We start from the raw sequence: 115,343 nt of genomic DNA, 5'->3' as shown, positions 1-115,343 counted from the left end.
TTTCGATCACTGCCGAGCCGGCTTCGCGCCGCGCCGCGCATGCGATCATCGACTTCCTGGCCCAGGAAGGAATCTGAACCACGATGCGCATCGCCTATGTCATCAACTCGCTCGAAGGCGGCGGCGCGGCATCGCCGGTACCGGCCATCGTGCGGGTCCTGCAGGGCGCCGGCGCACAGGTGCGCGTGCTGGTGTTGACCCGCCGCAACGGCAAGGCGCTGCCTGCCCTGGAGGCGGCAGGTGTGGACGTTTCTATCCGCGAAGGCGGTGAGAAGGATCACCTTGCGGCGCTGCTCTGGCTGCAACGCGAGATGCGCGCTTGGCGGGCGACGCATTTGTGGACATCTCTTTCGCGCGCGACGCTGCTGGGCCAGGTAGCGGGCGCCAGGCTGCGCCTGCCCGTCGTGAGCTGGCAGCACAATGCCTATCTCAAACCATGGAACGAACGTCTGCTGCGCTGGGGCCGTCATCGCTCCGCACTGTGGGTGGCCGATTCGCACCAGGTCGCCGAACTGACCCTGAAGCGCCTGCGCATCGAACCGGAACGGATGTTCACTTGGCCAATCTTCCATGGCGATCCCAACGCCCCGCTAGCCCGTCCGTGGCAGGCCGGCGAAACGCTGCGATTGGGCAGTCTGGGGCGCCTTCACCCGGCAAAGGGCTATGACGTGCTGATCGGCGCGCTCGCCCAACTCAAGCGGGACGGCTTCACGCCGCCGGTGCCCTTCACCATCGCCATAGCCGGCGAAGGCGCCGAGGAAGCGCGTTTGAAGAATGCCGCGCTTGCGGCCGGGGTGGAAGACTGGTTGAACTGGCCCGGCTTCACCAGCGATCCGCCAGGTTTCCTCGCCGGACTGCACCTCTATCTCCAGCCGTCGCGGCGGGAAGGCTTTTGCATCGCCGCCCACGAAGCCATGCAGGCGGCATTGCCGGTGATCGTCTCGGCAACCGGAGAACTGCCGTTCACCGTGATCGAGGGGGAAACCGGGCTGATCGTTCCGCCACAGGACGAAGCCGCCCTGGCCCTTGCCCTGCACACCATGCTGGAAACCGACCCGGCGCGGCTGGCGGCAATGGGCACGGCGGGGCGCGCACGCGTGCTGGAACGGTTTTCTCTCGCCCGGTTTCGCGAGGCCGGCGAAGCGATCGTAACCCGGATGAAGGACTTGCCTCAAGGCAAGAAGCAAGACCGGAATACGACCGATGAATGACAGTCTACAGCACAAAACTGCCATAAAAATGCAGAGTTAATCTGGCATTCATGCGATGGTGGGGTGATTTCGCGCGAGACTGCATATATATGCGGTCCCGTGCAAGGTACTATTTACGAATTCACTGCGCTTCCCAAGGCGGGTCATCGGGTCCAACGCGTACACGTGCGTCCAGTTCGGCGTGGGCGTGCCGTTCCGCTCGTGGGCATCGTGCGCAACCCGCGCAGCCACCGCAACCAGGGCGTGGCCCCGGAAATGGCGGACTGCTCCAATATCCTCACCGAAACCCCGCGCACTCGCGAGGAACTGTACCATACGCTGGCCGGCTTTGCACGCCGGGGAATCGACTACCTGGTGGTCGACGGCGGTGACGGCACCGTGCGCGATGTGCTGTCGTGCGGGTCCGATGTCTTCGGGGATATCTGGCCGACGCTGATTGTCCTTCCCAAGGGCAAGACCAATGCGCTGACGGTGGATCTGGGCCTGCCCAACCACTGGTCGCTGGCCGAAGCACTGGCCGCCGCGCACCGGGGCCATACCGTCACGCGCCGTCCCTTGCGCATTTCGCCGGCCGAAGAGGGAGCCGATGCCCGCCGCGTGCAAGGCTTCATCCTGGGCACCGGCGCCTTCTCGATCGCTACCGAGGCTGGGCAGGAAGCGCACCGCCGGGGTGCCTTCAACAGCTTTGCCGTGGGCCTGACGATCCTGTGGGGCATCCTCCAGACGCTGTTCGGCCGCGCCGGCAATCCCTGGCGCCAGTGCACGCCGACCCGTATCGTCGACCGCCGGACCGGTGTTCGCCTGCCCTATACCGGTCCCGGCCATGCCGATGAGCGTTATCTGATGGTTGCCACCACGTTCGAGAAGTTCCCGCTTGGCGCCCGCCCATTCGGCCGCGACCCCGCGCCAGGAATGAAGCTTGCGGTAATCGACTGGCCCGTGCGCTGGATCATCGCCATGCTGCCGGCGATCCTGTTCGGCTTCAACAGCCGCTTCCTGACCCGCAACGGCGCGCAGCGTTTCCACGCGAACGAACTGGAACTCGATGTGGCTGGTCCCTTCATCCTGGACGGAGAGACCTTTCCCGCCGGCCGCTACATGCTCGGCGAGGGTCCGCAGCTCACTTTCGTGGTGCCTTGAGGCGCGAGTCCCGAGGCGCATGCTGATCGCTTGATTATCCGGCGTCGTTGCGGGAGCATGGCGGCATGAGCGAAGATTTCGACGTTCCAGAAGATCTCGACGAGCGGATCGCCGCGGCGCTCGGCAGGCCGGTCGAACCCGAAGTGCGCGCCTTCGCCGAGCGACTGGTGCCGGTCGATGCACTGGGCGTGCTGTTCTACGGTTCCAACTTGCGCACCGGCTCGCTGGAAGGCGTGCTGGATTTCTACGTGCTCACGGCGGCGCCCCAGGAAGAAAAGATCTGGCCTCGGGTCAGCTACCATGAATGGCAGCACGGCGGCACCACGCTGCGCGCCAAAGTGGCGACGATGGCACTCGATACGTTCCGCGCCGCCGCTGCCGGGGAACTGTTGGATACCACGGTCTGGGCCCGCTTCGTCCAGCCCAGCGCACTCGCCTGGGAGCGCGACGCGCCGGCCGGCGCCGCCATTGCGGCGGCGGTAGCGCAGGCAGCGCGCACCGCCGCACGTCTTGCCGTCGCGCTGGGGCCAGAGGCCGGGACGCCGGAGGATTACTGGCGCGCCTTGTTCCGCGCCACTTACGCGGCCGAGTTCAGGGTCGAGGCGGCGGGCCGCGAGGATTCGATCCTCTCCGCCAATCGCGCGCATTTCGATGGGCTCTTGCCCCTGGCTCTTCTGTCGGACGGGATCGGCTTCGCGCGGGGCGCTGCCGGCACCATCCGGCCCGCCCTGGAACCCGCGCAGCGGGCGCGGCTGCTGGGCTGGTGGAAACACCGGCGGCGCCTGGGCAAACCCTACAACGTGCTGCGCCTGCTCAAGGCCTCGACCACTTTCGACGGCGCCGCGCGCTATGCCGCCTGGAAGATCGAGCGCCACACCGGCGTGAGCGTGGCCATGACGCCCTGGCGCGAACGCCATCCCGTGCTCGCCGCGCCCGGGGTGCTCTGGCAGGTCTGGCGCCATCGCGACGCGCGAGGCCGCGCAAGGTGAATCCCGCGGCGTTGATCCTGGCGGGATCGCGGCCCGGACCGCCCGATCCGGTGGCCGCGTCGGAAGGCCTCTGGCACAAGGCGCTGGTCCTGCTGGAGGGCCGGCCGATGCTTGGGCACGTGGTCGCGGCGCTGCGCGGCGCCGGCATCGAACGCATCGCCGTCTGCGCTTCGGACCCGCAAGTGATGGACTTGGCCCGCGCGCTGGACTGCGAGGTGCTGCTGGCGGCCGAAGGACCCAGCGCCAGCGTTGCCTTTGGGCTGGAACGGCTCGGCGCGCCGCTGCTGGTGACGACCGCCGATCACGCGCTGCTGCGGCCCGAATGGGTGACCGACTTCATCAAGGATGCGCCGCGATCCGCCGATGTCGCTGTCCTCCTGGCCCGGCGCGAGGCGATCGAGGCGGCGATGCCTGGCAGCCGGCGCACGTACTTGCGCTTCGCCGACGGGCAGTGGTCGGGCTGCAACCTGTTCCTGTTGGCCAGCACGCGGGCCAGCGCCGCTATCGAGACCTGGAAGATGGTCGAGGCCGATCGCAAGCGCCCTTGGCGCATCGCCGCGCGGCTCGGCTTCGGCATGCTGGCCAGCTATGCCATGGGGCGCCTGACGCTGGCCGAGGCGATCGCCGCGCTCGGCCGCCGGATCGGCATTTCCGCCAGCCTGGTGGCGGCACGCGACGGCCTTGCCGCCGTCGATGTCGACAAGCCGCAGGATCTGGTGGACGCCCGCGCCATCATCGCCGCCCGAGGGGCTGAGTAGGCCTTTACATGTACTTCATCTGGATCCGGATCGACTTCACGCCATCGCCCACCGGCACGCCGACCTTGGTATAGCTCGGCTTGCCAAGGTTGAAGATGTTGATCGAAGGGTTGTTCGACATGGCGCCCCCGTCGGATGCGATGTCGGTCTTGCCATTGCCGTTGAGATCGTGGCGCACCGCGACGCCATAAGTGCCCGAGGCGGGAACCGGCACGCAGAAGCTCATCGTCCCGGCGCGCGCCGGAACCTCTATGCGCGAAAGCCACTTGCCCTTCTGCAGCCATTCCGATGACGTGGCCCGGTAAGTCTGGATGCGCAGCTTGCCTTGCGAGGACTTGACGCCGTCCACCGTCACCATCACCGCCGGGCCGGAGCCGGCGGCGCACTTGCCCATGTCGTTGCGGATTTCGTTGCGGTACTGGGCCCACGCGGGCGCAGGCATGGCAAGGCCCATCGCGCCGAGAACCGTTAACCCCGCCAGAATTCCCCTAATCATTCATATCCATTCCTGTCGCTTTCGTCCGATCGGCCTGTCGGGATCGGTCCGCCCATGTTCCGCCCATAACGGATCCTGCACGGATAGTCCCCTGACCGTCACGGCCGCCGGGTGTTGCAATATATGCGAAAACCCGTTCGCTTTACCTGCGTGAATGCCGGCAGGGCCGTGAATGACGACTGAATTGTCCGTTGCGGTGCGTGCAACCGGCACCGCCGTGCCGCCCGCGCGCCGGATACGTCCCCAAATACTGCTCCCGTCCTGCCCATTGACCCATATCCCGTGTGGAAAACGAGCATTCGCCCGCTTGTCCACCCCAGATGTGGTGCCCTATTCTTCCGCGTTAAGGAGTTTCGCTTTACCTGCATGACCGTTCCCCTGATCTCACCGTCGATCCTGTCCGCCGATTTCGCGCGTCTGGGCGAGGAAGTGCGCGCCATCGACGAAGCCGGCGCCGACTGGATCCACGTGGATGTGATGGACGGTCATTTCGTGCCCAACATCACCATCGGCCCGGCGGTGGTGAAGGCGCTGCGCCCGCATTCGGCCAAATGCTTCGACGTCCACCTGATGATCTCGCCGGTCGACGTCTACCTTGAGGCTTTCGCCGAGGCCGGGGCGGATGTCATCACCGTTCATCCGGAGGCGGGGCCGCACGTCCACCGCACGGTCCAGACGATCAAGGACCTGGGCAAGCAGGCGGGCATCTCGCTCAACCCGGCGACACCCGCCAAGACGTTGGACTACCTGATCGAGGAGATCGACCTGGTACTGGTGATGAGCGTCAATCCCGGTTTCGGCGGGCAGAGCTTCATTTCCAGCCAGCTGCGCAAGATCGAGGCGGTGCGGAAGATGATCGACAAGTCCGGCCGCGATATCCGGCTGGAAGTGGATGGCGGCGTCGATGCGAAAACGGCACCGCTGTGCGTTTCGGCGGGAGCGGACGTGCTGGTGGCGGGTTCGGCCACGTTCCGCGGCGGACCTTCGCATTACGCAGCGAATATCAAGACGCTGAAAGGGCTGGTATAGGTCATGCCCGTCAAGACCCGCCAACGGCCGGAGACCAGGAACTCGGAGGAGCGCCGCGCGATTCCCTTGTCGACCACGGCCGAGGAGGGTGCTTTGAACCATAGCGCGAGCGAACCTGACATGACGCCCGCTCGGAAGCACGCTGTCGGCGCCGAGCAGATCGAGCCGGGTCGGGCGCTGGCGCTGATCGATTTCTCGCCGCCTTCGGTCGGCATGGGCGAGCGGCTGATCCGCATGGCCTATCGCCTCGGCATCCCCGGCACGATGCTCAGCGCGCCGATGGGCAAGAAGGCCAGGACCCGCCTGCTGGCGACCGTCAACAACACCCTGCCCGGCAGCCGCGTGGCGGGCACCGCCATCCGTGCCGGACACTTCCTGGTCCACGGCGCCAAGACACCGGTGGCGCAGGTCGACTATGCCGGCGCCGCGCGCGTCACGCCGCCGCTCGAAAAGGTCGTCCATTCCTTCTCCTGGCTGACCGATCTCGCCGCCTGCGCCGCGCGCGAACAAGGCGCGCCCGTGGCGGAACGCATCCTGTCCGCATGGCTCCAGGTCAACCCCCGGCCGCCGGCCAGGCCCGGCAAGGGCCCCGCCTGGAGCGTGGGCAACACCGGTATGCGCCTGACGAACTGGCTTGCCCATGCGCCGCTGATCCTCTCGGGCGAAAAGGCGCTGCGATCGCGCACGCTGGGCCACATCGCCGAGACCGCGCGCTGGCTGGACCGTCATGTGACCCAGGCCGAGGATCGTCTTGCCGAAGTCTCCGGCTGGTGCGGCATCGTCGCCGCCGGCCTGCTCCTGCCCGATGGCCGGCCGCGCCGGCTCTATGGCGAAGCCGGACTTATCAAGGCGCTGGGCGAACTCATGGGTGACGATGGCGGCGTCCTTTCGCGCAGCCCGCTGGCGCAGATGGAAGCCATCGCGCTGCTGGTGCGGCTGCGCAACTGCTACCACGCCACCCGCCGGGAGCCTCCGCCGGCAATGGAGCGCGTGGTGGAGATGCTGGTGCCGCCGCTGCTGGCGCTGACCCACGGCGACGGATCGCTGGGTTCCTGGCAGGGCGGCTGGGCGGTCGACGGCGAGGAAGTGGATGCGCTTATCAAGGCCAGCGGCGTGCGCGCCCGTCCCTTGCGCGATGTGCGCCAGTGGGGTTACCAGCGCGCGGTCGCGCAAAGGACCGTGCTGCAGTTCGACGCTTCGCCGCCACCGATGCCGGCCCATGCGCGCTACGGCTGCGCCTCCACGCTGGCTTTCGAGATGTCGCATGGCGGCCATCGCCTGATCGTCAACTGCGGCGGCGCGGCGAGCGGCGGCGGGCTCGTTCCGGTCCGGCTCGAGCAGGGCCTGCGCGCCACCGCCGCACATTCCACGCTGACGCTGGACGATGCCAATTCCACCGCGATCCTCATCAACGGCATGATCGGTTCGGGCGTCAACGAAGTCGATGTCGATCGCAAGACCCTGGCGCAGGAGAACGGCGTCACCGCCACCCGGCTGGAGGCGAGCCACAACGGCTATGCCGCGCGCTACGGCCTTGTCCACCGCCGCATCCTGATCCTGCGCGACGATGGATCGGAACTGCGCGGCGAGGATTTGCTGCTGCCTTCGGGCCGCAAGGCCAAGCGCGGCAAGGTGGGCTTCGCGATCCGCTTCCATCTCGGCCCGGATGTCGATGTCAGCCTTACCGCCGATGGCCATGGCGCCGGCCTGGCCTTGTCCGATGGTTCCTACTGGCAGTTCCGCTCCGGCGCGGGTGAAGTGACGGTGGAGGATTCGCTCTGGGTGGACGGGCATGGGCGCCCGCAGGCGATCCAGCAACTCGTGATCCAGGGCCTGGTCTCGCGCGGGGGCGGCAACTTCAGCTGGCTGCTCAAGAAGATGAACTGACCCTGCGCGGCTTGATGTTCGCGCGAAGGTGCGAAGAAGAACTGAAAGAAGATCGAAACACGCGAAGGCGCAGAAACGCGGAGAAGAACCTTCGCGCCGGGGGCGCCTCCAACACAGCCCGCGCCAAACGCAAAGCAAAACCCGGCCGAGCGCACATGCGGCGGGTATACCCCCCTCTGCGTCTCCGCGTCTCTGCGTGATTCATCGATCTTCGCGGAACTTGGGCGGTTCCAATCGCGCCGCGCCCTTGCCCCCTATCCCCACCCGGCCTAAGGGCGCGCCAAAGTTCCCGTTCGAAGGATAGCTCGCCCATGACCGATTCCGTCCAGATCCGCCGCGCCCTGCTTTCGGTGTCCGATAAGACGGGCTTGGCCGAACTCGGCAAGGCCCTTGCCGCCCGCGGCGTGGAACTGGTCTCGACCGGCGGCACGGCCAAGGCGCTGCGCGACGTGGGGCTGGAGGTGAAGGACATCTCCGACATGACCGGCTTTCCCGAGATGATGGACGGCCGCGTCAAGACGCTGCACCCCAAAGTCCACGGCGGCCTGCTGGCGGTGCGCGACAATCCCGAGCACGCTGCCGCCATGGCCGAGCACGAAATCGGCGCGATCGACCTCGTGATCGTCAATCTCTATCCCTTCGAGGCGACCGTCGCGAAAGGCGCGGATCGCGATACGATCATCGAAAACATCGACATCGGCGGCCCTTCGATGGTGCGCTCGGCGGCGAAGAACCACGCCTATGTCGCCATCGTCACCGATCCCGCCGACTACGCGGGCCTCTTGACCGAACTTGAAGCCACCGACGGTTGCACGAGGCTGGCCTTTCGCAAGCTGATGGCCGCGCGCGCCTTCGCGCGGACCGCCGCCTACGATTCGACGATCAGCCAGTGGTTCGCCCTTGCCGACCAGGGCCAGCTGTTCCCCGAGATGCTCGCCATCAACGGCCGCCTCCTCACCGAGCTGCGCTATGGCGAGAACCCGCACCAGAAGGCCGCGCTCTACGCACGGGTCGGCCCGCATGCGAAAGGCCTCACGCAAGGCGAGCAGGTGCAGGGCAAGGAACTGTCCTACAACAACTACAACGACGCCGACGCCGCGCTGGAGCTGGTCGCCGAATTCAAGGGACAGAGACCGGCGGTGGTCATCGTCAAACACGCCAATCCCTGCGGCGTGGCCCAGGCGGACACGCTGCTCGAAGCCTGGCAAGGCGCGCTCGCCTGTGACGATGTTTCGGCCTTCGGCGGCATCGTCGCGGTCAACGCCGCGCTGGATGGCCCTACTGCCGAGGCGATCTGCGGGATATTCACCGAAGTCGTGGTCGCCCCCGATGCCGACGAGCAGGCGCGCGCCTTCTTCGCCAGGAAGAAGAACCTGCGCCTGCTGCTCACCGGCGATTTGCCCGATCCGCGCCGCCCGGGCCTGACCGTCAAGCAGATCACCGGCGGCTTGATCGTCCAGGGCCGCGACAATGGCGCAATAAGCTTCGACGATCTCAAGGTCGTGACCGAGCGGGCGCCGACCGACCAGGAACTGGCCGATTGCCTGTTCGCCTGGACCGTCGCCCGCCACGTCAAGTCCAACGCGATCGTCTACGCCAAGGACGGCATCACCGCCGGTATCGGCGCGGGCCAGATGAATCGCCGCGATTCCTCGCGCATCGCCGCGATGAAAGCCGCCGAGGCCGCCGAGAAGTTCGGCTGGGAGCAGCCCCGCACCGTGGGCAGCGCGGTCGCTTCCGATGCCTTCTTCCCCTTCGCCGACGGGCTGCTCGCCGCGGCCGAAGCCGGCGCCACGGCGGTGATCCAGCCGGGCGGCTCGATCCGCGACGACGAGGTGATCGCCGCCGCCAACGAAGCGGGCCTGGCGATGGTCTTCACCGGAATGCGCCATTTCAGGCACTGATGCCGACGATGGGACAACCGGCGTTCCGCCTGGACCGGTGCCATCGACGGTCGAAATTGAACCTGCCGCAGCTATTGCCTATGTCCGCCCGGTGCATGCCGATCCGCCGATAGAACCCGCCGATCCGCCCGATCTCACGCCGGAAGGCCGTCGGCGGGAGGCGATGCCCGAGCATGGGCGGATCGGGCGAGGTACACGGCGGGGATCGCGCCTGGTCGCCGTGCTGACCCGCGTCGTCAACGGCGCCTGGGAAGACGGTTTCATCCACGCCGGCAACCTGGCCTACATGACGCTGCTGGCCCTGTTCCCGTTCTTCATCGCGCTTGCCGCGATCTTCTCGGCGATCGGCGAGAAGGCCAGGCTGGGCGCCTCGATCGATGCGGTGCTGCGCGCGATGCCGCCGCGCGTTGCCGAAGTGCTGGGGCCCGTCGCGCACGACGTGGTCGCGGCACGGCACGGCTGGCTGCTATGGATCGGCGGCCTGTTCGGCCTGTGGACCGCCACCAGCCTGATCGAAACCATCCGCGATATCCTGCACCGCGCCTACGGCGCCGCGAAGCACCGCCGCTTCTGGCGTTACCGCCTGGTCTCGACCGGGCTGATCTTCGGATCGGTTCTGCTGCTGCTGGTCTCGCTGTCCTCGCAGGTCGTGATCTCCTCGGCCCAGGCGATCGTCGCCGCCCTGTTCCCCCGGTTGGACATCCTGGCCGAACAGATTGCGATCTCCGGGCTCGTCAGCGCGGCGGCGCTGTTCGGATCGATCTACATGCTGTTCTACCTGTTGACGCCCACCGCTTACCAGAAACGGATCTACCCCAAGTGGCCCGGCGCGGCGCTCGTCACCGGCTGGTGGCTGCTGGTGGTGTTCGCGCTGCCGAAGGTGCTGCGCAACTTTTTCGTCTACGATCTGACCTATGGCAGCCTGGCCGGGGTGATGATCGCGCTTTTCTTTTTCTGGCTTGTCGGCTTAGGGATGGTGGTGGGCGCCGAACTCAACGCGGCGCTCGCGGAATCGCCCGAGGAAAGGGACATGCTCGGACGTTCCGGAGCGGCCATGGAGCCGAAAGATCAAGAAGCACGGGAAGAACACGAATGACCGGTCTGATGCAGGGTAAACGCGGCCTCATCATGGGCCTTGCCAATGACAAGTCCCTGGCCTGGGGTATCGCCAGGAAGCTGCACGAACATGGGGCCGAAATGGCCTTTTCCTATCAAGGCGAAGCGCTCGAAAAGCGTGTGCGCCCCCTGGCCGAGAGCCTGGGTAGCGATTTCCTGATCGATTGCGACGTCTCCGACATGGAGGCGCTCGATACGACGTTCGCCACCCTGGCCGAGCGTTGGCCGACGATTGACTTCGTCGTCCACGCCATAGGCTTCTCGGACAAGAGCCAGCTGCGCGGGCGCTTCTACGACACTACGCTCGACAATTTCCTGATGACGATGAACATTTCGGCCTACAGCCTGGTCGCCGTCACCAAACGGGCGATGCCGATGATGCGCGCGGGCGGTTCGATCGTGACGTTGACCTACTACGGCGCCGAAAAGGTAGTGCCGCATTACAATGTCATGGGCGTAGCCAAGGCCGCGCTCGAAACCTCGGTGAAGTACCTCGCGAACGACTGCGGCCCGGCCAACGTGCGCGTCAACGCGATCTCCGCCGGCCCGATCCAGACGCTGGCGGCGCGCGGCATCGGCGACTTCAACTATATCCTCAAGTGGAACCAGATCAACTCGCCGCTGCGCCGCAACGTAACGATCGAGGATGTGGGCGGGGCCGGGCTCTACTTCCTCTCGGACCTGTCCTCGGGCGTGACGGGCGAGACGCATCATGTCGACGCGGGCTACCACACCATCGGCATGAAGCAGGAAGACGCACCGGACATCGCCCTGATCTGAACCTGCCGCATGCGAACGGACTCCGGGGCGGGGCTTCATCCCCGCCCCGGAGTCCGTTCGCGGATCGAAGCGATTGGCTGCTTATGCCAACGGTTCAGCAGCCGGGATGCGACGCCGACCGACACCGGTTCCCGCGGCATCCACCCTGGCCTTGTCGAGGTTGGACACCGCGCGGATCGAGGTCTTCCGGCGTCCGCTGGAACGAGCACGAGGCGTTCCGGAGGACGATCTTGGCTGCCGTGCCATCGGGGTCGACGACAATGAAGGCCGTCTTGGCGGCGGCCTCCTCGATCCCGTCGATGATGGTGTCCTCGTCGACGTCTGCGAGGACATGGTGGGCATGGATGAACCCCCTTTCGGATACGTGATAGCTATCTGGTAGCTACTATGTCATCGTCGATCGTGGGGAACGACGGATGATCGGCGTGAGGTGGCAACGTCATTGTCTCGAAAACACGTCTGAATTACATCTCGCTGATATCGCTCAACTTCTTTTTCGGTCAGCCTCTCTATCAGCGGATAAGGATAAAACCCGCGAAGGATACGGCATTCAGCCTTTCGCTCCGTTCAAGCGCTTTCAACCATTGATCGGTTCGCTTGAGGTCGATCACTGCATTGACACGGCGTGATCGCGCTTCCCGATTGAGCAGCACGATCTTGCGGGAATCGAATCTATCGAGTTCAGCGATAACGTCGCCCAGTGTCGTGTTGTCGAATATCAGCCGGTCGCGGGTCCAGCTCAGGTCCGCCATGGCATCGACGGCATGTATCCCGCCCATTGTCGTAAGTCCGTACACGACCTCTCGATCGGGTGTCAGGATACGGCGTTCGGCGCCGGAAGATACCTCAACGCGCCCGCGCGCCACGATCACGCGGGTCATGCCGCCAACGAGGCGTACCGAAAAGGCAGTTCCCAGGACCCGTGTCGCGCCCTGTCCCGAACTCACCACAAAGGGCCGCCGGGGATCGTGGACGACGTCAAAGAGCGCTTCGCCCTGCTTCAGTTTGATACGCCTTTCACCGCCGGCGCCGATCGCGATGTCCAGCGCCGTGTCCGGGGCCAGCGTCGCGACGGAGCCGTCGGCGAGCTGGACTTGGCGGACGGCGCTGCCGCTCTTCAAGTCCGCCAATGGCCATTGGAATGACAGCAGGACGGCGCAGGCGGCAGCGGCCACGCCGGCAACGGCGGCGCGGTGACGTCCGAGCCAGGCGGCAGCGGGCCGCGTCATGGTCATCAAGGGTTTCACTCTCCGCCAGCTCCGGCGCGAAGAGACAATGTTCAGGCGCGCCGCGACCTGCCGCTCCTGCCCCGCGACCAGCGCCTCTCCCACCGATGTCCAGAGCTGCCGGGCGCGAGCGAGAGCCATGCCGTTTTCCGGTTCGGCGTCGCGCCATCGCACGAAGGCGTCAAGCTGCTCGTCGGTTGCCATGCCCGACGTCAGGCAGATGACCCAGTCCAGCGCTTCCTCGTCCGGGTCACGTCGCTGAGCGCCAGAATTTGCTCCCCTTCGAGGCATCAAACAAGGGCCTTCTTCTCATTCATGTCCGTTTAACGTCGGACGGGGGCATGAGCCACAAACTTTCCTGACATAGTTTGCAAACCCTGCGGGAATTCAACGGGACGGCTTATCCAGACCCGTCCCGAAGCGAGGTGCGCAAATGGCGCAAGGCCCGCGCGATCTCCTGTTCGACAGTGCTGATGGATACCTTCCATTCCGCCGATATCGTGCGATAGTCTTGCCCGAGAATGCGGCTGCGGCGAAGCATGTCGCTCTGCCGCTCCGTAAGACGGGTCATCGCGACCTCGACTCTTGCGATCTTCTGGCGCCGTTCGAGCAGTTCCTCCTGGGTTTCGAGCGGCACGTCATAGAGCAGCGCGAGACCTTCCAGGAGACGGGCGCGGTTCTGCGTGATCCTGACATGGTCCTTGCCAATGTTGTGGGCCATGCGCAGGAGATAGAAGCGTGCTTCGCTGACGCTCGGCAAGCGGTCGGCCAGGCGGTTCAGCCGCAGATACAGATCCTGCACGAGATCCGCGGCCTGTTCCCGATCGCCTACGCGGCGGCGGATGACATTCTCCAGCGCGGGCCGGCTGTCGAGAAACACGGTCTCGATCTCGGTACGGGAAAGCTTCGTCGCGGCCGCCTCGGTGACCGTCGGCGCCGTGGCGGCCGGTCCATCACCTGGCGAACCGAAACCGCTCACGGGCGGCCCTGCCGGACGAAGAACTGCACCGGCACGGTCAGACTGATCCGTTCTCCGGAAACATCGGCCGGCGGCTGGGGTAGAGGACTGACCCGCCGGACGAGCGACAGGACCTCGCCGTCGAGCGCGGCAAAACCCTGGCTGCGCCGGATGGCGGCATCGGTAACGTTGCCCCGACGATCGATAATGATGCGAACCAGGACGACGTCCTGCTGCCGCAAGCGCTGCGCCAGGCTCGGGTAGCGCTTCTTGCGTTCGAAGGCCGCGAGGACCAATCCTTCCCAGGACTGTTCCGCGGTTGCGCTGACGGAGGCGGCCGCCCCGATCGTCGGCGCGCTCGACATCGGCGCCGGACGCGCGGCGATACTGAGCGGCGCCGAGGTCTGCTCGGCCGTGACCATCTTGGGCCGATCCTGCTCAGGCTGCGGGCGCTCCGGCGGCGGGATATCGCCGGTATCGGCCTCCGCAATGTCGAGTGGGGGCGTCTTTTGCGCCGGGTGTCGTGCGGGGTCGGATGCCTTTGCCTCCACCCGTTCCTGTCCGGATGCGATGAGCTTTTGCGGATCCGACGGAGATGCGGTCACCAACGATACTTCCATCACCATCGGCGCGGCTGATTGCGGCACGGCATCGGGCCGAAAGATCGCGGCTGCCAGCAGCGCGCCAACGGCCGCGCCATGCAACCCGAGCGAGACGAGCAAAGATCGCTTCCACGGCACATCCTCCGGCGCAGTACCGGACCTCCTCACCGTTTCGCGTCCGCCTTCAGCGCGACAAGCGCGACTTTGTCGTAACCGGCGGCGTGCAGATCATTCATCAACTCCATCAGATCGCCGTACGGCACGGCCGTGTCGGCGCGCAGGAACACGCGCTGCCCCATGTCGCCGCGTGTCGCTTCCGCCAGTGCCGACCGAAGCGCGCCGCGCATCACCATCCTGTCGTCCACCAGAACCGACAGATCCTTCTTGAGCGTGAGATAGACCGGCTCCTGGTCGCGCGGTTCAGTCTTCGCGCTGGCGTTCGGCAGGTCGACGGGGATATCCACCGTCGCCAGCGGGGCCGCGATCATGAAAACGATCAGCAGCACCAGCATGACGTCGATGAACGGCGTTACGTTGATCTCATGCGCGACTTTCAGTTCGATGTCGGCGCTTGTCGTGCGGAAAGCCATGTCGCGCCTCCTAGTTCAGGCCGGGATCCAGGACCCGGCTGGTGAGCACGGCAATCTCGGTCGAGGCATCTCCCATCCGTCCCTGGTATTCCGCGACCGCGCGAATGAAGGCGTTGAAGATCACGACGGCGGGGATCGCGGCCAGAAGGCCGCAGGCCGTGGCAAGCAGCGCTTCCGCAATACCCGGCGCCACCACCGCGAGACTCGTCGTCTGGGTCTGGGCGATGCCGATGAAGGCGTTCATGATGCCCCACACCGTACCCAGCAAGCCGACGAAAGGGCCAACCGAGGCGATCGTCGCGAGAAGCGTCGTCCCTTTCAGCATCCGCCGGGCGGCATGGACCTCGATGCGGTTGAGGCGCAGCGACAGCCGCTCCTTGACGCCTTCGATCGAGGCCGGGCGATCGAGCTCGACCCTGGCGGCCTCGACCATCGCCGACACCGGGCCATGGACCATGTCATGGAGTTCGCCGATCGATCCGGCGGCACCCAGCCGGCGCAGGTCTCCGTTCAGCGCGCGCTTCGCGGCGGAAAGTTCGGATGACTTCGCGATCAGCACCGCCCAGCAGGCGATGGAGGCCATCAGCAATACGATCATCACCGCCTGGACGATCGGATCGGCATCGGCGAACATGCGCCAGGGGGTCAGATGGATTGGAATGGTGGGCGGGCCGCCGGTGGCCGCGGTAATTTCATCGACTGGTACGCTGGGATGCACGTCGAAGGGTCCCCTTTGCCAGCTGTCGCCGCCCCTCCGCGACAGTCTATGGAATGATAACGAACCAGAAAAGGGCAACCCGCAACCGCCAGGCCGATTGATGTCCGATTTTGTCTCAAACCGGGAAAAGCCTGGCATTCATACCAATGAGCGTGACGGATCCCTCAGAGCCGCAGCTGGCTCATGATTGCCTTGCGCCCTGCGATGTCGCCGGCAGCCATCACCAGATACTCGTCAAAGGTCCGAAGCCGGCGCCCGCGATGCCGGTCGTAGGCGAGATGTCCGCGCGCGTCGCCGACGAGACCGCGCAAGTCGGCGGGCGTGAATCCGGCGGTGGCCGCCGCGACCGCCGCCTCATCCTCCAACGCGAATTCGACCGGCAGCGAGGCGGCGTAGTGACGTATGATCGCCAGGCGTTTCGCCACATCGGGCAGTCGCATCTCGAGCCATACCTCGACCCGGCCCGATCGCAGCATGGCGGGCGGCATGTCCGCGATATCCATGGCGGTCATGACAATGCAGACATTGGCCTGGGTCGCGCTTTCAAGTCCGTCAAGCTTGGTCAACAGCTTGCGCGCGAAACCGGTCTGCTGGCCATGGCGGAAGATCACGTCCGCGTCGTCGATGAACAGGACCGATGGGCTGGAAGCTTCGGCGGCGGAAAGAACCGCGTTCACCCGCATTTCGAAATCGGGTGCGGTGGGCACGAAGGTGCCGTCGATCATGAAAAACCGGCCCTTCATGTCATGCGCCAGGGCGCGGCCGATGGTGGTCTTGCCCGTGCCCGGTTCGCCGTAGAGCAGAATGCCGCGCTTGGGCGTCAATCCCAGGTCGCGCGCGAGTGCGGGCTCGGTCATCGGCAGAAGCACGGTGCGCCGCAGGGTGCGCACGATCTCCTCGACGCCGACCAGCCCGTCGAGCGAAACCGCCTCCACTTCGTCCAGATCGACGTTGGAATGGAGATGGAGGGCATCAAGCTGGGCAATAACCTCCGTCGCGGTCGCGGGTAAGCGCGTCTCCGCCTTCAGCATGCGCGCGGCAATGGCCAGCTCGTAGCAGGTCAGGCGCCGAAAGCCGCGCCCAAGCGCATCGATGTCGAAGTCGCCCATGTCCTGCCGCAGGAGACTGCCGAGGAGCATGGCATAGTCGGCTGGACCGGGGGCCGCCAGGTCCACGTGAACGGCCTGCTCGCCATTGACCGTCGTCGTCATCTCGCCCGCTGAAGCGGTCACCAGCGTCTTGCCGGTTTCCGGGAGGGCGGCGATCGCGTTGTCCAGCAGCCCGACCAGGAAACCGGACCGCTCGGCGCTCAGGTTGCCCGCGCCGCCAAGTTCCCCGAACATTTCGAGGTCGTCGAACACGACGAGATCATTGTTCCGGAAAGCAGTGGCGATGATGCCGGCCAGGGTTTCGGCCAAGCGATCCGGCGCCCGGCCGCGCATGGCCTCCAGCAGGTCGCATGTGGTGAGATACGCACCGCCGGTATCGGCGGCGAGGCGGCGCAGCACCATCGACTTGCCGGAGCCGGCCTCGCCCCGCAGATGAGCGAGTTTGGTTCCCGGCAATATCGAGACAAGATGCGCATAAGCCTGCGCCTGGCCAGGCGTAAGGGTAGTGGCGATCTCCTCGGGTGCCGGACGGCGGACTGAGGTCGGGACGGTCGTCATCGGATGATCCTTTGCCGGATATCGGCCCTGGCAAGGCGGGGGAAGGGCGGGCGGATCAATGGAAGAGCAGCCCGCCGCGCTGTCCAGCCGCAGCTTCGGCGAGTGCCTTCTGGCGACGCAGATCTTCCACCGCCATCGCGAAATAGGCATCGAGCGGCCGCTCAGCGCCGTCCGTGTGCCGATCATAGGCGACATAGCCGGCGACATCCCCCACCAGTCGCCTCAAGTCCGCGGGCGTGAAGCCCTCGGTCGCCGCGCCGACCGCATCCAGGTCGAAGGTGGAGAATATGTCCGGACCGCGCGCAATGTGGCCGCGCACCATCGCGGCGCGTGTCGCCGCATCCGGCAGCGCGGTTTCAAGCCAGACTTCGAGACGCCCCGACCGCAGCAGGGCCCGAGGCATGGCGGCAATGTTCATCGCCGTCATCATGACGCAGACACGGCCGGCCGATTCCGACTGTATGCCGTCCAGCTTGGTCAGGAGATAACGTCCGAACGCCTGCATGCGGGGATCGCCCAGGATCACGTCCGCATCGTCGACGAAGATCACGGAAGGGCTGTTGCAAGCGGCCTGCGAAAATACCTTGTCCACCTCGCGCACGAAATCGCTGCCCGCGTCATGGTTTATGTCGCCGTCGATCATGAAGAACTTGCCCTTCATCATATGGGCAAGCGCGCGGCCGATCGTCGTCTTTCCGGTGCCGGGGGCGCCATGGATCAGCACGCCGCGCTTGGCCTCCAGGCCCAGCTCGGCGGCGAGTTCCGGTTCGCGCAGCGGTAGCAGGATCGTGCGATCAAGCGTTTCGACGATCATGTCCATGTTCGCGAGCTGGTTCAGATCCACCGGCTCCACTTCGGCAAGCTCGACATTGCTGCGCAGCAACTCGCCGGCTATGACCGCGATCACATCCTCGGTCGTGAACCCGGCATGCCCCCGGACCGCCAGGAGATTGCAGACCGCCTGGATATGATGGGCCGAAAGCTTGCGCGAAAAGCGATAGACTCTTTCGAAATCCACGGCGGCGAGGGCATCGGGACCGAAACGTTCGATCAGGAAATGCGCGTAATCCTTTGCGCCCAGGTCTGGAAGGTGGATGGCGAGGGGACGATGCGTGACGACCAGCCTGTGGTGCGGGCGAAGGTCCTGCCTGTCCAGGCTGAGAACGATGCGTTTGTCGTGCGCATCCGCAAGGTCGTAGAGTGCCTTGAAAACGATGGCGAAAAGCCCCGCGCGGGGATGGAACGGCGCAAAGCTCGCGGCCTGGAAACTGTTGGCAAGGCCATCGACGAAGACGATATCGTCCTGTGCCAGTGCATCCCGCAGCACTTCATACACGGCCTGTTCGTATGTGGGGCGATGCGGGGCTGCCAATACCGCCGCTATCGTATCCATCGTCAGGAAGCGGCCACCCTTCGCGGCCTGCAGCGCGCGCATGATGGTGGTGTGGCCGAGCCCCCCGCGGCCCTCGATGGCGATCACGGGCACGCCCGTGATCGCCTCGCGCATGCGATCGAACGTGACCTGCTGTGTGGGCGACAGGCGCGGAAGCGCATCCCTGCGATCGGCCGCATGCAGATAGGTCATGAACATTCCCCGCTGCAGGCGTGCTGGGGCTTCCCACAACGGCATCGGCGGCGGTTCACCATTTCGCCCGCACCGTCAGCGTGACGTTGCGCGGTTCGCCGTACCAGTTGGAGGTCGCGGTCGTCGTGGCCGGTCCGATCGTCTGGTAATAGGTCTTGTCGAGGATGTTATCGATATTGAGCGCCAGCGACCAGTTTTCGGAAATGCCGTAGTCGATGCGCCCCGAGACGATGGCGAAACCGGGCTGCGTGTAACGGATGAGGCTCAGCGGCACCGCGCAGGCGCTATACCCGGTGTCGTCGGGCGGCAGAAGCTGGGTGCAGGTGCTGCCGTTGCGATACACGCTGGATTGCGCCTGAACGCCCAGGCCCAGCGTCAGGCTCTTCCACAAGCGCCCTTCGCCGAGCCGATAGCTCGTCCAGAACTTGAAAAGATGCTTGGGCTGTTCGCTGACAAGCGGCGAGCCGGCGGCTTTGTAAAGGGTCGTCGCAAGATCTTTCCCGCGATAGTAGTTGTCATTGTAGGTATAGCCCAGCGAGACCTGCCAATTCGCGAGCACCTCGCCCGCGATCTCCACGTCGACGCCCTTGCTGATGAAACTTGCGTCCGCCCCGCCGACGTAGCAACATGACACGCCTTCGCCGATTAGGCCGAAGAAGTACTGATTGCCCTTGTTGTCCACCTGAACATTGGGATTGATGGTGCCATCCGGATTGACGAGGTAAGAGTTGGGATCGGGAATAGCGATGCCGTTCTTTTCGATGTAATATACTGAAACAGATGCATTCAGCTTCTTGTTGGGGGATTGCCATTTCGTCCCAACTTCATAGTTCCCACCTGTGATTGGCGGCAGGGAATTGAGATCGCGATCGACATAATAGGATTGATTCTGATAAATGTCGGTATAGCCGGCGTACACGGTAAGGTTGGACGTGAGGTCGTAGAGCAAGGATGCCGAAGGCGGCCACGCGAAGTTTTCATTCTTCAGCCGCTCGAAGTTGGAGTCCGAAACGTCGCCGATCGCCAGCCCGTCGCAGAAGAAGTCGTAGGGGTCGGTGCAGTAGCTTTCGGCCAGCTTGCGGCTCAGGAACCGGCTGTAGCGCCAGCCGACGTTCAGGTGCACCCGATCCAGCGGCGTCAGCATCAGGTTCACATAAGCACCTATCGTGACCTGCCGGCGTTCCGGATAGGCGTAACTGAGAAGCGTGCTTGGCGGCTCGATGTAACGCGGATCCGAGGGATCGAAGTTGAACACGTCGATTGGCGGCGCGCTGCCATCCGGCGAGCCGATGTAGTAGGAGGGCCCGCCGAGATAGGGCGTGTAGGGCTGATCGAAGGTTCCCGCGATGAGCGCGGTGTGCTCCCGCTTGAAGGATCCGTCCGCATCCATATAGTTGGCGCCGACCAGGACGCGCTGGTCCTGCCCGAACAGCCTGAACTTGCCCCCGAAAGTGAACTCGGCGGACGTCTGCTCGGTGCCGTCTTCGAGTTGGTAGGCGCTCATGGTCACACCATCGAGCGTGTAAGGATTGATGAGGCCATATGCCTGGCCGAGCTTCTGCGCGCTGCGCTGGCTGACATGGGTGACGTTCAGCTTGGCGTCCCAGTCTTCGCCGATCTTCTGTTCGATCGAGCCGAACAGTTCGGTGGTCCGCAGGTCAAACCGGTTCCAGGGGAAGACGAAGGCGGTATCGCGCGGCAGCCGGGCATCGGTGCCGTCGGCGTAGCGCGGCAGGCCGCCCACCCAGGGCCGGCCGTTCTGGCGGGTATAGCTGATGCCGGCGGTGATGAGTGTCGTGTCGGTCGCGTCCAGCTCGGCGATGCCGTAGAGCATCAGGCGATTGTCGTGTGCCAGGCGGTAGAAATAGTCGTTGTCCTGATAGGACATGACCGCGCGCCCGCGCAGGGCGCCGTCGAGCGCGAGGGGGGCGGTGGCGTCGGCCACCACCCGATATTTCTGCCAAGACCCCAGCTGGCCTTCGAACACGAACTGCGGGTGATCCAGCGGCTTCTTGCGGGTCAGGTTGATCGTGCCGGAAGGGTCGCCGTAGAGGTTGAACGTTCCTGCCGCGCCGCGCAGCAGTTCGACATGATCGTACTGCGCCATGTCGATCTGCGGATAGTAGCCGAAGGCGTCTTGCCGTCCGTTGAGCGGCGCGCCGCCGTCGATCTGGATGCTGGTGATCTGGAAACCGCGAGAGTAGAACAGGGTTTCGTTGCTGGTCTGCCCCTGGACGAGGGTCACGCCGGTCGATCGGGAGAGCGCCTCGGTCAGATCGGTGATGGCCTGCTCTTCGATGGCCTGCGCCGTCAGCACGCTCAGGCTTTGCGGCACGTCCTTCAGCGGAACGGGCGTCTTCGACCCAACGGTCAGCGCGTTCGAGGTGAAGCTGCCCGTACCTTCCGTCGCGGTGACATCGCGCGAACCGTTGATCCCGTTGACCAGCGTCGCGCCGGCCAGGCCGCTCCCTTCCACGCCCTGCACCATGACGGGACCAAGGACACGCCCGCCGTCTTCCGCGCTGACCGGCTCGGAAAGCGTCACCGTCGTCGCGTCGTTGAAACGGTAGACCAGGCCGGTGCCCGCGAGCAGCCGTGCAAGGGCCTGCTCGGCGGTCATGTGCCCCGTCACGCCGGGTGACTGGCGCTGCTCGACAATATTGGCGGGATAGAGCAGCTGGATGCGGGACTGTTCGGCGAAGCGCCGCAAGGCATCGCCGAGCGTGCCCGCTGGAATCTCGAAGCTCCGCTCTGCTTCGGTCTGTGCGGCCGCCGTCGCAGGCAAGGCCATCGGTGCGGCAAGCATGGCCAATGCAAGGGCGATGCGCGACCCGCAATGCCGGTTGATCAAAGCACGTCCTATCGGTCCGATCATCTTTACCCCCTTATCGCTCGTCGCGACACGTGGCCCCACGCCACGCGTCGCTGCGCGGATCGCCCTCAGTTGCCTCTGCCCCCGTTCGCGAAGTGTCGGTCCTCCGAAGCGGGCCGGCCATGCCGGTCTTGCCATCGCGCCGTCATCTTGAGAGGGAAACTGTGCGAGCGCGCGTGACCCGCAATCCTTTTTATCGCTGGTCGCCATGCCGGCTTCCGCTCAGCGCCTCATGCTTCGCTTTCCGCGCGGCTCGGCCGATTCGACAGGCGCCGCTGCCCCCAGCCGTCGGGTTCCTTCGCCGTCCCCGGGGCGATCCGCGCCAACTCCTGTGGGCCGGGCGCCGCGATCGAAACCGAGGATGCGTCGACCACTCTCCAGCTGCCGTCGTTAAAGAGTTGCAGCGCGCGGCCATGAAACCGCAGGATCGTTTCGCGGTGGCCGACGCTTACAAAGGTGCAGCCACTGTCCGCCAGCGCCTGATACACCGTTGCCTCCGTCTTCAGGTCCATCGCGCTTGTCGCTTCGTCGAGGAAGACGAAGGCCGGGCGGGAAATCAGCAGGCGGGCAAAGCTGATGCGTTGCTGTTCGCCCAGCGAAAGGATCTTGGACCAGTCCTTTTCCGCGTCCAGACCGCCCTGCTTGGCAAGGAGATCGGGCAGGCAGACCTGCTCCAGCACGGCCTGGATACGCTCTTCCTCCATGTCGGCGTCGCCATGGGGATAGAGTAGCTGGTCGCGCAGCGTGCCCAGCATCATATAGGGTTTCTGCGGGACGAACATGGTAACCGCCTCGGACGGCATGGTCATGCGTCCAGATCCCCGATCCCAGAGCCCGGCCATGGCGCGCAGAAGCGAACTCTTGCCGACTCCGGTCTGTCCGACGATCATCAGGGACTCCCCTCCCTCGACGCTGACCGAAAGGTCGCGCACCAGGCATCGTTCCCCGCCCGGTGTCAGGAAGCTCACCCGGTCCAGTTCCACATGATCGCCGCGCGCGATCACGATGCGCCCGTCCTTCCGGCGACCACCGGTGATCGTTTCATGACGCTCGACTATCTGCGAGAGGCGCACCACGCTGGGCGCCAAGGTCGTGAGGAACGGGAGATAGGTGTTCAGCTGGGTTATGGAGCCCATCAATCCGCTGGCCGCCGCCGTCGCCAGCGCGATGGTTCCATAGCTGATCTTCCCTTCGAAATAGAGCGGATAGACGAAGAACAGCGGCGCCAGCATCCAGGCATAAGTCAATATCTGCGCGCCGAGCGAGGTCAACGCCTGGTAGTAGATCACTCTCATCTGGGCATTCTTGTGCCGGCCCAGGCGTTCGCCCACCTGCCGCGTTTCCATTCGCTCACCGCGAAAGAAGGCAATCGTTTCGGCGTGGTCCCTCACGCGCAACAGACCGTAGCGCAGATCCGCCTTGGTCGCGACCAGGGTGAAATTCATCCGGATAAGTGGAATGTATAGCGCGGTCTGAACGATGATAGTCCCAAACGAATATAGAAAAACGAAAACCGTCATGCTCGAACTGACCTGGTTAATCAGAACGGCGTTTGTTATCACTCCCAATATAGTCCCAAGGATCCTGGTCGGAATTGATAGCAATGCTTCGACAAAGGGCATGACATTATCCTGGATTCGTTCGTCAGGATTGTCTACGTCGTCATTTACGGCGATGTTGTAGTAAGTGCGATCGGCAAGATAATGCTCGACCATCCACTGGGTCATCCAGCGATACCAGTGCACCTTCATGATGTCGGTCAGCAGGCCGATACTGGCGGCGTACAGCCATTGTCCGATCCCCAGAGCGAACATGAGCCAAAAGATCGCGAGGAAAGCCGGTTTGTCATGTGTCACCAAGGCATCGGTGCTTTCGGCGCTCTTGCGCGCGATCCAAATGCTGTAGTAGGCGAGCGCCGGGTTCATGGAGATTCCGAACATCAGGAGCACCCATGATTTCCAATGCTCCCGCCTCCACCAATACGGCTTGGCGAGGCGCCAGATGCGCCGCATCAGCCGGCCGTCCAGCCGGACGTCCTTGGGATCGATAGTAATGGTCTTGGCGTCCGCCATCGTATTGCCTAGCCCTTCGCGCCTGGTCCGAAGACCAAACGGCTGGCCTGCCGCCCACCCGCAACCGGCACGGCGATCCTCCCAGACCGACCCAAGCGGAACCTAACCCAGCGCGAGTGCGCGCGTGGCTGCCGCCGGTTCACCGACCACCAGGATCAAGCGCTGGGGATCGAGCCATTGCCGCGCGACCCGGTGTACGTGCTCAAGCGTGACCGCCGCGATCCGTTCGGGCATGAGGCCGATGGCGGACAGGGGCCGGCCGGTCGACGCGTAACCGACCATGGCATCGAGCACCGCCGCGTTTTCCGCCCAGATCGACGGCAGGCTACGCAGCACTTGCGCTTTCGCGTCGGCCAGTTCGGCCGCGGTGATCGGCAGTCCGGCGCGGGTTTCTTCCATCACGCGCATCAATTCCTCCAGCGCGGCCTCCGTCGCATCCGCCTGGACGCTGAAGCCGAGGCGCAACCACCGGCCAGAACGCGTTTCCGACAGGAACGAGCTGACGGAATAGGTCCAGCCCTTTTCCTCGCGCAGGCGGCGAAAGAGCCTGCCGCTGGTGTCGCCGCCCAGGATGGTCGTGACGAAATAAAGCGCGGCATCGTCCTGCGATGAAGCGCCGATCGGCAGTGCGGCGGCGACAATGGCCTGCTCCACGTCGTCGATGCGCAGGCGGTGGCGGCCCGCGGTAAAGGGAATAGGCGTCGAACACGGCGCGGCGGCGGGGCCGGCCGGCCGCCAATCCCCCGCGATGCGCTCGACCGCCGATGCGAGTACTTCGATGTCGAAGTCTCCCACCGCGAACAACGTCGCCTTGTCGGGCCGCATCGCGGCGGCGTGCCAGCCGCGTATGTCGTCGAGCGTCAGGGCGGCAAGGGAATCGGGCGTGATGCGGTTGGCATAGGGATGACCGGGGCCGAACAGGCGGTCGCCAAGCTCGCGTTCGACGATAGCTGCCGGTCGGTGCTGGGCGGAACGAAGCGCCGCGGTTTCGGCAATCACTGTACGGTCGAAATCGGCCTTCGGGAAGGTGGGCCGCCGAACCATGTCGAACATCAGTTCCAGTCCCGGAACCCAGTTGTCGGCCAGGACCGAAAGATTGACGGCTACGACGTCCGTCGAGACGCTGGTCCCCATCGACGCACCCAGATCGTAGCTGTCGGCGGTGATTTGATCGCGCGTGCGGTTGCGCGTCTCCCGATCGAGCAGATTGAGCGCGAGCGTGGCGACGCCGCCTTTGCCGACCGGCTCCGACGCCCGTCCGCCGTCCACGACGAGGCTCATCTTGACCGACATTTCAGAAGGACGGCGCGCATGGACGATCGTGAGGCCATTGGCGAGGCGCCGTTCCTCGATGGCGGGAAAGGTCGGCATGACGGGTGGGGGAACGGAGGGGCGCGGAACCGGCGGGCGCGATTCTCCTGAGACGCCCCGGAAGGGGGTTATCTCCAGCGACAGGCTGGGGCCGCTCAGCCAGCGCCGCGCGGTATCGAGCACTTGCGCGGCGGTCGCTTCCTCCACCGTGCGACATGCCTCAAGCGCCGCGTCCGGCCGGCCGTGCAAGGTGTGCCCCATCGACAGGCAATCCGCGCGCGCGCCCAGGCCCTGCAATGCGCTGGCCGAGCCGAGCGCCAGGACCCGCCGCGCCCGTGCGAGTTCCGCCTCGTCCACTCCGTCCTGCAGGAAGGCATCGAGTTCCTCGGCGATCGCCTGTTCGATCCTGCCGATCGGAGCGTCCGGCTTTGCCTGGATGGCGATCGAGAATTCGCCGCTCAACGCCTGCGAGAGCTGGCGCACATTGACATCCGTCACAAGCGCATCACGCTCGACCAGGCGACGCCGCAGGCGCGACGTGGCATCGCCCGACAGCATCTGCGCCGCAAGCTGCAGAAGCGGACCATCGCGGCCCGCATCCGCCGACGTCAGCCAGGTCTGGCGAAGGCCGGCGATCGGCGCGCGCGTCTGATAGGCAGCGCGGCTGGCCTGGGGCGAAACCGGGATCGCCGTCAGCACCCGCCTGACCGGACTGCCGGCGGCGATCCCGCCGAAAGCGCGTTCGGCGGCGGCGCGCCCCTCTTCCGGAGCGATGTCTCCGACCAGCGACAGCACGGCATTGCCCGGGCCATACCAGCTTCGATACCAACTCTCCACGGTGTCGAGCGAGACCCGCTCGAGATCTTCCATGGCTCCCGTAACCGGATGTCCATAGGGATGCGCATCGCCGTAGAGCGCCCGCAATTCGCTTTCCTGCAACAGGCCCAGCGGCCCACTTTCGCGCTGCATTTTCTCGTTCTTGACGACCATCACCTCACGATCGAGCGAGGCCTGATCGATGGCGGGCAAAAGGCGGCCCATGCGATCCGCCTCCATCCACAACACCAGATCGAGGGCACTGACGCTCACCGTCTGGTAGTAATTGGTCCTGTCGCGGGAGGTCGAGCCATTGACGTCGATTCCGCCCAGTTCGTTGAGCAGGAAGTGCCAATCCTCGCGCCGGTTTTCCGAAGCATTGAAGAAGAGATGCTCGAACAGATGAGCGAAGCCCGTGCGTCCCGAAGGTTCGTCCTTCGAGCCCACGCCGTACCATAAATTCGTCGCGACGATCGGTGCCCGCCTGTCCTGCTGTACGATAACGGTAAGCCCATTTTCGAGAACAAAGCTTTCATGGTCCAGCCGGGGCGGTTGCACGGCCGTTCGCGGCGACCTGGAGCTGGATTGGCAGATCATGGATAAAACTTCTCGCCTGGTTGCTTTGCCGTTAAACGTTCACAGGCGGTATCGCCCGCAACGCGATGCGCCTGCGCGGGCAGATAACCGGGAATATCCAGCCGCAAGACTCTCGCCATGATCGAGGGATCGATGGCGCGCGCGGCAACCCATTTGCTGGCGAGCGCGCGATCCAGCCTTGCGCGTTTCATTATTGCACTGGATACGGTGTCTTGCGTGCGGAAAGCGATTGCTGGCGCATCGACATAATATACTTGCGACCGTCGTGGCGGTCATGCGCAAGTGGGCACCGGTGTTGGCCGGGCCGCGAGGAGAGGACCGATCTTGAACACTGCGCTGAAAGTCACGGAGGAATGGAAAAGGGGCTGGTCCATAGTCCTGACGGCGGCCGCCGGCCTGTCCTTCCTGTCGGTGGTGATGTCGGGTTTCGGCACATTCATCGGTCCGCTCGGCACGGAATTCGGCTGGAGCCGGGCCACGTTGACGATGGGCATGGCGATCGCGGGAGTTGTCGTACTGCTGCTGTCGCCCTTTGCCGGCATGCTGGTCGATCGCTACGGCCCGCGGCGGCTGGCGCTGCCGGGCGTGATTATCATGTCCCTGGCCACGGCGGCCTTCAGCCTGGCCAACGGTTCGATATTGTTGTGGGCGTGCCTGTGGACCTTCTACGCCCTTGCGCATGTCTCGATGATGATGAGCATCTGGACGGGAGCCGTGGCGCGCGCGTTCGATGCGGGGCGTGGGCTGGCACTGGGGATGACGCTGGTGGGATCCGGTGTCGCGCAGACGGTGATCCCGTCTCTGTCCACCTGGCTGATCGACGGCTTCGGCTGGCGCCAGGCCTACCTCATTCTCGGTTTCGGCTGGGGCGGCGTAACCTTGCTGCTGTGCTGGCTGTTCCTGGACGACGCCCGCGGCCCTTCGGCGCGCAAAGCGAAGGCGGCGCGTGACGCCGTTGTGCTCGATGGCCTGTCGATCGCGCAGGCGTGGCGCAACCCCGCGCTTTGGCGCATCGCGATATCGACATTGCTGCTGATGCTGCTGACGATGGCCCTGGCCGTGCACCAGATTCCGATCATGATCGATGCCGGCCTCAGCCGCGAGTTCGCCGCTTTGCTGGCGGGACTCAGCGGCATCGCCGGAATGGCTGGCAACGTGGTGACGGGCGCGCTGATGGATCGCTATCGTGCCAACTGGGTGGGCGGCATCACGCTGGGGATCACGGCGCTGGCGTTCGCGCTGCTGCTCGATGGCGTGCGCACGCCGCTGCTGATCTTCATCGCGATGATGATTAGCGGCTATTCGGCCGGGACCAAGCTGCAGATCTGCGGCTACCTGACTTCGCGCTTCGGGGGGCTTCGGAACTACGGCGCCATTTTCGGTTTCATGGGCAGTCTGATTGCCATCGGAGGAGCGCTGGGCCCGTTTCTTGCCGGCCTGATTTACGATTGGACGGGCGGCTACGACACCTTCGTCATTGTCGGCATGATCGGCTGCTTCATCGCCGGAGTCCTGATTCTGACACTGCCGCGCTATCCCCAATGGCAGGCGGGGTCCTCGGTGCATCCGGAGCAGAACCGGGCGATGAAGCGGGGGCAAACGGTGCTGTCGGAAGAGAGCGCCTGACGCGCGGGCGGGCATCGACGCGCCGTTGAGCGGGGCACGATCGCTGCCGCCGAGAATATCATTGCAACTACTATTATTTCCTTGCCCTTTGGACCGACTCGCGCAACATTGTGCGGCGACTACCCGGTAACGGTTGCCATAAAGAGCGCCTGCGGGGAGTTTTTTGGGGAGGAAAAACTTATGAATCGCCGCTACTATCGTTTGGCTCTTTTCGCTACCGCGTCGCTTCAGTTCATCGCGGGAGGGCAGGCGTTCGCGCAATCGACGGAGGGCACCGTTTCCGATGAGCAGCCCATCATCGTCACCGCCCGCCGCATCGAAGAGCGCTTGCAGGACGTGCCGATTTCGATCTCCGTGGTCGACCAGGACCGCCTGACCAAGTCGAACATCGCGTCCAGCGAGGATCTCGCCAAAGTCGTTCCCGGTCTTTCCGTGGATTCCCGCTACTCCTCCGAACAATCCAGCTTCGCGATTCGCGGCTTCTCTCAGCAGCTGCGCACCTCGGCAGCCGTCGGCACTTACTTCGGCGAAGTCGTGGCGCCGCGCGGCAGCGGGCTTTCGCTGCAGGGCGGCGACGGTGCCGGTCCGGGCAGCCTGTTCGATTTGCAGAACGTGCAGGTGCTGAAAGGTCCGCAAGGCACGCTGTTTGGACGCAACACCACGGGCGGCGCCGTCATCCTGACGCCGCGCAAGCCGACCGATCGCTTCGAAGGCTATCTCGAAGGGTCTTACGGCAATTACGAGATGTTCCGCGTTCAAGGCGTGTTGAACGCACCACTGGCGTCCTGGGCCCGCGTTCGTCTCGGCGTCGATCGCCAGACCCGCGACGGCTATGTCCACAACGTCTCGGGCATCGGCCCGAAGCGATTCTATGATACGGACTACGTCGCCGTGCGCGGCAGCCTCGTCCTCGATCTCAGCCCGGAACTCGAAAACTATACGATCGTCTCGTATATGCATTCGGACACCAATGGCTCGGTCCCCCAGCTTTTTCGCGCCAATCCGAGTGCCGGGTTCGGCTTTTTCGCGGTTCCGCAAGTCAATCGCCTCAATGCCAGCGACGAGCGGTGGCAGATCGAACAGAAGCTTATCAACCCCCGCGCGATGACCAAGCAATTCCAGGTTATCAATACCACGACATGGATTGCGACCGATAACCTCACGGTCAAGAACATCACCTCCTATTCGACGTTCATCCAGGATCTGCGGCAGGACATCTTTGGAACAAATTTCCTGATACCGGCCCTGAAATCCTATATTTCGACGGCTTTCTCCTTCAATCCGGATGGTTACCACACCAGCGACCAGAAGAACTTTACGGAAGAGTTGCAATTCCAGGGGCGTGCGGAGAGGCTCAACTATCAGTTCGGCCTTTACTTTGAGCACAGCACTCCCGGCGGGCTCACTGCCTCCGAGAGCCCGTCGATCGGTGCGGTTTGCCTCATCAGCGGTTTCACCACCCTCGCGAACTCGCGTTGCATGAGCGGCCCGGCAAGCCCTAACAAGGGCTCGATCGAGTTCATCAACATGGCGGCTTATGGTCAGGCTACTTATGAACTGACCGACCAGCTGAAGCTGACCGGCGGCATTCGCTATACTTATGACCGATCGAAAGGGATGGCCCAGGGCTTCGACTATTCGTATCGCCCTGCCACGCCCTTCACGTTCGTAGCTCCGACACCCAACGCCACGCCGACGAACCCGGAGGCATGCTCCACGGGGTATCCCATCGCCACCAATTGCGTGTTCACCGGACGGACGTCGGACAAGAAGCCAACCTGGACCCTCACGCTGCAATACAGCCCGATCGGCGATATGATGACATACGCCACCTATTCGCGCGGCTACAAGCAGGGCGGCGTCACGCCATTCGCTCTTGCTGGCGTTCCCTTCTACCGTCCGGAGAAGCTCGACAACTTCGAAGTCGGCGCGAAGCTGAGCTTCAGGGGCACGGTATCGGGCAATCTCAACTTCGCCGGCTTCTATTCGAAATTGACCGATCAGCAAATTCTCTTGGGCCTGACGGACAATCAGGGGCTTTTGCCAAGCGGCACCTCGGTCATCAATGCCGGCAAGTCACGCATGTATGGTGTCGATTTCGATGGGCAGTTGCGTTTCGGCAGTCTGTTCCGCGTGGACGCTGCGGCAACTTACCTGAACACCAAGATTCAAGCCCTCGATCTTCCCGATTTCACTACTTACCCATTTTCGGAGTATGAGGTCAGGCAGGCCCCGGCGGTCGGCGGCCCCCTGGAACTCGCCCCCAAATGGAGCGCGAACGTCGGCGGGACTTTCACCGTTCCGACATCCGAGGATCTCGGCAAGATCGAGTTGGCGGCCTTCTACCGCTATACTTCCGCATATCTGACGGGCGGCCCGACCGGCAGGTCCACGCCGATCAAGCAGCTCGACCTCAATTTGGATTGGCGCAACATTGGCGGCCAACCCGTGGATCTGGCATTGTTCGCTACTAACGTGACGAATCAATTCACGCGAACTTATGTTCAAGGACTGTTCAACAGCTTCGGTTTCGACACGGGCTATCTTGGTCAGCCGCGCATGTACGGCGCACGGATCAGGGTCCGGTTCGGCGAAGGGGAATAGGCGATCATCATGCGGGCCGGGTTCGGCTGTATCTTGGGGACGTGAACTAAACGGAGAGTTTGAATGTCATCTAGCGCAGATAGCCTGTCGGAAGTTCACCACACCGCGTTCATGGCGGCCGCTCTCCGGGCGGGTCACTTCCTCCAGGGAGCCGAACCCAAGATTTTCCGCGACCAGTTCGCGGGGCGGCTGCTCGAGATGAGTGAAGGGGAGATCGAGGCTTTCTACGCGAAAGTTCCGCCCCAGCTCGCATCGACATGCGTGTTGCGCAGCCGCTTCACGGAAGACCGCCTTGCCCAGGCACGTCAACGGTTGCATCAGTATGTCGTGCTGGGAGCGGGGCTCGATTCCTACGGGCTGCGAATGGATGACCAGCTGGGTTCGATGATCGTTTACGAAGTCGACGATCCTCCATTTCAGGCGTGGAAACGGCGGCGGATCGAGACGTTGGGTCTGGAGACGCCGCATCACGTGCGCTACGTGCCGTGCGATTTCGAACGCATGTCGCTTGAAAGCGCGCTGGCTGACGCCGGTTTCGCGGCTGACGAGCCGTGCTTCATCTCCTGGCTCGGCGTGACGCAATATCTGACGCGCGATGCGATCCGTCAGACACTGCGCTGGGCGAGCGAGCGGCCCTCGGGATCGGAGATCGTCGTCACGATCGTGGAGCCGGGTGCCAAGGAAGACGGGGCCGATGCCCGGCGAGGCATAGTGCCCTTCACCTCCTACATCTCGGTTGAAGAAATGACCGATATGCTGTCCGAGCTGGGGTTCAGCCAGGTCGAACCCCTGACCCTTGGCGCTGCCCGGGAAAAGTACTTCAGCGGCAGGGCCGACGGGCTGACCGTCCCGCCCTTCCAGCGCACGGTAGCCGCAATTCTCTGAACGGCCCCTGATCGGGTGAATAGTTCCGTTCGCTTCCTTTCGTCCCATGGAGAACCGCATCTCCATGGGACGAAGGCATCAAATCTCCAGCTGGCTGCCCAGCTCGATTACGCGGTTCGTGGGTAGTTTGAAGAATTCCATCGCGCTCTGGGCGTTGCGCACCATCCACGCGAAGAGCTTCTCGCGCCAGATCGCCATCCCCGGACGACTTGAGGGAATCAGGGTCTGCCTGGAGAGGAAATAGCTCGTCTCCATGGCCTTGAATGGACCGCCGGCCCGCTCCTCGCGTGCCAGGACGGCGGGAATGTCCGGCTCGTCCATGAAGCCGTAGCGCAGCATCAGGCGGTAGAAGCCCAGGCCGAGTGCCTCGACTTCGCATCGTTCTTGATCCGGGATGTGCGGCACGCTTTCGTTGACGACCGTGAGGATCACCACGCGCTCGTGCAGGATATGGTTGTGCTTCAGGTTGTGAAGCAAGGCCGGAGGAACGCCTTCGCGGCTCGAGGCGAGGAAGACTGAAGTCCCGGCGATGCGGCGTACTTTTTCACCAACGGAATTGAGGAACACGTTGAAGGGCAGGCTATCCTCGGCCAGGCGGTCGCGCATCAGGCGGCGCCCCGATGCCCAGGTGGTCAGGAAAGTAAAGACCACTGCGGCCACCAGCAGCGGGAACCAGCCGCCATCGGGAACCTTGGTCATGTTCGAGGCGAAATAGATTCCGTCGATGGCCAGGAATGCCGCGGTCACCAGGCCCGCGAGCAGGGGATGCCACTTCCAGACCGCGAACGTGAGTATGCCCAGCATGCAAGCGGTGATGACCATCGTGCCGGTGACCGCGATGCCGTAGGCCGCCGCCAAGCTGCTCGAGCTTCCGAAGCCGATCACCAGTGCGATCACCATGACCAGCAAGCCCCAGTTGATGATCGGGATGTATATCTGGCCGGCGGCCTTCGCGCTGGTGTGCAGGATTTTCAGACGCGGCAGGTAGCCGAGCTGTACCGCCTGCTGCGACACTGAATAAGCCCCGGAAATGACCGCCTGACTGGCAATGATCGTCGCCAGCGTCGCCAGCACGACCAGCGGCAGGCGAGCCCATTCCGGCGCCAGCAGGAAAAACGGATTCTCGATCAGATCCGGCTCGCGCATGACCAGCGCGGCTTGCCCGAGGTAATTGATGAGCAGGCACGGAAACGCGACGTAGAGCCACGAGATCATGATCGCCTTGCGCCCGAAATGGCCCATGTCCGCGTAAAGCGCCTCGGCCCCGGTCACCGCCAGCACCACGGACCCGAGCGCGAGGAAGGCGAGCGTCGGGTTGATGAGGAAGAACCCAACGGCATGGACCGGGCTCAGCGCGGCGAGCACTTCGGGCGTCTTCGCGACGGAAACCGCTCCCAGCAGCGCGAGCACCACGAAATAGACGATGATGATCGGGCCGAACAGCTTGCCGACCGCCGAGGTTCCGCGCGACTGGATCGAGAACAGGCCGATCAGGATGGCGATGGAGATCGGCAGGACCCATTCGGCAAAACCCTGGTGCACGATCGTGAGCCCCTCCACCGCCGAAAGGACCGAAATCGCCGGGGTGATGATGGCATCGCCATAGAACAGCGCGGTCGCCACCACGCCCAGGATCACGATCAGCGGACTCCAGCGGTTTTCGCCGAGCCGGCGCGCGATCAGGGCCAGCAGCGCGAGGCTGCCGCCCTCGCCCTGGTTGTCGGCGCGCAGGACGATGAAAACATACTTCACGGTAACGATCAGCGTCATCGTCCAGAACATCAGCGAAATGACGCCGAAGATATGGGGCTGGTCCACCGTCAGCGGATGGTGGCCGATGAAGCTCTCCTTCAGCGCATAGAGCGGCGAAGTGCCGATGTCGCCGAACACCACGCCGATCGCGCCGATCGCAAGAGTGGCTAAACTTTCTTGGTGGGCGCCACGCGCCGGTGTATCGCTCATGGCAGCGCTCTACGCGCGCGTGGTGAACGGGACCACGAACTTTATGGAATCTTTATGCGAACGCCCGAATTTCCCGTGGAACCTTAACGGCCCCAAGGTCCACCTGGATTCCCGACATGACCCATCGGGAGTTGCCTTGAGATGGTCCGAACCCAGCTATCCGGAAGATTTGCCGCCTTGCGCGCCGGCCGCCGCTGGTGGCCGGCGGAGATCGCGTTGCGCGGGCTCGGTCTGTCGTTGCTGGCCGCTTGCTGGCGCCTGGCGCTGGCGGCTCATCGCATGGCGACAACGCCCGCGCCGCATTCGGCAAGCATCGCCGAACTGGCGGTCTGTACCGGCGTCGTGTTCCTGCTGTGCGGCGGATTGGCGCTCGCTTTCGTGGGGCCGGGGCTATTCCTGGACATCCCGCTTCCCCCGCACTTCACCCGTCCAACGGATTTCAAGCCATGAACGATCTACTCTGGCTGGCGGTGCTCGCCGGCCTCTTCCTGCTGACGCTCGCCTTCGTGCGGCTTTGCGAAAAGGCCTGAGGTGACTTCCATGACGCTTCCCATCGTTCTCGCCGGCGCGACCGCCGGCTTCCTTCTCCTCTACCTCGTCGCCGTGCTGCTGCGGCCCGAGCGATTCTGAGGGAGGGCCGGATGACCGTTCAGGGCTGGACCCTTATCCTCCTATACACGGCTCTCGTCGTCGTGCTGGCCAAACCCATGGGTATGTGGCTTTTCGCGCTTTACGAAGGCCGCGAAACGCCCCTGCACCGCGTGCTGGGACCGGTCGAGCGGGGCTTCTATCGCCTTGCCGGGATCGATCCGAACGCGGAACAGGGCTGGCGCCGGTATGCGCTGCACATGCTGCTGTTCCAGCTGGTCGTATTGCTGTTCACTTATGCCGTCCTGCGGCTGCAGGCGGTGCTTCCGCTGAATCCCCGCGGCCTCGCCGCGATCGGGGCGGACGGTGCGATGAACACCGCGATCAGTTTTACCACCAACACCAACTGGCAATGGTATTCCGGCGAAGTCGCGCTGTCGAATTTCAGCCAGATGGTGGGGCTGGTGATCCACAACTTCCTGTCGGCGGCGACCGGCATCGCGATCGCTTTCGCGCTGTTTCGCGGCTTCGCGCGGCGGGAGGCCGGGACGCTGGGCAACTTCTGGGCCGACTGCACCCGGGTGACGCTCTACCTGCTGCTGCCGCTCTGTGTCATCTATGCCTTGTTCCTCGTCGCCAGCGGAGTTCCGCAGACGCTGGCGAGCACGATCGACGCCACCACCCTCGAAGGGGTGAAGCAGACGATCGCGGTCGGCCCGGTCGCTTCGCAGGAAGCCATCAAGATGCTCGGCACCAACGGTGGCGGCTTCTTCAATGCCAACTCCGCGCATCCCTTCGAAAACCCGACGGCGCTGGTCAATTTCGTTCAGATGCTTTCGATCTTCGCGTTGGGCGCGGGCCTTACCTGGTGCTTCGGCAAGGCGGTGGGCAACACCCGGCAGGGCTGGGCGATCCTGGCGGCGATGATGGTGCTGTTCCTTGCCGGCGCGGGTGTGACGTACTGGCAGGAAGCCTCGGGCAACCCCGTGCTGCACCACTTCGGTGTCGCCGGCGGCAACATGGAGGGCAAGGAAGTGCGCTTCGGCGTGGCCGCGAGCGCGTTGTTCTCGGTGGTCACCACCGCGGCCTCTTGCGGGGCGGTGAACGCCATGCATGACAGCTTCACCGCGCTGGGCGGGATGATTCCGCTGCTCAACATCCAGCTGGGCGAGGTCGTCGTCGGCGGCGTCGGTGCGGGGATCTACGGTTTCCTGCTTTTCGCCATGCTCGCGGTGTTCGTCGCCGGGCTGATGGTCGGCCGCACGCCCGAATATGTCGGCAAGAAGATCGAGGCCAGGGACGTGAAGCTGGCGGTGCTCGCCATCGCGGTGCTGCCGCTGTGCATCCTGGGTCTCACCGCGCTTTCCGCCGTACTGCCGGACGGCCTTGCCGGGCCGCTCAACAAGGGACCACACGGCTTCTCCGAGATCCTGTATGCCTTCAGTTCGGGCACCGGCAACAACGGTTCCGCCTTTGCCGGGCTCACCGCCGGCACGCCGTTCTACAACGGCCTGCTCTCGGTCGCGATGTGGATCGGACGGTTCTTCATGATCGTGCCGGTGCTCGCCATCGCGGGCAACCTCGCCGCCAAGAAATACACGCCCGAAACGGCCGGCTCGTTCCCGACCACGGGTCCGTTGTGGGTGGGCCTGCTGATCGCGGTGATCCTGATCGTCGGCGGGCTCACTTTCCTGCCCAGCCTCGCCCTTGGTCCCATCGCCGATCATCTCGCGATGGTTTCCGGCCAGCTTTTCTAAGGGGCAAGTTCCATGACCACGCCTTCCTCGATTTTCTCCGCAAAGCTGGTCGTGCCTGCGATCGGCGATGCCTTCCGCAAACTCGATCCGCGCGAACTGGTGAAGAATCCCGTGCTCTTCACCACCGCCGTGGTCGCTTCGCTGCTGACCGTGCTGTTGGTAATCGGCGGAGAGCCCTTGCCGCTGGGCTTCCAGATGCAGCTGATCGTCTGGCTCTGGCTGACCGTTCTGTTCGGCACTTTCGCCGAAGCGCTGGCCGAAGGGCGCGGCCGGGCCCAGGCCGCCTCGCTGCGTGCCGCCAAGTCCGAGCTTACTGCGCGCCTGCCTGATGGACGCATGGTGCCCGCGTCCCGGTTGAAGCGGGGGGATATCGTCGTCGTCGAGACGGGCGATCTCATCCCCGCCGACGGCGAGGTGATCGAAGGCGTCGCTTCGGTCAACGAAGCGGCCATCACCGGCGAAAGCGCGCCGGTGATCCGCGAGGCGGGCGGTGACCGCTCAGCGGTGACGGCCGGCACGCGCGTCATTTCCGACTCGATCCGGGTGCGGGTGACGCAGGAGCCGGGCCAGGGTTTTCTCGACCGCATGATCGCCCTTGTCGAAGGCGCGGAACGGCAGAAGACGCCCAACGAGATCGCGCTGACTATCCTGCTGGTGGGCCTGACCATCATCTTCCTCATCGCCGTCGGCACGATCCCCGCCTTCGCCCACTACGCGGGCGGCATGATCCCGGTGGCGATTCTCGCGGCGCTGCTCATTACCCTGATCCCGACCACCATCGCCGCGTTGCTTTCGGCCATCGGCATTGCCGGGATGGACCGGCTCGTGCGTTTCAACGTGCTCGCCAAGTCGGGCCGCGCGGTGGAGGCGGCCGGTGACGTCGACGTGCTGCTGCTCGACAAGACCGGGACGATCACCGTGGGCGATCGCCAGGCCAGCGAGTTTCGTCCGGTTCCGGGTGTTTCCGTCAATGCGCTGGCGGAAGCGGCGCTGCTGGCCAGCCTGGCCGATGAGACGCCCGAGGGCCGTTCGATCGTGGTGTTGGCCCGCGACAAGTTCGGCGTGACCCGCGTCGCGCTGCCCGAAGGCGCGGAAGTGATCCCCTTCACCGCGCAGACCCGCCTTTCGGGCCTGAAGAGCCCGTTGGGGATCGTCCAGAAGGGTGCGGTCGACGCGGTGCTGCGCGCCAACCCGGCCGCGCCGGTGGCGAGCGAACTGCGCCGCATGGCCGAGGAGATCGCGCGTTCGGGCCAGACGCCGCTGGCGGTGGCGCAGGATGGGCGGCTGCTGGGGGTCGTCGCGCTCAAGGACGTCATCAAGGCGGGCGTGCGGGAACGCTTCGCGCAGCTGCGCCGAATGGGCATTCGCACGGTGATGATTACCGGCGACAATCCGCTGACCGCCGCTTCCATCGCCGCCGAAGCGGGCGTGGACGATTTCCTGGCCGAGGCGACGCCCGAGGACAAGCTCGCGCTGATCCGCAAGGAACAGCAGGGCGGGCGCCTGGTGGCGATGTGCGGCGACGGCACCAACGATGCTCCCGCGCTGGCCCAGGCCGACGTCGGCGTCGCCATGAACACCGGCACCCAGGCGGCGCGTGAGGCCGGCAACATGGTCGACCTCGACAGCGATCCCACCAAGCTGATCGAGATCGTCGGCCTCGGCAAGCAGCTCCTGATGACGCGCGGGGCATTGACCACGTTCTCGGTCGCCAATGACGTCGCCAAATACTTCGCCATCATTCCCGCCATGTTCGTCGCGCTCTATCCGGGTCTTGGCGTGCTCAACGTGATGCGCCTTTCCTCGCCTGAAAGCGCGATCCTCTCGGCCATCATCTTCAACGCGCTGATTATCCCGGCGCTGGTTCCGCTGGCGCTCAAGGGCGTGACCTACCGGCCGATGGCGGCGGGCCCGCTGCTGGCGCGCAATCTCGCCGTCTATGGGCTGGGCGGCCTGGTCGCGCCCTTCGTGGGCATCAAGCTCATCGACCTTGCCGTTGCCGGCCTCCATTTCGCCTGAGGACCTAGAAGCCATGTTCAACGATATCTCGTCGGCCCTGCGTCCCGCACTGGTCCTGACATTGCTCTTCGCCCTGCTGCTGGGCCTTGCCTATCCGCTCGCCTTGACGGGGCTGGCGCAGGCCATTTTCCCCGATGCGGCCAATGGCAGCCTGATCGAACGCGGCGGGCATGTGGTCGGCTCGCGGCTGATCGGCCAGCCGTTCTCCGCGCCGGGCTACTTCCACCCCCGTCCCTCGGCCGCGGGTGCGGGCTACGACGCGATGGCTTCGAGCGGCTCGAACCTGGGGCCCGCCAGCAAGGCCCTGGCGGATCGGGTGGGCAAGGACGTCGCCGCTCTGGGCCTCCCTTCCGGTTCGCGGGTGCCGGCCGACATGGTGACGACCTCGGCTTCCGGTCTCGATCCGCACATCAGCCCGGATACCGCGCTAATGCAGGTCGGCCGGGTCGCCGGGGCGCGCGGCATGGCGCGTGAGCGGATAGCGGCGCTCGTACGCGAAAACACCAGCGGGCCGCTGCTCGGCTTCCTCGGCGAACCGCGCGTCAACGTGCTTGAACTCAATCTGGCCCTCGACAAGCTGGCGCAAGGGAGCGCAAGACCCACCCGGTGAACGAGCAACGCCCCGATCCGGAAGCCCTGCTGCGCGCCGCCGCGCGCGAGGGCCGCGGCCGTCTCAAGGTTTTCCTTGGGGCGGCCCCCGGCGTGGGCAAGACCTATGAGATGCTGAGCGAAGGCGCCGCCCGGCGCGAGGACGGCATCGACGTCGTGGTGGGCGTCGTCGAGACTCACGGGCGTGAGGAGACCGCCGCGAAATTGCGCGGTTTCGAGGTCGTTGCCCGTCATCAGGCCAGCTATCAGGGCCATATCCTCGACGAGATGGACATCGACGCCATCCTCGCGCGCCGGCCCGCGCTGGTACTGGTGGACGAGCTGGCGCACACCAATGCGCCGGGAAGCCGGCACGACAAACGCTGGCAGGACGTCGAGGAATTGCTCGATGCCGGGATAGACGTCTATTCGACGCTCAACATTCAGCACCTCGAAAGCCTGAACGACGTCGTTGCCTCCTTCACCAAAGTCAGGGTGCGTGAAACGCTTCCCGACAAGGTGCTGGAGGATGCGGAAATCGAAGTCGTCGATATTCCCCCGGACGACCTGATCGAACGGTTGCGCCACGGCAAGGTCTACGTTCCCGACGAGGCCACCCGCGCACTCGGGAACTTCTTCGCCAAGTCCAATCTCTCGGCCCTGCGCGAGCTGGCGCTGCGCTATGCGGCCCAGGCGGTCGATGCGCAGATGCTGGACTATGTGCGGGCCCATGCGATGGAGGGGACCTGGGCGGCGAGCGACCGGCTGGTCGTCGCGATCAGCGAGCAGGCGGGGTCGCTCGAACTGGTTCGTGCGGCCAAGCGCCTTGCCGACGCACTTCGCGCGCCCTGGACAGCCGTGCATATCGAAACCCCGCGAAGCGCGCATTTCAACGATGCGGAGAACATGCAGCTCGCCGATGCCCTTCATCTTGCCACGCAGCTCGGCGGGCATGTTGCCTCGGTGCCCGCCGAATCCGTGCTCGAGGGGTTGAAGCGCTTCACGACGGAAGCGCGCGCCACCCAGCTCATCGTCGGCAAGTCCATCCGCTCGCGATGGTTCGAGCTGCTCCATGGCTCGATCGTCGATCGCCTGGTGCGCGAGACGCCCGGTCTCGCCGTCCAAGTCCTGCCGACGAGCGAGACGGCGCAAGGACGAACCCGAAGGCGCAAGCCGCGCGGCGAATGGGGCGACTTGTCCGGCTATCTGGTCTCGTTGGGGTTGACCGTCGCCGTGACGGTAGCCGGGACGCGATTGCTGTCGAGCGGCAATATCACCGACCTTGGCCTGCTCTACCTGCTGCCGGTGATGGTGGCGGCAACCCGTTACGGCCTGCGTACCGGAATCGTGACCAGCCTGGCTTGTTCGCTGGGCTACAACTTCTTCTTCATCCCGCCGACACACACTTTCACGATCGAGGACCCGCGCAACCTCATCACCGTTCTCGTGCTGCTCGGGGTCGCCATCGTCAGCAGCCAACTCGCGGCGCGGGTGCGCGAACATGCCCTCCAGGCCCAGGCCAGCGCCGCGCAGAACAGTGCGCTCGCCGGATTTGCCAGGCAGCTGACGGGCATCAGCATGATCGACGACCTGGCGCAGGTGCTCTGCGCCGAGATCGGCCGATTGCTCGATGGCAACACGGTCCTGCTGATGCCGGGCGAAGCGCCGGGGGAGGGCGGTCTTTCGCGGCGCTGGAGCTGGCCGCAGGCCGCCCGCCTCGAAACACTGGACATGGCGGCGGCGAACTGGGCGTTCGAGAACGATTGCCCGGCCGGGCGCGGTTCCGATACGCTGACTTCATCCGAGTGGCTGTTTCATCCGCTTGCCGCGAGAGGCGCGGTCATGGGGGTGTTCGGCCTTGCGCGCAGCGACGCGCGCGCGCCGGTGCGTCCCGATCAATTGCCCTTGCTGCTCAGCCTTCTCGACCAGGCCGGTCTCGCGCTGGAGCGCATTGCCCTCGAGGCGCAGATGGCCGACCTGTCGCAGGCTCGTGAGCGGGATCGCCTGAGGCATGCGCTGCTGTCCTCGGTCAGTCACGACCTGCGAACGCCGCTTACCACGATCATGGGCACTCTTGCCGCCATCGACGCGGCCGGACCCGATCAGGCTGCGCAAATCGCGACCGCGCGCGGAGAGGCGGAGCGATTGTACCGCTTCGTGACCAACCTGCTCGACATGGCCCGGATCGAGGCAGGCGCGCTGCATGGGAAGATCGAGCCCGTCGATCTCGACGAGGCCGTTTCCGAAGCGCTTCACGAGCTGCGGACCTTGCTGGCCGATCATGCGGTATCCATCGACATCGCGCCCGATGCGCCGATGGTCCTGGTCGATCCGCACCTGTTCCACCATTGCCTCACCAACCTGATCGAAAATGCCGCGAAGTATGGCGATCCCGATGCGCCCATAACGATAACGGCCGCACGGACCACGGACGGTGTCGACCTGGCGATCTCGGACCGGGGCGGCGGTATTCCCGAGGGTTGGGAAGAGCGGATATTCGAGACTTTCGCCCGGATCGAAGGGTCGGACCGGAAAGGCGGCACCGGCCTTGGCCTGGCGATCGTCAAGGGCTTTGCGCTGGCGATGGGGCTCGACGTGACGGCGGTCAATTGCGCCGATGGGCCGGGCGCACGCTTCACCATCCATTTCGACCCGGCGCATCTCAAGGATTGGCCCGAAGCATGACGCCGATCGTCACCATCCTCGTCGTCGACGACGAGCCCGCGATCCGCCGCCTTTTCCACGTCGGCCTGTCCCGAGTGGGTTACAATGTCGTGGAAGCGGGCACGGCGCGGGAGGCGCTCAACGCGCTGCAGATCGACAAGCCCGAAGTCGTGCTGCTCGATCTGGGGCTGCCCGACCGGGATGGGCTGGAACTGATCCCGATCATGCAGGGGCAGACCGCGATCATCGTCGTTTCGGCGCGAGACGCGACGAGCCAGAAAGTGGCCGCGCTCGATCTTGGCGCGGACGACTACATCTCCAAGCCTTTCGACAGCGAAGAAGTGCTTGCGCGTATCCGCACGGCGTTGCGGCACCGGCTTCCGACAGGCGTTTCGGACGCCCCGTTCAGGCACGGTGACGTTGAAATCGATCTTGCCGCGCGCGCCGTCCGCAAGGGCGGAACCGAGGTTCACCTGACGCCGAAGGAATATGGCTTCCTGTCCGAACTTGCCCGAAACCCGGGACGGGTCATTACCCATTCGCAGTTGCTCAAGGCCGTGTGGGGCCCGGGACACGAAGGCGATGTCGAATATCTGCGGGTCGCGGCAAGGGGTATCCGGAGAAAGCTGGAAGATGATCCCTCGCAGCCGAAACTGCTGCGCAACGAACCCGGGATCGGCTATCGCCTGGCAAGCCTGGATTGGCACGGGTAGGGCAAGGAACCCGAAGTCCGGATCATCTCCGCCACAACACCTTAGCAGGTGTTGCACTTCTTTCGTGAACCGGGCCCGTCCTCACCGCTTTCCGCCCGGAAACAGCGCGATCAGTTCGCCCAGCCGGTCGTGCACGGCGCGCTGCTGCGAGGCGTCGCTTTGGCCCAGGCGGACGACGGTGAGCAGCTGGTCGGGCGAGCCGATCACGTACTGGCCATATTCGCCGATGCAGGCGAACAGGTTGGAGGGGGCCGTGGCGGGATAGAGCGGGGCGTCCGCGCCGGGCTCGGCGCGGTTGAGCCAGACGCCCGCGCCATAGGCGGGCTGGCGCGGGCTTGGGGCAAGCATGAACTGGATCCAGCGGCGCGGCAGGATTTGCGCGCCCTTGACCGAGCCGGTGTGGCGCAGGAATTCACCCAGCCGGGCCCAGTCGCGGGCGTCGGCGTAGACCATGCCGGCGCCGATCATGGTGCCGGCGCGGTCATAGCCGACCAGGGTCGAATCCATGCCGATCGGCAGCAGCACCCGGTTCTTCAGGTAATCGCCCACCGTCCGGCGGCGGCGGCCGGGATCGCTGTCGGGAGAGAGAACCCTGGCGGCGAGGTCCGACAGGATCACCGGCGTGGCCGACGAATTCTCGAAGAGCTGGCCCGCCGGTGCTTCCAGCGGCTGCGCCTCGGCATAAGCGGCCATGTCGTCGCGTCCGTCCAGGAACAGCATCCGGATGCGATCGGACTCACGCTCCTCGACGCCGCCCCCGATCCGCGCGGTCTCGACATGGCGCAGGCCCGATCGCATCTGCAGCAATTGCTTGAGCGTGATGACGCCGCGCGGATCTCCGGGGCGTTGCCATTCGGGCACCGGCGCCGATTCGTTGAGGCGCAGCCGCCCGTCGCTGACCAGCTGGCCGATCATCAGCGCGGTCACGCATTGGCCCATGCTCCAGCCGGGAAGTCGCGTGTCCGCCTTGGTGCCCGCGCCATAGCGCTCGACGATCACCGAGCCGCGCTTCATCACCACCAGCGCTTCGGTTTCCCCCATGCTCTCGCGGTCGAACAGCGCGTCGATCGCATGGCCGAGCGCGCCGCGCGGCGCCCCGCCGTCATCCTTGATCGCGGCCAGGGATGCGTCGCTCGGCGGTGGCGGCGCCACCGGTTTGTTCTGTCCACAGCCCCACAGGGTTGGCAGCGCGAGCAGGGCGAGGATATGGGGAAGGCGGCACACCGGCATGACGCGCGGTGTGATGTGCGAGGCGCAGGCGGATGGCAACACCCAGGAAACGGCCGGCGGGGGACAAGCGTGCTCCGGCCTATCCTTCACGCCAGCCGTCGCGCTGGCTGCGCAACCTGGCGCTGCTGGCACTGCTGCTGGCGGCAGCGGCGCTGGCCTGGAGCTGGAAGGGCCTCAGCGAACAGGCGCTGGTCGGCTCGGCCTTCGGCGCGCGGGTGGGCTGCGAGTGCCGGTTCATCTCGCGGCGCCCGCTCAAGAGCTGCGAGGGCGATCTCAAGCGCGCGGGCCTGGGGCGATTGGGCGGCTTGGTCGCATTGTCCGAAGACACCGCGACGAAGACGGTGAAGGCCAGCGTGCCGCTGCTGGCGCGCCAGAGCGCCAGCTTCGACGAGCAGACCGGCTGCCGGCTGGAACCGTGGGAGGATTGATGCCGCCGGGGTGCCGCGTCGGGCAGCCCCAAGGCGCGGACAGGTCGGCCTCTTCGCAGCTGGGCGAGCCGCTCAGGATGCCGCTTCGGTCCCGTCGATCCACCCGCCGCCGACCACCCGTTCGCCTGCGTAGATCACGGCCGCCTGGCCGGGGGCGACGCCATGTTCGGGCTGGATGAAGCGGATCACCGCCGCCGCGCCGCCGCCGATGGAGCCTTCGAGAACGATCGGAACGGGCTTGGCCAGCGAGCGCACTTTCGCGCTGAGCGGTGTGTCGCGGCGGTCGGGCAGCGGGCCGATGCGATTGGTTTCGACAAGCCGGGCCGAGGCCGTGGCGAGCAGGCGCCGTGGCCCGACAAGGACGCGGCGGTTTTCCGCCTCGATGCGCGTGACGTAGAGCGGCTCGCTCTGGCCGCCGATCTCCAGGCCGCGCCGCTGGCCGACGGTGTAGTGGATCACGCCGGGGTGGTTGCCGAGCACTTCGCCGGTGGTCGCGTGAACGATCTCGCCGGGCGCCTCGCCCTCTGGCCGGATCGACCGGACCACCTTGGCATAGTCGCCATCGGGCACGAAGCAGATGTCCTGGCTGTCGGGCTTGGCCGCGACGCGCAGGCCTGCCGCCTCGGCGAGCCGCCGTGTCTCGGTCTTGGGCAGGCCGCCGAGCGGGAAGCGAAGGAAATCGAGCTGCGCCTCGGTAGTGCCGTATAGGAAGTAGCTCTGGTCGCGCGAGGGGTCGGCGGCGCGGTGGAGCTCGGGGCCGGCCGGACCCATGGCACGGCGCACATAATGGCCGGTCGCCAGGCAGTCCGCGCCCAGTTCGCGCGCCATCGCCAGGAGATCGGTGAACTTGGGCCCCATGTTGCAGCGGATGCAGGGAATCGGCGTGCGTCCGGCAAGATAGTCGTCGGCGAAGCGCTCGACCACATCTTCGCGGAACCGGCTCTCGTGGTCGAATACGTAGTGGGCGATGCCCAGGCGATCGGCCACGGCGCGGGCGTCGCGAATATCGTCTCCGGCGCAGCAGGCACCCTTGCGACCCGTCGCGGCGCCGTAATCGTAGAGCTGCAGCGTCACGCCGATCACTTCGGCGCCGCTCGCGGCGGCAAGCGCGGCGACGACCGAACTGTCGACGCCGCCCGACATCGCAACCACCACGCGGCGGCCGGAAAGCGGCGCGGGCAGTTGCAGGAATTCGGCCGGATCGAGGCCGGCAAGCAAGTCTGACGGGGGCATCATGCGCCGCTCCATACAGCCGAAAGGGCGGTTTTCCTACCTCCGAACGCCGCCGTTTCCCGGGAGGTCATCGATCGTCGGAACAAGCGCGCCATCGCAAAGTTTGGTCAACGAGACGTAAAGCCGGCCTTTACCCTCCTTTGACCATGTGCGGGTTATACATCGAACCATGAACATCGCTCATGACCAAAAAACCTGCATGACAGGTCATCCGCAGGGTCATGCGGATGACGCGTTCGCGGATTGCCAGTTGCCGATCGACTGGCAGGACCTGCGCTCGCGGCTGTTTGCCGCGCACGATGTGCGGGGCGTATTTTCTCCCGGGATTCCTCCGGGTTCCTCCCCGGGTGCAAAGCCGCTGCGGCTGCGGCTTCGCGGCAGCTTCGACGGTTGCGCGGCCTCGGTGCTAACTACTTATACACCAACCTCAAGGGCCGTTAACCCAACTGCTTCAACCTATGGCAAGCCTGAGGAGGACAATGTCCCTCCGGTCGCCGGCATGAGCAGCAGCACCGGCAGACGAGGGTAGAGATGATCGAGAACCAGAAAATTCGTCCTGCGCAGGTGATCGGGCCTCTCGGCGAGCCGCTGACCCTTGAGTCGCTGCCGCCGCCGAACACGAGCCGCTGGGTGGTGCGCCGCAAGGCCGAGGTCGTGGCCGCCGTCAACGGCGGGCTGCTGACGATCGACGAAGTCTGCGAACGCTATCAGTTGACGCTCGAGGAATTCGCCTCCTGGCAGCGCGCGGTCGATCGTTCGGGCATGCAGGGCCTTCGTGTGACCCGAATCCAACACTACCGCGATCTCTACGAGCGCCAGCAGAAATACTGAACCGGCCACCGAAGACCAAATCGACACGAAAAGTGGTGACGGACCGAGGTTTCGCTGCCGTCTTTCCGCTATTTTTGTAATAATTGGCGTTCCCACAAGCCGTTTCTGCAATGAAATGGCAGCGAAGTCGTTCGTCGATGCCGGTTCACTCCAGGCCAACTGCACATTGCCACCCTCCGGCTGCGCGTATATGGCGGCAGAGGCGAAATTCTGCCGTGCGAACGGTCCGCATCATCGACGATCGGGCCCTTGCACGGCGAACTAGGCCACGGCGTCCATCGGGCGGCCGTGGCCATTGCGGTGACTCAATGAACTACGACACCAAGATAGAAGTCAGGGACAACGAAGTGGCCGATGCCGTGGGCAATCCGTTGGCCGGGGACCTCGACCAGGATCGTGCCTCGTGGCGCCGGCTCTGGATCATCGCGGTGATCGTGGTCGCGGTGTTGGTCGGCATCTGGTTCCTGCTGCATCGCGGCAGCGCCAATGACGCGGCGAACGATGCCGATACCCAGATCCCCGTCGTCACTGTCGTCGTTCCCGGCAAGACCACCATTGCCGGCGAAATCAACACGACGGGAAGCCTGGCGGCCCGGCGTGCAATGCCGGTCGGATCGGTGGGCGAGGGCGGCGAAGTCCGTTCGGTCGAGGTCGAGCCGGGCGATTGGGTCGCCCAGGGGCAGGTCCTGGCGGTGGTCGACCGCTCGGTCCAGATTCAACAGCAGGCGAGCCAGGCGGCACAGGTCGAGGTTGCCGCGGCCGATGCCCGGCTGGCCCAGGCCAATCTCGATCGTGCGCTCAAGCTGGTCGATCGCGGCTTTATTTCCAAGGCGGACGTGGATCGGCTGACGGCGACGCGCGACGCGGCGGTCGCCCGCGTCGAAGTGGCGCGCGCCACGCTGGGCCAGTTGCGCGCGCAGGCCGCGCGCCTGAACATCGTCGCGCCCGCAGCCGGCCTAGTACTCGAACGCAACGTCGAACCCGGTCAGGTCGTCAGCGGCGGCAGCGGCGTGCTGTTCCGGCTGGCCAAGGGCGGCGAGATGGAACTGCTGGCAAGGTTGAGCGAGGATGATCTTGCCGCCATCGCGGTGGGCGTCCCGGCCAAGGTGACGCCGGTCGGCTCGGGCGGGAGTTTCACCGGGCAGGTCTGGCAGATTTCGCCGGTGATCGACCCGACGAGCCGGCAGGGCACCGCGCGCATCGCGCTGTCCTATGATCCGGCGCTGCGTCCGGGCGGCTTTGCCAGCGCCACGATCAACAGCGGCAACGTGGTCGCGCCGATGCTGCCGGAATCGGCGATCCAGAGCGACAACAAGGGCTCGTTCGTCTACGTGGTCGACGGCAAGGGCATCGTGCATCGCCGGGCGGTCAAGACCGGGCTGGTCACTGCCGAAGGCATCGCCGTGAGCGCGGGCCTCAGCGGGGCCGAGAAGGTGGTGCTGCGCGCCGGCGGGTTCCTCAACGATGGCGACAAGATCAAGACCAAGCTTGTTGCCGGCGGCAAATGACGGTCCGGTCATGAGCCTTCGCAACATCTCCGCCTGGTCGATCCGCAATCCGATCGTCCCGATCGTCTTCTTCATCGGCGTGATGATCGCCGGCATGGTCTCGTTCAGCCGGATGGACGTGAACAACATGCCGGACGTCGAGTTCCCCGGCGTGATCGTGGAGGTCAGCCAGCCCGGCGCGGCGCCCCGGGAGATCGAAACCCAGATCACCCAGATCGTCGAAGGTGCCGCCCGTTCGGTGCCCGGCGTCGAGGAGATCCAGTCGACCGCCTCGGAAGGCCAGTCCACCACGCTGGTGTTCTTTTCCGTCGGCACCAACGCGGACATCGCCACCAACAAGGTGAAGAACGCCGTCGACCAGATCCGCAGCGACCTGCCCGATGGCATCCTAGAACCGCAAGTGACCAAGATCGAAAACGGCGGGGACCAAGCCCTGGCCTATTTCGCCGTGCGCGCCGACGACATGACGATCGAGCAGCTCAGCTGGTTCATCGACGACACCATTTCAAAGTCCCTGCTCTCGATCGAAGGTCTGGCCTCGGTCGACCGCAATGGCGGCGTCGATCGCGAGATTCGCGTGGTTGTCGATCCCGAGCGGATGATGGCGCTGGGCGTGACCGCGCGCGATGTCAACATCGCGCTGCGCCAGATCAATACCGATGCCGCCGGCGGCCAGGCCGAGATCGCCGGCTCGCGCCAGTCCGTTCGCGTGCTGGGCAATGCCGATACCGCCTTCGAGCTGTCGCAGACCCGGATCAACCTGGGTGACGGGCGGCAGGTCAGGCTCTCGGACGTCGCCCATGTCTATGACGGTTATTCCGAGCGGTATCGCATCGCCAAGCTAGGCGGCCGCGAAGTCGTCACTTTCGGATTCAAGCGCGCGCTGGGCGCGTCGGACGTGGCGGTCTACGACACGGCGATCGAAAAGCTGGACCAGATCCAGAAGGACAATCCGAACATCCACATCACCCAGCTGTTTTCGCAGGTGGACTACACCAAGGGACAGTACACCAGTTCCATGGAAGCGCTGGTGGAAGGCGCGGTGCTGGCGATCGTGATCGTCTACCTCTTCCTGCGTGACTGGCGCGCGACTTTCATTTCCGCGATTGCCATACCGCTTTCGGCGATCCCGACCTTCTGGTTCATGGACCTGCTGGGCTTCACGCTGAACTTCCTCTCGCTGCTCGCGCTGAGCCTGGTGGCCGGCGTGCTGGTGGATGATGCGATCGTTGAGATCGAGAACATCGTGCGCCATATGCGCATGGGCAAGAGCGCCTATCAGGCATCGATCGACGCCGCCGACGAGATCGGCCTGGCGGTGGTCGCCACCACCTTCTCGATCGTCGCGGTGTTCCTGCCGGTGGGCCTGATGCCGGGCATTCCGGGCCAGTTCTTCAAGGCCTTCGGCCTGACCGTGGTCGCCGCGGTGCTGACGAGCCTTGCCGTCGCGCGCCTGATTACGCCGATGGTCGCGGCCTATTTCCTCAAGGCCCATGGCCACGCCGAGCATGGCGGCGGCAGAGCCATGGACTTCTACATGAAGGTGCTGGCCTGGACGCTGGACAGCAGCGAGGCGCACCGGCGCAAGGCGCTGCTCGTCAAGCAGCCGAGGCGCTGGTGGTACTTCGTGTGTGCCCTGCTGGCGGTCGTGGTCATCCTGGGCTCGGGCATGTGGCTGGCCAGCGGCATTTTCACGGTCGCGCAGAAAGGCCTGGAGTTGCTCGGCCTCAAGAAGGCGGCTTTCGTGCTCGCCGCCACGTTCGCGCCGATCGGCATCCCCGTCGCCGTTATCGCTCTCGGCAAACTGTCCATCGCGGCGGCGACGCTGCTGGGCGCGTTCGGCCGATGGTATCGCTACTTCGCGGAGCGTATCACCGCGCGCATGCACGACCATCGCTTCTACGCTTTCTGCGGAGGCGTCTATGCGCTGATCGTGACATTCGCGCTGCTCGCCGGACTGCCGCAGCAGTTCCAGCCCAACACCAACGAGGACACCAGCCAGGTCAATATCGAGATGGTGCCCGGCACCACGCTCGAACAGACCGAGGTGGTGGCCGACCGGGTGACGGCGCTGATCGAGGCGCAGCCCGAAGTCGAGCATGTCCTGGAGGCGAGCCGTGAAGGCGCGGGCACGCTCTATGTGTCGCTCAAGCCGGCCAAGGAACGCGCGACCACCAGCATCGAGTTCGAGCGGCGGCTTGCGCCCCAGCTTCAGCAGATCCCCGATGCGCGCGTAAGCTTCGCCACCCAGTCCGGCGGCTTCGGCAGCGGACGCGACATCTCGGTCATGCTTTCGGGCAGCGACAGCGAACTGCTGAACAAGACCGCGCAGACCCTGGCCGAACAGATGCGCACGATCCCGGGCGTGGTCGCCCCGCGCATCGCCGCCGACCTGCAGCGCCCGGAACTCGTCATAGTGCCGCGCCTCGACCTTGCGGCGCAACTGGGCGTGACGACTGCCGCGCTGAGCCAGACGATCCGTATCGCCACACTGGGCGAGATCGACCAGAACGCCGCCAAGTTCTCGCTCCGCGACCGACAGGTGCCGATCCGGGTGATTCTCGCACGCGCCTCGCGCCGCGATTTCGCGACGATCGAGAACCTGCCGGTGCCGACCGCCAGCGGCGGATCGGTGCCGCTCAAGCGGGTGGCGGAAATCCGTTTCGGTGCCGGTCCCACGCAGATCCAGCGCTACAACCAGTCGCGCCGTATCTTCGTCGGCGCCGATCTTGGCGAGGGCCAGGTCAAGGGCCCGGTATTGCAGGCTATCCAGAACCTGCCGATCATGAAGAACCTGCCCACCGGCGTGTCCAACGCCCCCGTGGGCGAGGACAAGTGGCAGGCGGAAATGGTCACCAGCTTCATCATCGCGGTCATCAGCGGCATCTTCCTGGTCTTCGCGGTGCTGGTGCTGCTCTACAAGCGCTTCGTTTCGCCGCTGGTCAACATGGCCTCGCTGCTGCTGGCCCCGCTGGGCGGGCTGCTGGCCTTGACGGTCGTGGGGCAACCGATCTCGATGCCGGTCTACATCGGCATCCTCATGTTGCTGGGCATCGTCGCCAAGAACTCGATCCTGCTGATCGACTTCGCGATCGAGGAGATGGCCAAGGGCGTGCACAAGCTCGATGCGATCATGGACGCCGGCCATAAGCGCGCCCAGCCCATCGTCATGACGACGGTGGCGATGACCGCCGGCATGGTGCCCACCGCGATTTCGATTTCGGGTGACGCCGCCTTCCGCGCGCCGATGGGCCTGACGGTGATCGGCGGCCTGCTGCTCTCGACCTTGCTGACGCTGCTGATCGTGCCCGCCGCCTTCAGCCTCGCCGATGGCTTCGAGAAACGCGTCGGCCCCCGGCTGCGCAAGGGCCTGTTGACTTTCGAACCGCACCACGCCGATGAAACCCATCACGGCAAGCACGGCGGCGACGCCGTTCCGGCGGAATAACCGAAGAGGGAAATTTGCCGCCAACCAGGCGCAGCACGGTCGCGATACCGCAGGATCGGACCCAGCATCGGGCCCAGGAGCGAACGCGGCGTATGCGCCTGTTCGCCACGGGCCTGCTGCTGGCGATGGCGGCCGCGTTCATTGTGCTGAAGCGCCTGGCCCCGCTCGATCCGCAATGGGCAGCGCCGCTTGGCTATGCCATCGCCTTTACCGAGGCGGCCATGGTCGGCGGCCTTGCCGATTGGTTCGCGGTGACCGCGCTGTTTCGCCGGCCGCTTGGCCTGCCGATCCCGCATACGGCGATCATTCCGGTCAACAAGGACCGGATCGCCGATTCGATGGCGAACTTCCTGCGCGACAACTTCCTCACTCCGCAAGTCGTCGCCCGCCGGCTGCGTGGGTTCAATCTTGCCGCCAGTGCCGGCGCCTTTCTGGCCGATCCCCGGCGTGACGAGCAGTCCCGCCTGCGCGCCGGTGCCGCCGGCCTGGTCGCCGACATTCTTGAATCGCTCAATCCCGACCAGCTGGGCGGCATGGTCAAGAGCGGGCTGCGACGCCAGATCGGAAAGATCGACCTTGCCCCTTTGCTCGGCCAGATGCTCGCGAACGCCATCGCCGACCGGCGCCATCTGCCGGTGCTGGAGAGCCTGCTGCGCAAGCTGGGGGAAGTGATCGAGGCTAATGAGCCGATGATCCGCGAGATGATTCACCAGCGCGCCAACACGATCATGCGCTGGACCGGCCTTGACGAGCGGCTGGCGAACGGCGTGCTCGACGGCACTTACCGCCTTCTTGCCGAAATCATCGTCCAGCCCGACCATCCGCTGCGCGGCAAGATCAATGACGCCCTGGCGAGGCTGGCGGACGATCTGCGGGAAGACCCGACCATGCGCCTCAGGGTCGAGCGGATCAAGCTCGAACTGCTGGAGAACCCGGCCGTGACGGCGTGGCTGGATGCCATGTGGGAGCGCGCCCGCGAGGCTCTGCTGCGCGCTGTGCGCAATCCCGGCAAGGCACTGGCCGGAAGCCTGGGCGAATCGATCGGCCAGCTCGGCCGTGCGCTTGGCGAGGATCCGCGCCTGCAAGTGCTCGTCAATCGCTTCGTCCGGCGCACGCTGGTCGGCATTGCCTCGCGCTACGGCTCGGAGATCGTGCGGTTGGTATCGGAGACGGTGAAGCGTTGGGACGCCAAGACCGTTTCCGATCGCATCGAAGGCGCGGTGGGGCGCGACCTGCAGTTCATCCGCATCAACGGCACGCTGGTGGGCGGACTTGTCGGCCTGGCCATTCACGCCCTGGAGCGATGGATATGACGAACGCCCCCTTCCTGACCACTGCGCGCTTCGACCTCTGGAAACCCGCAGCCGACGATCTCCATGGTCTGGTCCGCCTGCTCGAAGGCGAGGATATGACGCGCTTCCTGGGCCCTGCGAGAGCCGATCCGTTCTCGCAGTTCGAACGGCTGCTCCGCAATGCCGGAAGCTGGGCGCTTCACGGCTACGGTATCTTCTACGTCCGGCCTCGTGGCGAAGCGGAGATCATCGCCAGCTGCGGCGTCTTCCATTCCTGGCGCGGTTTCGGAAAGGGCATGGACGATGTGGCGGAGGCTGGCTGGATCGTGCGGCAGGACCATTGGGGCCGGGGTGTGGCCGGCGAAGTCATGCGCGCGGTGCTGCCCTGGTTCGATGAGACCCGGGGGAAACGCCGCATCGCCTGCATGATAGAAGCGGGCAACGTCGCGTCCGAACGGCTCGCCGCCGCGCTCGGGTTCGTGTGGTACGACAGCCAAGTGGCCGAAGACGACGAGCGCGCGGTGCTCAATCTGTTCGAGCGATTGCCGGAAAGCGCCGCGGAAGAACGATAAAGCGCCCTGCGAATAGCTGGAGGCGGTCCAAACACAGGGCCGATTGAAGCGCTACAGCGCGCTTTTTCGGGGGAAAGCCAATCCCCATCGGCCGCCGCAACGATGGAGAGCCGTCCGCCGGCTCCTTTCCACCCTCAAACGTCCAGGTTCGCCACGTTGAGCGCATTTTCCTGGATGAAGTCGCGGCGCGGTTCGACCACGTCGCCCATCAGGCGGGTGAAGATCTCGTCGGTGACGTCGGCATCCTCGACCTTGACTTGCAACAGCGCGCGGTTTTCCGGGTCGAGCGTGGTTTCCCAGAGCTGCTCGGCATTCATCTCGCCAAGGCCCTTGTAACGGGCGATGGAAAGACCCTTGCGACCGTTGGCGAGCACCACTTCGAGCAGCTGGGTCGGCCGGTTGATCGCACCGTCGGCCATGATCGGACGGACGATGGCGGCTTCGCCCTCGTCGCCCTCCTCCGCCGAGGCATCGGGAGCTGGGATTTCCGCCGTTTCCTCCGCGCCGGTGCCTTTGACGAGGCGGACGGAGCCTTCGTAGATCGCGGCCTGCTCGGCGGCGAGCCGGGCCAGCTTGCGGGCTTCGGCGCTGGCGAAGAAGTTGCCCTCGATCTTGTGGTTGTCCTTCACCCCGCGCCATAGGCGGTCGATCTCGGCATGGCCGTCCTCGGCGAGCAGCGCGCTCCAGCTGGCCTCGCGATCGCCGCGATCGAGCCACTGGGCGGCGCGTGTCAGCGCGGCCCGCCGTTCGTCATGCGAAAGGTCCGGCTCGAGCGCGCCGGCCAGCGCCAGGGTCTCGACGATCGCCGGATCGTAGCGGCGCGGCGCCATGGCCAGGAAGTTCCGCAGGCGGATCGCCTCGTCGACCAATCCGCGCAGTTCCACTCCAGAGCGCGCACCGCCCGTGGTTTCCAGCACGCGGCCTTGCAGGCCGGCCTCGACCAGATAATCGTCGAGCCGCGCGTTGTCCTTCAGGTAGACTTCGCTGCGGCCCTTGGCGACCTTGTAGAGCGGCGGCTGGGCGATGAAGAGGTGCCCGGCGCGGATGATCTCGGGCATCTGGCGGTGGAAGAACGTCAGCAGCAGGGTGCGGATATGCGCGCCGTCGACGTCGGCGTCGGTCATGATGACGATCTTGTGGTAGCGCAGCTTGGCAAGGTTGAAGTCGTCGCGGATGCCGGTGCCCATGGCCTGGATCAGCGTACCCACTTCCTTCGACGAGATGATCCGGTCGAACCGGGCCCGCTCGACGTTGAGGATCTTGCCCTTCAAGGGCAGAATCGCCTGGAAATGACGGTCACGGCCCTGCTTGGCCGAACCACCCGCCGAATCGCCCTCGACCAGGAACAGCTCGCACTTGGAAGGATCGCGCTCCTGGCAGTCGGCGAGCTTGCCGGGCAGCGAGGCGATGTCCATCGCGCCCTTGCGGCGGGTGAGTTCGCGGGCGCGCCGCGCCGCCTCGCGCGCGGCGGCGGCATCGATGATCTTGTGAACGATGGTCTTGGCGGTCGCCGGATTTTCCTCCAGCCACTCGCTCATCTTGTCACCCATCAGCGCTTCGAGCGGCTGACGCACTTCGGAGCTGACCAGTTTGTCCTTGGTCTGGCTGGAGAACTTCGGGTCCGGCAGCTTGACCGAGACGATTGCGGTCAGCCCCTCACGCATGTCGTCGCCCGAAAGCGAGATCTTCTCTTTCTTGAGCAGGCCGGAACGTTCGGCATAGCCGTTGAGCGTGCGCGTCAGCGCGGCGCGGAACGCGGCCAGGTGCGTGCCGCCGTCGCGCTGCGGGATGTTGTTGGTGAAGCACAGCACGTTCTCATAGTACGAATCGTTCCATTCGAGCGCGACCTCGATGCCGATTCCGTCCTTGTCGGCGGCGATCGAGATCGGATCGGGCATCAGCGCCTGCTTGTTGCGATCCAGATACCGCACGAAAGCGGCGATCCCGCCCTCGTAGAACAAGTCGTGCTCGATCGGCTCCTCGTGCCGCTTGTCGCGCAGCTTGATGTGCACGCCTGAATTGAGGAAGGCGAGCTCGCGGTAGCGGTGTTCGAGCTTGTCGAAATCGAATTCGGTGACGTTTTTGAACGTGTCGGTGGATGCAAGGAAAGTCACGCGGGTGCCCTTCTTGCCTTCGGGCACGTCACCGCGAATGGCCAGCGGCGCCACGGCATCGCCGTGGGCGAACTTCATCCAGTGCTCCTTGCCCTCGCGCCAGATCGTCAGTTCCAGCCATTCGGACAGCGCGTTGACCACCGAGACACCGACGCCGTGGAGGCCGCCCGAAACCTTGTAGGCATTGTCGTCCGAGGTATTCTCGAACTTCCCGCCGGCGTGGAGCTGGGTCATGATGACCTCGGCCGCCGAAACGCCTTCTTCCCGGTGAATGCCGGTGGGGATACCGCGCCCGTTGTCCTCGACGCTGACGGACCCGTCGGGGTTGAGTTCGATCAGGACCAGGTCGCAATGGCCGGCCAGCGCCTCGTCGATGGCGTTGTCCGAAACCTCGAACACCATGTGGTGCAGGCCAGACCCGTCGTCGGTGTCGCCTATGTACATCCCGGGGCGCTTGCGAACCGCGTCGAGGCCTTTGAGGACCTTGATCGATTCCGCGCCATAGGCGTTGGTGTTCTTCCCGCTTTCGGGCTTGATCTCGTCGGTGCTGGCCATGACCAGCATATAGGGTTTGCGGGGCGTGAACCCAAGCAAAAGCGGCTGGGCGGCTCGGCTTTTCCACAGGAGTCGGGATGAGGCCTCAAACGGAAAAGGGCGGCCGTTTCCAGCCGCCCTTTCGTTTGTCTACGGTTTCGCCCCCTGGCGCCTGGAATCAGGCGAGGGTAAGCGCGAACGCGAGGGCGCTGGCGCCCAGGGCCGCGGCGAGACTGAACGTCTTTTCGACGATGCTCATCTCAATCACTCCTGCATAGTATTGGGAGGGTTTCCCTCTTCGCAAACGCAACATAGGAAGCTTAGTAATTTTCGCAAACTCAAAAGCAACAACATAACTTGCGTTATTTGCAATCATGGGAGTATCGGATCTGGCCGAACCGCGTTCGCGGCCGTGTTCAGAAAGCTGCGATGGTGACGCCGCCGCGTTTCAGATGGCGTGTTCCTCCCAGGAAGAATGCCAGGCTCGCCAGCGCGAAGACCGCGGCGACCAGCAAGGGCATGGCCGGAAGGTGGACGATCGCGGCCGGGCCGCTGAACTTGGCGAAGACGCCCGAATAAAGCGGTGGTCCGACGATCGCCGCGATGCTGCCGATGCTTTGCGTCGCCCCTTGCAGCTCGCCCTGGCTGCGCGCATCGATGGCGCGGCTGTTGAGCGCGGCGATCGATGGCTGGATGAAACCCTGCAGCGCGCCAACGCAGATCGCGAGGTAGACCATCGGCGTGCTCCGCGCGACCGCGTAGAGAATCGCCGAGGCACAGACCGCGATGACGCCGATCGCCACCGCTCGCGTCTCGCCGAGACGCGGCGCGAGGAGCCGCAGCCCCAGGCCCTGCACCAGCGCGCTCGACAGTCCGACCATGCCCAGCGCCAGTCCCACCTCCCGCTGGCCGAAACCATAGGCGGCAATCGCGAAATAGGCCCAGATCGCAGGATAGACGATATGGGCCAGCTGCCACGTACCCAGCGCGGCGACGAACCACAGCACGGTCGCGCTCTGTCCCCGCAAGGTCATCAGCGCGCCAAGGGCATTGGCCCGTTTCCAGCTGAACGGCCGGCGATTTTCGGGGGCCAGGCTCTCGCGCAATACAAAGGATCCGATCAGGAAGTTCACCAGGGCAAGCCCCGCCGCGGCGAAAAACGGCACGCGCGGGCCCAGCGTGCCCAACAGGCCGCCGAGCGCGGGGCCGACGATGAACCCGAAGCCGAACGCCATTCCCATCACCCCGAAACTGGCGGCGCGCTTTTCCGGCGGGGTGATGTCGGCGATATAGGCATAAGCGGTCGAAAAGCTCGCGCCGGTGATTCCCGCGGCAATACGCCCGACGACCAGCCATCCGAGCGTCGGGGCAAAACCCATCACCGCATAATCGATCCCGAAGCCGAGCAGCGCCGCGAGCAGGACCGGACGGCGCCCGAAGCGATCCGACAAACTGCCGATGATCGGCGCGAAAATGAACTGCATCGATGCATAGCCGGCGCCGAGCCAACCAGCGTAGACCGCCGCGCTGTCGATCGGAAGATGCCCCAGATGCATGATGAGCTGCGGCAGGACCGGAATGACGATGCCGAAGCCGAGCATGTCGATGAGCACGATCGTGAATACCAACCCGATCGATGGGCGATGCGTCATTCCGTGCTTTCTCCCCTTGCCGCTTCGTGGGTAGCTGCGGGACGGGGAAAATCAATCGCCATTCGCCGGCTGGCGACTTGCCCTGGCCGATCCTACTGCTTATCGGCGGACCATGAGCATCCAGACCTCTGAATCCGTCCTGATCGTCGATTTCGGCAGCCAGGTGACGCAGCTCATTGCCAGGCGCGTCCGCGAAGCCGGCGTCTATTCGGAAATCGCCCCCTTCAATGCCGCCGCCGAAGCGTTCCGGCGCATGGATCCGGCCGGAGTCATCCTCTCCGGCTCTCCCGCCTCGGTGCTCGACGAGAACGGGCCGTGCATTCCCGAAGTCATTCTTGAAAGCGGGCGGCCGATGCTGGGCATCTGCTATGGCCAGCAGGCGCTGATGCATCAGACCGGCGGCGAAGTGCTGCTGGGCGATTCGGGCGAGTTCGGCCGCGCCTTCATCGAGATCGAGGATGACTGCGCCCTGTTCGACGGCCTTTGGAAGGTGGGAGAGAAGCACCAGGTCTGGATGAGCCATGGCGACAGGGTCACGCGGCTCGCCCCCGGGTTTCGCCCTGTCGCCTCCAGCCCCGGCGCGCCTTTCGCGGTGATCGCCAATGACGAACGGCGCATCTATGCGATGCAGTTCCACCCGGAGGTGGTGCATACGCCCGACGGGGGCAAGCTGCTCAAAAACTTCGTGCGCCACGTCTGCGGCATGTCCGGCGACTGGACCATGGCCGAGTTCCGCAAGACCAAGATCGAGGAGATCCGCGCGCAGGTAGGGGATGCCCGCGTGATCTGCGGCCTTTCGGGCGGTGTCGATTCGGCGGTGGCGGCTTTGCTCATCCACGAGGCGGTGGGCGATCAGCTCACGTGCGTATTCGTCGATGGCGGCATCCTGCGCATGGGCGAGGCGGAGCAGGTCGTCAGCCTGTTTCGCGGGCATTACAACATCCCGCTGGTGCACGTGGACGCCTCCACCCTGTTCCTCAAGGGCCTGGAGGGCGTCACCGATCCGGAAGCCAAGCGGAAATTCATCGGCAAGACCTTCATCGACGTGTTCGAGGACGAGGCGAAGAAGATCGGCGGCGCCGAATTCCTGGCCCAGGGCACCCTCTATCCCGACGTGATCGAGTCCGTCTCCTTCACCGGCGGGCCCTCGGTGACGATCAAGAGCCACCACAACGTCGGCGGGCTGCCTGAACGCATGAACATGAAGCTCGTGGAACCGTTGCGCGAGCTGTTCAAGGACGAAGTGCGCGAACTGGGCCGCGAACTGGGCCTGCCCGACGTCTTCGTCGGCCGCCACCCCTTTCCCGGCCCGGGCCTCGCCATCCGCATACCCGGCGAAGTGACGCGCGAGCGCTGCGACATCCTGCGCAAGGCCGATGCGATCTACCTTGAGGAGATCCGCAACGCGGGCCTCTACGACGCGATCTGGCAGGCTTTCGCGGTGCTGCTGCCGGTCAAGACCGTGGGCGTGATGGGCGACGGCCGCACTTACGACAACGTCTGCGGCCTGCGCGCGGTTACCTCCACCGACGGCATGACTGCCGACATCTACCCCTTCGACGCCACCTTCCTGAGCCGCGTCGCCACGCGCATCATCAACGAAGTCAAAGGAATAAACCGGGTAGTCTACGACTATACCAGCAAACCGCCGGGCACGATCGAGTGGGAATGAAAGGCGCCGCGAAGGGCAACAATCCGGCTTTGGCGGCGTGTTTCGTCGGGATCGGCGGGGAAGGTTACGATGCCCGCGAGCAGGTTCATGCCGTCAACCGGTTTGCCCTTTGACCGCAGCGCTTGAAAAGTCGACGAAGCCTCCCAGTTCCGGCCCCCCGCGTGAGTGCCTGGGGGAAGTCGACACCGATCAGCGTGAGAATGTCGGTCCCGACGATCGCGCGTGACAGCCGGATTAGGTCAAGCTGCTCGGGCCTGTCCAGTTTCCCGTGCACTCATCCGCATTAACCCTATTCGTACCCAACATCTTGCGGCCGCCCCAGCAAATTCCCGTAGCAGCATGGATGCGCGAATTAAGCGCCTCATCACTAAGCCTCCTGTTCGCGAAACAGATTTTCCGCAACAGGGGTGATAAAAGTGAAGACAAGAACAATGTTACTTCTTGCCGCGGCCTGTGTCCTGCCTTCGACGGCCATGGCGGCCGAAGAGAAGGTTGAGGGAGAGGCTCCGTCGGCGTCGGTTTCGAGCGCCAATCAGATGACCACGGGCGTCGCGCGTGCGCGCGACCGTCTGGACAGCGCGACGTCGACCAGCACGCTGGACGAAGCCAGGATCCAGATACTCGGCGTCCGTTCCACCGCCGAAATCTTCCGCTACATTCCGGGCATGCGTTCCGAGAGCACTGGCGGCGAGGGTTTCGGCAATATTTCGGTTCGCGGCCTGCCGATCGCCAATGGCGGCGCCAAGTTCCTGCAGATCCAGGAAAACGGTATCCCGACGCTCGAATTCGGCGACATCGGCTTCGCCACGGCTGAGCAGTTCCTGCGTGCCGACCTCAATCTCGTCGGGCTGCAGACGATTCGCGGCGGTTCCGCCTCCACCTTCGCGTCCAACTCGCCGGGCGGCATCGTCAACCTGATCGACAAGACAGGGACCGAGGACGGCGGAGCGATCCAGCTCACCGGTGGGCTCGACTACGACGACCAGCGCATCGATTTCGAATATGGCGCCCATATCAACGACACGCTGCGCTTCCACGTCGGCGGTTTCTACCGCAAGGGCGAAGGTCCGCGCGCGACCGGTTTCGACGGCTTCAAGGGCGGCCAGATCAAGTTCAACATCACCAAGGAATTCACCGGGGGCTACATCCGCTTCTACGGCAAGCTGCTCGACGATCAGACGGTGCCCACGCCGTACACGCCCGTGCAGGTTTCCGGCACCAACGGTGATCCGAGCTATTCGAGCATCGCGAACTTCGACGTCACCAAGGACTCGCTGTTCTCGCGCTATATCGGCTCCAACATCACGCTCGATGACCAGAACCGGCCAGTCGCCAATCCCTACCACGACGCGACTCATTCGAAGGTGAAATCGATCGGCTTCGAAGCCAACTTCGACGTCGACGGATGGACGATCAACGACAAGTTCCGTTACGCGAAAATGTCGGGACACATGATCCAGCCCTACATGCTTTCAAATACTTCGGCCAGCCTGCCCTACCGCTCGGTCGACTACGCGACCAACATCATGGCGTCGTTCCATGGCACGACGCTGAGCTATGCCACCGGTCCCCAGGCCGGGCAGGTGATCGCCGATCCTTCGACGCTCAACGGCAACGGCTTGTTGACCCTGCAACTGGCCTGGGACAACAAGCTCAACAGCCTCGACAACATGATTAACGACCTTCGCGCCAGCAAGGTCTGGGACATGGGCGGCGGCGAGCTGACCTTCACCGCCGGCTACTATCGTTCCAGCCAGGATATCGATATCGCATGGTTGTGGACGTCGCAGCTCTCCGACGTGGTCGGCGGCGGCAACGCGAATCTCATCAACATGAGCGTCGGTTCCCTGCCGATCACGCAGGGTGGCTATTTCGGTTACGGGCCGGCTCTTCTCGGCGGCTATCGCCGGGATCGGTCCGATGTGAGCTACGATGTGAACGCGCCTTACGGTTCGCTCAACTACCATATCGGCAAGCTCTCGGTGGGTGCCAGCGTACGCTACGATTTCGGCCGCGCTCGCGGCAATCTCTATGGCACGACGGTGCCTGGAAACGCGCAGTACATCACCTATGACATGAACGGTGACGGCACGATCTCGCTGCCGGAAAGGAAGGTGGGCTTCATCTCCTACGCGACCTCGGCGCTGGTCAACTACAACTACGACTACTTGTCCTATTCGCTCAGCGCCAACTACCGCATGGCGGACGACTTTTCGCTTTTCGCGCGCTACAGCAAGGGCGCGCGCGCCAATGCCGACCGCATCTTCTTCTCGGGCTACATCAACTCGGCAACGGGCAAGCTGAACGATCCCGCCGCTGCGTTTGATCCCGTCCAGCAGGCCGAAGCCGGCATCAAGTACCGTGCGAACAATGCCGAGCTCTACGTGACCGGCTTCTGGGCCAAGACCGGCGAGCACAACGTTTCGCTTGAGCGGTCCTATCGTGCCTACGGTGCGGAACTGGAAGCCAGCTATCGCTGGGGCATCTTCTCGGTCAATGGCGGCGCCACCTGGACCAAGGCGGAGATCACCGCGGACAAGCTCGATTCGTCCACGATCGGCAATACGCCCAAGCATCAGGCGGACCTGATCTTCCAGATCTCGCCGCAGGTGGACATCAAGAAGTTCTCCGTGGGTGCAAATGTCTATGGCACCACCAGCAGCTTCGCCGGCGACAGCAACCAGCTGAAGATGCCGGGTTACGCGATCGTCAACGCCTTCGTGCAGTACCGGCCGACAGATAGCGTCACGCTGATGCTTAATGCGAACAACCTGTTCGACGTTCTCGGACTCGTCGAAGTCGACGCGGAATACATCCCGTCGAACGGTTTGGTCACGGCGCGAACGGTCAACCCGCGCACCATCTCCGCCTCGCTGCGCTTCGATTTCTGAAGCGTCCCGGGCCGCGGCGCGATGGGCACCGCGGCCCGGGTTCGAGGCACGTGAATACTAGATTGGAATGAACGAATGCTCAGCTCGTTGAACATCCCGAAGAAGTTGGTGGTCGCCTTCGTGGCGATCAACCTCTCGGCCGCCGTGATGATGCTGGTCTTCGCCACCAACATCGCGATGATTAGCCGGTCGACCGAGCGAACCAACTTCAGCCAGGCCATCCATGCCAAGGCCCTGGGGCTTGAAACCTCGATCCTGCGCCAGAACAGCCAGATGCGTGGATACCTGGTGACCGGTGACGACAGCTATCTCAAGTCGTATTACGAAGGCCGCGACGAGTACGACGCGACTTCGGCCGAAATGGAGACCATGCTCGTGGATCCGGTGATGCGGCAAAAGCTGCTGGATTCGCGCGCCGCCACGCTCAAATGGCGCGCCGACTGGGGCGACAAGTCCATCGCCATGGTCAAGCAGGGCAACCGGGAGCTGGCCATGGAGCGCGTGCGTGACGCCGGCAAGGCCGCGCTCGTCAGCGACGCGGTGGTCCCCCTGCGCGACCTGCGCGATCATGAGGAAGTGCGGATCAAGGCCGAATCGAGCGGCCAGCAGACCGCGATCACCACGGCCTGGATCGCGCTTGTGGTGGGCGGTCTCGCGCTTATCGGACTTGCCGTGGGTCTTTCGCGCAAGCTGAGCCGCGACATCGCAACCCCGATCGGTGATCTTACCGAGACGATGGCGGCGCTCGCCTCGGGCCGCAGCGACATCGCGGTGCCGGGCACCGAGCGCGTGGACGAGCTGGGCAACATGGCGCGGGCGGTGCTGGTCTTCCGCGACGAAGCCATCGCCAAGCTCGCCGCCGACCGCGACCGTGAACAGGCCATGGCGGAGATCGGCCGCAAGCTGCATGACCTTTCCCAGTCCGACCTGCGGGCAAGGCTCGAAGATCTGCCGGCGGCCTTCGCGTCCGTCTCCAGGGACTTCAACGACGCGCTCGACCAGCTCTGCACGGTGATGGTCTCTGTGCGCGGAAGCATCGATTCGATCTCCACCGGTTCGTCCGAGATCCGCCAGGCCGCCGCCGACTTGTCGGACCGCAGCGAGGAACAGGCGGCACGGCTCCAGTCCTCGGCTTCGGCCATGGATGACATTACCCGCAAGGTCGCCGAAAGCGCCGGCATCGTCTCCCAGGCCAACAAGGCCATGAGCGAAGCGCGCGGCGAAGCCGAGCAGGGCGGTGCGATCGTCCAGCGCGCGATCGCGGCGATGCACGGGATCGACCAAGCCACCCGGGAGATCGCCGAGATCATCAGCGTGATCGACGGAATCGCCTTCCAGACCAACCTGCTGGCGCTCAATGCCGGCGTGGAGGCCGCTCGCGCGGGCGATGCCGGCAAGGGCTTCGCCGTGGTCGCCTCCGAAGTGCGCGCGCTCGCGCAGCGCGCGGCCGACGCCGCTTCCGACGTGAAATCGCGCATCCTTTCGGCGACCGAGCATGTCACTTCGGGCGTCGGGCTCGTCAACGACACCGGCGGTTCGCTCAACCGCATCATCGAGCGCGTCTCCAGCGTGAGCCAATCGATCGAGGCGATGGCCGAGGCCGCCGAGCAGCAGTCGACCGGCCTGCTCAAGGTCAACGAGGCGATCAGCGCGATGGATGCGATGACCCAGCAGAACGCCGCCATGGTGGAGGAAACCACCGCCGCGACCGAAATGCTGGCGCGCGAGGCACAGCAGCTGTTCGAAGCCTTTTCGACCTTCAAGGTGGATGACGGCGGGGCATCTCGCGGCCGGCCGGTCGCGGCCCAGCGCCGCCGGCCCGCGCCTGTACGCTCGGCGCCGCGCGTGGTGGGCAATCTTGCGGTGCAGTCCGGCGCGGATGACTGGTCCGAATTCTGACCTTCCGTCACTGAAAGACCAGCAGGGCCGCGGAAGCACGACTTCCGCGGCCCTTTTTCATGTTCCGGATGAGATGGCGCGTCTTGATCCCGGAATGTACCAGAAGCCTTCGGGAATGATCCGTCCTCTGGGCCCCACCTCGGGACCGCTGGCGGTCGCTCGGCAAAGCCTTTCGGCGAGGTCGCGTGTGAATAGACCCGTCGCCCCGGTGCGAGCTCGGGGCGACGGGTCTATTTCGATGGCAGCGATTTCGAAACGGTCAGGCCGGTGGGCAAGCGTCCGGAAGCCCACGCCACTCGATCACGGCGCCATAAGGATGGCAGGCGGCGAGGACGTGTTCGTGTCCGTCGTCGGCACGGCCCGACCAGCGGGTGAGGCTGAGCAGCACTTCGCTGCGGTCCGCATTCCATTCGAGCCCGATCCGGGCCAGCGGTCGCTCGGGCGTGGCCCTGCCGCCAGCGGCGCGGATCGAGGCGATCACCGCCTCGCGCTCGTCCTCGGGCAGGTACTGCAGCACCATCGAGTGCTGCACGATGCGCATGGTGCGTTCCGCCTGCGGTTCCTTGAGGCGCTCGGCGAGCCAGGGCGCGGCGCTGGCCTGGGCGACGTTCGGCACCAGGTCACGGGCGAGAATCAGCGCGCGGCGCAAGTAGCCCGAGCGAACTTTGTCGCCCGGCCAGATATAGGACATCAACCGCTCGCGTGTTTCCGGGTCGTCGACACGCAGTGGCCGTAGATCGACGCCGCGCGCCGAGATGACGCGCACATCCGCGCGGGGCGGGACGGGTCCCTGCCATCGGGGAACGATATGAAGCGACGAATCCGGAGTCCCGCAGGACATGCCGCCCAGATCGTGGGCATAGCGGTCGAGCAGGAGATTGAGGCCGGCACTGGCGCCGATCTCGAGCAGTTCGAAAGGCAGCCCATGTTCATGGGCAAGCGTCACGAGCGCGGCCATGAACGCGCTTGATCGGCGCACCTCGTTGGTCTGGGTGGGATGACCCATCCAGGTCAGCAGCGTCGTTTCGCCTTCCTGGAGAGCTTCGCCGACCGCACGGTCGAACGCGTTATGCTGCCGGGCGTAGAGCGCGGCGAGATCGGTGAAAGTCCCCCGCCGCGCAAGCGCGTGCAGCCCCGCGTTCAGCCGCAGCGCCATGGCGCTGGTCGCGGGATCGAAAGGCCAGGCGGCGATAACGGCCTCGAGTCGCGGCGCGCGCGCGAGCTGGCGGTAGGCGGCGGCAAGGACCTCGCTTACGAAGGGAGAACCCAGCGAGAGTGCTACCCGGGACTGGCGCAGCAGGTCGTCGCGCCGATCGTGCGATGCCAGCCTCGGTGCGAGACGTGGAGCCGTCCCGGCAAGGTCCGAGCCGGAAACCGGGGAGGCCGTGAACACGCTTGAGACCCTCGCTAACGTCTTAGTTTGCCGGAACTTTCCGGAACACAGGCGTAAAGTACGGAAGTCTGGTTGATGCACTCCGGAGCGGCCGATACGCGTAAACCCCTAAGCGCCGGATTCAGCGCTTCGGAATTAGAGTCGAGCCAGCATTTGCAATGCGGCGGCGAAGTAATCGTCGGCCAGTTGGGCCGGGGCAGGGGTGCCGAGCAGGCGTGCGGCGATCGCGGCGCCGCCATTGGAAACCGCGTAGTTCGCCTCTTCGCCGCTGACCACGTCGACCCAGGCCGGTATCGCCTTGTGCTGCGCCAGGCACTGGCGCCACCACGCGGCGATCGGCTGCGTCAGATCCGTGCGCTGGCCGACGATGCCCCATAATGCGATGCGGATGGCATCGAAGCCGAAACGCGGCGGCCTGCCCGGGGCGGGTATGATATCCTTCCTGCCGGTCACGACGATCCAGTCGCTCGGCAGGCCGTGTCCGCCGAATCGCGCGAGGCGGGCAATCTCCTCGCAGTCGCGAATCACCGGGCTCCATGTCGCGGCGCCGTCAAGCCGGGTGAAGAGATCGAGCGCCGGCCAGACGAAATATGAGGGATTGAGCGTGACTTGCCCGGTTTCGACGAAGCCCGCCATGCCCGGCAGCAGCAAGGCCCGATCGTAGCGGGTGAGCACGCATTGGCTGTGAATCGCGGCGCGAACCTGCACCGAACGTTCGGCCCACGCCGCTTCGCCCCAGCGCTCGCCGGCCAGCGCCAGTGCCCAGGCGATCACCATGTCGCCGTCGGTGGCGTTGTTGGGATCGGAGACCGGGTTCGCTTCGTCGCGCGGGTCGTAGCGCCAGGAATGCAACGCCATGTCCTCGCGCCCCAGGGTGTCTTCGGTCCAGCGCGCGATTCGCTCGAAAGTCGGGCGATCGTTTGCGTGGAGCGCCAGGATCATGCCGTAGCTCTGGCCTTCGCTGTGGCTGATGTTGCCGTTGCCGGTATCGATCACGCGGCCCTCCGGCGTGACGAAGCGATCGCGCCAGAGCGGCCAGAAGCCCTCGACCGGCTGCGCCCGGCCCTGGTTGCCGGTGTTGCAGGCGGCGGTCAGCGCTGCGAGCATGCCGAGCGCGAAAGTGCGGCGATCGACGCCGAGGATATCATCGGCCATGGCGAAGCTCGACCACGTCCCCCTTCCACTCGGCCACCGTGCGCAGCACCGGCCCGCTGCCCAGCGCCCGGAACCAGCTGTCATAGGCGCCCTCGAGCACACTCAGCAGCATGGTCGCCCAATGCCCCTGCGGGTCCGGCGCGATGCGATTGGGCAGATCGCGGTGGTGAACGATGATCGCTTCCTTGCCCACTGTCAGCTCCACCTCACCCCAGTCCAGCGCCTGCCAGAAGGCGTTGAGCTTTGCGTGGAGCGCCGCGGTATCGTCGACGCCTTCGAGCGGCTCGAGGCTGGCCATGCGCTTGCCGATCGCCAGGAAGAAGCCGCGTGCTTGCGCCGGGGGTACGGCCTCGCAGACTTCGGCGGCGGTCGAGAGCGCCATCAGCGCCAGGCCGCCCACACCGATGTCACCGGGCCCGTGGCGCGGTTGGGGGAAAGCCTGCATCTTCATTTACTTGCTGCTCCCGAAGTTCTGGCGCACGCCGAGCATGCTGCGGAATTCGTCATAGCTGCCAAAGGTATTGTAGCTGGTCTGGCCGCCGATGCGGGTGGTCGGGCTGATCTTGTAGTAGAGCGAGCCTTCTGCCGATAGGGCGAAGCCGGTCTTGCTGACGCCGTCGTAATAGGAGCGCACGTCGCTGTTGAGCGCTTTCAGGTCGTCCAGGTCCGCCTGCGCGACGGGATCGGTGGGATAGATCGGGCTCTGATCCTGGCTGTAGCTCTGGAAGCCTGGCGTGAACGCGGCGCGCGCGTCCAACCGGTCGTTCTCCATCGTGTAGTTCACCGGGAAGCCCACCGAGATGAAGCTTTGCGGGCTGAAATAGCTGCCATTGCCGAAAGTGAAGTAGTTCTGGCTCTTGTCATAGCGCTGATAATTCACGTTGAGGCCGACGGTGAGCGCGGAATGCTCGCCGCGATGGGCGCGCAAGTAGCCGCCGACATTGGCCTCGAATCCGGTGTTCTTCGACACGTTGGTGCCATCGAAGCGATAATAGCGTCCCTCGGCATAGACGCCGCTGCCGTCGCGGTCATAGGAAAGGCCCAGTCCGCCCGCCATGCGCATGACCTGGCCCCAGCGTTCGCCGGTGACGGGATCGCGGGTGCCGGCGTAGGAGACGATCGAATCGGCCACCGGCTTGCGCTCGGCAAAGGCGCTGGCGCGCACGTTCTCGGAAAGTTTGGGGGTCACCGCCGCGCGGAAGGCGGGCTTGGTCTTGCCCATGCCGATCGGCGTGGTGCCGGCCTCGATCTGGACGGCGTCGCTTTCGTAGCCTGCCGAAAAGGCGACGCCGGATGCGTGCTGGCTGTCGGCATTGACCAGCGGCGATTCCACCTGGTCGACGATCGCTTGCGCTTCGGGGGTGGCGTTGCGGCCGAAGCGGGCCAGGCCCGAACCGGTCGGGCGGCCCGCGTCGATCACGCTCGCCTCGGCCCTCGCGAAGACGCGCCCGGCTAGCGCCCCGGTCGAGAACTTGGCCGAACCCTTGATCTCGTCAAGCTGGCTGAGGCCGGTTTCGCCGGACCGTTGGCGATACGAAGTGTCGATATCGGCGCGCGGCCCGGTATCTTGGGAGAGCGCCGCGATCTCCGACTGGATCTGGTTCATCACCGGGTCGGCCGAATAGACGGGTGCGGCGGGAGACGAAGCGAAGCTCGGTCCGGGGAGAGGCGCCGCGGCGCTCGCCGGCATACTGCCATAGCCGGTCTGCGCGGGATAGTCCGGCGCCGGGGTCGGGCCTTGGACGGGTGATGCGGGCGTATAAGGCATTTGCGAATAGGGTGCCTGGGAATAGCCCGCCGGTGCATAGCCTGCCGGCGTCGCGGGCAGGCGGGTGCCGCCGCCCAGCGCGAAGGGATTGACTTGCGGCGCGGCCGCCGCGTCCTGGTCGCGGAACGGGTTGGCGCTCCCGTCGGTGCCCATGCCGGCGAAGGGGTTGCCGCCCGGCGCTCCGGCCCCGGCGGCACCCTGTTGGCGCGCGTAGAGTTCGCGTGCTTCCTTCAGCAGGCGGACCGCCGCACGCCCGTCGCCGCGTGCCCGTTCGACCCCGGCCAGCGCCACGTGCACCTGGTAGTCCTGCGGAAAGGCACGCAGCGCCTGGACCTGGGCCCGTTCGGACAAGTCGCGGTCGCCGGCAGCCTGGGCGCTGTCGGCAAGGCCCAGCAGGGCGTCCTTGTCGCCGGGCTTGCGGGCGAGAACCAGCTGGAATGTCTGGGCAGCCCGTGCCGGCATGGCTCCGCTCTGGTAGAGGCGCGCAAGCCCGGAGAGAATCTCGGTATTGTCCGGCGCGGCGGTGTAGGCCGACTGGAGGATATCGAAGCTTTCGGCGAAGCGCCCGGCAAGGCGTGCGCGGTCCGCCTGGCTTGTCATCAGCGCCGCGCTCATGCGGGCATGGGCCCGCTGGCCCTCGGCCGATGTGCCGGCCATCCGCCCGGCGCGCTGCAGTGCCAGCTGGGCCAGATCCTCGCGTCCGGCACGGACCAGCACGCCGATCAGGCCCTCATAGTCGTCAAGGCTGGAGACCTCGCCATCGAGGGCGCTTCCCGCGAGCTGGGCGGCACCCGGGACATCGCCCAGTTCGAACAGGGCATTGGCGATGGCCGCCCGCTTGCCCGTCGGGATCGAGGGCATCGCGCCGAGCTGGCGCAGCGCCGCCAGCGCCTGGGCCTGCTGGCCGGTCTTCGCCATGGCCCTGGCCTGGGCGATCGCGCCGTCCGTCTTCACCCCGATCGCGAAGGCCCGCATCGGCGCGGTGCGCTGGGTTTCGGGGATCATCGCGATCAGCCGCTCCGCTTCGGCGGGGCGGCCGAGATCGGCGTTGACGAGCGCGGCGGCGTAGAGCGAATCCGCGCCGCCATTGCTTGCCAGGGATCGCAGCAGTGATTCCGCTTCGGGAACGCGACCGCGCTTTACCATGAACTCGGCGAATTCATAGCGGATCCACGGGTCGTCCGGATCGAGCAGCAGCCCCTGCTGGAATTCGCGCGTGGCCCCGATATCGTCGCCGTTCGCGGCGGCGGCCAGGGCGCGGCCGCGCGCAGCACGCATCTGGAGGCGCTTCTCGTCAGCGCCGCCGCCCTGGCTGGCCTGCCGGTAGAGGTCTGCGGCGTCGGCATAGCGGCCCTGTTTCTCGTAGACCTGGCCCAGCAGTTCGAGCGCGGGGGCGGGCTCCGGATATCCCGAACGGACCAGCGCCTCCGCCTGTTGCTGCGCTTCCGCCACCTGGCCCTGCGCGAGCAGGGTGCGCGCGTTCCCGACACCGGCGAAGAACCGGGCCGAGGCCAGGCCCTGCGCCCACTGATCGGCCTTGCCCAGGCGCGAGGCCTGGCCGAGGAGGTCCGCCGCTTCGGCGAAGCGGCCTTCACGCAGGCGCACCAGGCCCAGCCCGCCCAGCGCATCGGCATCCTTGCGATTGACCGAGAGCGCCTTTTCGAACTGGGTGCTGGCGCCGGGCAGGTTGCCCTGGTCGAGCGCGGCGAAACCGGCAACGCGGGCCTGTCCGCCACGGTTCGCGGGGGAGGGCGCGGCGGTGCGTGCGGGAGCAGGCGAGGACGCGGCAGGCCTTGCGGTCACTGCCGCCGCTTTCGGCGCCGATCGGGTCGGCGCGGGCCGGGGAGTGCCGGCGCTCAGGGCGCCGGCCACGGCCGGACTGGCCGGGTCGAGCGCCTTGGCGCGGCGGAGCGCCTGCTGGGCAAGGTCCTCGCGCCCCTTCGACCGCCAGTACTTCGCCTGGTTGAGCAAGGCCTCGACGCCCGCGGCTTCGGCATGCAACGCCGGGGCGACGAGTATCGCGCCGCCGGCGGCCGAAAGCAGGAGAGCGAGCCCGATGAGGCGCAGGCGGGATATCGCGGCGGTCACGCGTCGTCATCCCGCGCGCCGAGGCGGCGCTGCGCGTGGCTACGGAAATAGAGATAGGCCGGCCCGGCGAGGATCACCGCGAGCAGCAGCGTGCCAAGTCCCATCAGCAGCGGGCGCTGGCTGAACCAGTAGGCCATTTTCATCCACACCGGCAGCGAGCCGACCCAGTACCGATCGCCGATCATGAAACTGGTCATGCCGTCGCCCTTGGTGACCGAAAGGTCGCCCTGGACCTGGGCGTTGATCTTCACGTCGGCCATCCCTTGCACCAGCGCCGGCAGCGCCGCGCCGTCATCGGCAAGCAGCGCCACTACCGTGCGGTCGGAGGCATAGGGCGACCGGAAGCTGACGATGCCGGAAAAGCCGCGCGCGTCGTAGACCAGCGGGGCCGCCGCCATCGGATCGTCGCGCTCGGTTCCGCCGAACAGCGAGGTGATGTTCTGCAGCGGCGAGCGTTCCGCCACCCGCAGGCGCCCGTTCTCGTAGCGCACGGGCGAATTGCCGAAGAGCCCTTCCGCTCCGGCCAGGCCGGAGCCGCCGATCACCAGCACGTCCTGCGCCGCAAGCTCCTCGGAATTGATGCTGGCGGTCACCGTCACCGCCGTCGCCGGAACGCCGGTGGAATCGCCGAAACGACCCATCAGTTCCAGGAAGGCCTCGACCGAGGCGAGGGAAGGTGTTTCGGCCATGACCACGGTGGTTTGCGCCAGATCGGGACTGGCGGTGAAAGGAAAGCCCGCGCCCGCGAATGTCGCCAGGTCGGGCATCATGATCGCGTGGTAGGCGGAAGTGAGGTCGATCGTGCTGGTGGGGTCGATCGAGACACGCACGTTCTCGGGCAAGGTGCCCGTGCACTTCTGCTTGTCGGCGATGATGAGGTTGTAATCCAGCGTCAGTTCGTTCTGACCGAACAGGTTGTAGCGCGGCAGCACCACGGTGGCTTTCGAATCCTGGCTCCTGGCGCCGGAGTGGCCGAACAGCTGCGTCCACCAGTTGACGCCGAGCGGCAGGGTCTTGAGATACTGGTTGTTGATCGAGACATCGAGGCGAGAGCCGCGCTTGTCGAGCCATGGCGCGGCCGGATAGCGATAGCCCAGGTTCAGGGTGCCGCCCTGGTGCGGCCAGAAGAACAAGTCCGGCGCGACGCGGAAGCGGGCGCTCAGCGGGCCCGGCTGGATGCCCATGCCCTGAAGTGCGTAGCCGTCCATGATGGCGCCAAGCTCGACCGGCTTTTCGGTGGAGATCCAGCGCAGCGCGCCGTAGCGCGGCCAGGTCGGGATGCGCACGCTGTCGAAGGCCATGCGCTCGCCGCCGAACACGCCGCGCCCCAGCGCGATGGCGGCGGCGGCCAGGCGCAGGTCCGCGTCGTCGCGGCCCATGATGACCAGCAGCGTGCCGTAGGGATCGTTGGGATTGCGCATGGCGGCGGCGGCCGGGCCGCTGGACGGCGCCACGGCCAGCCCCGGGATGGACTGGCCGGCCTTGAGGAAGACCACCGCGTTGCCCCGGGGGATGGCGCCGATCACGGGCTTGAAGACGAAGCCGCGATAGCTGGCGAGCGAGCCCAGCCATGATGCGGTGCTGGCGGCCGCCTCCAGCTCGCCCTTGCGCGGCTGGCTGGCGAAGACGAAAGGCATCCTGAGCGGCAGGGTCTGGCCCTTGTCGTAGAAGGGCAGTGGCAGGCGGGCGAGGTCCGGCGTGAACGGCAGCGCCTGGTAGTCGAGGTCGAGCCACGAGAGCGTGTTGCTCACGTTCGCCCACAGGGCCGAGCTGAACGGATCCTCGCAGTCGCGCGCGTAGTGGCCGACGAGGCGCAAGTTGAGCTGGTTGTCGCCGGGCAGGAAAAGTGCCGGATTGACCGGGATGCGCAGCGTGCGTCCGCCCGCGTCGCCGCGTGTCAGCGGCACGATCTGGATGACTTCGCCGTTGAGCATGACGACAAGCTGGCTGAGGTCGTCAAGCATCGCCGGGGACCAGGCCATCTGCAGCGTGAGCGCGGCGCCGGTGACGACGCGGTCCTGCCGCATGCCGAAGGGAATGCCGATCTCCCCGCGCGTGCCTTGCAGGCGGATCGGATTGGTGACGCGCAGGTCCTTGAGGGTCAGGCGCTCGGCCACGTGGTCCTTCGCGGGGGTATCGGGGCCGGCGGATGACGGGACGGGCGCGGCACGGGCGGCGCCGTAAGGCAAGCCCGCCGTGCCCAGCACCATCGCGCCCGCGATCATCGCCGCCTTGGCGAGGGACGGCCGCGCATCGCTTTCGCGCGCCTTGCCTTCCCGCGATGCCGCGCCGGCGGCGGCGATGGCGGCGTCCAGCGCGCGCATCGCGCGGCGCTCCGCGAAATTGAGGCCCAGCATGCGCTTGATCGTGGTCATGTCGACCATGATGATGTCCGCGAGCGAGCGCAGGCCGGTGACTTGCGCCGGCTTCGCGTTCGGCTGCCAGGCATCGGCCCGGCCCATGACCGCGCGCACCAGATGGCGGCCGGCGAGCAGGTCCAGTTTCTCGAAGCGGACATAGGCATTGGTGGCATCGGTGCGCACGGTTTCGACCGGGATCGACAGGACCTCGTCGCCCATCGCCATCGTCACATGGCGCACGGTGCGCTCGCGCACGGGCAGCTCGGCGGGAAGCACTAGCGCGGCGCCGCCCATCGAGATGTCCTGGGTGCGGGCCGGCACGACATGGCCCGAGGCGAGGTAGGCGGTCACCGGCAGGTCCACCGGGATGCGGATGTCCAGGCGCGCCTGCCGCGTTTCGCGGGCGACAGAGACGGCGGCGAGCAGGATGATGAGGCTGAAGCTTGCCCAGGCGACGTTCAGCACCAGCGTGTCGGCCTGGATGTTGAACATGTAGGGGAAGAACGCCCATTTCACGAAGGCCAGCATGATCCCGCCCACCAGCAGGCCGATGCAGACCAGGTGGGGCCGGACGATCGCCCAGTCGAAGTAGGTCCGGTCCAGCAGCGAGCCTTTGTCGGTGACATTGAACTTGCCCTTGCGCGGCTGGAACCAGGTCATGATCGTCGGCTTGACGAGGTGAAAGGCCAGGATCGTCTCGTAGACTTCCCCCCAGAACGGACGCCGGTCCCCGCCCTGGGTCCGCTCGTTGGCGACCGCCGAGCAGTAGAGGTGCGGCATCGCATAGGCGAAGATCAGCGAGGCGGAGGCCTGGATGATGTTCTGGCCGAAGATCAGGTAGGCCAGCGGGCTGGTGAGGAAGACGATGCGCGGCAGCGGGTACTGGAAGTGCAGCATCGCGTTCAGGTAGCAAAGCCGCTGCTGCCAGCTCAGGCCCGGCCCGAACAGCGGACAATCGATGCGCAGGATCTGCGTCATCCCGCGTGCCCAGCGGATGCGCTGGCCGACGTGGAGCACCAGCCGCTCGGTGGCGAGGCCGGCCGAAAGGCGCGCGCTGATATAGGCGCTGTTCCAGCCGGTGCGTTGCAGCTTGAGCGCGGTGTGCGCGTCCTCGGTGACGGTCTCGCCGGCGAAGCCGTTGGTCTCCATCAGCGCTTCGCGGCGGATGATCGCGCACGAGCCGCAGAAGAAAGTGGCGTTCCACAAGTCGTTGCCGCCCTGCACCGGGCCGTAGAACAAGTCACCTTCGCCCGGCATCTCGCCCATCGTGGCGGCAAGGTTGCGCTGCACGGGATCGAGCGAATACATGTGGTGCGGGGTCTGGATCAGCGCCAGGCGGGGGTCCTTCTGGAACCAGCCGATGGTCAGTTGCAGGAAGGCGCGGGTGGGCACGTGGTCGCAGTCGAAGATGGCGATCAGTTGGCCGTCGGTCTTCTTCATCGCCGCGTTGAGGTTGCCGGCCTTGGCGTGCAGGTTGTTGTCGCGGGTGATGTAACCGCAGCCCGCCTCCTTGGCGAAGGCGCGGAATTCGGCGCGCTTGCCGTCGTCCAGGATGAACACGCGGAAGCGGTCCGCAGGATAGTCCAGGTCCATCGCCGCGAACACCGTGTTGCGCACGATGGCCAGGCTTTCGTTGTAGGTCGGGATGTAGATGTCGACCGTTGGCCAGTCGTGCGGGTCTCCCTCGGGCTCGATCACCGGGCGGTCGAGCGGCCAGCTGTTCTGGAGAAAGCCCAGCATCAGGATGACCCAGGCATAGAGCTCCGCGACATAGAGCCCGCCGCCGAAGACGAATTCGGGAAAGGTGCCGAAGGAAAGCGTCTGGGTGGTGCGCCAGACGATGTAGCGGGTCGAGACCAGCACCGCGAGCAGGCCGAGCGCCAGCGCGCCCTTGCGGCCTTGCCAGCGCTTGAGGATCATGGCGCCGACGATGGTGACGCCGGCACAGGCCCATTGCGCGCCGCCGTCCAGCGGCACGCCGATCACCAGCGCGGCGAGCAGGGCCAGCGGTGCTATCACCAGGTAGCGCCTCGCGCGCCGCCAGGTAAGCGGTCCGATCACGCCGCGCGGCTCACGGCGGCCGGCGCGATCCAGGCATCGGAGACATTGTTGTCGAGCGCGGGAACCATCGCCGCGGCGACCAGGCGCACGTCCGCCAGCGCGGCGCTGGCGGGCGCGTAGCGGGCCAGCGGCTGCAGCATGGCGATGGCTTCGGGCACCGCCTCGTCCAGGCGGACGCGGCCGATCAGGCGCGGGCCGGTCAGCTCGCGGATGAAGGCGGCACCGTGCCGTGAAAGCCGGCGTGTCTCGTCAAGCGCGTTGACCACGAAGGCGGTGCGGGCGAGGCCGGCCTCCCCCGCCTCCCCGAACATCGCCGGCAGCAGCGCCAGCGTGTCCGGAGCCGCGTTCAGCGGGCACACGTGCGCGCAGGCGTGGGTGATGGCGCGGCGACCGAAGGCCTGCTCTCCCGCAGGCACGTCAAGTACCAGCACCCGGTGGGCGCCGGGTGCCAGATAGCCCAGGTCGCGCAGCATCGGGATGAAGTCCGGATCGACGGGCGCCCTGCGGTAGTGCCGCAGGTTGATGCCGCCCGCGACTACCGCTTCGTTGACGGGGGCGGTCATCGAGGGCAGGCTCAGCGCCGGTTGCAGGCCGAAATGCAGCGCCAGGGTGTCGCGCGGTGAAACGGTGAGCACCGTCACGTCGGCACCGGCCTCGGCAAGGCCGGTGGCCAGGTGCGCGGCGATGAAAGTGGTCCCGGCCCCACCCTTGGGGCCGTGGCAGACGATCATCGCCATCAGATTTCCCCCCGGGCGCCCAGCTCGGAAAGGTGGCGCAGCATCGCCCGCACGTCCTGACCGGGCTGGCGATCGCCATGTCGCGGGGTGCCTTGCCTCAAGGCGGCACCATTGGTTTCGTGCTCATAGCGGCTGAACAGTGCGCCGAGCGGCTGCTCGTCCGACGCCCGGGTGTCCTGCACCGCCTGCGCAGCCGGTGCATTGACCTGGTCGAGCGTCTGCAAGCGCGGGTCTCTCAGCAACGCCTCGAGAATGGGCCAGAGCTCCAGATCGGTGAAGCGATCCTCGAACTCCTTGTAGGAGAACTCATTCTTCCCAAGTCGGTTGAGCAGGTTTCTGGCGTCGATGCGCATGGCAATCCTCGTGGGAAACACCTAATTTTTCACAGAAAATGGTTAAGATGGGGTTTCCGCCGCGAAAGGATGCGGAGCGCCCTGCCGGCGGGGCGTGATGACGAAGGCCGTTCTCAAGGCTCGGAGTGGAAAACGCCATCGCTATCGCAAGGGGTCGGCCCCGAAGCCGCGCCTGCGCCTACCGTCTTTTCGCCGGTGCTCAGGCGTTCCTTGTGCCAATGCTCTTGAAGCGAGACTCGAGAGTTTCGACCGATGGAATCCGGGATAATACGCGGCACGGAAATGGCGGCCACGGGAAAACCCGGAAGCGCGTGGAGCAAATCGGGAAACCCCGATGTTCTATCTTGTACCGAACGGAACTGGTTAATATCTTTACGGAGACGCGAAATGATTGCTTTCGATCCAGCCGCGAACCCGTCCGAACTGGCTCGCGAGCGCCGGCAGGAACGCGAGAACGTGGAGATGATGGCCAAGTTTCGTCGCGATCTCGTCAGCAGTACTGTGATGCTCAAGGACCTTACGCGCTTCGGCGCGCGGATCGAGGGGGTCGGCCTGCTTGAAACCGACGAGGCGGTCAGCCTGGCGCTGCCCGGATGCCGTCCGTCGATGGCTTTCGTGGCCTGGGCCAACGATCATTGCGCGGGGCTGGAGTTCGCCGAACCGCTCGACGGGGATATCTTCGTCGATCTGGTGGCGCGCTACGGCCTCGGCCGCGAACTGCCGTTCACCGGCCGTCGCCAGATCGCCTGAAGCCGCGACCACGCTCCCTCCTTGTGAAGCCTCAGGAGACGGCCGGTTCGAGCATGCGGATGGTTCCCGCATCGGCGTCGATCTCCGCCATGATGCCCACCGGCACGCTGACTTGCGCGGCGACATGGCCGATCATCGCGCCCTGGAAGGCGGGAATTCCCAGGTCCGCGACCTGGCGGTCCAGCACTTCATAGATCGTGAAGCCCGAAAATCCGCGATCGGGGTCCTCGCACCCGGTACATTGTCCGAAGACGATGCCGGCGACCTTGCCGAGGACACCGCCGAGCGCAAGCTGGGTCAGCATGCGGTCGATACGATATTCGGCTTCGTTGGTGTCTTCCAGGAACAGGATCGCGCCGGTGAAGTCCGGGAGGTACGGCGTGCCGACCAGCGCGGCCAGCACGGAAAGATTGCCGCCAAGCAGCCGCCCGCGCGCCTTGCCGCCCCGAAAGATGCGCAGGGCGCCGCCGTGACCCGCCAGGTTCGGACCATCGTAGGCCGGCACCGAATAGGTCGGCATGTCTCCCTCGAAGGCGATCTGGCGGAACGCTTCCCATGCCGCCGGCGGCCACGAAGCCGCGGCGTTGGGGCCATGGATGCTCGCCACGCCGGTGCGCGCCGCGAGCGCGAGGTGGAGCGCGGTATTGTCGCTGAAGCCCGCGAACAGCTTGGGCCGGCGCGCGATCGCCTGGAAATCCAGGTAGGGCAGCAGCCGTGCCGAACCCCAGCCTCCGCGCACCGCCATGATCGCGCGGACACCGTCATCCGTGAACATCGCCATGACATCGCGCGCGCGGGTCTGGTCCGAGCCTGCCAGATAGCCCTCGCGTTCGAGCAGGTGCGGCGCGGGCCGGGGAACAAGGCCCATGGCGCGCACCGTGGCCTCGATCTCGTCCAGGCCGAAACGGTCGCCGACGAAACCTGCCGGGGCGACCAGGCCGAGCACGTCGCCTTCCCGCAGGCGGGGCGGCTTGACCGGCGCGGGCGGACCCGACCGGGGCGGTTGCGCGCCTCGCGACGGCGTGGTCAAGGAAAGCGCGGCGGCACCAAGCCCCGCGACGGCCTGGCGTCGGGTCAGCATCGAAGGGATGCTAAAGTCTGTGCGAATGCGTGCAAGTGCGTGCGCGATTATCTCTACTCGACGCGCCGTGCATGAACAGCCATGGAGCGAAAATGGCAGACGACGAAAACGACAAGAACCTCACCCAGCAGCGTTTCTACAAGGCCGAACAGGAAGTTGGCTTTGCCGACCAGCAAGGCGGCACGCTCCAGACCGAGCACCCGGCTTATCGCCTCGCCTTCCGGGATACGGACTTCCTGCTGCGGGACGAGCTGCGCCCCGTGCGCTTCCAGCTCGAGCTGCTGAAGCCCGAGATGCTGCTGGAGGAAGCGCAGATCGGATCGACCCTGGTATTTTACGGATCGGCACGGATTCCCTCGCCCGACAAGTGCGAGGCCCTGCTGGCGGCGGCTGGCACCGAGGAAGAGCGGAAGATCGCCGAACGGCTGGTCGCCAAGACGAAATACTATGAGGAAGCGCGCCGCCTGGCGCGGCTCGCCAGCCAGTTCGCGGTGGTCGAGAAAGGCATGCGCCAGTTCGTGGTCTGCTCGGGCGGGGGGCCTTCGATCATGGAGGCCGCCAACCGGGGCGCCGCCGAAGTGGGCGCGGAATCGCTGGGCCTCAACATCGTCCTGCCGCACGAGCAGGCGCCCAACCCTTTTGTCACCCCGCGCCTTTCGTTCCAGTTCCACTACTTCGCGCTCAGGAAGATGCATTTCCTGCTGCGCGCCCGCGCGGTGGCCGTGTTCCCGGGCGGTTTCGGCACGCTCGACGAGTTCCTGGAGCTGCTCACGCTGGTCCAGACCGGCAAGATGAAGCCGATCCCGATCCTGCTCTACGGCCGCGAATTCTGGAGCCGCATCGTCAATTTCGAGGCATTGGCGGAGGAAGGTACGATCAATCGCAAGGATCTTGACCTGTTCCACTGGTGCGAGACCGCCGACGAGGGCTGGAAGGTGATCCGCCGGTTCTATGACCTGGATTGCGACTGAGCGCTGGGCTTTGCCGGAACGGAACGACGAACGGAGAAGATGAGTTTCGCGCCAAGAGACCTGGTCTCAAATCATGCCGGCATCAGCGTGCCGTTAGTCGGTTGAGCGTGCCCGGAATGACCTATTCCTTGGGTCCTGGACCTTTGTCCCAGGCGAATCACCCGCAGCCCGCGCAAGTGCCGCGCAGTTCCACCACCGGGCGCACGTCGGCGAAGCCGGCATCGCGCGCGGCGGCGATCAGGGCGCCGGTCAGGCGATCATCGTCGATGTGCACGGCCTGTCCGCAAGCGTCACAGATCAGGAAGATGCAATCGTGCCGGCAGCCAGGATGGCTGTTGGCGATATAGGCATTGGCGCTTTCGACCCGGCGCGCCAGGTTGGTGCGCACGAACAGGTCCAGGATGCGGTAGACGCTGTTGGGCGCAACGCGCTTGCCGCGTAGCGCCGAAACGCTTTCGGCAAGGTCGTAGGCGGAGGCCGGACGCTCCCGCTCGGCCAGCGCGGCGAAGACATCGGCGCGCATCTCGGTCCATTGCTCGCCGGCATCGACCAGCGCCAGGCGCGCGGCCGTTACCAGGTTGTCGCCCCGATGCTCGCTATGGCTATGTTCGTCATGGGAATGGTGGCCGGACATGATCCCAATATGGGGCCTGGCCGCACCGGGCGCAATCGGGCGATGTCTTTGGATCGGTCGAAGATTTGGGCCCAGAGGAGTCTCGGGCCGGCCGGGCTTCAGTGCGCGGCTTCGGCGTGGGCCGGCGGCACGATATTGTTGGCCAGGGTGGCGTGGCTGTCGAGGCCGAGCACACCGAGCACCAGCAGCGCGCCCCCGGCGAAGCCGAGAGCAAAGAAGCGGTAGAAGTCGGCCTTGAAGAGTCCCATGGTCAATCCGGAATCGTGTGTCTGGTTCGGCGCCCACTCTCCCGAAACGAGCTTGCGGTCGAGTGAACACATCGCGTGTTCGCCCAAGTCGGCGACGAATGGAGAAACTTATGCGGCGAATCGTGCGCTGGCCGGTTCCGCCTTTTGCCGATGCCCTCGCCCAAACAAAAGGAGGCGGCCGTGAGCACCCTCTCGGTCGCCTCCTCAGGGGACACGGCGGAATATCTTCAGGGGGCGGGCGCCACCTTCTTGTACGGAACGAATTCCTTGAGGCCGACGAAACCGCTCCACATGTGGCTGCCGGAGCGGTCGTGCAGTTGCACGGTGTCGACGCTGCACAGCTGCGAACCGTAGAGCCGGGTCACGAGGATGTCGTCGTTGTCCAGCATGTCGGCGTTGGTGGGGCGGTTGACATAGAGCGTCGTGCCGACGCGATAGACGATCGCGGTCTTGTCGATCACGGTCGTGTCGCTGGCCTGCGAGAGCGGGATGCAATTCACCGGCTTGCCCGCTTCGCGGCCCTCCAGCATCTTGGCGAGCTGTTCCTCGCCCGTCAGCTTCGGTGCGGCCTGGAGCGGGGCCACCGCAAGAAGAGCCGCCGTGACTGCGATGCCTGCGATGATCCTGTTCATGCCTAACTCCTTCTCCGGGTCTTCCTCATCCGGGCGCATGCGTCGCACGGACTGGCTGAACCGAAGCTGACCGGAGTCAGGCCGTCCCGCCCACGGTCAATCCTTCGATCAGCAGCGTGGGCTGACCGACCCCGGCGGGCACGCTCTGCCCGCCCTTGCCGCATACGCCCACGCCGCGGTCGAGCTCCAGATCGTTGCCGATACCCTTGACCCGGGTCAGCACCGAGGGGCCGTCTCCGATCAGCGTCGCACCCTTGATCGGCGCGCCGAGCTTGCCGTTCTCCACCTTGTAGGCCTCCGTGCAGGAGAACACGAACTTGCCCGAGACGATGTCCACCTGGCCGCCGCCGAAGTTCTTGGCGTAGATGCCGTTGCCGATGCGCGAAAGCAGCTCGGCGGGATCGTCGTTGCCGGCTTTCATGAAGGTGTTGGTCATGCGCGGCATGGGCGCGTGGGCGTAGCTTTCGCGCCGGCCGTTGCCGGTGGGCTCCACGCCCATCAGGCGGGCATTGAGGCGATCCTGCATGTAACCCTTGAGAATGCCGTCCTCGATCAGCACCGTCTCCTGCGTCGGCGTGCCTTCGTCGTCGATCGAAAGCGAGCCGCGGCGCGCCTCGATCGAACCGTCGTCGACGATGGTGACGCCCGGTGCCCCCACGCGGTCGCCGATGCGGCCGGCGAAGGCGGAAGTGCCCTTGCGGTTGAAATCGCCTTCCAGCCCGTGGCCGATCGCCTCGTGCAGGATCACGCCGGGCCAGCCGGGCGCGAGCAGCACCGGCATTTCGCCGGCCGGCGCATCCACGCTTTCGAGGTTGACGAGGGCCTGGCCCAACGCGGTGTCGATCGCGTGGTTCCAGGTTTCGGGCTTGAACAGGTCGTCATAGAGCCAGCGCCCGCCGACGCCGTATGACCCGGTCTCGCGCCGGCCGTTGCTCTCGGCCACGATCGAGAGGCTGAGGCGCACCAGCGGGCGCACGTCGGTGGCGACGAAGCCGTCGGCGCGCACGATCTCCACGACCGACCAGCTTCCCGAAAGGCTGGCGCTGACTTGCGCGACGCGCGGGTCGCGGGCGCGGGCGGCGGCGTCGATCGCTTCCAGCAGGCGGACCTTCTCGGAAAAGCCGACGAGATCGAGCGGGGAGGCATCGGTATAGAGGTGGCGGTTGTTGCCGGGCGGCGGCGCGGCGCGCGCGCCGGTCGCGGGGTCGAGCAGCCGCAGCGTCTCGCCGGCCCGGCGGATGGCGGCGGCGGAAATCTCGTTGGCATGGGCAAAGCCGGTCATCTCGCCCGAGACGCCGCGCAGGCCGAAGCCGGCGTCGCGCGAATAATCGGCGGTCTTGAGCCGGCCGTCGTCGAAGCCGAAAGCCTCGCTCGCCATGAACTGCAGATAGAGTTCGCCATCGTCGCAGGCCCCCAGTGTCTCGGCGGCAAGCGCCCGCGCGTCCTCCGGCGTGAGCTGGCGATAGAGGAGCGAGCGGGGATCGGTCATGGTCATGCCTGCGAATATAGAGGCGGCCGCGCGAATTGAAATGCCGTTGAATCACCGTCGTCCCGGGGTGAGCCCGGGAGATGGGTGGTGAAGCGATGGGTGGTCAAGCGAAGGTCAGGCTGCCTGCTGGTCCGCCGGGCCGCCCCTGAGCACGAAGCGGCGGTCGCAATAGCCGCATTCGACGTAGCCCTTCTCGTCGATCTCCAGCCAGACGCGCGGATGGCCAAGCGCGGCGGGCTGGTAGTTTCCGCGGGCGCGGATGTCGGCGGCCCCGTCGCAAGAGACGCGGTGGGAATCGGTGTGGACGATTTCGGGCGGGTTCATCATGAGCCGGTGAACTAGCAGGGCATGCGGGGCATTTCCAGCGGGCTTGCGCGTCGGTCCTGCATTCGGATTTCACCCCACTAGTTTAAGCCGCGCATCCTCCTCGCGCACGGCTCGCGGCTGGTCGGGCCAGATGCCGCGCGTGTCGTAGACCAGCTTGTCCGCGCGCTCGGCCAGCGGCACCACGCGGAACACGTCGTGATCCACCAGGACGATCAGGATGTCGCAGGTTTCCAGGGCATCGTCGATGTCGATCTGGACCGCCCCGGTATCGGTGAATTCGATCGGCAGCTCGGCCGCGTAAGGTTCCACGACGTGGATGCGGCGGCCGAACTTGCGGGCGAGGCGGCTGGTGACGAAGCGGGCCGGGCTTTCGCGGAAATCGTCGATATTGGCCTTGAAGGCCAGGCCCAGGCAGGCGACTTTCGCGTCCGGATGGGCTTCTACCAGCGCTTCGGCCTTGGCGATCACATGATGCATCTTGCCGTCGTTGACGCCGCGCGCGGTGCGGATCAGCGGCGTTTCCTTCGGCGCGCCGTGGACGATGAACCAGGGGTCGACGGCGATGCAGTGGCCGCCCACGCCGGGGCCGGGTGAGAGGATGTTCACGCGCGGGTGGCGGTTGGCGAGACGGATCACTTCCCACACGTCGAGCCCCATGCGGTCCGAGACGATCGAAAGCTCGTTGGCGAAGGCGATGTTGACGTCGCGATAAGCGTTCTCGACCAGCTTGGTCATCTCGGCCGAGCGTGCATCGGTGGTGACGCACTCGCCGCGCACGAAGCGCTTGTAGAAAGCCAGCGCCTTCCTCGCGCAGCGCGGGGTGATGCCGCCGATCGAGCGGTCGTTGTTGGTCAGCTCTTCCAGGATGCGGCCCGGAAGCACACGTTCGGGGCAATAGGCGATCGAGATGTCCGGGGTTTCGCCGACAAGGCCGGGCACTTTGAGGTCGGGACGCATTTCGGCGATCATGTCGCGAAGCTGTTCGGTAGTGCCGACCGGCGAGGTCGATTCGAGGATCACCACGTCGCCCGCCTTCAGCACCGGGGCGATCGTGCGGCCGGCGGCCAGGACATAGGAAATGTCCGGCGCATGGTCCTTGTCGAAAGGCGTGGGCACGGCGATCACGAAGACGTCGGCGGGTGCGACTTCGATGGCGGCCGAAAGCAGCCCGCGCGAGACGACGCCCTGGACAAGGCCCTCGAGATCGACTTCCTCGATATGGATCTCGCCGCGATTGATGGTGTCGACCACCCTTTGCGAAACGTCGAGGCCCAGCACCTTGCACCCGGCGCGGGCGATCACGGCGGCGGTCGGAAGTCCGATATAGCCTAGGCCGACAACACAAACGCTAGGCTTGTTCTCTGATTTCATGCGCAAGCAGCTCCACGATTCGGCGCGAAGATTGCCCATCCCCGAAGGGGTTATGCGCGCGCGCCATGGCCTCGTAGGCCGAGGTATCGTCGAGCAAGGTTGATATTTCGGTAACGATCGCGGCGGCCGAAGTGCCGACCAGCCGGGCGGTGCCGGCCTCGACCCCTTCCGGGCGCTCGGTGGTCTCGCGCATGACCAGCACCGGCTTGCCGAGCGCGGGGGCTTCCTCCTGCACGCCGCCGCTGTCGGTCAGCATGATCTCGGCGATATTCAGCAGGCGCGCGAAGTGCGGATAATCGAGCGGCTCGATCAGGGCGACGTTGTCCAGCCCGGAAAGACGCTCGTTCATCACCCGCCGCACGTTGGGGTTGAGGTGGACGGGGAAGATCACGGCGGTATCGGGGCGTTCGGCGATCCGGCGGATGGCGGTCGCGATCTGCTCCATGCCCTCGCCGAAGTTCTCGCGGCGATGGCTGGTGACGCCGATGATGCGCTTGCCGGCGAACCTGGCCTCAAGCCCGGCGAGACCGGCGGCCAGCCCGGGCTCGGCCGCGATCCGGGCGCTCACCCAGCGCAGCGCGTCGATCACCGTGTTGCCGGTGACGTGGACGCGCGCGGGATCGACATTCTCGTTGACAAGCGCGGCCGCCGAAGTCGTGGTCGGCGCGAAGTGCAGGCTGGCCATGGCGCCGATGATCTTGCGGTTCACCTCCTCGGGCCAGGGATGGTAGATATTGTAGGATCGCAGGCCCGCCTCGACATGATCCACCGGCACCTTGCGGTAATAGGCGGCCAGCGCGCCGGACATGGCCGTCGCCGTATCGCCCTGCACGATCACGCGATCGGGCTGTACCAGGTCCATCACTTTGCCCAGGCCGGTGAGCAGGCTGGCGGTGAGCGCGTCGAGCGTCTGGTCGGGCCGCATCACGTCAAGGTCATGGTCGGGCACGATCCCGGCGATCTCGAGCACCTGGTCGAGCATCTGGCGATGTTGCGCCGAAACGCAGACGACGCATTCGAACCGCGGATCGGCCTTGAGCGCGTGGATCACGGGAAAGAGTTTGATCGCCTCGGGACGAGTGCCGAAGATCACGAGGATACGGGAACGTTGGGTCATCGCCGGGTGCGTATCACGCCAATGTTAACCGTGAAATAAAGCGGGCGACGCTGCTTTCAGGTTTTGGGCGGCGGCATGGCATGTACTTATGGCGTGTGCCGGAGAGGCGTGACGTTCCACCGCCCTTGGACGGCCCGTTTCAATCTCAACCGGCATTTGCAGCGCTAGTTCGCCGAATCCTTCGACCAGGGGTTCTTGTGCTCGCTTTTGGCGGCGGCGACCTGGGCGCTTTCCTGCTTCGCCACGTCTTCCGCGGCTGGAACCGTGCAATAGGCGGTCGTGAGAACGCCGGCTGCCCAGAACAGAGCGTTCCAGCGGCTTTTGAAGACGGTGGTTATCCTGGGTCCGAACATCGCTGCGCCAGGATAGCGCGGCAAGGTTAAGGTTCGATGCCCGCCTCGCGCTTGAGATCGTATAGGACTTCGAGTGCATCGCGCGGGGAGAGCGCGTCCACGTCCATCTCGCGCAGCTTGTCGCGCAGGCTGTCGCACTGCGTCTCGCGCTGTTCCTGGGCGGCGGCGAACAGCGGCAGGTCGCCCAGGCCGGCCGCCAGGCCGCCGGTTTCGGCCCGGCCTTTTTCCAGCTTTTCCAGCACCGACTTGGCGCGGCTGATGACCTTGGGCGGCACCCCGGCGAGCCGCGCCACGGCAAGGCCATAGCTGCGGTCGGCGGGGCCATCGGCCAGTTCGTGGAGGAGTACGAGGTCGCCCTTCCATTCGCGCGCGCGGACATGGTGGAGCGACAGTGCCTCGCAGGTTTCCGCCAGCCGCGCGAGTTCGTGGTAGTGGGTGGCGAAGAGGCAGCGGCAGCGATTCGTCTCATGGACCGCCTCGGCCACCGCCCAGGCCAGCGCCAGGCCGTCGTAGGTCGAGGTTCCCCGGCCCACTTCGTCGAGGATGACGAAGCTGCGGTCGGTCGCCTGCGCCAGGATCGCGGCGGTCTCGACCATTTCGACCATGAAGGTTGAACGTCCGCGCGCAAGGTTGTCGGAGGCGCCCACGCGGCTGAACAGGCGGTCCACCATGCCGATCCGCGCCGCCTTGGCGGGCACGAAGCCGCCTGCCTGGGCAAGCAGCACGATCAGGGCGTTCTGGCGCAGGAAAGTGGACTTGCCGCCCATGTTGGGGCCGCCGATCAGCCACAGCCGGTCATGGCTGGCGAGGCGGCAGTCGTTGGCGACGAAGCGCTCTCCCTGCGCCTTGAGCGCGGCTTCGACCACCGGATGCCGCCCGCCTTCGATCTCCAGCGAGAGGCCGTCCACCACCGCGGGCCGGACCCAGCCGCCTTCGGCCGCGCGTTCGGCCTGCCCGGCGGCAACGTCGATGCGGGCAAGCGCGGCGGCGGTGCGGGCGATGGCGTGGCGGGCGGCGACCGCCTGTGCGACCAGTTCCTCGAAATGTGCTTCCTCGGCGGCGAGCGCGTGGGCGCCGGCCTCGGTGATGCGGCTGGCCTCCTCGTGCAGCGCGAGCGCGTTGAAGCGCATGGCCCCGGCCATGGTCTGGCGGTGCGAGAAGCCGCTGTCCGGCTCCAGCAACTTGTCGGCATGGCGTTGGGGCACTTCGATGAAGTAGCCGAGCACATTGTTGTGCTTGATCTTGAGCGAAGGCGTGCCGGTCTGCTCGCGGTACTTCGCTTCCAGCGCGGCGATGGCGCGGCGGGCGTTGCCGGACGTCTCGCGCAGCACGTCGAGCGCGGCGTCGTAGCCCGGGGCGATGTAGCCGCCCTGTCCGCGCTCGGTCGGCGGCGAGGGCACCAGCGCGCGATCGAAGTGATCGACCAGCGCGCCGTGGCCGCCCAGATGCGGAAGCAGCGCTGCCAGCAGGAGCGGCAGGTCGCCGCGCCGCGCCAGCCTGTCGCCGACCGTGCGCGCGCCGGAAAGGCCGTCGCGCAGCTGGCCGAGATCGCGGGGGGAGCCCCGGCCCGCCACCACGCGGCCGAGCGCCCGGCCCAGGTCCGGCAGCGCGCGCAGCGCGGCGCGCAGATCCTCGCGCAGCAAGGCGTCGTCGTGCAGCCATTCGACCAGTTCGAGCCGCGCGGCGATGGCGGCGCGATCGGTCAGCGGCGCGGCAAGGTCCTCGGCCAGCTGGCGCGCGCCGGCGCCGGTGACGCAGCGGTCGATGGCGTCGATCAGGCTGCCCTTGCGCCCGCCCCGCGCCGCTTCGAGAATTTCCAGGCTCGCCCGCGTCGCCTCGTCCATCGCCAGGCTGGCTTCGCCCGAGCGCGCTTCGGGGGGCAGCAGCAGCGGCAGGCTCCCGCGCCCGACATGATCGAGGTAGGCGATCAATCCGCCCGCCGCCGCCAGCATCGGCCGCGTGAACATACCGAAGCCATCGAGCGTGGCGACGCCGTGGACCAGCTTGAGCCGCGCCTCGCCGCCCTCCGACGAGAACTCGCGCGCGGCGCGGGCAATGGCGTAGGCGGGTGCGGCCTCCCAGCCGTCCGGCACCACCAGCTCGCTCGCGCCCAGGCGGGCCAAGGCGGCGGCCAGGTGCTCGGGCGGGCATTCCTCCAGCTCCATGCGGCCGGTCGAGATGTCGCAGGCGGCGATGCCGATGGTTCCGCGCAAGTCGCATGCCGCTGCCAGCACGTTGGCCCGGCGCGGTTCCAGCAGCGCTTCCTCGGTCAGCGTGCCCGCCGTGACGAAGCGCACGATATCGCGCGCCACCAGCGCCTTGGACCCGGCGCGCCGCTTCGCTTCGGCCGGGGTTTCGACCTGATCGGCAATCGCCACGCGGCAGCCGGCCTTGATGAGGCGGGCCAGGTAGCCTTCGGCGGAATGCGCGGGAACCCCGCACATCGGAATCGGCTGGCCCAGGTGCTCGCCGCGCGTGGTGAGCGCGATGTCGAGGATCGCCGCCGCTTTCCGCGCATCGTCGAAGAACAGTTCGAAGAAGTCACCCATGCGATAGAACAGCAGGCAGTCCCCGGCTTCCTCACGCAGCGCGAGGTACTGGGCCATCATCGGAGTGGCGCCGGAGGCCGGCCCGGAGGTTGTTTGTCCGGAGGTTTGCCCAGAGGTTTGCCCAGAGGTTTGCCCAGAGGTTTGCCCAGAGGTTTGCCCAGAGGTTTGCCCAGAGGTTTGCCCAGAGGTTTGCGAAGAGCCGCTCATGCCGGGTAGCGTTAGCGCCATGGTCGCGGTCTTGGGAAGCTTGTCCGCCCATCCTTTCCCCTATCGCGTCGCGCGATCTTTCGTTAGGGGGCGGGCGAGTCCGGGAGATGTCGCTTGTCCGAGAAAAGCAAGGTCCAGTTTACCGAGCGCGAGGCGCTCTTCTATCACAGCACGATCCGGCCGGGTAAGATCGAGATCATCGCATCGAAGCCGATGGCGACGCAGCGCGATCTCAGCCTGGCCTATTCGCCCGGCGTCGCCGTTCCGGTGCAGGCCATCGCCGACGATCCGCAGGCTGCCTACGAATATACCGCCAAGGGCAATCTTGTCGCGGTGATCTCGAACGGCACGGCTATCCTGGGCATGGGCAATCTCGGCGCACTGGCCTCCAAGCCGGTGATGGAAGGCAAGGCGGTGCTGTTCAAGCGCTTCGCCGATGTCGATTCGATCGACATCGAGCTTGCCAGCGAGAACGTCGAGGCGCTGATCGAGGCGATCGCGATGATGGAGCCGAGCTTCGGCGGCATCAACCTGGAAGACATCAAGGCGCCCGAGTGCTTCATCATCGAGCAGACCCTGCGCGAGCGGATGAATATCCCGGTCATGCACGACGACCAGCACGGCACCGCGATCATCGCCGCCGCCGGGATCATCAACGCATGCCACCTCACCGGGCGCGATCTTGGCAAGATCAAGGTGGTGGTCAACGGTGCCGGTGCTTCGGCGCTGGCCTGCACGGCACTGATGAAGTCGATGGGCGTGCGCCACGAGAACGTGATTGTCTGCGACAGCAAGGGCGTGATCTATCGCGGCCGCGACAACATCGACCAGTTCAAGTCGGCCCATGCCGTCACCACCGACAAGCGCACGCTCACCGAGGCGCTCGAGGGTGCCGACTTGTTCCTCGGCCTGTCGGTCGCCGGGGCGGTGACGCAGGACATGGTGATGAAGATGGCGGACCAGCCGATCATCTTCGCCATGGCCAATCCCGATCCGGAAATCGCCCCACCCCTGGTCAAGGAAGTGCGCCCCGACGCCATCGTCGCCACCGGGCGTTCGGACTATCCGAACCAGGTCAACAACGTGCTGGGTTTCCCCTTCATCTTCCGCGGCGCGCTGGATGTCCGTGCGACCGCGATCAACGAAGAGATGAAGATCGCCGCCGCGCACGCCATCGCCCAGCTCGCGCGTGAGCAGGTGCCCGAGGAAGTCGCCGCGGCCTATGGCGAATCGCAGCAGTTCGGCCGTGAATACATCATCCCAGCGCCCTTCGATCCACGCCTGATGGAAGTCGTCCCATCGGCCGTGGCCAAGGCGGCGATGGATTCGGGTGTCGCGCGCAAGCGGATCGAGAATTTCGACACCTATCGCCACGAACTCAAGGCCCGGCTCAACCCGACTACATCGGTGCTCAGCCAGGTCTATGCCCAGGTCAAGGCCAACCCCAAGCGGATGATCTTCGCCGAGGGCGAGAACGAAGTCGTGCTGCGCGCGGCGATCCAGTACCGGGATTTCGGCTATGGCGAACCGATCCTGGTCGGCCGCACGCGGAACGTGCTGGACAAGATGGCCGAACTCGGGGTCGCCGATCCGGAGAGCTACCAGATCGAGAATTCGATGGTGTCGCAGTACGTTGCGCCGATGGTCGAGATGCTCTACGAACGCCTCAAGCGCCGGGGCTTCCTTCAGCGCGACGTGCAGCGCATGATTAATACCGATCGCAACATCTTCTCGTCCTGCCTGCTCAAGCTGGGCGTGGGCGATGCGATGATTACCGGCATGACCCGTCCCTTCGCGCAGTCGATGCGGGACGTGCGCCGCGTGCTCGATCCGGCCGATGGCAAGCTCCCGTTCGGCATCCACATGCTGGTCGGCAAGAACCAGACCGTGTTCATGGCCGACACCACCATCAACGAGCGCCCGAGCGCCGAGGAACTGGCGGTGATCGCGAACGAGACGGCGGCGGTCGCCCGCAAGCTCAGCCATGAACCGCGCGTCGCCTTTCTCAGCTACTCGACTTTCGGCAACCCCTCGGGCAGGTGGCTGGAATCGATCCGCGATGCCGTCCACATCCTCGACGAGCAGAAGCCCGGCTTCGAGTATGACGGCGACATGGCGCCCGATGCCGCGCTCAACCCCAAGATCATGGCGCTGTATCCCTTCTGCCGCCTGACGGCGCCGGCGAACGTGCTCATCATGCCGGGACTGCAGTCCGCCAACATCTCGGCCAAGCTGCTGCGCGAGATGGGCGGGGCGACCACTATCGGCCCGATGCTGCTGGGCATGGAAAAGCCGGTCCAGATCGTGCCGATGACGGCGATCGCGCCCGACGTGCTGACCAGCGCCGTGCTGGCCGCGGCGGGGATAGCGGGGTAGGGGCCTCCCAGCCCCGGCCGATCTCGCAGGAACGCTCGCGGCCCGGCTACGAGCGGGACGAAAAAAATCCCGGCCGTTGCCGACCGGGATTTGGAAGTTTGGGAGAGGATGCCTGAAAGGCAGGGTCGTTTTGTGCGATGCAGCATTTTTTTGCAAGTGCGAAATACGCCGCGACGGTTGCCCTTCCTGCACTTGCCGAAGCTTCGGACCATCCCGCCTCCTCGTAGGACGCTTGCGCGGCGCCGGGGTCCGATCCCTTCGGCAAGCTCCGCGTAAGTGGGCTCCGATCAATATTTTCGCTATTTAACAAATATTTAATCTGCACGACTCGGAGCGGGAACCGTTTCCCACTTCGTCATCGCGAGGTGGCGAAGGGAAGGGTGGGACAGGAGTCCCGATCCAGGAGATCTGACATTATGGGGCTACAGGACTGTCAGGAAGCGGGATAAACTCCACGTTATCGAAATCGGGCAACTTCATTCTGCCGGCCTTCCAGTCGGCGGCGGCCTGCTTGAGGCGCTCCTTCGAGGATGAGACGAAGTTCCAGTACAGATAGCGCTCTCCTACCGGCTCGCCGCCCAGGACCATCACCGTCGCATGTTCGAGCGCCTTGATGCGCGACACATCCGGGCCAAGCACCAGCATGCGCCCAGCCGCGTGGCGCTGATCGTCGACTTCGATCGAGCCGGTCGCGACATATATCGCCCGCTCGGCATGACCGCTCGGAACCTCGGCGATGGCGCCCGTCGCCAGATCGAGATGGGCATAGAACAGCGGTGAATGCGTCCGGACGCCGGCGGTCAGGCCATAGGCGCTGCCGGCGATAAGCTGCCCCGCCACGCCAGCCTCGCGCCATTGCGGCAGGTCGCTGCCCGCGTGGTGCGAAAAGGAAGGCAGGGTCTCCTCATCGTCCACCGGCAGCGCCACCCACGCCTGTATCCCATGCAGATGGTCGCCCACGGCGCGTGCCTTTTCGAAACGTTCGCTGTGGGTGATGCCGCTGCCGGCGGTCATCCAGTTCACTTCCTGCGGCCGGATCGCTTGCTGCGAGCCGACGCTGTCGCGATGCATGATCTCGCCCGAGAACAGATAGGTTACGGTGGAGAGGCCGATGTGGGGATGCGGCCGAACGTCAAGGTTCCGGCCGACGCCCGCAGCGACATCGAGCGGGCCCATGTGATCGAAGAAAACGAACGGTCCCACCATGCGCCGCTGCGCGAAAGGCAGGACGCGGCCGACATCGAGTCCCCCGCCAAGGCCGCGGCGGCGCTGCTCAATCACCATTTCGATCATGTCGTTCTCTCCGTCAGGGCGCGAGAGGATCGCATGCTTTGCCGATCCTGCAAGCTTTGCCGCGAGGTGCCATCAAGCCAGCCGTGCGGTCCCGCAGACATCGAGCACTTCGCCTGCTCCGGTCGTGGGATCACATGAGCATCGACATTCGCGACAAGTGGAAATCGAGCGAACCGCGCAGCGAATTGGCCGCCGCCGCGAAATCGCGGAAATGGCCGGCAGGCCCTTCTTCGGCGATGCCCGTCTCCCCGTGCAACCGGATCGCCTGCCCGCAGACAAAGTCGCTGGCCCGGACGATCACCGCCTTGGTTGCCGAGGTCGCATAAGCGCGCCGGCGCCCGTCGGGCTCCGACAGGCTGGCTAGCCCCAGCAATGCTGCCGAGCGTGCCTGCTCCAGCGCCGCCAGCATCTGGGCACGCTGGCGCTGAAGCCGGGAGTCGCGCATTGCTTCGCCCGGCTGCCCGTCCTTGCTCAAGCATCCGGGCGCGGCGGCGAGCGCTGCCTCCATCGCTCCCACCACGCCGAATGCGTTGGCAACGATCGCGACGTCCATTCCCGCGCCCAAGGCGGCCAGCGCCGCGCCCGGCTTGCCCAGCAACGCCTGGCCCGGGACGCGCACGGCGTCCAGTTCGACCGTCGCCATGTCGCTGCCGTCGATCATCCGCCATGCGTGAACCCTGACGCCTGGCGTGCCGCGCGGCACCAGGAACAGCGAATGGCCGAACGGGTCATAGACCTCACCCGCCGTGCGGGCGGAAACCAGATAGTCGGTCGCCGTGCCGCCGCCGTCGACCGCGACCTTGCATCCGTCGAGGACGTATCCGTCCTTGTCCGGTGTTGCGCTTGCCTTGGTCCAGCGCAGGCCGCCACGCGCCGGCGCTTCGTGACAGGCCATGGCGAGCCGCGTTTTGCCAGCGACGGCGGGCGCGAGCAGCTTTGCCGCCTCCGCCGCATCGAGTGAGACCTGAAGCGCCGCCGCGGGATAGACGATGCCGCCAACATACGGCTCAATCGCAAGCCCCGCGCCCAACCGTTCGGCGAGGAGCATCATCGTCGCCAGCGAGCCGCCATGGCCGCCCGCTTCCTCGGGAATGCCGAGCCCGAGCCAGCCCATCGCGGCGAAATGGTCCCAGTTGTCGCGGTTGGCGGCCAGCAACGCTGCACGTGCCGGCAAGGCATATGCGGCGGCGGTGAAGCGATCGATGCCGTCGCGCAGCTTCGCGTCTTCGCCGGATGGACCGAGGTCCAATCTGGCTCCTGAATGGTGAAGGCTGGTCTCGGCGATTCTCTGGCGCAGCAGTTCATTGTCGCCGTCGCGGAAAGCCAGGATCGGGGCGCCGCCGGGCGCCTCGAACGGACCGGGCAATTCGTCCGCCGCCAGGCCGCCGTGATGGGCTGGCTCCTGCGCCAGGCCAAAGGGGCCGAGCGCCTGGGCGATCAGGCCGCCGACTTTCCGTTGCAGCTCCGATCCCGTGATCCCTGCCAGCACTGCCAGATCGTCGCTCGCCCTGTCGCCGCCCTGCATCGCGCGGGCCAGCGCATGTTCGAGTGCGTCGAGTTCGGCTTGCAGCGCCGCCGCCCTGGCCCGGAACAGGGGATCGTTCCAGAGGATATCGTCGTGGTAATCGGATTGCCGGGCGAACGCGGCCAGCTGCTTCATGTCATCCTTGAGGGCAGGCAGGCATTTGGCGAGAAAGCCGCGAACTTCATCGCCGAGGGCGTTTTCATCGGAAACGGAATGGGAGTTCATGTGCAGGCGTTTCCTGTCTCTGGTCGAAGTCAGAAATTAAGACCCGACATCGTCGGCCCGTTGATGCTGCCGAGCGTCTGCCACTCCTTGAACCCGGTGAGGGCGGCCAGACCGGGATGCCGATCGAGCAGCGCGCGGTCGAGCGAGACGGTCCAGTTCTCCTGAGTGCGCAGGAAGGGCATGTAATAGGTGGCGAAAACACCGCGCCGCTTCTGGTCGGCGGTGCGGTTGAGACCGGTGGCATGATGAAGGCGCCCGTCGAACACCGCCATCGATCCGGCTTTGCCGGTGAGCCGGGCGGGGGCCGATGGTGCCAGGCCGCCCTGCGGGTAGGCAAGGCTCAGGTGGCTGCCGGGCACGACCAGGGTCGCGCCGTTTTCCTCGGTGAAATCATCCAGGAACCACGCCACGTTGAGCACCAGCATCTGGGGAAACGGCTCCGGCATGAAGCCCTGGTCGGTATGCAGCCTCCCGACGTCACGGTCAGCGCCGGGGGCGGTCACGTTGGCGGAGAGCTGGGCGAGGAGGACGTCGGTGCCCATCGCGCCGCGCACGATTTCGAGGGCGAGCGGGTGCGTGGCGAGCAGCACGAATTCCTCGCCGCGGTTGAGCATCGCCCAGATGCGCTGGTTGGCGTTGTCGGGGCCGTAGCGGATGGCGGTGCCGTTCTCGTCGTCGGCCGCGCACTCGCGGTCGAGGGCGCCGCGCACTAACGCCAGTGCATCGGCGTCGAGCACGTCGGGCACGATGCAGTAGCCGGCCTGGGCAAGATTACCGAGGATCGACTCCACTTCGGCGGACTGTGCGAGCATGGTCATGACGGATGCACCTTCGGACAATTGATGGTCTTCCGCAATCGGCCGGGCGGTAGCGGGAAGCGTTTCCTGAATGGGCACGTTGTTCTCGAGGAAAGCGCGGCGCGGCCCGGAGCGCCCCGGGGTTTCAGGAGACGGGGCGTTTCGTTCCCGGACGATGAACGGACCGCTCGCCGTTCGCGGCACCGTTCATACCGATTTGTCGCAATGGATGGTCATCCCGCGAATCTCGTAGCTCTGCGTGTTGGGGTTCCACAGCATCTCGGGCTTCCGCGCCATTCGAATGCCTGGCAAGCGCATGATGGAATCGAGAAACATGCGGCCTTCGTGCAGGGCGACCTGCGAGCCGGGGCAGCGATGCGGCCCGTCGCCGAAAGTCATGTAGTTCGCGACATTTCGGGTTTTCGCCCTCCGCTCCGCATCGAAGGTGAACGGACAGGCGCCAACTGTCTGCTCGTCCTGATTGGCGGACCTGATATCGATGCCGACCAGATCGCCGGCCTCGATCGGGCGATCGTTTGCCTGGGGGATCGCGCTTTCCGCCCGGCGGTAGATCATGCCCGAGACCGGCTCGAGCCGCAGGATCTCCTGAAGGATGGCGAACTGCCCGTCCTCATCGGCATCGAGAAAGCTCTGCTTCAGCTCGGGCCGGTCGAACATGTGCCAGGCCGCCATGCCGATGAACTCGCGCGTCGTCGAAACCCCGGCGGTGCCGTAGGTCATGCATTCCATAATCATCGCGGCCTTGGAATAGCCTTCCTGGACCATGTAGCTGACGACGTCGTCCTTGGGCTCCCGGCGCCGGACCTCGATCGCCGGCGTGATATGATTGTCGAAGAACTGGCGTGTCAGGCGGTCCTTGGGCGCCCGGAAATGCCAGCCGAACAGACGATCTTCAAGGAAGCGCCGCAAGGCACCGCGGTTCGGCCGCGGCGAGGAGCGGCGAATGGCATGCAGCAGGCTCGCCAGGGCCAGCGGGTCGTTCCGATCGTCGATCCCCAGGATTTCCACGGTGACGTTGGACGCGAGTTCCAGCGCCATTTCGTCGAGCACGCCCGTGCCCGCCGCCCGCAGTTCGGCGGTCAGCTTGGCCATCGTGCGATTGATGATGGGATGATAGCGGGTGATGATCGCCTTCGGCGTGAAATAGGCAGCCACCGAGGCCCTGCGCTTGCGATGCGGCTCTCCGTCGAGGAAGAAGAAAGAGATGTGGGCGGGGTTGTCGAAGACGACCTCCGAGGAATTGCCGCCTCCCTGGCGCACGTTCGGCGAACGCAGCACTTCGCGCGCGTCGGCAAAGCTGCGAATGATCCTGGCGCCGGCGAACGGCGAAACGTGTTGCCTGGCGAATTCGGCGCTCTTGCGATCGTCCCGGCCGGCAGCCGGGCAAGTTGAAGCATCAATAGTCTCTTGCATCGTGGGTATTCCGTTTCTTGCAGTCGGGTCAAAATCGAGGGGACCGGCGCGCGAACGCCAACCCCGCCGCGACCTCGATCTACTCCACCGCTTCCAGGCTGGTCTTGTTTCCGCCCGCCAGCTTCGGCTTGCGCGTCTCGCCTTCGAGCATGCCTACGCCGACATTGGCCGCGTCGCTCATGTCGACGATTTCATCGAGATGCGCGGTGATCGCTTCCATCGTCAGGTTTTCGCTTGTGAACCCATCGTTCTGCATGATCGCCATGCGCAGGACCTGCCCACCGCCGCAGCACAGCATGACCCCGTTGAGCGGGCAGCTTTCATGGGCGAGATAGACCGCCGCCGGCGATGCCAGTTCCGGCGGAAACACCGTCGACAGCTTGGCAAAAGTCTCTGGCGGGCGGCCGTAGACATGCGACATTCTTTCCGGTGAGGACATCCTGGTGCCCACGCGCGGCGAGAAGCCGTTGACCGCGATCCCATATTTCGGACCCTCCGAAGCCAGTGCCAGGGTCAGGCCGATCACGCCGCCTTTCGCGCCGCCGTATGCCGTCATCATTTCATGGATGCCCAGCGGGCCTTCGGAGGCGGTGTTGACGATGCGGCCGCCGCCGCTCTTCATGAAGTGCTTCCATGCCGCGCGGCAGACATTGGCGGTTCCGAGGTAATTCACCTCGGCCATGCTGCGGAAATCTTCGGCCGTATGGTTCTCGAACAATTCCGGACCGTTGATGCCGGCATTGTTGATGACCGCGTCGAGCCGGCCGAAGCTGTCGAGCGCGGCCTGGACCATCGCGCTCGCGCCGGCTTCCTCCGCCACCGACGCATAGCAGGCGACCGCGTCTCCGCCCGCCGCCTTGATTTCTTGCACGACTTCGTCCGCCGGCCCGTTCGAGCCGCCCGAACCGTCCACCGCGACGCCGGGATCGGCCACCACGACTTTCGCGCCGCGCGATGCCAGCAGCAGCGCATGGGCGCGACCCACTCCCCGGCCGCCGCCGGTGACCAGCACGATTTTCCCGTCGAAACGCAATTCTGTCATGGGCTGTTGATCCTCTCTCAAAGCTGAAATCTTGTTGCGGCACTTCGAAACGGCACCGATATCTTGTAGAATTCCTGGCGGATTCCGGGGTGAGAGAGCTTCGCCGGCCTCCCTCATCCTTGGATTCTTCGCTTGCGACGGCGAATCCCGATCGTCGCTCCAAAATGGTATTTGACATAATTTGAGAGTCAATCTCATATTAGTCCCACTATGAGTTTACCGGACACATCCCTACGCATGAAGCAGCCGGGCCTGCGCGAAAGAAAGCGCCTGCGAACGCAGCGCGCGATCCGGGAGGCGGCGCTCACGCTGTTCACCGAGCAGGGTTATGAAGATACGACGGTGGAGCAGATCGCCGAACTGGCCGAAGTCGCGACCGCCACGTTCTTCCGTTATTTTCCCGGCAAGGCCGACGTGGTCCTGAATTTTCAAGACGCGCTGCTTCCCGCGCTCTGGGAGGCGGTCGTGCGGCGCCCGGCGGAGGAGAGCGACTTCCTGGCGATCAAGAACGCCGTCAAACAGGTGTGGCTGGTCGAATTCGACACCGGACTCACGGCGCGCCTCGCCAAGATCATCGCGCTCTCGCCGCCGCTGCGCAGGCTGAGCCATGACATCGGGCGGGGTTGGGCCATTGGTGTCGCCAAGGCCCTGGCGGTGCGTCGTGGCGATGATCGCCCTCCGGAGGCGTTCGCGCTTCGGGCGCGCGTTGCACTGGCGGTGTTCTCACACGCGGTCGGGGTCTGGATCGCTGACGATTGCGCCAGCGATCTGGGCGACGTGATCGAAGAACAATATGCAGACTTCAATAATATATTCAATGACTTATAATATGAAATTCCGGTGATCGGAACTCCTGCTCCCTCGTTCCTCTCCTTGCTTGGTCATTGGAGGCCGCCGTCTGCGATCGTCCGGCCGGGTTCGAGCATCAGTCCCGGGTTTCGGGCACCTCAGGATAGGCACCGAGTACCGGGCCGAGGGCTTCCACCAGGGGTCCAAGCCAGGGCTCGTAGTTCTTCCAGTGCCCGACCGCATCGGTGAAGATCGGCTTGCGTACCTGCTCGGAACTGGCCGTGCGCACGGCGCGACCGTTGTTGTAGAATTCGAGGCAGGCCCGTTCGAAGGGCAGGCTGAGATAGTCCAGCAGCCGGCGGATCTCGGTTTCGGTGTCGGCCACCATGTTTTCATAGATCACGCGGTGCACCGCGCCGGGCGCGGCGCGGTCATGCGCGGCCATCAGCCCCACGTAGTCGCGGTAATAGCGGCCGATGTCGGCAAGGTCGTATGTAAAGGCCTGCCCGCGCGCGAAGTGCTGTTTCCAGCCGGAAAGGCAGCAGGACAGCGGATGGCGCCGGGCATCGACGATCTTCGCGTTCGGCAGGATCAGCCTGATAAGGCCCACGTGCTGCCAGTTGTTGGGCATCTTGTCGACGAACAGCGGCTTGGCCGTGTGGCGGTGGACGCGGGTGCGCTCGATATATTCCTCGCCCAGCCGCAGGCGATCCTGCGGCGAAAGCGAGGAGACCATGGCGCGGAAATCGGGGAATTCGCCTTCGTCGACCCGTGATTGCAGGCGGCTGGCGAGCATCATCATCTCCGGCAGCTCCATCGTTCCTTCCACCTGGCCATGGCTGGCGAGGATCTGCTCGACCAGCGTCGAGCCGGAGCGCGGCAGGCCGACGATGAAGATCGGGTCCGGCGCCGGGCAGCCACCTGCTCCCATCTCGGAAAGGAAGGCGCTGGTGAAAGTGCCGGCGGCGGCGGCCACTTCGGCGGAAAAGCCATCGGCGTCGTGCAGCACCATGGCGCGGCGCAGCCGGTTGCCCAGGTCGTAATGGCGAAAGGACGCGGCATAGTCGCCCGCGTCCTCGAAGGCCTTGCCGAGCGAGAAATGAAGATGGAAGATGTCTTCCCGGCGGTTCGCGGCATCCGGTTCCAGCAGCGCGAGGGCCCGTTCGATCGCGGCGATGTCCTCGGCGCCCAGCTGCACGGTCTTCAGGTTGGCGAGGCTCCACCAGGCTTCGCCCATGGCCGGTTGCCGCGCCACGGCCTGGCGGTAGGCGTCGATCGCATCGGCCTGCTCGCCCAGCGTCTTGAGGACGTGGCCCAGATTCTGCCAGACTTGCGGTTGATCCGGTTGCTGCTTCAGCAGCTTTTCGTAGATCGCCCGCGCTCGCCGCTGATCGCCCAGACGCACCAGCACGGAGGCTTTGAGCAGGGCGTGGCCGGGGCTCTTCAGCGGCGAGGAGGCCAGCGTCTCGGCATGCTCGAGCGCTTCCGGCAGGCGGTTGGTCTGGAGCAGCAGGCGCACCAGGAAATCGCGCGCCAGATCGAAGCCGGGCGCGAGTTGCAAGGCGCGTTCGACCAGCGCGAGCGCCGCTGTCATGTCGCCGCGCCGCCAGTTGATTTCTCCGAGCAGGCGGTGGCCGGCCGGATCGCCGGGGACACGCTGGAGCCGTCCCTTGAGGATGGCTTCGCCTTCATCCAGGCGGCCCTCGTTCATCGCCATCGCAGCCTCGAGCAACTGCGGATCGCGCGAGGAAGCATGCACGCCGGAAAGGTCCGCGCGCCACGCCTCGTCCTTGAGGCCGGCCTTGCGCAGCTCCCTGGCCAGCAGGAACCAGCCGTCCGCCACGGCGGGCTGCTGCCGGGTCAGGCTTTCCAGCGCGGCAATCGCCTGCTTGCCCGCGCCCGCCTCGCTGGCCGCCAGCGCCCATTCCCAGATCACCGCGGGCACGCGCGACTGGCTGCGAGCGAGTGCGGAAACACGCGTCAGCGCCGCCTTGGTCTTGCCCATCCGCCGCAAGGCCTGGCAGGCGAGCAGTTCCGCCGCCGGCAGGCCCTGGGCCTGCTTCAGTATCGCTTCGGCCCGCCTCAATGCCGCCTCCGGCTGCTTGTCCAGCAGCCGCGCAGCCTGTTCGAGCGCTTGCTTCAGCGAAAGAGGGTCGGTCGCAGTGTTACTGGTGCGGGCAGCAGCTTCCATCCGGGACCCCATTTTTCTTTTCGCTTTCGCATAATGAGCACGATTTTGCAGTTGCGCAACCGCCGATGCCGCGGCCGCGAACGCGTGACCGCATGCCGGTCCGAATGCTGGTCCGAACAAGGGTGTTGACTCCGTGTCGTGATATAGCATTATGAAACTTGGACGACCGTCCCAGAACGGCGGAAGTCCAAGGGGAACATAAGTAATACCGTCTAAGCTGCGCTGTCATGCGGCAATCTGGAGAGCACAGGCTGCTCCCGGTCGCGGCATGTTTTGCAATTGCGAAAACCGGAGCCGATCGTGGCTCCCGGCGGCGACGGTGCAATGCAAAAAACACGCGCGGGAGAGCAGGCAAGGAGGGTTAGCTACTGCAAGGGGAGTCAATCGGTATGAAAATGCAACCTCACCGCCGGTCTCGTTTCATCAGGGCCCTGGGGGTGACCACCATGCTGTCGGGGCTTGTCTCTCCCGGAATGGCCTTCGCGGCGGACGATGCGGCCGCCGAATCCGGCCCGGCCGCTTCCGCGGACGCCGGGGACTCCGGCGGCCTTGGCGATATCGTCGTGACCGCGACGCGCACGGCGGAAAGTGTGCAGAAGGTGCCGATCTCCATCCAGGCGCTGGGCGCCGAGAAGCTGGCGGAACGGCAGGTGACGGGTTTGTCCGATTTTGCCGCGCTGCTGCCCTCGGTATCCTTCGAGGGGATCGGACCAGGCCGCAACACCGCCTTTTTTCGCGGTATCGTGCCGGCGGGCGGCAACTACGCCTCGGTTGGTTATTATCTGGACGACATTCCGATCACCGGCACCGAAGTGCCCGATATCCAGGCCTATGACCTGGAGCGCATTGAAGCGCTGTCGGGTCCGCAGGGCACGCTTTACGGCGCGGGATCGCTGGCGGGCACGATCCGCATCATCACCAACAAGCCCAAGCTCGACACCTTCGAATTCGGTTACGATGTCGAGGCCAACAAATACGGCAAGGGCGATTTTGGCGGGAAGCTCAAATCCTATATCAACATTCCGCAAGGCGAAACACTGGCACTGCGCGTCATGGGCTATTACCGGCGCGACGGCGGCTATATCGACAACACGCCCAACAACGGCCTGCTCAACAATGGCGCTCCGGCGGTTTACACGCTGGGCGATGAGAATCCGGCCACGTCCTACGCGCTCGATAACAGTGATATCGCCAAGGACGACTACAACACCATCAAGGAATTCGGCGGCCGCGTGCAGATCCTGTGGCAGCCGGCTCCTGACTGGGAGATCACGCCGCAATTCACCGCACAGCGGCAGATCGCGAACGGCTATTTCGGTTATGACCCGCGCGTCGGCGACCTGGAAGTGCACGACTACGACAAGACCCGCAATGACGACAGATGGTATCAGGCGGCGCTGAGCATCCACGGCCATATCGGCGACTGGGACATCGTTTCGGCGACCGGCTATTTCAAGCGCAGGACCAAGACGCTGAATGACTATACCTATTATACTGTCACCTATGACGGTTTTGGGCCGGGCTATGAAAGCTATCTCCAGTTCTTCGACAATTGCACGGGATCGGGCGCATCGCAGCAATGCTCGATGATCGACCCGACGCAATATTATCATGCCGATTGGCACAGGAACAAGTTCACGCAGGAACTGCGCCTGAGCACGCCGAAGGACTGGCCATTCGACGTCACCATCGGCGGCTTCTACCAGCGGCAGAAGAACGAGAGCAACACCTACTACGCGATACGCGGCCTCGATACCATCACCGGATATACCCAGACGGGCGGCGGCGATGTCGCGGGCGGGTTGATCGGTGTGCCGGCCATGTACGCGATCGCCTATGATGATGACGGCGTACCCTATTTCGACACCAGCGATGTCATCAACGCGAACGGCAATCCGCTCGGAACCATGGTCTATGGCACGCAGGCGGTGAAGGGGGACGGCTTCTACGTCGTCGAACAGAACCAGCTCTATCATGACGAGGCGATCTTCGCCGAAGGCCATTACAATATTACGCCTTCACTGAAGATCACGGGCGGTATCCGCTATTTCTGGACCGATTATGCCGTCGTGGGTTTCGCCGGCGTGGCGGCTTCCGCCGCCAACACCGTCACTTCGCTGTACGTGCCGACCGGGACCTTCGGCTGCCCGACGCCACTGCCGGCGGCGCGACTGCAGTGCCTCAACACCAACTTCCGGGCTACGGACGAAACCGGTCGCTACAAGGAAAGCGGCGAAACGCACAAGGTCGCGCTGGATTGGCAGTTCCAGCCGGACAAGATGCTCTATTTCAATTATTCGACTGGTTTCCGGCCCGGTGGTTTCAATCGGCCGCTGCGTATTCGCGGCTATGGCCCGGTGGACGTGGCGCCCTACAAGTCCGAGACGCTGACAAACTTCGAAGTGGGCGTGAAAACGACCTGGGGCAGTGTCTTCCGCCTGAATGCCGCCGTCTATCTCGAAAAGTGGAACAATATCCAATATAGCGTCGTGGTTTCGGGCGCACAGGGCGCGGGCATGACCGGCAATGCCGGCAAGGCCGAGGTCAAGGGCATCGAATATGATGCCGACTTGAAGCTGGGCAAGGTCACCATATCGAGTTCCGGCGCTTACAATGACGGCAAGCTGAAGGGGAACTTCTGCAACTTCGCGCTCGACAGGTCGACCGCAACCATCTCGCAATTGCCGAGCTGTACGCTTGGCGAGGATGTGCCAGGGTCGAGCCCGCCGACCCCTCAGGTTGCCGCCGCCAACGGTACGCGCCTGCCTCGCCAACCGAAATTCAAGGGTACGACCTCTATCCGTTATGATACCATCATTGGTGATTTTGAGACCTATCTCCAGGGTGCGGCGCTGTACCAGACGGGCGCGACCCAGGACCTGAACGTCGACAACAACGCGCTGCTCGGCAACACCAAGGGTTTCGTCAGCTTCGACTTTTCGGCTGGGGTGAAGAAGGACAGTTGGAGCTTTACGCTTTTCCTCCAGAACGCCTTCGACAAGCGCGGCGGGCTGACCAAGAACACGTTCTGCTCAATCGATTTCTGCGCGGGCTCGTCCCGCACCTTCACGATCAAGCCGCAATTCTTCGGCATGCGATTCGGCCAGAAGTTCTGATAGCAGGGAGCATCGATCGGAACCCGGGTTCCGATCGATGGAACTCGGCTGTATTCACCCGCCACGCTGCTCAGCGTGGCGGGCGTCTTCATCGGGCGTTCGCGTATAGCGCGGTTCGCAGCGCGGTGATTCTGGCGGGGCCTGCCGAGGGCAGGTTTTCGAGCGCGCAGGCGGCAAAGCCGGATAGCTGGGCCGTGGCAAAGCTGATGCCGTAGAGATTTCGGCGCGGCGGCACGCCGGGTATCGGGCGGGGATAGCCGGAGGCCAGGAAATGCCTTTGGTCTTCGGCGACGCGAAATGCCGCACGCGGGCAGTCCCAGTCGATGCCCACGCCGATGACGCCGTCGATCGCGCCGGGATAGCAGGGCGCTCCGTCAACCTCACGGGGCGCCACGACGATCGTGGCCGCGCGGTTTGCCCGTTCTATCGCCGCGCCAAAGGCCGGCGCATGGGCCGGGGTGGTCGAGCCCAGGCTGAGGTTGATGACGTCCACGCGCTGCGCGATCGCCCAGTCGAGCGCCGCGATGAGCCCCAGGCCGGTGGTCCTCAGGCTATCGTGGAACACGCGGATGGGAATGCAGGTGGCGCCGGGGGCTTTTTCCTGGATTGCCGCCATTACCGCCGTCCCGTGGCCCAGCCGGTCGAGCGTGGCCTCCGCCCCCAGCTCGACGCTGCCGTCGCCGCGTATTCCGGCGCCGGCGGCAAGGCGCGAAGCCTCGATATGAGCGTGGTCCGGATTGACGCCGCTGTCGATGACGGCGATGCGAACGCCGCGTCCCGTCGCAGTGCCGGTCATGTCATTCCGCCTTGCCGGTCCGTGCCGACATTTGCCCTGCTTCCAGCCTCTCGTCGCCCAAGGTCACCACCATGTCCGCAAGCTCCGCCAGCGCGGGCTTGTGCGTGATGACGATGATCGTGGCGAACGGCAGCGCTTCGCGAAGACCATGTGCGACCAGGCGTTCGGTCTCGCTGTCGAGGGCGGCGGTAGGCTCGTCGAGAATCAGGACCGAGGGGCGGCGCAGCAGCGCGCGCGCGACGGCAACCCGGTGCCGCTCGCCGGCGGAAAGGGCCAGCCCGCGTTCGCCGGCGCGGGTTTCAAGGCCCTCTGGCAGGCGCGCGACAAGCGGCGCGAGCCCGGCCAGCCTGGCAGCCTTGGCGATGGCCTCGTCCGAGGCACCCGAACAGGCGAATCCGATGTTGTTCGCCAAGCTGTCGTTGAAAAGATGCGGCGACTGGTCGACCAGCACGATCGCACGGCGCAGATCGTCGATCTTCAGCGCGCGAAGATCGATTCCGTCCACTTCGATGCTGCCTTCGTCCGGATCGAGGTAGCGCACCATCAGGTCGGCCATGCTGGACTTGCCGATCCCGCTCGGCCCGACGATGGCGCAGAAGGTGCCGGCGGGGATGAACAGGTTGGCCGAGTTCAGGATGGTTCTGCCATCATGACGGAAGGTCACCTCGTTGAAGCGAAGGCCCGCGTGCATGTCCTTGAACGGCAAGGCGGCCGGACGTTCGACGACATCGGGGCATGTGTCGAACAGCGTGAAAATCCGGCCCAGCGAAACCCGCGCCGATGCAAGTCCCGATCCCAGCCCCATCAGCACCTGGATGGGCGAAAAAAGCCGTGACTGGTAGGTCATGAAAGCCACCAGCGTGCCGATCGTCATCTTGCCCGCGATGATCTGCGTTCCGCCATATAGAATGATCGCCGAAGTGGATGCGGTCAGCAGCGTGCCCGGCAGCGCGCCGGCCATGAAGGAAGTGAGCTGCATCGTCAGCATCGTCGAGACGAAGGCGCCGTTGCGCTGGCGGAACCGGTTGATTTCATGCTCCTCGGCGCGCAGCGAAGTCACTGTCCGCATGCCCATCACCGTATCGACCAGCAGGCTGCCCAAGTCGGCACCCCGTTCGCGCATCACGCGGTTCAGTTCGGTCAGCTTCCGCTGGAAGTAGAGGAAAAGGGCAATGCAGACCGGTATGACGACCACGCCGATCACGAACATCACGGGATCGAGCCACAGCATCATCGCCACGCATCCGGCCAGCATCAGCAGGTTGCTGAGAACGGAGAGGAGCGAATCGGCCGTGACACGCTGGATGTCGCTTACGTCGCTGTTGATCCGCGACATGAGGTCCCCCAGGCGGAAGCGCGCATAGAAGCGCGGGGAAAGCCGCTGCAGGTGCCGCAGCAAGGCCGCGCGAATATCGAACAGCATGGCGGCGGAGGCCGAGACGTAGCGATAGCTCGCGAACATGTTGAGCGCGAAGCCGCCCAGCGAGATCGCGATCATGGCGCCCGCGATCTCTACGAGCGCCCCCATGTCGCCGCGCAGCAGCGCCTTGTCGATCATCAGCTTGGACAGATAGGGCTGCATGAGGTTGAGCGCGGTCGCGAGCAGGCTGACCACCAGCACCACGGCAAGCGCGCGCCGATATGGACGCAGGAAAGGAAGCAGCCTGGCATAGCTGCGCCAGCCGGGAATGGCGGTGGCGGAATCTGGCGGACTGGCGTTCGCGGCGGCGTTCATGCCGCCAGTTCCCGCCGCACGAGACGAAAGCCTTCCAGCGCGAAACGCGGTGGCGGCTCCCGCTCCAGCCGGGCAGTGCAGGCCGCGAACCCGTCCGCCAGCGCCTGTTGCTGCAAGCACCACCATGGACCGGTTCCGCCGGAACCATAGAATTCGCAGCAGTGCCGCAAGTGCCGGCGCATCGCCGCCGTCATCATCGCCTCGTAGTGGCCGAGCAGCGCGCCGGCGTCCTCGCCCTCCCGGCATGCCAGGGCGACGGCGCAGGCCAGTATGGCCTGCCGCACGGCGAGCGCGGTGCCGTCGCCGCAGATCGGATCGAAGGCCATCGCGCTCGAGCCGCAGGCAAGCCAGCCGCCGCCCGCCATGGCGGCGAGCATGCGCGGGGCGGTATCGAACCGCGCAGCCTGCCGCGCTTCGATTCGGACACGGGCGGCGAGATGGCGGCTCTGTTCGAGAAGCACCGCACAGGGCGCGCCCACGGCCAGCAGCCAGCCGCCCTGTCCGGCAGACGGGATCATGAACAGCCAGCCGTCTTCGACCGATTCGATCCAGCAGGCATCGGCATCTTCCGGCATGAGCAGGCGCACGGGGACTGTCTCTCCCATCCGTTCCCCGAAGCGCAGCAAGGGTTCGTCCGGCGCGGGGCGCGAGGTCCGGATGGTGAAGTCCGCCGCGCGCGGCGCCGGGCCGGCATCGGGCGACGCGAAGTCCAGGTCGCCGGCGCCCAGCATGACGGCGCCGTGCGGCAGGCAGACCGGTTCATGCCCGCCCCAGGCGACGAAGCGCCGGGTGATCCGGGCATTGTTTTCGAACAGGGCTGGCTTGGCAAGGCATTCGCGCAGCAGCGACCGTGCGGGATCGCTCAGCATGATCGCCGGCACGGGCAACCGGGCGTCGGCCGTCCCATGGACCGCCGCGCCTTGTTCGCGCAGCAGATGCTTGCAGCATGCCGCCGCCACGCCGCCGCCAGTGATCGTGACAGTCCAGGGCTCGCTCAAGGCAGGGTCAGTATCCCCGCCATCGTGATGTCGTTCGTAAGTTCCCAATCTTGCTCGATCTTCAGTGTCTTCGCGTCATAGACGGCGATGTCGTAGCCCGCGCCGTAGATATACAGTTTTCGGCCGTCGCGGGACATGCCGAAGTAGAAGCGGGAACGGCAGGGAAACTCGGCCTTTTCCAGCGCCGCGTTGGTCGCGAGATCGAAATGCCAGAACTCGCAGCGCTTGTTGCCGTACTCGCCGGTGACCGCGACGGTGTAGCCGTCCTTGCCGTCGGGCGTCACTTCCAGTCCCGCCATCTGCGCGGGCGCGGGGCCGATCGGCTTGAAGGTGAACGCCCGCGAAGACAGGTCGAACCGGGCGATGCCGAACACCTTGTTGTGGATGTAGGGATCTTCGGCATTGAACAGCGAGACGTAGACACCCGGTTCCCGCAGAGTCTCCAGGCTGCCGCCGATGCCGACTTCCTGCATGCCCGGAAAATCCGGTTTTTCGAGGTCGATGCGGTCGACCACCTTGAAATTGCTGGTGTCGACGATCAGCACTTTCTTCTGGAACAGATAGAGAGACTTGCCGTCCGGGGAAATGGCGAGGCGCGTCCGGTAGGCGGGCGTTTCGTCCTGCGGGTCGACATCGACCTCACGGACGATCTGCCTGGTCTTGAGGTCGACCGTCATGAAGCGGGGCTTGCTGATGCGGTAGCGGTCGATCTCCTTGTCCATCCGCGTGCCGACGATGTAGAAATAACGGCCGGTGGGATCGGGCACGCCGCCGGTGAACCGGTAGCGGGTCGTCGGCGTGTTGAGGCTGAGGCTGGTGACGATCTTGCGCGTGGCCGCGTCCATCACCTCGATCCCGCTGGTGCTCAGCGTGGTGATGTAGATGCGCTTGCCGTCCGCCGAAAGCTGGAGGTTGGTCGGAAGGCCGGACGCCAGCGTGACTTTCTGCACCACCTTGCCGTCGGCGTCGCCGACGAACTGGATCTGGTCGGGATAGCCGCCCAGCACGATCGTGGCAGCATCGGACGAAGCCGCGGCGGATGCGGTCAACAGGGCCGCGAGTGCAAGGCGAAGCGTCTTCATGCTACGTGGCTCTTCCTCGTGAAATGCGTCGGGTCCGGTGCGGCCCGTCGATCAGGGGAAAACAAGGTCCAGGTTGCGCCAGTCCTTGGTCGCGACCGCGCAGTTGCTGGCCCAGTCGGGCGAATAGTTGACGTGGTCGGGCACTTGCACCGGCCAGAAGCAGGTGACGTAGCAATCGTAGATGTCGCGCTCGACCGGCTGGCACAGGCCCGCCGTGCCGCCGCCCGCATCGACTTCCCAGCCGGGAGAAAAGGACAAGGTGCAGCCCATCGGGATATGCGGCTTGGGGGGCTGCTGCTGCAGCGCGACGACGTCCTCTTCCAGCAGCGACGCAGTGGCGTCGATCCGCGCTGCCTTCCGGTTGACGGGGCGGAGATGCTTCATGACAGGCCCTTTCGTGCTGCGAAGCGCTCAAGGAAATCGGGATTTTGCACGCTGACCGCGCCGTAGATGCGCAAGCAGGCGTCGGTCCATTCCCGGATCCAGTCGCAATAATGAAGGTTGGCATGGCCGGTGTCGCCGTAGCGCACGAAAGCCTCGTGGTGGCATCCCCCGGCGCAGAGCGGGCGTGCCCAGCACGTCTGGCATTCGTACTTGGCGCTCACGTGGCCGCGCGAGAGGAAATCCTCGCGCTTGTCCGCGTCGATCCCCGTGGCGATATGGCCAAGCGTGTGGGTGTCGGCGTCGGTGAAGCGATGGCACGGCGAAAGGTCGCCCGATGGGCTTACCCCCAGCAGCCCCAGGCCGGCGCCGCAGGGGTGCGACTTGTTGACGCCCTGGATCAGTTCGCCGATCGTCTCGCTGACATTGGAGAAGCCGTGCATCTCGCCGCGCAGGGCATGTTCCAGCCATTCGGCGGCAAGCTCGTGAAACTGGGCCAGCACTTCGTCCATGGCGCCGTCGCCGATCATGTAGTCCCGGTCGCCCGAATTGGTGACGGGCGCGAAGCCGACCTCGTGAAAGCCCAGGTCGTCCTTCAGATGCCGGTAAATGCGGATCACGTCGGTGACGCCGTCGGTCAGCGTCACGCGCGCGGTGATCGCCCGCGTGCGATGCTGCGCGATCAGCTTGCGAAGGCGCGGTTCGATGACGGCGTAGGAACCCTTGCCGGACTTGTACACGCGGTGCTTGTCCTGCAAGTCCGGCGGACCGTCCATGCTGACGGTGACGCCGATCTCGTGTTCGGAGAGGAACGCGATGATCTCGTCCGTAAGCAGCGTGGCGTTGGTGGTGAGGCTGAAGCCGATGGTCCGCCCCTGCGCTTCGGCACGCCCGCGCGCGTAGAGCACGACTTCGCGCAGCAGCTTGAAGTTCATCAGCGTCTCGCCGCCGAAGAAGGTGATGTGCACCGCCTGGTGGCCGGCCGACTTCTCCAGCAGGAAATCGACCGAGGCCTTGGCGGTCTCCGGGGTCATGAATTTCGGCTTGCCCTGGGGCGTAGCGATCTTGTCGGCCCCGAATTCGTAGCAGTAGGTGCAGGCGAGGTTGCACTGGTTGGTGACGTTGAGCACCAGTGCCTGGAGTGGGAAGTCGGCGGGCGGGGTTGCCGGCGACGGCGCGACGGCGGGGCGCACCGCGTCGGAGACGATGCCCTGCACGAAGAGCAGCTCACGGATCAGTTCCTCCGCGTCCGCCCGGTCGTACCCCGCATCCCGCAGAGCCTGCGCAAGCTCGGCGTGGCTCATGTCCACTTGCCCGAGCTTGCGCAGGACCGCATTGGCACCTTCGTCGAGGGCGAAGATGGCCCCGGCGGAAACCAGGTACATGAACGGCTGCCCGGCGGCTTCGAACTCATGCAGTTCCCCACGGCGGTAGCGACCCGAAGTGAGTGCGGTCATGCTGGTCATTGGGAAACCTCCGGCTGGTCCCAGCGCCGATACGTCGGCACCGTGGTGACAAGGTAGGCCCGCGCGCTCAGCGGCTTGCCGAGCTTGTCCTTGAGAGTCCTGGCGGTCGCGACCACCCAGACCTCGCCATAGTTGTTGCGGCTGAACCGGCGCTCCGGATTGGGCCCTTCGACGTTCGGCGTGAAGAAACCGGCCGTGCCGAGCGTGCCGACGTACTTGACGTCGTCGTCGTAAGTGACGGTCGGGAATTCTCCCATCGTCCAGTCGGCGGCGATCGGCATGACCGGGAAATCATCGCCGGTATCGGGGCCGGTATTGGGCTTGCCGTCCGCACCGTTCGACCAGGCCACGGCCTCGAACTGCTCGTAGCCCTTGCCGTACTTGATGCCGCCCAGATGCGCGAGCGAGGTTTCGGGAACCACCTTCAGATAGTCGATGCTGCCGTACACCGGCAGGGCCTTGGTCAGCGTCACGCCGTTCACGGCGACGTCGTGCAGGCCGGCGATCGCGTCCGCCGATACATCGACCGTCGCGACCGCTTCGGAAGGCGAGAGGGTCACGACCTTGCGCACCGTCACGCCGCTGCCGAAATCGAGATCGTCGGCGGACAGCGCGGAGGGCAGGGCGTCGCCGTAGATGTGCACTTCGGTGCCTTTGGCCCCGATCTTGACCGCGCTGGGCGAGACCGCGGCGATCACCGGGCCGCCGGTGGCGCGCGTCATTTTCACGTCCAGGCCGAATTCGTGGTACTCGCCCCAGTACCAGCGGCCTTCGGCAAATGTCTGGTCCGGCGAGAACCACATGGTCTCACGCAGCGCCCCGGTGATGTCGTCCGGCTTGGCGGACTGCCCCCCGCCCGATGTGCCGCGCCAGGAATAGCCGGCATAGACGAGCCCCTTGCCGGTGCGCGTGGAGGTTGCCCCAGTATCGAGCGAGCGCAAGGTCGTGGTGGTGGTGAAGTCGTCGCCCGAAGGGGTGATCGTCATCGTGCCCACGAAACGGCCGTGCCCGCGCAGGCTCGCGGAAATGATCCACTTGCCGCCAAGCCGGGGCGTGCGGATGCGCGGACGCCATTGGGCCCAGGCCGCGCTGCCCAGATCGGCCTCCTTGCTCAGCCATGCCAGGGCGATCTGGCCCTGGGTAAGGGGCTTCTTGGGCGGCTTGTTATCCGCAGGCTGCTCGTCCGCCGGGCGATTCAGTTGAAACTCCGCCTGCGAATAGAGCGCCTTGTGCATGTTCTGGAGCAGCGCCCATTCGCGGTGGCTGCGGCGCGAGGACATGGGTTGAGCGAAGGCGTGGCATCCCGCGCAGCTCGTACGCAGGTTCTCGTTCGGGATGATCGTTTCGTCCTGGACGCGCCGTTCGGCGAAGTACATGACCGGCTTGGCCTCGTCCGGAGCAAGCCCGTGCCAGGTGCCCAGGTATTTCACCACCGCGCGCGCTTCCTCCGGCGTGATCGCCAGGCCGTTGAGCTTGACCATGCGCTTGATCGTCTGCGACCAGCCTTCGGGTGTGGCGCGGATCCAGGAAATCCGCGTTAGATTGCCCTTGTCGTCAGGGGCGTGGCACGATCCGCACTTCTCGATCGTCAGCCTGTCCGTCACCGGTATGCCGGTTTCCTTCTCCGCCCAGTCCGAGGGATCCTTGCCAGCTTCGTCGACGGCGGCTTGATCGGCGACCTGCGCCGTGACGACCGAGGCCGACAGCACCATGCCGGCGAGCAAGGGCAGGATCATGGCGCGGTGGTTGCCAAGGCGCGGCCGTAGCGCGAAATTCATGTTCGCTGTGTCCCCCAGAGTTGGAGAAAGCCGGGGAATCCCCGCCGGTCAACGCGAAGATAGGACGATCGTCAAGATTTGGTCAAGCCACTTTATTGCACTTGCGAAAGAAGGCCGGGATGCCCGCAAACCGCGCGGCACTGCCGCCTATCTTGAGTGGAGCGGATCGTACATCGACCGCAGGGACGCCGGCCCGTTGCACTGCCGCATGACGATCCGGACGTTGCGCGCGCGCTCGTCGGTAAGGTTGGCGGCGCTCAGCGCGTGGCGGCGTTCCCGGGCTACCTCGGCGCCGTCGAAGGGGAGGCGGCCAGGCGGCGCGCTGGCCCCGCCGAGCACGAAGACGACATAGTTCATGACTTCGGCAAGCCGCTGGTCGTCGCCGATGCGGCTGTGCGCGACGTTGGGCAGCCGCAGCAGATAGGCACGGGTCTCGGGCGTGCACAGGAAGTAGCCGACCCGGCCGCGCAACTCGGGTACGGCGGCAGGGGCAGTGCTTCCGGTCACGCCGTGGCAGCCTCCGCAGTTCTCGATATAGTCGGAGCGCGCGAGCGCCGGATCGAGCATGCCGAACCGCGGCGCCGGCGCCGGATCGCCTGCGGAAGCATAGCTGGCGATCCCCAACAGGCATCCCGCGGCCAGCAACAAGTACTGCCGGTTCCGGGCGGACATGGCTGGCGCCTATTCCGCCCCGCCGACCAACACTGCCGTCGAACAGTGGTACTGCATGCTCTGCGTGCCGAAGCACCAGATGATGTCGTTGTTGAGCTGCGGCGTGTAGAGCTGGGTTTCCCGGTCGGTATTGTCGCACAGGCACTGGTTGCACATCGGCTTGCCGCAGCAATCGCGGTAGGCGATCAGATAGGCCTTGCCGTTGTCGGGATTGATGCAGGTGCCCACCCACGACACGGGCGAAGGCTCGGAACCGGCGGGGCAGGTGTGGATGCCGCCGCCGCAGCACGAGCACAGCGCGCCGTCGATCGCGCAATATCGCCAGTAGGTGCACTCGGTATCATCTTCAGTCTGCGCACTGCGGGCGAACGCGGTCTTGGCCTCCGGCGAGCGATCGGGCTTGGCGGCTTCGGCCCGGCTCACCGGCAGCAGCGGAAAGACCGGCGCGGCGACCAGGGCGATGCCCAGGCGCGAGATCAGGCTGCGGCGCGAAGTGCGGCCCGCCTGCTTGCGAAGCAGCTTCTCGCATACGGCGTCGGCGTCGAATTTCTTCATCGGTCGTCCTCAAGATTGACCGGTTCATGCGGCCGCATGCCGAAGCCCCGAAATATAGTCCTGCACTGTCCGCACACCCATTTCATGGGCTACGATCAGGCTTTCCAGATGTTCGCGGCTGTTCACCAGCCCTTTCGACAGGATCTGCCCCTGTTCGTCGAGCAGCACCGCGAAGGGCAGCTTTGATACGCCCAGCGTCCGCCCGACCGCCGCGTCGTTGACGAACGGGTACGCCGTCAGCCCGTGCTGCGCGATCAATCCGTGCTGCGCCGCCGGTTCGTCGTCGCCCACGAAGATCAGTTCGACCCGTTCATGCTTCGCGAAAGATTTCGCGACCGGTATCAGCCCCTTGCAGAGTGGGCACTGGGCGGAAACGAACATCAGCAGCCTGAGCGGGATACCCGGCCTGGGGCCGCCCAGCGCCAGGGTCTGGCCGGAAAGCGTCTGGCCCATGAGGCCGGCGGTATCGTCGCCGACCGAGGCCCCGCCGGAGGTCGCGAGGGCCCCGGCGGGGGCGACGCGCATGTGGAGGATGCCGACTTGCCGGGCCAGCGCGACCAGGGCCACGCCGAACGCCAGTATGACGATCCAGCTGACGATCTGGGCGATGATGAGGGAGACGAGCATCGGTCAATGACTCCGGTGCATCGAGACGGCGGTCGCGGCGAGCGTGCCGATGGCCTCGAAAAGCAGATTGGCGATCCAGATGGCGATGCCGCCGAACGCCGCGCTGGCGATCGACATGGGATCGAGCGGGATGGGATCGAGCGGGTCGGCAAAGGCCGGCGAGGCGAGCAGCAGCGCGGCCAGCAGCGCATTGCGCGCGACCGATGGCCAGCGCAGGTGCTGCCGCAAGTCGAGCCGGCCGCAACCGCAGGTGATGGCACGGCGCCCGCGCAGCAGGTTCACCGCCATGGCCGCCGCGAAGACCATCAGCAGTGCCGCCCCGGCGATCACCGGGGCAGGCGTCCATCCCGACAGCAGCATGATGCCGACGACGCACTCCAGCGGCGGCAGCCCGATCGACGCGGGGCCGACCAGCGCGGGCGGCAGTATCCGGTAGTTGGCGATGACGCCGGGCAGGACGTGCCGATGCCGCGCCTTCTCGATCCCGGCCGTGAGGAATATCAGGCCGCACCCGATCGCGGCGGCCCGCGTGAGGATGGCCAGCGCGACCTCCGGCGCCGTCATCACGAACCGGAAGCCACGCTAATCACGCCGGAACCGGCCGTCTCTATGCGGTGGAGTTCCTCGCCCGTCCGGCCATCGAGTATCATGCCCTCGCTCTTTTCGTCGTTCACGAAAATCAGGGGCTCGGCCTGCTGGGTCACTTCGATATGGCCGACCGGTTCCTTGAGCGCCAGGCGCCGCACGACCTTCCTGGCGGCGACGTCGAGCACCCAGATCTCGTCGCCGAATGCCTTGTGGGACCAGTATTCGCCCATGTGCATCAGCACGAAGAGTTCACCCGAGGCGGCATTGTACGCTGCCGGTTGGCGCGAGCCGGGATACCAGGCGACACTCAGCGGCTTCGTGACCGCCGGGGCGTAGCCGGCCGCTTCCTGCAGCGAGAAGGGCGCGGAAACCTCCGGCGAGGCGCCCATCTTGGCCGTGTAGACAAGGCCGGTATAGCTGACGAAGATCGCCGTGTTCTTCGCCTTGTCATAGGCGAAGTTCTCGAAGATTGGATCGTCCGACGCCGCGAAAAAGGCCGGGCCATGGGTAATGGCAGCCTTGCCCGCAGGGTCGGTGACGGTCGCCATGGTTCCGTCCGAGCAGAGCGCGGAGAAGCCCACGCCCGGATTGGGAATCAGCGCGGCGCAGCCGGGAAGTTCCACGGTCTTGACGAACTTGCGCTTGGCAAGGTCGACGACATTGACCGCCTGGGCCGGGCTGAAGCTGTAGATGAAGCCCCATCTGCCGTCCGCGCTCAGGACGAAATTCTGCTTTCGCTCGTCCACCAGGATGCGGCTGGGAATGGGGATTTCGGTCACCAGCTTGAGGGTCTGGCTGTCGTAGACCGATACCATGTCCTGACGCGTGCCCCGGTTGCCCTTCGACCAGATCGTTTCCGATATATAGTAATACTTGCCGGCCGGATCGATCGCCATGTCGGACAGCTGGCTGGAAGCCACGATGCCCTTCATCTTGCCGGACTTGCCGTCGTAGATGGCCGTGCCGTCGACCTCCCAGCCGCCGCGCACGTAAAACCAGCCCGCCTGCGGTGCCTCGATCGTCGCCGTGTCGCTTTCCTCGGGCTCAAGCCCGTTCGGATCCTTGGCATTCGCCGCCGGGGCGAACGCGGCGATGCCGTACAGGGCGGGGCCGCTCAGGGCGAGCGCAGCCACGACGCCGAAACGAAAACCCGAGTAAGACTTCATCCCGGTCCCCCTGTGCTGCCTTTACGAAGTCTGGACATACGTCAAGAATTCGTCAAGCGATTCTTGACGCTTCGGGCGCCGGCGGAATGGCAGCGACCGGGCCTGTCCGGCAGCCAGCAGCAGACAGGCCGCCGCGATCGTCGCGATGGCGGCGAGCAGAAGGCCTGCGTGCCCAAAAGTGGTTGTCGCGACCGAGCCGGCCAGCGGCCCGAGGATCATGCCCAGGGGATGGGTGCACGCGACGAAGCGGCGGAACAGGCTGCCGCGACTGGCGGCGCTGGCCAGGCCCGAACTGCGGACGATGATGGCGGTCGATCCGATGTTCAGCAGCACGATCGCGACAATGAACGGCGCGGCGCCGCCTTGCGTCGCCACGATCGGGCCGAGCAGCGAAAGTCCGGCCAGCAATCCCGTGAGCGGCGGCGGCACCAGGGGCTGTTCGCGCATCACCAGCAGTGCGGTAGCCGCGCCCGCCAGCGATCCCAGCGCCACGGCGGTGCCGATCGTGTCCTCGGGGATACCGGCCCCGACCGCAAGCGCGCCGGAAAATGTCCACACCATCATCGTCGCGCAGATGAAGAGCAGCGTCGCCCCGGCCGTTGCCCATGCCCTGGGCCCGGCGTCGCCCTGCTCGGTCGCCGGTGCCTGCGGCATGTGCGCCACGCGCCTGTGTGCCGATCGCGCGGACCACGCGGCCAGGGCGAGTGCGGAAAGCGGGGCCAGCGCCAAGGCAGCCAGCGCGGCCTTGGGGCCGGCAAAGTCGGCGATCGCCGGCAGGACCAGGGCGATGACCGTGGAAAGGACGAGTTGCAGCAGGAACACGGCGCCATAGGCCCCATGCGGGCGGCAGGTGGCGGCGGTGCTCATGGCATGGGTATAGAGCAGGCCCATCGCCGTTCCATAGAGGCCGCGCAGGGCCAGCAGCGCGGGCAGGTAGCCGGTCTGCGTCGTCGCCAGCGCCGCGACGGACGCGACGAGGGCCGCCAGCACGAAGCCGAATTCCGGCAGGCGGGTCCCCCAGCGCCAGACGACGACGGCGCCGGCCGCCATTCCCGTCTGCGTGGCGCTCACGACCCAGCCGTGCAATTCGGGCGCGAGGCCGTGCGCAGAGGACAGCAGCGTCAGGAATACCGGATCGATCCCCGGCTGCAGGCAGCCCAGACTGGCGAGGGCGACCGCGGGAAGCATGAGACGTTCGTTGGCAAACTGGCGCACGGGACTCCCCTTGACGGAGGCGGCACCCCCCCGGGGCGCCCCATCGCCATCAAGGCATCCTTCCCGACTCGGTTAGTTCAATGCTTGTGTCAGTTCCGCAATCTCGCCGGGCTTCATCGATTTGACAAGATGGATGAACCAGGCCGCCGAAATGGCGGTGATCGCCGGCATCTTCGCGTTCCATGGCTTCTGAAAGCCGAGAAAGGGCGTGGTGCCTTCCATCGAGGCGCTGATGAACAGCGAAAGCGTCTGGACTTCGTCGGCGCTGAGCGCGGGATTGATGCGCTGCACATATTCGCCGATCACGCAGTGAACCTTGGCATAGAAGCTGCGGACACGCTCGGCGATGAAGTCGTTGTGGTTCGCAAGCGCCCACAGCTCGGTGAACAGGCGGGTGGTGCGCTTGGTGCAGATGTCGTCGAGGCAGATGATGATGACCAGCCGAAGCCGGTCCTCGTCCGAAAGCTCGGGCTGGCGGACGTTGACTTCAAGCTTGGCGTCGTACTTCTCCATGATCTCGTCCAGCAGCACCTGGACGAGCATCTCCTTCTTCGGGAAATGATAGCTGACGTTCCCCACGCGCAGGCCGCACGCGGCGGCGACGCGGCGGATGGTGAACGCCTCGGCCCCTTCGCCTATCAGCACGTCGAGCGCGGCCTTCAGAATGGTGTCGACCGTTTCGGTGCCGCGCGAATAGATGCCCGGGCGCGCCGGGGCGAGATCGGTATCGGTCATGCGCCTATTTAGGCGTCAATCCGCGTCGGGGCCACCCCTATTGGCCCATTCGCGTTCGGTCCGCTCCTATCGGCCAGTCCCGT

90 protein-coding genes (1 of these 90 cut by a window edge) are annotated in these 115,343 nt (G+C 65.6%); 36 read left to right on the top strand and 54 right to left on the bottom strand.

The features are described from left to right. The 5 genes from BM052_RS06070 to BM052_RS20080 all read left to right on the top strand — a co-directional run. Window positions 1-77 carry the end of a hypothetical protein gene (locus BM052_RS06070; RefSeq protein ID WP_369821498.1) on the top strand. Its footprint begins 1,087 nt before the window's first position, so the window shows 77 of its 1,164 coding nt (coding positions 1,088-1,164); its start codon lies beyond the left edge, outside the window; its stop codon occupies window positions 75-77. 6 nt (window positions 78-83) lie between these two features. Further along, window positions 84-1,211: a glycosyltransferase family 4 protein gene (locus tag BM052_RS06065; RefSeq protein ID WP_091144428.1), complete on the top strand. Its 1,128-nt coding sequence runs from the start codon at window positions 84-86 to the stop codon at window positions 1,209-1,211. A 165-nt stretch (window positions 1,212-1,376) separates the two neighbouring features. Further along, window positions 1,377-2,351 carry a diacylglycerol/lipid kinase family protein gene (locus BM052_RS06060; RefSeq protein ID WP_255405989.1) on the top strand — a complete coding sequence of 325 codons (975 nt, stop codon included), beginning with the start codon at window positions 1,377-1,379 and terminating at the stop codon, window positions 2,349-2,351. A gap of 65 nt (window positions 2,352-2,416) precedes the next feature. Next, on the top strand, window positions 2,417-3,340 hold the full coding sequence (locus BM052_RS20085; RefSeq protein WP_091144423.1) for a hypothetical protein: 924 nt from the start codon (window positions 2,417-2,419) through the stop codon (window positions 3,338-3,340). Further along, window positions 3,337-4,098 carry a nucleotidyltransferase family protein gene (locus tag BM052_RS20080; RefSeq protein WP_091144422.1) on the top strand — a complete coding sequence of 254 codons (762 nt, stop codon included), beginning with the start codon at window positions 3,337-3,339 and terminating at the stop codon, window positions 4,096-4,098. The genes BM052_RS20085 and BM052_RS20080 overlap by 4 nt, the downstream gene beginning before the upstream one ends. A gap of 4 nt (window positions 4,099-4,102) precedes the next feature. Here the strand turns inward: BM052_RS20080 and BM052_RS06045 are convergent, their stop codons facing one another. Beyond that, on the bottom strand, window positions 4,103-4,594 hold the full coding sequence (locus tag BM052_RS06045; RefSeq protein WP_091144420.1) for a DUF2141 domain-containing protein: 492 nt from the start codon (window positions 4,592-4,594) through the stop codon (window positions 4,103-4,105). A 366-nt stretch (window positions 4,595-4,960) separates the two neighbouring features. Here BM052_RS06045 and rpe point away from each other — a divergent pair, with 366 nt between their 5' ends. The 6 genes from rpe to BM052_RS19845 all read left to right on the top strand — a co-directional run bounded on the left by rpe (window position 4,961) and on the right by BM052_RS19845 (window position 11,692). Continuing rightward, complete coding sequence (rpe, locus tag BM052_RS06040; protein ID WP_091144418.1) at window positions 4,961-5,623, top strand: ribulose-phosphate 3-epimerase; 663 nt, start codon at window positions 4,961-4,963, stop codon at window positions 5,621-5,623. Window positions 5,624-5,743: 120 nt separating this feature from the next. Continuing rightward, complete coding sequence (locus tag BM052_RS06035) at window positions 5,744-7,510, top strand: heparinase II/III family protein (RefSeq protein WP_369821497.1); 1,767 nt, start codon at window positions 5,744-5,746, stop codon at window positions 7,508-7,510. Between the two features lie 311 nt (window positions 7,511-7,821). Next, a complete protein-coding gene (gene purH / locus BM052_RS06030) occupies window positions 7,822-9,414 on the top strand; it encodes a bifunctional phosphoribosylaminoimidazolecarboxamide formyltransferase/IMP cyclohydrolase (protein WP_091144413.1) in 1,593 nt (530 codons plus the stop codon). Window positions 9,415-9,577: 163 nt separating this feature from the next. Continuing rightward, on the top strand, window positions 9,578-10,510 hold the full coding sequence (locus tag BM052_RS06025) for a YihY/virulence factor BrkB family protein (protein WP_091144498.1): 933 nt from the start codon (window positions 9,578-9,580) through the stop codon (window positions 10,508-10,510). Next, window positions 10,507-11,310 (top strand): enoyl-ACP reductase FabI, encoded by an 804-nt coding sequence (gene fabI / locus BM052_RS06020; protein WP_091144410.1) that lies wholly within the window; start codon window positions 10,507-10,509, stop codon window positions 11,308-11,310. The genes BM052_RS06025 and fabI overlap by 4 nt, the downstream gene beginning before the upstream one ends. A gap of 73 nt (window positions 11,311-11,383) precedes the next feature. After that, window positions 11,384-11,692 (top strand): hypothetical protein, encoded by a 309-nt coding sequence (locus BM052_RS19845; protein WP_177198353.1) that lies wholly within the window; start codon window positions 11,384-11,386, stop codon window positions 11,690-11,692. Between the two features lie 130 nt (window positions 11,693-11,822). Here the strand turns inward: BM052_RS19845 and BM052_RS06010 are convergent, their stop codons facing one another. From BM052_RS06010 to BM052_RS05960, 11 genes are all read right to left on the bottom strand, one after another. Continuing rightward, window positions 11,823-12,827 (bottom strand): FecR family protein, encoded by a 1,005-nt coding sequence (locus BM052_RS06010; protein WP_091144406.1) that lies wholly within the window; start codon window positions 12,825-12,827, stop codon window positions 11,823-11,825. A 109-nt stretch (window positions 12,828-12,936) separates the two neighbouring features. Next, the gene (locus tag BM052_RS06005; RefSeq protein WP_091144403.1) at window positions 12,937-13,515 is read right to left on the bottom strand and encodes an RNA polymerase sigma factor; all 579 of its coding nucleotides are present in this window, start codon (window positions 13,513-13,515) and stop codon (window positions 12,937-12,939) included. Beyond that, a complete protein-coding gene (locus BM052_RS06000) occupies window positions 13,512-14,216 on the bottom strand; it encodes an energy transducer TonB family protein (protein ID WP_143084753.1) in 705 nt (234 codons plus the stop codon). The genes BM052_RS06005 and BM052_RS06000 overlap by 4 nt, the downstream gene beginning before the upstream one ends. Window positions 14,217-14,260: 44 nt before the next feature. Next, on the bottom strand, window positions 14,261-14,686 hold the full coding sequence (gene exbD, locus BM052_RS05995) for a TonB system transport protein ExbD (protein ID WP_091144397.1): 426 nt from the start codon (window positions 14,684-14,686) through the stop codon (window positions 14,261-14,263). Window positions 14,687-14,696: 10 nt separating this feature from the next. Continuing rightward, window positions 14,697-15,404 carry a tonB-system energizer ExbB gene (exbB, locus tag BM052_RS05990; RefSeq protein WP_218151523.1) on the bottom strand — a complete coding sequence of 236 codons (708 nt, stop codon included), beginning with the start codon at window positions 15,402-15,404 and terminating at the stop codon, window positions 14,697-14,699. 164 nt (window positions 15,405-15,568) lie between these two features. Next, a complete protein-coding gene (locus BM052_RS05985; RefSeq protein ID WP_177198352.1) occupies window positions 15,569-17,071 on the bottom strand; it encodes an AAA family ATPase in 1,503 nt (500 codons plus the stop codon). A 55-nt stretch (window positions 17,072-17,126) separates the two neighbouring features. Further along, window positions 17,127-18,656 (bottom strand): AAA family ATPase, encoded by a 1,530-nt coding sequence (locus tag BM052_RS05980; protein ID WP_177198351.1) that lies wholly within the window; start codon window positions 18,654-18,656, stop codon window positions 17,127-17,129. A 55-nt stretch (window positions 18,657-18,711) separates the two neighbouring features. After that, window positions 18,712-21,531 (bottom strand): TonB-dependent siderophore receptor, encoded by a 2,820-nt coding sequence (locus BM052_RS05975; RefSeq protein ID WP_177198350.1) that lies wholly within the window; start codon window positions 21,529-21,531, stop codon window positions 18,712-18,714. A 227-nt stretch (window positions 21,532-21,758) separates the two neighbouring features. Further along, complete coding sequence (locus tag BM052_RS05970) at window positions 21,759-23,600, bottom strand: ABC transporter ATP-binding protein/permease (RefSeq protein WP_091144385.1); 1,842 nt, start codon at window positions 23,598-23,600, stop codon at window positions 21,759-21,761. Between the two features lie 102 nt (window positions 23,601-23,702). Further along, window positions 23,703-26,285 carry a M16 family metallopeptidase gene (locus BM052_RS05965; RefSeq protein ID WP_177198349.1) on the bottom strand — a complete coding sequence of 861 codons (2,583 nt, stop codon included), beginning with the start codon at window positions 26,283-26,285 and terminating at the stop codon, window positions 23,703-23,705. Between the two features lie 35 nt (window positions 26,286-26,320). Further along, on the bottom strand, window positions 26,321-26,515 hold the full coding sequence (locus BM052_RS05960) for a hypothetical protein (RefSeq protein WP_091144382.1): 195 nt from the start codon (window positions 26,513-26,515) through the stop codon (window positions 26,321-26,323). 133 nt (window positions 26,516-26,648) lie between these two features. Here BM052_RS05960 and BM052_RS05955 point away from each other — a divergent pair, with 133 nt between their 5' ends. The 3 genes from BM052_RS05955 to BM052_RS05945 all read left to right on the top strand — a co-directional run bounded on the left by BM052_RS05955 (window position 26,649) and on the right by BM052_RS05945 (window position 31,439). Further along, the gene (locus BM052_RS05955) at window positions 26,649-27,950 is read left to right on the top strand and encodes an MFS transporter (protein WP_255405988.1); all 1,302 of its coding nucleotides are present in this window, start codon (window positions 26,649-26,651) and stop codon (window positions 27,948-27,950) included. A 108-nt stretch (window positions 27,951-28,058) separates the two neighbouring features. After that, complete coding sequence (locus BM052_RS05950) at window positions 28,059-30,554, top strand: TonB-dependent receptor (protein WP_177198348.1); 2,496 nt, start codon at window positions 28,059-28,061, stop codon at window positions 30,552-30,554. A gap of 63 nt (window positions 30,555-30,617) precedes the next feature. Further along, window positions 30,618-31,439: a class I SAM-dependent methyltransferase gene (locus BM052_RS05945; RefSeq protein WP_091144377.1), complete on the top strand. Its 822-nt coding sequence runs from the start codon at window positions 30,618-30,620 to the stop codon at window positions 31,437-31,439. A 78-nt stretch (window positions 31,440-31,517) separates the two neighbouring features. On the opposite strand, the gene BM052_RS05940 is transcribed toward BM052_RS05945, so the two are convergent. Continuing rightward, complete coding sequence (locus BM052_RS05940) at window positions 31,518-33,401, bottom strand: potassium transporter Kup (RefSeq protein WP_091144375.1); 1,884 nt, start codon at window positions 33,399-33,401, stop codon at window positions 31,518-31,520. Between the two features lie 141 nt (window positions 33,402-33,542). Here BM052_RS05940 and BM052_RS05935 point away from each other — a divergent pair, with 141 nt between their 5' ends. From BM052_RS05935 to BM052_RS05905, 7 genes are all read left to right on the top strand, one after another. Beyond that, on the top strand, window positions 33,543-33,851 hold the full coding sequence (locus BM052_RS05935; protein WP_143084751.1) for a hypothetical protein: 309 nt from the start codon (window positions 33,543-33,545) through the stop codon (window positions 33,849-33,851). A gap of 90 nt (window positions 33,852-33,941) precedes the next feature. Beyond that, entirely contained in the window at window positions 33,942-34,031 is a 90-nt protein-coding gene (locus BM052_RS05930) for a potassium-transporting ATPase subunit F (protein WP_143084750.1), read from the top strand. 11 nt (window positions 34,032-34,042) lie between these two features. Further along, a complete protein-coding gene (gene kdpA / locus BM052_RS05925; protein ID WP_091144369.1) occupies window positions 34,043-35,746 on the top strand; it encodes a potassium-transporting ATPase subunit KdpA in 1,704 nt (567 codons plus the stop codon). A 12-nt stretch (window positions 35,747-35,758) separates the two neighbouring features. After that, entirely contained in the window at window positions 35,759-37,765 is a 2,007-nt protein-coding gene (gene kdpB, locus BM052_RS05920) for a potassium-transporting ATPase subunit KdpB (protein ID WP_091144366.1), read from the top strand. Between the two features lie 13 nt (window positions 37,766-37,778). Further along, entirely contained in the window at window positions 37,779-38,375 is a 597-nt protein-coding gene (kdpC, locus tag BM052_RS05915; RefSeq protein ID WP_091144364.1) for a potassium-transporting ATPase subunit KdpC, read from the top strand. After that, window positions 38,372-41,038, top strand: coding sequence for a sensor histidine kinase (locus BM052_RS05910; RefSeq protein ID WP_091144361.1), 2,667 nt, complete (start codon window positions 38,372-38,374; stop codon window positions 41,036-41,038). The genes kdpC and BM052_RS05910 overlap by 4 nt, the downstream gene beginning before the upstream one ends. Then, window positions 41,035-41,730 (top strand): response regulator, encoded by a 696-nt coding sequence (locus BM052_RS05905; protein WP_091144358.1) that lies wholly within the window; start codon window positions 41,035-41,037, stop codon window positions 41,728-41,730. The genes BM052_RS05910 and BM052_RS05905 overlap by 4 nt, the downstream gene beginning before the upstream one ends. Before the next feature lie 81 nt (window positions 41,731-41,811). Here BM052_RS05905 and BM052_RS05900 read toward each other — a convergent pair whose 3' ends face one another. Continuing rightward, the gene (locus BM052_RS05900) at window positions 41,812-42,960 is read right to left on the bottom strand and encodes a serine hydrolase domain-containing protein (RefSeq protein ID WP_091144356.1); all 1,149 of its coding nucleotides are present in this window, start codon (window positions 42,958-42,960) and stop codon (window positions 41,812-41,814) included. Between the two features lie 32 nt (window positions 42,961-42,992). Between BM052_RS05900 and BM052_RS05895 the strand changes: the two genes are divergently transcribed. Then, complete coding sequence (locus BM052_RS05895) at window positions 42,993-43,388, top strand: hypothetical protein (protein ID WP_091144353.1); 396 nt, start codon at window positions 42,993-42,995, stop codon at window positions 43,386-43,388. Between the two features lie 72 nt (window positions 43,389-43,460). On the opposite strand, the gene mnmA is transcribed toward BM052_RS05895, so the two are convergent. Next, a complete protein-coding gene (mnmA, locus tag BM052_RS05890; RefSeq protein WP_091144493.1) occupies window positions 43,461-44,624 on the bottom strand; it encodes a tRNA 2-thiouridine(34) synthase MnmA in 1,164 nt (387 codons plus the stop codon). A 166-nt stretch (window positions 44,625-44,790) separates the two neighbouring features. Between mnmA and BM052_RS19370 the strand changes: the two genes are divergently transcribed. From BM052_RS19370 to BM052_RS05865, 6 genes are all read left to right on the top strand, one after another. Continuing rightward, window positions 44,791-45,150: a hypothetical protein gene (locus BM052_RS19370; RefSeq protein WP_143084749.1), complete on the top strand. Its 360-nt coding sequence runs from the start codon at window positions 44,791-44,793 to the stop codon at window positions 45,148-45,150. A gap of 2 nt (window positions 45,151-45,152) precedes the next feature. Next, the gene (locus tag BM052_RS05885) at window positions 45,153-45,452 is read left to right on the top strand and encodes a CtrA inhibitor SciP (RefSeq protein ID WP_091144351.1); all 300 of its coding nucleotides are present in this window, start codon (window positions 45,153-45,155) and stop codon (window positions 45,450-45,452) included. A 308-nt stretch (window positions 45,453-45,760) separates the two neighbouring features. Next, complete coding sequence (locus BM052_RS05880) at window positions 45,761-46,960, top strand: efflux RND transporter periplasmic adaptor subunit (protein ID WP_091144349.1); 1,200 nt, start codon at window positions 45,761-45,763, stop codon at window positions 46,958-46,960. 10 nt (window positions 46,961-46,970) lie between these two features. Further along, window positions 46,971-50,408 (top strand): efflux RND transporter permease subunit, encoded by a 3,438-nt coding sequence (locus BM052_RS05875; RefSeq protein WP_091144346.1) that lies wholly within the window; start codon window positions 46,971-46,973, stop codon window positions 50,406-50,408. A gap of 92 nt (window positions 50,409-50,500) precedes the next feature. Then, window positions 50,501-51,721, top strand: coding sequence for a DUF445 domain-containing protein (locus BM052_RS05870; RefSeq protein WP_091144343.1), 1,221 nt, complete (start codon window positions 50,501-50,503; stop codon window positions 51,719-51,721). Beyond that, a complete protein-coding gene (locus BM052_RS05865) occupies window positions 51,718-52,272 on the top strand; it encodes a GNAT family N-acetyltransferase (protein WP_091144340.1) in 555 nt (184 codons plus the stop codon). The genes BM052_RS05870 and BM052_RS05865 overlap by 4 nt, the downstream gene beginning before the upstream one ends. A 134-nt stretch (window positions 52,273-52,406) precedes the next feature. On the opposite strand, the gene gyrB is transcribed toward BM052_RS05865, so the two are convergent. Beyond that, window positions 52,407-54,941: a DNA topoisomerase (ATP-hydrolyzing) subunit B gene (gyrB, locus tag BM052_RS05860; RefSeq protein ID WP_091144491.1), complete on the bottom strand. Its 2,535-nt coding sequence runs from the start codon at window positions 54,939-54,941 to the stop codon at window positions 52,407-52,409. Between the two features lie 395 nt (window positions 54,942-55,336). Continuing rightward, window positions 55,337-56,572 (bottom strand): TCR/Tet family MFS transporter, encoded by a 1,236-nt coding sequence (locus tag BM052_RS05855; protein ID WP_091144338.1) that lies wholly within the window; start codon window positions 56,570-56,572, stop codon window positions 55,337-55,339. 112 nt (window positions 56,573-56,684) lie between these two features. On the opposite strand from BM052_RS05855, the gene guaA reads away from it, so the two are divergent. From guaA to BM052_RS05840, 3 genes are all read left to right on the top strand, one after another. Continuing rightward, window positions 56,685-58,244, top strand: coding sequence for a glutamine-hydrolyzing GMP synthase (gene guaA / locus BM052_RS05850; protein WP_091144336.1), 1,560 nt, complete (start codon window positions 56,685-56,687; stop codon window positions 58,242-58,244). Between the two features lie 431 nt (window positions 58,245-58,675). Continuing rightward, window positions 58,676-61,135, top strand: coding sequence for a TonB-dependent receptor domain-containing protein (locus tag BM052_RS05845; protein ID WP_091144334.1), 2,460 nt, complete (start codon window positions 58,676-58,678; stop codon window positions 61,133-61,135). Between the two features lie 75 nt (window positions 61,136-61,210). Next, window positions 61,211-63,034, top strand: a complete 1,824-nt coding sequence (locus tag BM052_RS05840; protein ID WP_177198347.1) for a methyl-accepting chemotaxis protein — start codon at window positions 61,211-61,213, stop codon at window positions 63,032-63,034. A 259-nt stretch (window positions 63,035-63,293) separates the two neighbouring features. Here the strand turns inward: BM052_RS05840 and BM052_RS05835 are convergent, their stop codons facing one another. The 7 genes from BM052_RS05835 to BM052_RS05805 form a co-directional block, all read right to left on the bottom strand. Continuing rightward, window positions 63,294-64,427, bottom strand: coding sequence for a DUF2332 domain-containing protein (locus tag BM052_RS05835; RefSeq protein ID WP_255405987.1), 1,134 nt, complete (start codon window positions 64,425-64,427; stop codon window positions 63,294-63,296). 135 nt (window positions 64,428-64,562) lie between these two features. Beyond that, complete coding sequence (locus tag BM052_RS05830) at window positions 64,563-65,582, bottom strand: glycosyl hydrolase family 8 (RefSeq protein ID WP_091144331.1); 1,020 nt, start codon at window positions 65,580-65,582, stop codon at window positions 64,563-64,565. Next, window positions 65,572-66,033, bottom strand: a complete 462-nt coding sequence (locus tag BM052_RS05825; protein WP_091144329.1) for a cellulose biosynthesis protein BcsD — start codon at window positions 66,031-66,033, stop codon at window positions 65,572-65,574. The genes BM052_RS05830 and BM052_RS05825 overlap by 11 nt, the downstream gene beginning before the upstream one ends. Then, window positions 66,034-69,438: a cellulose biosynthesis protein BcsC gene (locus BM052_RS05820; RefSeq protein WP_091144327.1), complete on the bottom strand. Its 3,405-nt coding sequence runs from the start codon at window positions 69,436-69,438 to the stop codon at window positions 66,034-66,036. Next, window positions 69,435-73,859, bottom strand: a complete 4,425-nt coding sequence (gene bcsA / locus BM052_RS05815; RefSeq protein ID WP_091144325.1) for a UDP-forming cellulose synthase catalytic subunit — start codon at window positions 73,857-73,859, stop codon at window positions 69,435-69,437. The genes BM052_RS05820 and bcsA overlap by 4 nt, the downstream gene beginning before the upstream one ends. Then, window positions 73,856-74,596, bottom strand: coding sequence for a cellulose synthase operon protein YhjQ/BcsQ (locus tag BM052_RS05810; RefSeq protein WP_091144323.1), 741 nt, complete (start codon window positions 74,594-74,596; stop codon window positions 73,856-73,858). Before BM052_RS05810 ends, bcsA begins: the two co-directional genes overlap by 4 nt. After that, window positions 74,596-74,949 carry a hypothetical protein gene (locus BM052_RS05805; RefSeq protein ID WP_091144321.1) on the bottom strand — a complete coding sequence of 118 codons (354 nt, stop codon included), beginning with the start codon at window positions 74,947-74,949 and terminating at the stop codon, window positions 74,596-74,598. The genes BM052_RS05810 and BM052_RS05805 overlap by 1 nt, the downstream gene beginning before the upstream one ends. 387 nt (window positions 74,950-75,336) lie before the next feature. Here BM052_RS05805 and BM052_RS05800 point away from each other — a divergent pair, with 387 nt between their 5' ends. Next, window positions 75,337-75,699, top strand: a complete 363-nt coding sequence (locus BM052_RS05800; protein WP_091144319.1) for a hypothetical protein — start codon at window positions 75,337-75,339, stop codon at window positions 75,697-75,699. Window positions 75,700-75,730: 31 nt separating this feature from the next. On the opposite strand, the gene BM052_RS05795 is transcribed toward BM052_RS05800, so the two are convergent. Further along, complete coding sequence (locus tag BM052_RS05795; RefSeq protein ID WP_091144317.1) at window positions 75,731-76,780, bottom strand: S66 peptidase family protein; 1,050 nt, start codon at window positions 76,778-76,780, stop codon at window positions 75,731-75,733. 92 nt (window positions 76,781-76,872) lie between these two features. On the opposite strand from BM052_RS05795, the gene BM052_RS05790 reads away from it, so the two are divergent. Then, window positions 76,873-77,751, top strand: a complete 879-nt coding sequence (locus BM052_RS05790) for an LOG family protein (RefSeq protein ID WP_091144484.1) — start codon at window positions 76,873-76,875, stop codon at window positions 77,749-77,751. A gap of 157 nt (window positions 77,752-77,908) precedes the next feature. Here BM052_RS05790 and BM052_RS05785 read toward each other — a convergent pair whose 3' ends face one another. The 9 genes from BM052_RS05785 to mutS form a co-directional block, all read right to left on the bottom strand. Next, a complete protein-coding gene (locus BM052_RS05785; protein WP_091144316.1) occupies window positions 77,909-78,385 on the bottom strand; it encodes a Fur family transcriptional regulator in 477 nt (158 codons plus the stop codon). A 98-nt stretch (window positions 78,386-78,483) separates the two neighbouring features. After that, window positions 78,484-78,639: a hypothetical protein gene (locus BM052_RS19840; RefSeq protein ID WP_177198333.1), complete on the bottom strand. Its 156-nt coding sequence runs from the start codon at window positions 78,637-78,639 to the stop codon at window positions 78,484-78,486. Window positions 78,640-78,860: 221 nt separating this feature from the next. Beyond that, window positions 78,861-79,265 carry a hypothetical protein gene (locus BM052_RS05775; protein WP_091144482.1) on the bottom strand — a complete coding sequence of 135 codons (405 nt, stop codon included), beginning with the start codon at window positions 79,263-79,265 and terminating at the stop codon, window positions 78,861-78,863. A 76-nt stretch (window positions 79,266-79,341) separates the two neighbouring features. Then, entirely contained in the window at window positions 79,342-80,760 is a 1,419-nt protein-coding gene (gene tldD / locus BM052_RS05770; RefSeq protein ID WP_091144311.1) for a metalloprotease TldD, read from the bottom strand. A gap of 108 nt (window positions 80,761-80,868) precedes the next feature. Then, entirely contained in the window at window positions 80,869-81,081 is a 213-nt protein-coding gene (locus BM052_RS05765; RefSeq protein ID WP_091144309.1) for a zinc-finger domain-containing protein, read from the bottom strand. Between the two features lie 69 nt (window positions 81,082-81,150). After that, a complete protein-coding gene (gene wecC, locus BM052_RS05760) occupies window positions 81,151-82,452 on the bottom strand; it encodes a UDP-N-acetyl-D-mannosamine dehydrogenase (protein WP_091144307.1) in 1,302 nt (433 codons plus the stop codon). Continuing rightward, entirely contained in the window at window positions 82,430-83,569 is a 1,140-nt protein-coding gene (gene wecB, locus BM052_RS05755) for a non-hydrolyzing UDP-N-acetylglucosamine 2-epimerase (RefSeq protein ID WP_091144305.1), read from the bottom strand. Before wecB ends, wecC begins: the two co-directional genes overlap by 23 nt. A 164-nt stretch (window positions 83,570-83,733) precedes the next feature. Next, complete coding sequence (locus BM052_RS05750; protein WP_091144480.1) at window positions 83,734-83,922, bottom strand: hypothetical protein; 189 nt, start codon at window positions 83,920-83,922, stop codon at window positions 83,734-83,736. A gap of 26 nt (window positions 83,923-83,948) precedes the next feature. Beyond that, on the bottom strand, window positions 83,949-86,531 hold the full coding sequence (gene mutS / locus BM052_RS05745; protein WP_091144302.1) for a DNA mismatch repair protein MutS: 2,583 nt from the start codon (window positions 86,529-86,531) through the stop codon (window positions 83,949-83,951). A 261-nt stretch (window positions 86,532-86,792) separates the two neighbouring features. Here mutS and BM052_RS05740 point away from each other — a divergent pair, with 261 nt between their 5' ends. Next, window positions 86,793-89,054 carry an NADP-dependent malic enzyme gene (locus BM052_RS05740; RefSeq protein WP_091144300.1) on the top strand — a complete coding sequence of 754 codons (2,262 nt, stop codon included), beginning with the start codon at window positions 86,793-86,795 and terminating at the stop codon, window positions 89,052-89,054. A 414-nt stretch (window positions 89,055-89,468) separates the two neighbouring features. On the opposite strand, the gene BM052_RS05735 is transcribed toward BM052_RS05740, so the two are convergent. The 5 genes from BM052_RS05735 to BM052_RS05715 form a co-directional block, all read right to left on the bottom strand. After that, a complete protein-coding gene (locus BM052_RS05735; protein WP_091144297.1) occupies window positions 89,469-90,347 on the bottom strand; it encodes a pirin family protein in 879 nt (292 codons plus the stop codon). A gap of 130 nt (window positions 90,348-90,477) precedes the next feature. Further along, window positions 90,478-92,097 carry an acyl-CoA dehydrogenase family protein gene (locus tag BM052_RS05730; RefSeq protein WP_091144296.1) on the bottom strand — a complete coding sequence of 540 codons (1,620 nt, stop codon included), beginning with the start codon at window positions 92,095-92,097 and terminating at the stop codon, window positions 90,478-90,480. A gap of 29 nt (window positions 92,098-92,126) precedes the next feature. Then, the gene (locus BM052_RS05725) at window positions 92,127-92,915 is read right to left on the bottom strand and encodes a phytanoyl-CoA dioxygenase family protein (protein WP_091144294.1); all 789 of its coding nucleotides are present in this window, start codon (window positions 92,913-92,915) and stop codon (window positions 92,127-92,129) included. Window positions 92,916-93,101: 186 nt separating this feature from the next. After that, complete coding sequence (locus BM052_RS05720; RefSeq protein WP_091144292.1) at window positions 93,102-94,328, bottom strand: cytochrome P450; 1,227 nt, start codon at window positions 94,326-94,328, stop codon at window positions 93,102-93,104. 79 nt (window positions 94,329-94,407) lie between these two features. Then, on the bottom strand, window positions 94,408-95,370 hold the full coding sequence (locus tag BM052_RS05715) for an SDR family NAD(P)-dependent oxidoreductase (protein WP_177198346.1): 963 nt from the start codon (window positions 95,368-95,370) through the stop codon (window positions 94,408-94,410). Between the two features lie 210 nt (window positions 95,371-95,580). Here BM052_RS05715 and BM052_RS05710 point away from each other — a divergent pair, with 210 nt between their 5' ends. Then, complete coding sequence (locus tag BM052_RS05710; protein WP_369821496.1) at window positions 95,581-96,198, top strand: TetR family transcriptional regulator; 618 nt, start codon at window positions 95,581-95,583, stop codon at window positions 96,196-96,198. A gap of 97 nt (window positions 96,199-96,295) precedes the next feature. Here the strand turns inward: BM052_RS05710 and BM052_RS05705 are convergent, their stop codons facing one another. Continuing rightward, window positions 96,296-98,350 (bottom strand): tetratricopeptide repeat-containing sulfotransferase family protein, encoded by a 2,055-nt coding sequence (locus tag BM052_RS05705; protein WP_091144285.1) that lies wholly within the window; start codon window positions 98,348-98,350, stop codon window positions 96,296-96,298. 389 nt (window positions 98,351-98,739) lie between these two features. Here BM052_RS05705 and BM052_RS05700 point away from each other — a divergent pair, with 389 nt between their 5' ends. Beyond that, entirely contained in the window at window positions 98,740-101,466 is a 2,727-nt protein-coding gene (locus BM052_RS05700; protein WP_177198345.1) for a TonB-dependent receptor, read from the top strand. A gap of 88 nt (window positions 101,467-101,554) precedes the next feature. On the opposite strand, the gene BM052_RS05695 is transcribed toward BM052_RS05700, so the two are convergent. From BM052_RS05695 to BM052_RS05630, 14 genes are all read right to left on the bottom strand, one after another. After that, window positions 101,555-102,262, bottom strand: coding sequence for a subtilisin-like serine protease QhpE (locus BM052_RS05695; RefSeq protein WP_091144284.1), 708 nt, complete (start codon window positions 102,260-102,262; stop codon window positions 101,555-101,557). A gap of 1 nt (window position 102,263) precedes the next feature. Continuing rightward, the gene (locus BM052_RS05690; RefSeq protein ID WP_091144281.1) at window positions 102,264-103,997 is read right to left on the bottom strand and encodes an ABC transporter ATP-binding protein; all 1,734 of its coding nucleotides are present in this window, start codon (window positions 103,995-103,997) and stop codon (window positions 102,264-102,266) included. Then, entirely contained in the window at window positions 103,994-104,995 is a 1,002-nt protein-coding gene (locus BM052_RS05685) for an NAD(P)/FAD-dependent oxidoreductase (protein ID WP_091144278.1), read from the bottom strand. The genes BM052_RS05690 and BM052_RS05685 overlap by 4 nt, the downstream gene beginning before the upstream one ends. Next, window positions 104,992-106,077 (bottom strand): YncE family protein, encoded by a 1,086-nt coding sequence (locus tag BM052_RS05680; RefSeq protein ID WP_091144276.1) that lies wholly within the window; start codon window positions 106,075-106,077, stop codon window positions 104,992-104,994. The genes BM052_RS05685 and BM052_RS05680 overlap by 4 nt, the downstream gene beginning before the upstream one ends. Before the next feature lie 51 nt (window positions 106,078-106,128). Next, window positions 106,129-106,461, bottom strand: coding sequence for a quinohemoprotein amine dehydrogenase subunit gamma (gene qhpC, locus BM052_RS05675; protein ID WP_091144274.1), 333 nt, complete (start codon window positions 106,459-106,461; stop codon window positions 106,129-106,131). Continuing rightward, entirely contained in the window at window positions 106,458-107,924 is a 1,467-nt protein-coding gene (gene peaB, locus BM052_RS05670; protein ID WP_255405986.1) for a quinohemoprotein amine dehydrogenase maturation protein, read from the bottom strand. The genes qhpC and peaB overlap by 4 nt, the downstream gene beginning before the upstream one ends. Further along, window positions 107,921-109,702: a quinohemoprotein amine dehydrogenase subunit alpha gene (gene peaA, locus BM052_RS05665; RefSeq protein ID WP_255405985.1), complete on the bottom strand. Its 1,782-nt coding sequence runs from the start codon at window positions 109,700-109,702 to the stop codon at window positions 107,921-107,923. Before peaA ends, peaB begins: the two co-directional genes overlap by 4 nt. A 147-nt stretch (window positions 109,703-109,849) precedes the next feature. After that, window positions 109,850-110,374 (bottom strand): cytochrome C, encoded by a 525-nt coding sequence (locus tag BM052_RS05660; RefSeq protein WP_091144271.1) that lies wholly within the window; start codon window positions 110,372-110,374, stop codon window positions 109,850-109,852. Between the two features lie 9 nt (window positions 110,375-110,383). Then, window positions 110,384-110,929 (bottom strand): methylamine dehydrogenase light chain, encoded by a 546-nt coding sequence (locus BM052_RS05655; RefSeq protein ID WP_091144269.1) that lies wholly within the window; start codon window positions 110,927-110,929, stop codon window positions 110,384-110,386. A gap of 24 nt (window positions 110,930-110,953) precedes the next feature. Further along, on the bottom strand, window positions 110,954-111,556 hold the full coding sequence (locus BM052_RS05650) for a thioredoxin-like domain-containing protein (RefSeq protein ID WP_091144267.1): 603 nt from the start codon (window positions 111,554-111,556) through the stop codon (window positions 110,954-110,956). A 3-nt stretch (window positions 111,557-111,559) separates the two neighbouring features. Continuing rightward, on the bottom strand, window positions 111,560-112,120 hold the full coding sequence (locus tag BM052_RS05645) for a MauE/DoxX family redox-associated membrane protein (protein WP_091144264.1): 561 nt from the start codon (window positions 112,118-112,120) through the stop codon (window positions 111,560-111,562). After that, window positions 112,120-113,310, bottom strand: a complete 1,191-nt coding sequence (locus tag BM052_RS05640) for an amine dehydrogenase large subunit (RefSeq protein WP_091144263.1) — start codon at window positions 113,308-113,310, stop codon at window positions 112,120-112,122. The genes BM052_RS05645 and BM052_RS05640 overlap by 1 nt, the downstream gene beginning before the upstream one ends. Window positions 113,311-113,331: 21 nt before the next feature. Next, on the bottom strand, window positions 113,332-114,525 hold the full coding sequence (locus BM052_RS05635; protein WP_143084748.1) for an MFS transporter: 1,194 nt from the start codon (window positions 114,523-114,525) through the stop codon (window positions 113,332-113,334). Between the two features lie 72 nt (window positions 114,526-114,597). Next, entirely contained in the window at window positions 114,598-115,260 is a 663-nt protein-coding gene (locus BM052_RS05630; protein WP_091144257.1) for a TetR/AcrR family transcriptional regulator, read from the bottom strand. Window positions 115,261-115,343: the final 83 nt, after the last annotated feature.

This window comes from Novosphingobium sp. CF614, from assembly GCF_900113255.1.
Lineage (GTDB): Bacteria > Pseudomonadota > Alphaproteobacteria > Sphingomonadales > Sphingomonadaceae > Novosphingobium.
This window is presented reverse-complemented; position numbering and strand designations above follow the sequence as displayed.

Coding starts and splice junctions, on each gene's coding strand:
- BM052_RS06065 (WP_091144428.1), top strand. CDS start 84: ATGCGCATCGCCTATGTCATCAACTCGCTCGAAGGCGGCGGCGCGGCA.
- BM052_RS20085 (WP_091144423.1), top strand. CDS start 2,417: ATGAGCGAAGATTTCGACGTTCCAGAAGATCTCGACGAGCGGATCGCC.
- BM052_RS06045 (WP_091144420.1), bottom strand. CDS start 4,594: ATGATTAGGGGAATTCTGGCGGGGTTAACGGTTCTCGGCGCGATGGGC.
- rpe (WP_091144418.1), top strand. CDS start 4,961: ATGACCGTTCCCCTGATCTCACCGTCGATCCTGTCCGCCGATTTCGCG.
- BM052_RS06035 (WP_369821497.1), top strand. CDS start 5,744: ATGACGCCCGCTCGGAAGCACGCTGTCGGCGCCGAGCAGATCGAGCCG.
- purH (WP_091144413.1), top strand. CDS start 7,822: ATGACCGATTCCGTCCAGATCCGCCGCGCCCTGCTTTCGGTGTCCGAT.
- BM052_RS06025 (WP_091144498.1), top strand. CDS start 9,578: ATGCCCGAGCATGGGCGGATCGGGCGAGGTACACGGCGGGGATCGCGC.
- fabI (WP_091144410.1), top strand. CDS start 10,507: ATGACCGGTCTGATGCAGGGTAAACGCGGCCTCATCATGGGCCTTGCC.
- BM052_RS06010 (WP_091144406.1), bottom strand. CDS start 12,827: ATGCCTCGAAGGGGAGCAAATTCTGGCGCTCAGCGACGTGACCCGGAC.
- exbD (WP_091144397.1), bottom strand. CDS start 14,686: ATGGCTTTCCGCACGACAAGCGCCGACATCGAACTGAAAGTCGCGCAT.
- BM052_RS05985 (WP_177198352.1), bottom strand. CDS start 17,071: ATGACGACCGTCCCGACCTCAGTCCGCCGTCCGGCACCCGAGGAGATC.
- BM052_RS05980 (WP_177198351.1), bottom strand. CDS start 18,656: ATGACCTATCTGCATGCGGCCGATCGCAGGGATGCGCTTCCGCGCCTG.
- BM052_RS05975 (WP_177198350.1), bottom strand. CDS start 21,531: ATGATCGGACCGATAGGACGTGCTTTGATCAACCGGCATTGCGGGTCG.
- BM052_RS05970 (WP_091144385.1), bottom strand. CDS start 23,600: ATGGCGGACGCCAAGACCATTACTATCGATCCCAAGGACGTCCGGCTG.
- BM052_RS05960 (WP_091144382.1), bottom strand. CDS start 26,515: ATGAAACGCGCAAGGCTGGATCGCGCGCTCGCCAGCAAATGGGTTGCC.
- BM052_RS05945 (WP_091144377.1), top strand. CDS start 30,618: ATGTCATCTAGCGCAGATAGCCTGTCGGAAGTTCACCACACCGCGTTC.
- BM052_RS05940 (WP_091144375.1), bottom strand. CDS start 33,401: ATGAGCGATACACCGGCGCGTGGCGCCCACCAAGAAAGTTTAGCCACT.
- BM052_RS05935 (WP_143084751.1), top strand. CDS start 33,543: ATGGTCCGAACCCAGCTATCCGGAAGATTTGCCGCCTTGCGCGCCGGC.
- BM052_RS05930 (WP_143084750.1), top strand. CDS start 33,942: ATGACGCTTCCCATCGTTCTCGCCGGCGCGACCGCCGGCTTCCTTCTC.
- kdpA (WP_091144369.1), top strand. CDS start 34,043: ATGACCGTTCAGGGCTGGACCCTTATCCTCCTATACACGGCTCTCGTC.
- kdpB (WP_091144366.1), top strand. CDS start 35,759: ATGACCACGCCTTCCTCGATTTTCTCCGCAAAGCTGGTCGTGCCTGCG.
- kdpC (WP_091144364.1), top strand. CDS start 37,779: ATGTTCAACGATATCTCGTCGGCCCTGCGTCCCGCACTGGTCCTGACA.
- BM052_RS05905 (WP_091144358.1), top strand. CDS start 41,035: ATGACGCCGATCGTCACCATCCTCGTCGTCGACGACGAGCCCGCGATC.
- BM052_RS05900 (WP_091144356.1), bottom strand. CDS start 42,960: ATGCCGGTGTGCCGCCTTCCCCATATCCTCGCCCTGCTCGCGCTGCCA.
- BM052_RS05895 (WP_091144353.1), top strand. CDS start 42,993: ATGGCAACACCCAGGAAACGGCCGGCGGGGGACAAGCGTGCTCCGGCC.
- mnmA (WP_091144493.1), bottom strand. CDS start 44,624: ATGATGCCCCCGTCAGACTTGCTTGCCGGCCTCGATCCGGCCGAATTC.
- BM052_RS19370 (WP_143084749.1), top strand. CDS start 44,791: ATGAACATCGCTCATGACCAAAAAACCTGCATGACAGGTCATCCGCAG.
- BM052_RS05885 (WP_091144351.1), top strand. CDS start 45,153: ATGATCGAGAACCAGAAAATTCGTCCTGCGCAGGTGATCGGGCCTCTC.
- BM052_RS05880 (WP_091144349.1), top strand. CDS start 45,761: ATGAACTACGACACCAAGATAGAAGTCAGGGACAACGAAGTGGCCGAT.
- BM052_RS05875 (WP_091144346.1), top strand. CDS start 46,971: ATGAGCCTTCGCAACATCTCCGCCTGGTCGATCCGCAATCCGATCGTC.
- BM052_RS05870 (WP_091144343.1), top strand. CDS start 50,501: ATGCGCCTGTTCGCCACGGGCCTGCTGCTGGCGATGGCGGCCGCGTTC.
- BM052_RS05865 (WP_091144340.1), top strand. CDS start 51,718: ATGACGAACGCCCCCTTCCTGACCACTGCGCGCTTCGACCTCTGGAAA.
- gyrB (WP_091144491.1), bottom strand. CDS start 54,941: ATGGCCAGCACCGACGAGATCAAGCCCGAAAGCGGGAAGAACACCAAC.
- BM052_RS05855 (WP_091144338.1), bottom strand. CDS start 56,572: ATGACGCATCGCCCATCGATCGGGTTGGTATTCACGATCGTGCTCATC.
- guaA (WP_091144336.1), top strand. CDS start 56,685: ATGAGCATCCAGACCTCTGAATCCGTCCTGATCGTCGATTTCGGCAGC.
- BM052_RS05845 (WP_091144334.1), top strand. CDS start 58,676: ATGTTACTTCTTGCCGCGGCCTGTGTCCTGCCTTCGACGGCCATGGCG.
- BM052_RS05840 (WP_177198347.1), top strand. CDS start 61,211: ATGCTCAGCTCGTTGAACATCCCGAAGAAGTTGGTGGTCGCCTTCGTG.
- BM052_RS05830 (WP_091144331.1), bottom strand. CDS start 65,582: ATGGCCGATGATATCCTCGGCGTCGATCGCCGCACTTTCGCGCTCGGC.
- BM052_RS05825 (WP_091144329.1), bottom strand. CDS start 66,033: ATGAAGATGCAGGCTTTCCCCCAACCGCGCCACGGGCCCGGTGACATC.
- BM052_RS05810 (WP_091144323.1), bottom strand. CDS start 74,596: ATGGCGATGATCGTCTGCCACGGCCCCAAGGGTGGGGCCGGGACCACT.
- BM052_RS05805 (WP_091144321.1), bottom strand. CDS start 74,949: ATGCGCATCGACGCCAGAAACCTGCTCAACCGACTTGGGAAGAATGAG.
- BM052_RS05800 (WP_091144319.1), top strand. CDS start 75,337: ATGATTGCTTTCGATCCAGCCGCGAACCCGTCCGAACTGGCTCGCGAG.
- BM052_RS05795 (WP_091144317.1), bottom strand. CDS start 76,780: ATGCTGACCCGACGCCAGGCCGTCGCGGGGCTTGGTGCCGCCGCGCTT.
- BM052_RS05790 (WP_091144484.1), top strand. CDS start 76,873: ATGGCAGACGACGAAAACGACAAGAACCTCACCCAGCAGCGTTTCTAC.
- BM052_RS05785 (WP_091144316.1), bottom strand. CDS start 78,385: ATGTCCGGCCACCATTCCCATGACGAACATAGCCATAGCGAGCATCGG.
- BM052_RS05775 (WP_091144482.1), bottom strand. CDS start 79,265: ATGAACAGGATCATCGCAGGCATCGCAGTCACGGCGGCTCTTCTTGCG.
- tldD (WP_091144311.1), bottom strand. CDS start 80,760: ATGACCATGACCGATCCCCGCTCGCTCCTCTATCGCCAGCTCACGCCG.
- BM052_RS05765 (WP_091144309.1), bottom strand. CDS start 81,081: ATGATGAACCCGCCCGAAATCGTCCACACCGATTCCCACCGCGTCTCT.
- wecC (WP_091144307.1), bottom strand. CDS start 82,452: ATGAAATCAGAGAACAAGCCTAGCGTTTGTGTTGTCGGCCTAGGCTAT.
- wecB (WP_091144305.1), bottom strand. CDS start 83,569: ATGACCCAACGTTCCCGTATCCTCGTGATCTTCGGCACTCGTCCCGAG.
- BM052_RS05750 (WP_091144480.1), bottom strand. CDS start 83,922: ATGTTCGGACCCAGGATAACCACCGTCTTCAAAAGCCGCTGGAACGCT.
- mutS (WP_091144302.1), bottom strand. CDS start 86,531: ATGATGGCCCAGTACCTCGCGCTGCGTGAGGAAGCCGGGGACTGCCTG.
- BM052_RS05735 (WP_091144297.1), bottom strand. CDS start 90,347: ATGATCGAAATGGTGATTGAGCAGCGCCGCCGCGGCCTTGGCGGGGGA.
- BM052_RS05730 (WP_091144296.1), bottom strand. CDS start 92,097: ATGAACTCCCATTCCGTTTCCGATGAAAACGCCCTCGGCGATGAAGTT.
- BM052_RS05725 (WP_091144294.1), bottom strand. CDS start 92,915: ATGACCATGCTCGCACAGTCCGCCGAAGTGGAGTCGATCCTCGGTAAT.
- BM052_RS05720 (WP_091144292.1), bottom strand. CDS start 94,328: ATGCAAGAGACTATTGATGCTTCAACTTGCCCGGCTGCCGGCCGGGAC.
- BM052_RS05715 (WP_177198346.1), bottom strand. CDS start 95,370: ATGACAGAATTGCGTTTCGACGGGAAAATCGTGCTGGTCACCGGCGGC.
- BM052_RS05710 (WP_369821496.1), top strand. CDS start 95,581: ATGAGTTTACCGGACACATCCCTACGCATGAAGCAGCCGGGCCTGCGC.
- BM052_RS05705 (WP_091144285.1), bottom strand. CDS start 98,350: ATGGAAGCTGCTGCCCGCACCAGTAACACTGCGACCGACCCTCTTTCG.
- BM052_RS05700 (WP_177198345.1), top strand. CDS start 98,740: ATGAAAATGCAACCTCACCGCCGGTCTCGTTTCATCAGGGCCCTGGGG.
- BM052_RS05695 (WP_091144284.1), bottom strand. CDS start 102,262: ATGACCGGCACTGCGACGGGACGCGGCGTTCGCATCGCCGTCATCGAC.
- BM052_RS05690 (WP_091144281.1), bottom strand. CDS start 103,997: ATGAACGCCGCCGCGAACGCCAGTCCGCCAGATTCCGCCACCGCCATT.
- BM052_RS05680 (WP_091144276.1), bottom strand. CDS start 106,077: ATGAAGACGCTTCGCCTTGCACTCGCGGCCCTGTTGACCGCATCCGCC.
- qhpC (WP_091144274.1), bottom strand. CDS start 106,461: ATGAAGCATCTCCGCCCCGTCAACCGGAAGGCAGCGCGGATCGACGCC.
- peaB (WP_255405986.1), bottom strand. CDS start 107,924: ATGACCAGCATGACCGCACTCACTTCGGGTCGCTACCGCCGTGGGGAA.
- peaA (WP_255405985.1), bottom strand. CDS start 109,702: ATGAATTTCGCGCTACGGCCGCGCCTTGGCAACCACCGCGCCATGATC.
- BM052_RS05660 (WP_091144271.1), bottom strand. CDS start 110,374: ATGTCCGCCCGGAACCGGCAGTACTTGTTGCTGGCCGCGGGATGCCTG.
- BM052_RS05655 (WP_091144269.1), bottom strand. CDS start 110,929: ATGAAGAAATTCGACGCCGACGCCGTATGCGAGAAGCTGCTTCGCAAG.
- BM052_RS05650 (WP_091144267.1), bottom strand. CDS start 111,556: ATGCTCGTCTCCCTCATCATCGCCCAGATCGTCAGCTGGATCGTCATA.
- BM052_RS05645 (WP_091144264.1), bottom strand. CDS start 112,120: ATGACGGCGCCGGAGGTCGCGCTGGCCATCCTCACGCGGGCCGCCGCG.
- BM052_RS05640 (WP_091144263.1), bottom strand. CDS start 113,310: ATGAAGTCTTACTCGGGTTTTCGTTTCGGCGTCGTGGCTGCGCTCGCC.
- BM052_RS05630 (WP_091144257.1), bottom strand. CDS start 115,260: ATGACCGATACCGATCTCGCCCCGGCGCGCCCGGGCATCTATTCGCGC.